Below are 81,002 nucleotides of genomic sequence, written 5' to 3' on the forward strand. Positions count from 1 at the left end.
TGTACGTTGCTGTTATCCCCGGTAATGGCAATGCCCGTGGAGCCTTCACCACTGACGCTGGTGTCCCCGCTGTTGCTGACACTGGCGTTGTCGCCATTCACACTCACCCCGGTGCCGCCGCCGGTTATGTCGCTGTTGCCATTGTTGGTGACCGTGGCATTGTTACCGTTCACCTCCAGCCCCACCGAGCCTTCACCGCTGACTGTTATCTCGCCTTCATTTGTGGTGGTGGTGTTGTTGCCATCCACCACCGTGCCCTTGCCGCCTTCGGTAACGTTTGTGTTGCCCTGCAGCGTGTTGTTGGTGTTATTGCCAGTCACCAGGTTGCCAATTTCCCCTTTCCCGGCATAGGTGTTGTCTGCCAGGATATTTTCCCGGTTGTCGCCTTCCAGCCTGTTGCCAATTTTCCACCCTTCGTAGCCATTGCCGCCACCACCGTTGCCTCCGTTATCGCCGCCTTCGTTACGGTCGCCGCCACTGCCGCCGCCCCCGCTGCTGCCACCGGCCGCAATGGCAATGGTGGCGGCCAGTGCGGCAGCGCCTCCCCCGGCCAGCAGGGTGGTCTGGTCGGTCATCCAGCCAGGCAGTTCACTGGCCTGGGCTGCCTGGGTTTCTTCTGGCGGCTGTTCCGTTGCCTGGCACTGCTCTGCCAGTGCCGCCTGCTCTTCACCGCTGAGCAGGCTCAGGTCTACCGGGCATTCCAGGTTTTCTGCGGGGGCAATGGCTGCCGGAGGCGGGGTTTGTGCAAAAGCCTGGCCGTTCAGTGCCAGGGAAATACACACTGAGAGCGCGCTGAGTGCTGCGGTTTTGTTTTTCATCAAACTGTCCTTATTTGTGGGGCCACCGGCCAGGTGCCGTTTCCGGGGAAAACGCTCCGGCCTCTGGTCATTAAAGGCGGCCAAAAAACAAAAGAAATTAAGCAACCGGGGCAAAAAAACCGCACCGGTTTTGCCAGGCGCAGTTATAAGAACAGCAGGCAGGAAAAGATAATTGGTTTGTTCAGCACAAAAGCAGGCATTGATAGGTACAACGATCAATATAAGAAAACTGATCGCTATTGCCGATCGCTGCAATGGATTAATAACAATAAATATCTTTTAAATCAAATAAATAAACAAAATCTATTACTGAAATTAAAATCACAGACAACGGAAATATAAGGGTAACCCCCAGGACACAAACATATTAATAATTACGTTTGTTTAGCTGATATTTAACCCATCGAATTAACCAGAATAATCACTCAGATATTCCTTACTTCAACCAACTATTATGGTTGCCGTAGTTTAAACAGTTATTAACTGCACCCATTGGCGGGGTAAGTGATGTGTACAGGAAAGGTTCACTTCGAAAGACTAACGGTATCACGGTTGCAAGTAATGCCTCTTACGGGAAAAAACATACCGAAAGACGTGTGGGAAAGGGAAGATACAGCATTTGTGGCTGTTACCCTGCCACAAGGAAAACAAAACCCCACTTACAAAGTGGGGCTTAGACCAGGTTAAAGCACCATAAAATGTGCTTTCCCTGCCTTTCACTGCTAACTACTTATAAGTAGCGGCACAAATATGCAGTTGCTTCAGCCACTTTCAGGTGGAATTCGCTGTTAGCAGGAACATTAAACTGTGTACCCGGGCCAAAAGTGTTCCATTCACTTTCACCTGGCAGTTGTACCGTTAACGCCCCGGAAACAACGGTCATTTCTTCCGCCTGCCCGGTACCAAAAGTGTATTCTCCGGGTTCCATCACCCCAACACTGGCCCGGCCGGCACTTTCGCTAACAAAACCAATGGATTTCACATTACCGTCAAAATATTCATTCGACTGAAGCATTTACTGAACCCTTATGAACTGACAAAAAAACACTATAAACAGCAAATTGCAGGCCGTCACTCAAATTCACAAGTCAGTTCATGATTTCACTGGCAAGCCTCGCCACCAGCGAATTAGACAATAATACTGGTACATCAAGTGCCTTTTGCAATAAATCTCGGTGCTTTGTGTGATAACAAGGACTATCCAGCACTAAAACATCTGCACCCTGGTCCAACATTTTACGCCCGGTAGCAACTAAAGCGTCATCATCCTGGGTTAATGGGTTTGCCAGCCCATACACTGGCGACATATATAACCGCCCCCATTTTGCTTCCTGGCCTGCCTGAAACTCCGGTTGAGGCAGGATTACACCAACCTGGTGCCCACCCACAATAGAAGCAACCAGAGGCGGGATCAGGCGTTCAGGTTCCAGCAACATCGCATTTGCGGTGTGCAGGCCATGAAAACGCACATGGCTTAACAGCAAGATCACTTCAAAACCCTGGTTATCCAGAACCTTAAGGATAGCGTGTAATGCCTGTTCAATTTTGTATCGCGATAAACGAACACGTTGAAAATCGGCCAGTAACGCCAAAATAGTTGGTTCGCTGGCGTCGTCATCGGCCCCGTATTGCGCCAGCACTTCGGCACGTGTTTTGTTACCCAGCAGAGTAAGGTAAGTAATTTGTTGCTCAGAAATATGCTCAGACAGCAAAGGCAGCATTTCACCGACTGGCATGGTGTCGATACACAGTATCGCCATCGTCGACTGCAACACATTTTTACCATGATCTATAACAGCTTGATTTAACATGGTCTTTAACCACTGCATTGGAAAAATTGATCATAAAATGATCATTAATTCTGGCAGCAATTGGCAAAAAATCCTGCGGATATATTTACCAATCGTAACCAAACGTAAACCACGGCATCGGAACATGTGCAGCATGCTGATAAACCAGCAGATAAAACACCATGGCCACACACCGCTGTGAAGGGAAATGCTGACTGGTACAGGCACAATGCCAACCGCAAAAAATACAGATTTCTCACCCACCGTATTCTTCGTGTTAACATCTCCGCCACACATAACCAGTATAGCTACAATCCGGCGTGAGCCGGGGAATGAAGGAAAATTAGCTGGCCGCTTTGCTGGCACCGGAAGCCGGGATACGTTGCAGAATATCGGCAACTATTTCAGAAGGGCTCAAAGAAGCATCAATAAAGTGGTGAGCTGATTGCTGGTAGAGCGCTTCACGCGCTGCCAGGACTTCAGAAATCTCATCGGTAATCGTTTTGCCTGTTAGCGTAGGGCGCTGGCCTTCATCGGGGAATGCTTCCAGGCGGTGGGTCAGCGTATCCACTGAAGCGCGCAAATAAAGAACCACCCCTTGTTCACGCATGAACTCACGGTTTTCGTCCCGCAGTATAATACCACCCCCGGTCGCGACCACAGCACCTGGCTGGGTTGCCGACTTCAGTGCCTGGCTTTCCCGCTGACGGAAACCATCCCACCCTTCCTGCTCCACAATTTCTGCCACAGACATTCCGCTCGTTGAGAGTAACCAGTGGTCGGTATCAATAAACTGCAGCCCCAGCGCCTGAGCCAGCGCCTGACCAATAGTGGTTTTTCCGCTTCCCCTGGGGCCAACAAGAAAAATGGGTTGCGTCATGGATTTACATTCCTCTTTTTTCACAACGAACAAGTGACAGATATCAGTGGTCTGCCACTTTACCATTAATTACGCCTTGTACACATGTAAATTTTTCATTACAGCCAAGTTTTTAAAACAAGAAATTCCTTACTGCACAAGGATTCTTGAATAAAATTAGCTGTAAACAATTCATGTCAGAAGCGGGCAGTAACCATACTGGAAATACCCGGTGAAGCACAAGAGCAATGGCCTGCAAACGGTAACAATATTCTGAAAAGCTTTACGTTGTAGCCCCTGTTTACTGCACAGAAATAATGCACACTGAATACTTCACTTGCAGGAGATACATATTATGCAACCCGAAGAAAAAAACCTGATAGACGGGCTGTTTCAGCGCCTTGAAACAGCCGAACACAGTGGCTCCCCCCGTGATGAGCAGGCCATGCAATTAATCCAGCAGCACCTCACGAAACACCCCGAAGCCCCTTATTATATGGCGCAGACGCTACTCATTCAGGATGCTGCCATTCGCAAACTGCACAGCCAAATTCAACAGTTACAAGACCAGGTCAGCCAGTTGCAAACCGCAGCTTCACAGCCTAAAAGCGGCAGTTTCCTTTCAGGGCTGTTTGGTGGCGGGCATACGGCCACACCTCAGCCACAGGCAGGTTACTCCGCAGCACAACCGCCTGTGGGGTACCCGCCACAGCAGCCCACTTATGCCCCGGCATATAATGGGCGTAGTGGCGGTGGTTTCTTGTCGGGCGCCCTGCAAACCGCAGCGGGTGTTGCCGGTGGTATGGTGCTGGGGAATATGCTTACTGGCCTGTTCCATTCTTCTCGCCCGGAAGAAATCGTGAATATCATTAACGAACCCGATTCCGGCCTGAATGGCTTTATGCCCGGTATCCAGGGTAACGACACAGCATTTCAGCCAGATGGCACCCAGGGGTTCACCGATGCCTCAGACCGCTTTTATGGCGACCCGGGGCTGGGAGATGACAATGCATTTACGGGCAACGATAATTCCTTTCTGGATAACAACACTGATTTTGGCAGTAGTTTCGGCGACGGGTTTAACAGCGATGACGATAGCTGGGTTTAACCCCGGCCTTCATCTTCCTGCCTTCCTGCGGTTTCATACCCAGTGAAACCGGGGTAATCTATGCTTGTTAACATCAAAGAAACATAAACTTACGGGAGCGACGCGTGGACAGAAAAATAGGCTTTATTGGTTGCGGAAATATGGGGAAAGCGATTCTTGGCGGGTTAATTAACAGCGGCAAAGTCGCGGCCAGCCAAATCTGGGTCTATACCCCATCAGCCGATAAAGTCACCGCACTGCATCAACAATGGGGAATTAACGCCGCAGAAAGTGCAGAAGAGGTTGCTGTACAGGCTGATATAATTTTCGCAGCCGTTAAACCCAACATCATTCTTCAGGCGCTCAGCAACATAAACAGCAGCCTGAATAAAGATGCAGTGCTGGTTTCTGTCGCAGCCGGTGTCACTTTAGACCAACTGGCAACTGCCGTAGGCCACGACCGCAAAATCATTCGGGCCATGCCGAACACCCCCTCGCTGGTGAATATGGGCATGACGTCGGTAACTTCTAACGCACTTATCACAGAAGAAGATCTGCAGGACGTTCTGGAGATATTCCGCAGTTTTGGCGAAGCAGAAGTTGTCAGCGAAGCCATGATTCACCCGGTTGTGGGTGTCAGTGGATCATCTCCGGCTTATGTGTTCATGTTTATTGAAGCCATGGCCGATGCCGCCGTGCTGGGTGGCATGCCGCGCGCCCAGGCATACCGTTTTGCAGCTCAGGCTGTAATGGGGTCAGCCAAAATGGTTCTGGAAACCGGGCAACACCCGGGAGCACTGAAAGATATGGTGTGTTCGCCAGGTGGAACCACCATTGAAGCGGTAAAAGCTCTTGAAGAAAAAGGGTTCCGTTCCGCAGTTATTGAAGCTATGCAGCAGTGTATGGAAAAATCCAAAGCACTCAGTAAAAGCTGAACTTAAAGGCGATTGCCGGGTATTAAATACTGGCGCGCAAACACAAATGCGCGCCATTTATTTGCTTGCTGCCGGGCGTGGTTACTCAAGGCCTAAGGCGTTTTTCATCGTCCAGAATAAATCGGTCTGGTCTGTCAGGCCCACAACGTTAGCAGCATGAGGGCCGTAAGCCGCCACACGCAACTGTGTACCCGTATGCGCCTGGGAATCCTCTTCCGAATTACCGTAGCTCATCACCATAATGGCGCCATCTTTGGTATTCAGTGCCTGAGTCAGACCCGGTGCTTTGGTCTTTGGCGGAATAATCTGGCTGGCGTGCGCATGGTCTGCGGTTACAATCACCAGGGTGTTGCCATCCTCACGCGCAAACTCTAGCGCTTTTTGCACTGCTTCATCCAGGTCCACAGTTTCACCAATTTGCCCACATGGGTTCGCCGCGTGATCCTGCTTATCAATCGATGCCCCTTCTACCTGCAAGAAGAACCCTTTTTTATTCTGGCTGAGCAGGTTAATGGCTTTCTCTGTCATTTGAGCAAGTGTTGGCACTGACGCGGTGCGCGCCGGGTTCACTTCACAGGTGACAGGTGGTTTTTCCAGGTTGCCATAGTGCGAGGCTTTTGGGCCATTCCAGCGTACAGGCATATTGCCCTCAGAGAATAACCCCAGCACCGGCTTATCCTGATTAGCGGACTGAACAGCCTCAAGTGCGTTAGCATCCGTTACCACCAGGTAGCCTCGTTTTTCGGCCTGTTCAAGCAACGACATCCCGGCCCAGTCGCCAGCAACGGCGTTTTCTGCGAAGGTTTTGGCACCACCACCTAAAGTTACATCGGCACGGGCATTCAATAATTGTTCACTGATAGATCCCGCTCCACCGTTTTGCAGGGCATTCGCCGCGCATTTTTCCAGTGTTGCTGTCGGGCCATAGCACTTACGTGATGTCACATGAGCAACCAGCGCCGCTGGGGTGGCATCCTGAATTTCTGCTGTGGAGACATTACCGGTGGCCAGCCCGGCAGCTTTTGCCAGTTCCAGAATAGTCGGATGAGGTTTGCTATTTACATCTACCCCCAGCGCACCGTTAAAGGTTTTCACCCCGGAACTCCATGCTGTAGCTGATGCCGCTGAATCCGTAACGTAGTCAGGTTTATGGGTTTGCTTATCGAGTGAGTAGTGAGTGTACTGGCCTGTAAGCGGGAGTGCGTCAATGCCCTTGAAATAACCACCAGCCCCCATCGCATAATTACGTGCAGCTGTAATTTCAGAATCGCCCATACCATCGCCAATCAGCAAAATTACATTTTTTGCTGGTTTATCACTGAGGGAGTCGCGTAACGCCTGGGTTTGATCCTGAGTAATGCGCCTTGCTCCACCAGGTGCAGATAAATCACCTTGTGCAGCTCTGTCCATCAGGTCAGGGCTTTCTGCAGCGCAAACAATTGCAGAGATGAGTAATGGCAATAACGCCATACAACAGGCTGGTTTGAACATTTGTATCTCCTTGTAAAATTACTTACCTTTTGCAATACAAGGAGACAATAGTTAATCATTATGACAGTGCCATGACAGGTATATAGCAAAAACCATCGCAGCTTTATTCGCTCCAGCCGCCGCAATACCTGCAGGTATATTGATTAATCACCGCCAGAACAACTTAATAATGCAATATTTTTTTTATATTCTGGCTCAACAGATCAATATTCGGGTCGGGCACATCGTCCCCCGGACGAAGATCGTCAAGCGCTGTCTCAATATTACCAATAAGGCTCTGGCGTTGTTGTTCCCCCATCCCTTTCAATAAGGCGGTAACAACCACTTCCAGTGCTTCAACCTGGGCTACAAGTTCTCTTGTAGCGTCTTCTTTCTCAGCCAGCGTGATAAGCAAATCAGCAATTAAGTTTTTCATGCTGCAACTCCTTGAAGGAATACGCAAACAATTCGCTATATTGCGCGTTCAGTTAGAAGAATAACAACACTATTTTTTGATGACCCGACCATTACCCAAGGATAATCTGAAAAACCAAATGGTAATAAATGATTATTCAGGCGCCTTCAAACTGAAAGCGCCATCAGATAAACAAAACTCACAACACAAAAAACCAACTTCACCGGAAGATTAGCTTTCACGCCTGGCTGCAGCTAACTGGTTTCGCTTACGCAACACCAAAGCAAACTGCAAAATATTCAGCACAACAACCACACCAGTAACCACAAACACCCAGCGAAAACCGATTAATGCTGAAACACTGGCCCCCATCAATGGCCCCACAACATTGCCCAGGTACATAAATGACTGGTTGTACCCAAATATACGCCCGGTTACCTGCTCTGTGGAATATTTCACCAGCATGGTTTGTACCGCCGGAAGCATAGCGCCATCGGCAAAGCCTAATAAAAACCGTAACACCGCCAGTTGCACCGGCGTGGCGACAAAGCTCATAGAGAAAAACAGCACCACGGCAAAGATCAGCGCACCCATTAAAATTTTATCGGTGCCAATCCTGTCGCCCAGGCGGCCAAGGCGTGGCGCGGCGAGTAAAGCAGGAATACCCGGAATAGCGGCAATCAGCCCACTCATAAACGCAATATTATTACTGCCAGGGTCAAGATACTTAATAAACAGGGCAAGAATCGGCCCAATAGAACCATTACACAGCTGAATTACCAGTGTAGTCACACACAAACTAACTATCAAAAAAGGGTAAGGCAGTGCTTTGAATACGGCTTTACCACTTAACTGGTCGGCCTTGCTTTGTACTGGCCGTGCCCGCTCTTTAATTAAAAACAGGGTCACTAAGAAGCTGACCATCAACAGAGCAGAGGTAAGTAAAAATACCGGCCGTAGACCGAAGTTATCCGCCAGGATCCCGCCCATTAATGGGCCAACTATCACACCGCTTATCTGGGCGGTAGATAAAGTGCTAATCGCCCAGCCACTGCGTTCCCGGGGAGCCTGAGAGGCAACCAGCGCCAGAGCGTTAGGGATATAACCCGAAGTCAGCCCCATCAGGCCCCGCAGAATAAAGAGTTGCCAGACATTGGTGGCGTATGCCTGTAGCAAAATAGTGACAGCCATACCCAGTGATGCACGCAGTAGCATCAGCTTACGCCCTTTACGGTCGGCAAGGCTGCCCCACCAGGGCGCTACAATCGCGGAAACCAGAAAAGTAATACTGAAAGTAAACCCGGACCACATCGACAATGCTTCATGGGAATGCACACCCAACTGGGAAATATACAGTGGCAAAAAAGGTAAAATTTGGCTAATAGCCAGCCCGGTAAAAAAACAGCCAAACCAGACTGAAATAAGGTTAACTTTCCAGGATTCCATACAGAAAACACTGCGAGATAAAGATGATGAAGTAGCGCCAGCATAACAGCGAACTTTTCATCCGCTCTCACATAACATGCCATTATTATTATTTTGGTAGTTTATCGGGCAACAAGCGTGATTTGTAGTACAAATACGATAACTGATATGCAAGTATGCTGGCTGTGCAGCATCTCATTCGGCACAACCTGCCCGCTTTTTCCGGATAGCAAAATGGACAAAATAACAGCACTTTGCTCCCCTTTTCACTTCCTGTTCATGAAGCACATGAATCCACCTCGCCAGCGTGATATGGTGTCGTTTTTGATAAGCCTCAGGAATGTGCGACATGGCAAAGTTACGTGTGGGGATCGTGTTTGGTGGTAAATCTTCCGAGCATGAAGTGTCCCTTCAGTCGGCAAAAAATATTGTCGACGCCATTGATAAAACAAAATTCGACGTTGTCCTTCTGGGTATTGATAAACAAGGCCAGTGGCATATTAACGACGCATCCAGCTATCTCCTGAATGCAAACAATCCGGCATTAATTGCCCTGAACCGTTCAGATAAAAACGTGGCGCTGGTGCCGGGAGTTGACCAAAACCAACTGATAGACTCAGGCAGCGCGCATTCGCTGGGCCAAATTGACGTAATTTTCCCGATAGTCCACGGCACGTTAGGTGAAGATGGCTCCTTGCAGGGCATGTTGCGCATGGCAAACCTGCCGTTTGTCGGTTCTAGTGTACTGGGTTCCGCCATGTGCATGGACAAAGACGTTACCAAGCGCCTCTTGCGTGATGCCGGGTTGAAAATTGCGCCGTTTGTCACACTGACCCGCACCAATCGCCATCGCTATGATTTCCAGGCACTGGAACAGCAATTCGGTTTACCGATGTTTGTTAAACCCGCCAACCAGGGTTCTTCTGTTGGCGTGAGTAAAGTGACCAGTGAAGCTGAGTTTATCGCAGCCACAGACCTTGCTTTTGAGTTCGACCATAAAGTTGTGGTTGAACAAGGAATTAACGGCCGAGAAATTGAGTGTGCTGTACTGGGGAATGGCGACCCGCAGGCCAGCGTATGCGGTGAAATTGTCGTGAAAAGTGCATTTTACTCTTACGACACCAAATACATTGACGACCAGGGCGCCGACGTAGTTGTCCCGGCAGCGCTTACTGAAGAAGTCAGTGATAATATCCGGGCCATTGCTGTAAAAGCTTACCAGGCTCTGGATTGCCTGGGCATGGCGCGCGTGGATGTTTTCCTGACACCAGGCAACCAGGTTATTATTAATGAAATCAATACATTACCTGGCTTTACTAATATCAGCATGTACCCCAAATTGTGGCAGGCCAGCGGGTTAAGCTACCAGGCGTTGATCACCCGCCTGATAGAGCTTGCACTGGAACGCCACCAACAAGATAACGCACTGAAAAGCAGCGTTGCGCATTAATTGCTTTACTCTTGTTCTTCTGCCGCTGCCTGCGGGTGGCGGCGAATAATTTTCCCCGCGAGCCAGAAACTGATAACCCAGGTAACCAGCCCCACAGCATAACTTTTCCACCCTTCAGTGGGGAAACCAGCCAGCCCTATCACACCATTGAGTATAAAAATCAGCCCAATAGCAAACGCATAATAGTGCCAGTCACGGCGAAGTTTCGTGCTCAGAGTCATACACAACAGGCTCCATTTACCCAATAAACAACCATTATCCAATATTCTGCACAGCCAGTCTGTGTAGTGTGTCGCGCCGCAGAAACGTTCTGCCTGGGCACAGAAATATGACAATTATTACAGTCTGTAAAAACCAGGATTATTCCGTAACCCAAATTACCACTATTCTGATGTCCGCCATGACATCGGGCTGTAACACTCTTGGTACTTTCTCAATATTTGCCATGCGCGTAACAATTACGGCAAGAGGGTGCACTATGACAGACCTGCCAATTCGTAACCTGCCCCGGGCTCGCCCCAAAGCAACGCTGCCGGGGAATATTGCCTATGCAGTTTTCGTATTGTTTTGTTTCTGGGTAGGTTCACACTTACTCAATATGTTGTCTCATTCGCAAGGTATTTTTGAACACTTGCTACAGACGAACAACCAAACAGACGGGCCGGCTATTGAAATGAGTATGCTGGTCAGCACTATTTTTGGGTTAGTGCCTGTACTGGCGGGCGGTTTTATTCTGGCGGTACTGGCACTGGTGTTTAAACTACGCCGTCTGTAATGTTTTTTGCCGGGAGTATTGCGCTCCCGGCAACCAGCCAGGTTATCAGGCCACTTCCACTTCTTCCGGTTCCGGAATGTTATCCAGCTCCCGTTCAAAGCTACGCAGACGCTTATAAATTGACATCAATTCTACCAGGGTTGTCCAGGAGCTGATCAAATACTGGAATGCCCCGCGAACCTGCCCGAACACATTGGTAATCTGCGTCATCAGCCCCAGTGTGATGGTGCCTGCAGCAATCGACGGAAACAGCAGGAAAATACCAAATACCGTATCTACCTGCAGATACAGAATGCGCACAATATTGAAGTACATATAGTGGAAATAGAGGCGGAAATAGTTTTTACGCACCCCGGTATACAGCTCTTTTACCGTAGGCGGCGTTGCGCGCATTTTGTCGTCTTCACCGTACACCAGTTCTTTTCGGTAAGCCGCTTCAACGCGCTGGTTTTTAAACTCAAGCCCGGGCAGTTTTATCCCGACCAGAGCCAAAAGACCGGTACCAAACAGAGACCAGACAATAGCCGCGATCACCAGGCCATAGGGGATCTGCCCCACGATGGGTAACTCAGGAACATGGGGCGACAACGCCACCAGCACAGGCAGGAAAGCAATCAGGGTCATGATGGCGTTAATCAGGCTGACACCCATGTCTTCCAACGTGGAAGCAAAGCGCATGGTATCTTCCTGCACACGCTGTGCAGCCCCTTCTATATGGCGCAGGCGCTGCCAGTGCTCCATATAGTGTTCGTTCATGGCGGTACGCCAGCGGAACACATAGTGGCTGATAAAGAAATTATTCAGCACCCCCACCACAACCGCTATCAGTGCGATCCCCAGAAAAACGCCCAGCTCGTTATAAAACTGATAGATAGGCACGCTATTGGGCTTTGCCAGCGCACGCTGGATGAGATCGTAAAACGGCTGGTACCAGGCATTAATTGCCACACTGACTTCCACCAGAAACCAGGTAACAAAGACAATTAAAGCAGAACCAAGGATAGACCAGTATTGCCAGCGATGCGGGCTGATTTTAAACCACACGAGAGCAAAGGCACCCACACAAAACAAGTAGTAAGCGTAAAACAACAGATAGCACCCGGACCAGAAGCGTGCGGCGCTAATCGGTACATCATTCGTAACTCCGGCTAAATGTTCCAGCCAACTCTCCCCACCCGCCTGCCAGAAAATCACCGCTATCATCGCCCAGATAAAAGCCGACAGGAAAAAGGCTGCCGGTCTGGGGAAAAAAGACTTGAACATGAAAGAACTCCTGAAAATAACTTCTCGTTATTGGGTTGTTGCATACTGCGACGCTGGCCGGACTTCCGTCTCCATTAACCATAACGCTTTCTGCTACCAGGGCGTTGCAAAACTTGTTTCAAAGCATGAAACAGATTGACAAAATCACGCCCCGGCCCATTGTGCCAGAATGCTGGCGACAGGCTGAACCAGCACCGGGTTACCCGGCACGGTAAAATTACGCCAGACATCATTGTGATGAGCAATCAGTACCTCTGCATTTGCCGCCGGGCGGTTTGCCGTGGTATGCGCATCTTCCGCCACTGTTACGCGGTAGCCAAGGCCAGCAGCACGTTTTATTGTCGCATCGACACAATAGTCAGTGGCGCACCCACACACTACAAACTCAGTAATGCCAGCGGATTCCAGTTCCTGAGCCAGAGAAGTGTGCCAGAAGGCATCACAGGCTGTTTTAGTCACACGTAACGCACTTGCTGGTTGATGAAGCTCCGGAAGTACCTCAAAAGCCTCTGTGCCTGGCTGCATGTCTGCTTCCGCGTGTTGAATAAAAATAACCTGTTCAGCGGCATCAATCAGTTGATTAATACGCTGGCAACACAAGTCACGCGCGACACGTTCCGTCGCAAACACACCCAACTGCATATCGACTACCATTACTGCCTGACGCTGTACCATAGCCATTCACCCCCGAAGAAAAAAAGATATTACCACAGCACAAAACGCCAAACACAGCGCCATACAAAGTGAGCGAATAACCTGAAGACCAGGCGGTTGACAATCATTTGCATTTATCACTTTGCACATACGCCAGAAGTAGTATAAATACCCATTTTATCGAGTGGTTTTACACACAGGATTCGCCTTGAAACGTTGTCTGTTCGCCGTGACGGCATTATTGATGTCATTACAACCACTGGTGGTAAAAGCCAGCCCATCTCCCGACCCGCTGCTTGCGGCTGATATTGTTGACCGTTATGCCAACCTGATTTACTACGGAACCTCTGCAACCGGCATGGCAATGGTGGTAATTGACGGGAACCAGCGGGTTTTCCGCAGCTTCGGTGAGACAAGGCCTGGCAGTAATGTGCGCCCGCAACTGGATTCAGTGATTCGCATCGCTTCACTGTCCAAACTGATGACCAGTGAAATGCTGGTCAAACTGGCAGAGCAAGGTGTGGTAAAGCTCAATGACCCGCTACAAAAATTCGCCCCTGCCGGTGATGTTGTGCCTGGCCACAATGGCGTTCCTATTACGCTGGAAAACCTGGCAACTCACACCAGTGGTTTACCGCGGGAACAACCAGGGGGAGCGGCGCACCGCCCGGTATTTGTCTGGCCGACTTATACCCAGCGCTGGAACTGGTTGTCACATGCCAGCCTGAAAGTCACGCCAGGCAGCGTAGCGGCCTATTCAAACCTGGGGTTTGACCTGCTGGCTGATGCCCTGTCCCGCGCGGCAGGGCAATCCTGGGTTTCACTGTTTGACACGTACATTACTCGCCCTCTCGGCATGAAAGACACCACCTATACGCCTTCACCAGACCAGTGCAGAAGGTTAATGGTGGCCGAGAAAAGTGCCAGCCCGTGCAATAACACCCTTGCCGCAATTGGTAGCGGAGGCGTGTATTCAACACCGGCAGATATGATGCGCTGGATGCAGCAATTTTTATCGTCCGATGTCTACCACCGCTCAGCACAAGCAGACCGGATGCAAACTCTGATATACCAACGCGGGCAGTTAACCCGCCTGGTGGGAATGGATGTTCCCGGTAAAGCCGATGCGCTGGGGTTGGGCTGGGTTTATATGGCACCGAAAGATGGCCGGCCAGGTATTATTCAAAAAACCGGCGGTGCCGGTGGCTTTATTACTTATATTGCGATGAACCCACAAGACAATATTGGTGTGTTTATTGTGGTGACACGCTCTGCGTCAACCCGCTTCACCACTATGAGTGATGGCGTGAACGATTTGGTTGCCGCGCTGAGCAATAATAAACCGCTGGTTATCCCGTCATCCTGACACGATTCGCGCCCACTCCCGGTTGTTGTGGGCGCGAATCGTAAAATAACCATTTGCCATTCAGGTATACTGGCATCACTGATAACAACGATGAAGAGCAGAAAGCACTATGTCTGAATTTAATCTGGCTAACCGCCCACGTCGGTTACGCAAATCACCTGCTGTTCGGGCCATGTTCGAAGAAACCACACTGACCCGCAATGATCTGATTCTGCCAATATTTGTTGAAGAAGGCCTGGATGATTACACCCCGATAGAAGCAATGCCAGGCGTGGTGCGTATCCCGGAAAAACGCCTTGCTTATGAAATTGAGCGCATCGCCAAAGCAGGCATTCGCGGTGTAATGACATTTGGTATTTCTCACCATACCGATGCAACAGGCAGCGATACCTGGAATGAAAATGGCCTGGTCGCCAGGATGTCACGTATCTGCAAATCCACCGTACCAGAAATGGTAGTGATGTCTGATACCTGCTTTTGTGAATACACCAGCCACGGCCACTGTGGCGTGCTGTGCGACCATGGAGTGGATAACGACGCAACCCTGGTAAACCTCGGCAAACAGGCTGTGGTTGCTGCTGCTGCAGGTGCTGACTTCATTGCCCCTTCTGCCGCAATGGACGGCCAGGTAAAAGCCATTCGCCAGGCGCTGGACGCTGCCGGATTCAGTGAAACCGCCATCATGGCCTATTCCACTAAGTTTGCTTCTTCGTTTTACGGCCCGTTCCGTGAAGCGGCAGGTACAGCCCTCAAAGGTGACCGTAAAACCTACCAAATGAACCCGCTAAACCGCCGTGAAGCCATTCGTGAATCACTGCTGGACGAAGCAGAAGGCGCAGATGCGCTGATGGTTAAACCCGCGGGCCCGTATCTGGATATTGTGCGTGATATTCGCGAACGTACCACGCTGCCACTGGCCGCCTACCAGGTGAGCGGTGAATACTCGATGATTAAGCTGGCAGCAATTGCCGGGGCAATTAACGAAGAAAATGTGGTGCTGGAAAGCCTGGGGGCAATCAAGCGTGCTGGCGCTGATATCATTCTCAGCTATTTCGCACTGGACCTGGCAGAGAAGAATACCCTGTAACAGGCTCATGCCAACAAAAAAAGCAGGAAGCCAGGTTTCCTGCTTTGTGTCACACCGTAACAGACCGGGGCCGGTAGTGTTGTGCCGCTTAAGTAACAGCTTCCGGCTCCGCAGTCAGCATGACCAGGTCTTTATCCCAGGCTTTAAAAATCCGGGTATTGGCCTGGCTACTGCAGCGGTCGCATAGCGGCAGAATATACACCCCATCTTCTTTGCCGACTTTAATCACTCTTCCTGCTTCGGTTACTTCGCGGTCGCAACCAAATGCTTCACACTCTGCTGCATGTTTCCCGCGCTGAGCTTCCCAAAACGCCAGCCAACTACGAAAACCTTTTGGTGGCGTTGATTGTGTGGCACCCGACTCAATTTTCAATGAAACCGTCGTCATAAATGTATCCTTACATTTGTGTCACCGGGCAATGTTACCCGCCCAAATTGTGCGGGTAACAGATGGCATTTCAAGCGCGACTCCGTAAAACTTTGCGTGGCTACGCATCCTGACGCAGTGAGTTGTTAATATTTGCAGTAAGGATCACGCAACCACCAGCCACCACCACCGGGCTCACTCACTCAATACCAACCGGGAGCGGGCCAGGTAGCTGCGCAACACGTCCACCGCCAAAAAAGCCACCAGACTTACGCCCATCACCGGAAGGCAATACCCAAGTGCGGCTGCGCACACCGCTACGGCAATACGTGGCCCACCAGGTAACGCAGTCCAGGCGGCGCTCAATGGCTGTTCACTTCGGGCCGGGCGGCGTAACCACCATTGGCGGTAGCCCAGTGCAATTAACACGCACAACGCCAGGCCGAATACTGCCAGCAGGATTTGGTTAGCCAGGCCAAACAGAATCCCCATATGAGCATCAATTCCCCAACGAGTGAGTTTCGCCACCAGCGGGAAATTGGCAAAATGCACGGCATCAACAATCTGGAAATTCGACGGGTTTACGGAAACGGCGTCTACCTGAGTGGGCCATGCGCGGTTAATTTCCGTCACTGTCCAGGCCGTGCCCATTTTTTTCGGCGGGCGAATTTCAATTTTATTTGCTGATATGCCCGCCTGCCTTGCTGCAGCCAGAACCTTATCCCAGTCCTGGACGGGGCCGGCCATCACCATACCACCCTGCATGTGATGCATGGCATGCGGGTCCATTGGTGTGGGTGTACCATCTGCCGTCAAGGATGTACTGACTTGCGGTGTCATCCAGCCCAGCTCACTACGCAGCGTATCAATATTGCCCCCGGCCCAGCGCGACCAGGTCAGCCCGGTGGCAGAGAAAAACACCATCCCCACCAGCAGGGTTAACCCCAGCACAATATGCCAGTGGCGGGTGCGCGCTTTGGCACCACGCACTGGCCCATTGAGCCGTTTTTTTACCCGGGTTTGCCACCACAGCAGCATGCCACCCACTGCCGCCACCCACATCCAGGAAGCCGCCAGTTCGCTGTAATTACGGCCAAAAACCCCCAGTTGCAGGCTACGGTGAAATTCATCAATCCAGGTGCGTAACGGTAAAATCCCACTGGTTCCGTAAACCGGCATATCACCGGTTACCGCCAGGGTATACGGGTTAATAAACACGGCACGGGAACGTGAAGCACCCAGTTCCGGATCAGCAAACTGTACCCGGGTGGTATCTTGCGGACCGGGTGCCGGGCGCACAGCATAAAAGGGTTCAGCAGGCCCTGCATAATGCCTGGCAGCTTCCACCTGGCGGGATAATGGCTGAGCTTCACCTTGTGGCGTAACAAACAACGTGCTGGCGTACCAGGCATTTTCCAGTTGCGGAGTCAGGACATAGGCCGTCCCGGTAAGTGCGGCAAGGAAAATAAACGGCCCGACAAACAGACCAATATAAAAATGCAACCGGCGCAGCAACTGCACAACAGCGCCCCGGCCACCAGCCGGTAATATTTCAGAAGTCATGGCTTACCTGTAATCAGTTATCCAGAAATGACACAGCGGTGCAGCTATCAAGAAAGCCGCACAGCAAAATAAGTGTTAGTGGATAACCAAAACAGGCGGAGCCCTGGCCAGGAATGGACGAAACCACCCGCGGAATGCCGGTACACACACCAGCACAACGGCAGGCATGCGCCGCAATGTAATCAGGCACCACAATAATAATGCGGCAACCCAGAAGATAAGCGGCATATGCAGTAATAACTGGCAATAGCCACAAGCCGCATCATCCATCCAGTTCACTTGCAGTGTGGTTGTGCTGTTGTGCACAACCTCATGATAAGCGGTGTTTTCCCCGGATGATGCGTGGTGCATCCCGTGCTGTTCTCCGGCCTGTTCATGAGCCATTGCTGGCTCATGCTGCATCATCTGTGGTTCATGCTGCATCATCGCCATGCCGGGCATTAGCATGTCGCCCATTTCAGGCGTCATTAACCCTTGTCGCACCAGTGTTTTTGACACAACGGGCGCAACAAACAGCATAAAGATAGCGAGCAGTGCCAGAAAAATACCCACCCGGCCCACTCTGGCGTGGAAATAATGCAACAAAACACGGCCTGCCAGAACAAAATGTTGCGCAATTGTACATGAACAGAAATTGTTTTGTTGCACAAAAATGGCAGTCAGCAGCACGCCACAAGAACGTCACCCCGCTGACATGCACCTGTCATGTTGCCGCTTTAAGGTCAGCCTCAAAATAGAGGAGGAATGACCGTGTTTAGTATCGACAACGTACTGGATGAGTTATATCCCCACCACAAGCCCGGCGAACGCGCCGTGCGTATGCTCAAACGCTTACTTCACGAACAGGATTTCCAGCAGTTTGCGCAAGATTACCGTCACCTCAAGGGGCTGGATATGGTGGAGCAAGTGCTGGAGCACTTGCAAATACAGTGTGATATCCCGGCAAGGGATCTGGAACAAATTCCCGCCCACGGGCCATTAGTTGTAGTTGCCAACCACCCCACCGGCACCGCCGATGGTTTGTTGCTGTTGTATGCCATTTCGCGCGTTCGCCGCGATATCAAAGTAGTGGCAAACCGCATTCTTAGCCAGCTTGAACCGCTTTCTTCGTTGTTTATCGCCGTAGACAACATGAACAACCAGGTACGCAAATCGGCAGTGACAGAAATGGATAATCACCTTGCCGCAGGGGGCGTATTAATCTTTTTCCCTGCCGGGGAAGTGGCCCGCTGGCGGCCAGAAGGAATCAGTGACCGGCCCTGGTCTGCCGGGTTTATCAAGCTCGCCAGGCGTTACCAGGCACCGATTCTGCCAGTACAAATTCAGGCACGTAATAGCGCCCTGTTTTATCTCACATCCCTGATTTCACCGGGGTTATCGCTCCTGTTGCTGATTCGCGAAATGTTCCGCCTGCGCGGTAGCAGGTTACCAGTCAGAGTTGGCGAACGCATTCCCTGGTCTGGCTGGCAAGCTAACCAGCCATCCCGTAAGCTGGCAGCACGGTTTCGCGAGCATGTCCATGAACTTGGAAAACGCGACACCGGGTATTTCCGTACTGAAAAAGGTATTGCCCCGGCGGAAGACAGGCAAACCCTGCGCCAGGCCCTTAGCCAGACTGAATGCCTGGGAAGTGCTCCCGACGGGAAACGCATTTACCTCTGGCGGCGCAATGGCGCAGAGGAAACCCCCATTTTGCGTGAGCTGGGAAGGTTACGCGAAATCGCCTTTCGGGCTGTGGGCGAAGGTACCGGGAAGCGCCGTGACGTTGACGCCTGGGATGACGACTACTGGCACCTGGTGTTATGGGATGACGACGCACTGGAAATTGTTGGTGCCTACCGCTTTATGCCAGGCAAAGATGCACTGAAACAACGGGGTTACACTGGTTTATACAGCCACAGCCTGTTCGACTACCAGCAGGAAATGGAACCCATTCTGGCACAAGGAATTGAGCTGGGTCGTAGCTTTATTCAACCCCGCTATTGGGGGCGACGCGGGCTGGATTACCTGTGGTATGGCATCGGCGCCTGGCTGGCACGTAACCCGGACTACCGTTATTTGTTTGGGCCCGTGTCTATTTCGGGTGGTATGCCGCTGGCAGCCCGCCACTTGTTGGTGGCTTTTTACCGCTTGTGGTTTGCCCCTGCCTGCCCTTTGGGCGTGTCGCGCCGCCCCTGGCCTTCTTCACTCCCGGAAGTATTGGGTGAGTTTACGGGCACAGATTACCAGCAAGACCTGGCGCACCTGAAGCAACGCCTGAATAACATGGGGTGCGGTATCCCGCCACTTTACAAGCAATATTCAGAACTGTGTGAACCCGGAGGGGTGCAGTTTATTGATTTCGGCAGCGACCCGGACTTCAACGACTGCATTGATGGCCTGGTTCTGGTTGATCTCACTTACCTGAAGAGCAGCAAGTACCAGCGCTATATCGGCACCCATTTATCACAAGAAGCCTGATAGCAGCCATCCCGTCAGCCTGGCGGGATGGCTCAATATTGCAAAAATAACTGATTATAATTATCATTTACTCCCTTTTCTCCGTTTCAGGCTACCCGCCGTATGCGTACCCTGCTTGTTGCTTTATGCCTGCTATTCAGCACACTGGTTTGTGCCAAAACCGTCACTGATATTACTGGCCGCCAGGTCACTATTCCGGACAACCCACAACGCATTGTGCTGGGTGAAAGCCGTATGCTGTATACCCTTGGCCTACTGGAACCCGGTTACCCTGCAGGTAAGATTGTTGGCTGGCCTGGTGATATGGCGAAGTACGACCCGCAAACCTGGTCGGTATGGTTAAAAGCCTTTCCGCAACTGGCCTCGGTAACCCAACTGGGTGATGGCTTTCTGGATCAAAGTAATATTGAGCAGGTTATTCGCCTCAAACCAGACTTGGTTATCCTGCCGCAACTGGCAAAGGGCAGTCATTCAGAAAACCAGTTCATTGAATTGCTGGCGCAGGCTCACATACCGGTGATTAAAATCGATCTGCGGGTAGATCTTCTGCATAACACCGTACCCAGCATTCACCTGCTGGGCGAGGTATTAAACCAGCAACAACGGGCACAGAGTTTTATTGATTTCTACCAACAACACATGGCTCTGGTGGAAAAACGGCTGGCCACAATTAATGGCTCTAAACCCACGGTGTTTTTACACCTTCACCTCGGCAGGCGTGATACTTGCTGTACCACTGTTGCTCATGGCAATTTGGGGCAATTACTGGATTTCGCTGGCGGGGACAATATTGCCAAACCATTGCTTAAAGGCGTTTTTGGTAATCTGTCATCAGAACAATTACTCGCCAGCCAGCCTGAGGTCTACATTGGCACAGGAATGAGCAACAGTGGGCGCACATTGCAACTCGGCCCGCAGGTTAGCCAGCAACAGGCAGAAGACAGCATGAAACGCGCGATAGCCGCTCAACAACCTCTGAGCTACCTCAATGCGGTACGCCAGGGGAACGCGTGGGGGCTGTGGCATAATTTCTACCTCAGCCCGTACCATGTTGCGGCAGTCGAATTCTTTGCAAAAACCTTCTACCCACAACAATTTGCCGACATTAACCCGGAACAAACACTGAAAACACTTTACCAGCGTTTCCTGCCCATTCCTTACAGCGGCACATTCTGGGTCAGGCTGCCAGTTGCCAAATAATGCCGGGCGGTCAAAGTATCTGACGGAAACCCGGATAACCCAATCACCCGCGCAATGGGCTCTTCTATTGCACATTGCCAGATACCCCCAAGCAACCTTGCCTGGGGCCGCATTTGCACCGCTATTTGCTCCATTGCTTCTTCATAGCTGGTAATCAACCCACGGGCAAAAGGTGATAACAGCACCACCAGTAAACTGTTTTGTTCAGCCAGCGGCAGGCGCGCGGTGATATTTTTTGCCAGGGTTTCCGGTTGGTAATTACGCACGATGCAGTGCTGGAGTGTCCGGCCCGCTTTAAGAATTTGCGAAACATCTTCGCATTCCGTCATGACCAGGCCCGGTTGTAACAATGGCACCAGTAATGTCATTAACCTCGCCTGCAACCCACGCATCAACGGCCCTTGTACCGGCCAGACAATAACGCCTTTGGGTAAATTAGCCGGCGCACCTGCCCCCGCAGGTAACAACAACACCACCAGGCCATCGCACTGTGCCAGAGTTTCCAGTGGAAGCTCCACCCCCGGGAAAACCAGGGTCAGAAAAGCCTGCTGTGAATTTTTCGGTGTCAGGCTGGTTATACGCTGCCAGCATGGCTGCCCACCAAATACAGGCAACTGATTAATTAAGTGGGTATCGCCATCATTCAATATCACATTAATCAATAAAGGCCGCACAAGAGATTGCATGCCAATAAAAAGTTCAGCAAACGATTGTCTGTCCATTTAATACATTCCTGTAATCGTTTTTTCCGAATAATACCTGTTGATTTCGCTTAAAGCGACGATATATCTCTGATCCAGCACAAGGACTTATCGAAAAATGCGACGGCAGAAATCAGCACGGGCCTTGCCTTGTTTAGCCATGGTTTTTGTTACAGCCACTATGCTGTTAAGCTGAAATAATCACAGGGAGAGATACGGCATGTCCATTCAGGAAATAACCCGTTGGGTAAGCGAACTGATTAACCAGCATCACTATTGGGCTGCCCCCATTGTCTTCTTACTGGCGTTTGGCGAATCACTGGCGTTCCTTTCCCTGCTACTCCCTGCCACCGTTATTTTGCTGGCACTGGGAGCCTTGCTGGCAGACAGCGTGGTGCCATTCTGGTGGTTATGGGCAGCGGCCAGTGCGGGAGCATGGCTGGGCGACAGCGTTTCATACTGGCTGGGGTATCACTTTAAAGACAGGGTAACAAAGTGGTGGCCACTTTCACGCAAGCCATGGTTACTGGCGCGCGGCCACGCTTTCTTCGAACGCTGGGGCACATTGAGTATTTTCTTTGGCCGCTTTTTTGGGCCATTACGCGCCATTGTGCCGCTGGTAGGAGGTATTTGCGCCATGCCACGCCTGCCATTCCAGGTGGCAAACCTGGCATCGGCCTGCGTGTGGGCATTTGCCATGCTGGCCCCCGGTGCTTTTGCCATGCCCTGGTTAATGGCCTGGCTCGATTAACGGCGATTGCGGTGCCACCACTATTCCCCGGTTTTGCACATTAAACACGACCCGTTCCGGGTGGTTAACTGACACCAGGTATTCCAGTGGAATGCCCAACCCATCGCTAATGGTGCCCCGATACACCAGTGACGGGCTGTCCGGTGGAACCTGCAGCAACGTATGTTCCTCTTCATTCATGCGGCCAACCTGCACTGAGCCATTGTCTGATGCCGCATGCAGGTGATAAAACTCAGCCAATAATTTGTACAACGAACCTTGTTGTTCGAGCATATGCCCTGTCATTCCTGGCACTCTGTTCCCTGGTAAATAGCTAGTTTCAAGGCAAAATGGCTCATCATCCGCGAGCCGTAAACGCTTGATAACCACAACAGGGTCACCAGGCTGAATTTGTAACCACCGCGCAATACGTGTACTGGCCGGAGCATGCTGGAAATACAGGAGCTGGCTCCCGGCTTTCGCTCCATTCATTTCGGTTATCTGCCCAATACCTTGCTCTACAGGTGTAGTAAGTGGCCGGGCAATTGTAGCCTGGCGCAGCCATGTACCCTGATTACCTCTGCGCTCAAGAATCCCCCCCTCAACCAGCTCAGCCAGGATCTTGCGTAGTGTCATTCGGCTAACACCTAATAACGCCACCAATTCACGCTCAGGAGGAATTTGATCCCCATTGGTAAATTCTGGGGTATTCAGGTATGACAGCAATGTTTTTTTCGCCTCAATATAGGCTTTGCGTGGCCGACGCTTCCCACTTGCCAAATCACTCATGGTATAAATTACCCGTTATTCAGACCGCCACCGGTTTAGTTTTATCATTTTATAATCAGTACGTTAATCGACAACCTATTTTCTCTCCCATCAGCAAAAATATACCATAACATCATAATATAAATATATATTTCCATTTCAGATAAAATTTTATTGCACAAGAAAGAAACAGTGAGTATATATTTTATGGTCTTTTTTATGGTCAACTTAAGGAATCATCATGAAGCGCGTACTGTCTGTGTTGTGCCTGAGTGTTGCCTGTTGCATTGCGTCCCCAGGTTGGGGGGCAGAAGAAGTACTGCGCCTGGGGACTGACCCAACATTTCCCCCGTTTGAATCCAAAACATCAACTGGTGCGCTTACCGGTTTTGACATCGATTTGGGAAACGCCATTTGTGCCCAAATGCAGGTGAAGTGCCAGTGGGTGGAAAACAGCTTTGATGGGCTGATTCCGGCACTGAAAGCCCGTAAATTCGATGCCATCCTGTCCTCACTTTCTATTACTGATGAACGCAAAAAAGCTATTGCCTTCAGCAATAAGCTTTTTAACACCCCGGCATACCTGGTTGCGGGGAAAAATAATGATCTGCTCCCTACGGCCGCGAGCCTGAAAGGAAAACGTATTGGTGTACAGCAGGGTTCAGTATTCGAAGTCTACGCCCAAAGGCACTGGCGTGATGCCGGAGTCGAGTTGGTCTCCTACCCCAGTGCCGAAGCCGTTTACGCCGACCTGGTTGCAGGGCGCATTGACGGAACGCTGGATGATGCAACTGTCGTTACAGAAGCTTTGCTAACTAAGCCTCAGGGCAAAAATTTCGAACTAAAAGGTGACCAGGTAAAAGACCCTGCAATATTTGGCCCTGGAACGGGAATCGGATTGCGCAAAGAAGATACAGGGCATCTGGCGCGAATAAACGCAGCAATCGCGGCAATTCGGGCAAATGGCACTTACGACAAACTGGCAAAAAAATATTTTAGTTTCAATGTATATGGCGAGTAATAAATGAATACCACCACGCTGATTACCGACTTACTGCACTCTCATTTCAGTGCGACCTTACCGTTAAAACACATTGTTCTGGTGGCCTGTGGCGGGTCACTGGTCGATATGTATCCGGCTCATTACTTTTTAAACCGTGAGGCCCGTGAACTGCGCAGTTATATGATGACAGCCAATGAGTTTGTCTGTGCCCCCCCCAGGACTCTGGGCCCGCAAACACTAACTATCGTCTGCTCACATGGTGGGAACACGCCGGAATCTGTAGCAGCAGCACAGTTGGCACAACAAAATGGCAGTGCCACAATTTGCCTTACGCATAATTCTGATGCATCACTGTTACAAGCAGCAACGCGCCACATTCTTTATGAATGGGGTGACACCAGCCAGGTCGTTAATAACCCGATGGCTATCATCCTTAGTCTGTGTGTCAATGCACTCAATCACACTGAAGGTTATGCCAGTAACTCCGCTTTTCACCACGGTATGAGCATGATAGATGCACTGATTAGCCGTGCTCGCCAGAAAATAACTGCTCGCGTTGAAGATTTTGCCCGGCGCTTTGCTGATGAATCGTTATTTTATGTCCTGTCGAGTGGTGCATCCTATGGGCACGCCTATGGTTTTGCTATCTGCTCATTGATGGAAATGCAATGGCTTAACGCCGCCAGTATCCATAGCGGTGAATATTTCCATGGTCCCTTCGAAGTCACCGATCACTCCACACCATGGATTGTGCTGGTTAACGAGGGGCTTACTCGCCCATTGGATGAGCGTGTGGTGCGGTTTCTGGCACACCACGCAGAGAAAACCGAAATTGTTGATGCCCGCGAACTGGGGCTTGGGGCAATAGACGCCAGTGTAGTGGACTACTTTAACCCCATACTGTTCTACAGTGTGATGTGTGATTACCGGGCGTCACTGGCAACAATTCGCCAGCACCCACTGGAAACACGCAGGTATATGGGCAAAATCGAATACTGAGGGCAGAATGAAAGTACTGGGATTGGGCGATAATGTTATTGACCGCTATCAACATACCGGCCTCGGTTACCCGGGAGGTAATGCGCTGAATTTCAGCGTGTTTGCCCATGAACTCTATGCTGATACGGCCTATTTGGGTATTTTTGGTGATGATGCGGCAGCAGCACATATTCGCCAGATATTGGCAAACCGGCAGATCCAAACCCGCCACTGCCTTGATGTCCCAGGTGAGAGTGGCTTTGCCACCCTCACTATTCAGAATGGCGACCGGGTATTTTTGGGCTCGAACGCCGGGGGAGTACGCCAGCGCACTCCCATGGATTTCATCCTGCAACATCAGCCCTGGCTTAGTGAGTTTTCTCTGATACACAGTGCAGCTTACAGCTATACCGAACACCTGTTACCACAACTGGCCCGCCTTCCCGGCTTGCTCAGTTATGACTTTTCAGATGACTTTACCCCAGACAACGCACTGGCCTGTTGCCAGTGGCTGGACTATGCCTTCTTTTCCTGCTCTGAACGCTCATTAAGTGAAACCCGTGAGTTGCTGGCCGAAGCGCACCATAAAGGTGGGGCCATTACCGTGGCAACCCGTGGCGAGGAAGGCGCGTTATTATTCGATGGTGAAACATGGCTGTTCCAGCACCCGACGCCGATTACAGCGGTAGATACTCTGGGTGCCGGGGATGGTTTTATTACTGCGTTCTTGCTGGCGCACCTGAGCGGGAAAAACCTGGTAACCAGCTTACAAGCAGGCGCTGATTTTGCTGCACAGGTTTGCACTACAGATGGCGCATTTGGGGAACCCATACAATTGGCACTGCTATAAAATGTGTTGAGTGAGAATGTGTTGCGCGCGCCAGAAAGCGCGCGATTCTGACCTTGCCCATCCACCCGGATGGGCCTTTTTATCTGCCAGAATTAATGGCGGTGTGCCCCGGCTGCGATGCTTGCGATATCCGCCGGTGTGGTACGGCAACAGCCACCAATTAACCGGGCACCGCTTGCCAGCCAGTCTGGTAAATAGTGAGCCAGTTGGTGGCAGGCTTCACCACTGTGATGCCAGGTTTTGGTCACTGCGTCGTATTGTTCGCCTGAATTGGGGTACACCACCAGTGGCAACGCAGTCAGCTCATGAAGCGTAGTTAACGCAGCCGTGGTTTTCTCCAGCGCAATGCAGTTCACTCCCACCGCAATAACCTGCGGGTAATCGTTCAGGAAGCTCACCACTGTTGCCAGCGGCGTACCATCACTCAAGTGCTCACTGTCACGCAGCGTAAATGAGAACCAGGCGGGCAGCGCAGGAAACTCCTCTGCCAGTAATCCAACTAATGCCTGGGTTTCAGCAAAAGAAGGCTGGGTTTCACAGGCCAGCAGATCAACACCACCTTCAACCAAAGCCGCAATACGCGGGCGGTGAAAGTCCTGGAACTCCACAACTGTACGCTGGTAATCACCACGGTACTCAGAACCGTCTGCCAGAAAAGCGCCATAGGGGCCAACAGAACCGGCCACCAGTAACGCCGGGGAGCCGGAGTGTTCTGCCAGGTAATCCTCACGCGCCTGGCAGGCGAGGCGTGCACTTTGGGTAATTAATTCCAGAGACTGACCATGGCTGATGCCACGAGCAGCAAACCCGGCAGGTGTTGCCTGGTAACTGGCTGTAATGGCAACCTGTGCCCCGGCACGGAAATAATCCAGGTGGACCTGGTAAATCAGTTGTGGGTTTTCCAGTAGAACTTTCGCCGACCAGAGGCTGTCTGCCAGGTTGCATCCCCGGCTTTCCAGTTCCGTTGCCATTGCGCCGTCCAGCACTAAAAAAGAGCTGTGTTGCAACGCGTGTTGTACGGGATCAATCAGTGACATGTTCCACCTCCGGTTGGTTACGTTTTGCCAAATACTGTGTGAGGTAATAAACGCCGTAGCACAGGGCAACAAACGGCAGCCCGCACCATAATGCAATGCGCTGCTCCGGGTCAAACGCCAGGCCAACACAAGCTAACAGACACAAAACAAACCCTAACACCGGTGTCACCGGGAACCAGGGAGCGCGGTAATGTAATTCACTTAACGCCCGCCCGGCGGCAATATGCTGGCGGCGGAACACATAATGCGCAGCACAAATACTCAGCCACACTGCCACCACAGCAAACCCGGAAATCGCCGAAAGTGCCACGTACACGGTGTCGGGAGCCACCACGCTGGAAAACAACGCCAGCACACCGCCCAGCATACTGACAGATAATGCAGTGAGCGGAACACCACGGCGGGTCAGGCGAGAGAAACAGGCCGGTAGCGTGCGTTCACGGGACAACGACCACAGCATGCGCCCGGAGGCATACAACCCGGAATTAGCGGCAGAGAGAATCGCCGTGAGGATGACGAAGTTAAAGATATCCGCAGCCCCCGGTATTCCGACTTTCTCAAACACCAGCACAAACGGGCTTTTCACCACACCAGCCTGGTCCGCAGGGATCAATGCCGCCAGCACAAAAACAGTACCAATAAAAAAGATGATCAACCGGGCAATTGTAGTGCGAATGGCAACCGGAATCACTTTTTGCGGGTTTTCTGTTTCACCTGCTGCAATACCAATTAACTCGGTACCGGAAAACGCGAAGTTCACCGCAACCATCGTCATCAAAATGGGCAAACCACCATGAGGGAACCAGCCACTGTCGGTAATATTGTGCAGCAACGGAGCCGGTGAACCGTCTTTCATTGGCAGAAAACCGAAGATGGCCGCCGCACCCAGCACAATAAACGCCACAATGGTGATAACTTTAATAATTGAGAACCAGAACTCCCCTTCGGCAAAGAAGCGGGTAGATACCACGTTCAGGCCGAAGATCAGCACACAGAAAACCAGGCACCACACCCAGACTGGCACCTGTGGGAACCAGTACTGCATACAAAAACCGGCCGCGGTAAAACTCGACCCTAATGCAACAGTCCAGGTAAGCCAGTACAGCCAGGCGACAGTATACCCCGTTGCCGGGCCAAGGTAGCGTGCTGAGTACACATGGAATGCCCCCGTTTCCGGCATGGCGACAGAAAGCTCACCCAGGCACTGCATCACCAGCCAGACAACCAGTGCGCCTATCAAATACGCCAGTAACGTGCCCAGAGCACCGGTAGTGGAAATAATATAGCCCGTGTTAAAAAACAGCCCGGTACCAATCACGCCCCCTAAAGAGAGCATAATCAGGTGGCGGGTTTTCATGGTGCGCTTAAGCTGCCCTTCTTCCTGCTGCCGGGCTGCGTGCGATGTGGTGGAGTCCTGCATATTACCTTCTGAACGTATAGACGTCTAAACTTCCGAATGGCATCTGTTATACCGTTATGGCGGGTAAAATGCAAAAAACAATTTACAAAACAATACAGAAGGCAGGGAGTTTGGCCAGGCGCCCATTCAATAGTCCCATAAGTTTTACCAGAGTGCACTGGCATGCATACCAGTGCACTTAACAGGTTACCCAGGTCTTCGCGCGCGTTACTGCACTTTTTTCAGTAACGCGGCAGCCACAGCTTCTGAACTTGCAGGGTTCTGGCCAGTAATCAGGTTGCCATCTTCCACAACATACGGCATCCAGTCCGGGCCTTTAGAATAATGAGCACCCGCTGCGATAAACTCATCTTCAATCAGAAAAGGAACCACATGAGTTAATTCAACAGCGTCTTCTTCACTATTAGTAAAGCCGGTGACATTACGCCCTTTAATCAGCAACTCACCCTGGTTATTTTTCACATGGCGCAATACACCTGGTGCGTGGCACACAAACGCAACTGGCTTCCCGGCACGGTTGAACGACTCAATCAGTTCAATGGATGTGCTGGATTCAGCCAGATCCCATAACGGCCCGTGACCGCCTGGATAAAACACGGTGTCAAAATCCTCTTGCGATACCGTCTCCAGTTTGACTGTATTCGCCAGCGCATTCTGGGCAACTTTATCGGTTTTGAAACGTGCCGTTAGCGCAGTCTGGAAGTCAGGCAAATCACTTTTTGGATCCAGCGGCGGCTGGCCTCCAGCAGGTGAAGCCAGTACCACTTCAGCGCCTGCATCCTTAAAGACATAATAAGGGGCAGCAAATTCTTCCAGCCAAAACCCGGTTTTCTTACCCGTGTTGCCTAATGCGGAATGTGAAGTCAGAACCATTAAAATTTTCATGTTTACTCCTGAATATGGACAGTACAGATGGTTTAATTTTTTAGAAATGCTTCGGCGGCAATTACCTTGTCCTGGTAAGGTGCGCGAAGACGAAGATTAGAGTGCCCGGCACTCTCCTGAACAACGACCGGTTTGGCATGGCTGAAACGCCGGAAACCATGCACACCGTGATAAGCGCCAGTACCAGATGCCCCCACTCCACCAAATGGCAGGCTGTCTATAGATGCATGGGTCATCACATCGTTGATAACCAGAGCACCAGACGTTGTGTGTAACCGCAGCTGTTTCTGGCGTTCAGCATCATGGCCAAAGTAATACACTGCCAGTGGACGCGGGCCTGCATTGATATAACGGATAGCCTCACTGACATCGGCAGCATAAGTTTTCACCGGGAGCAGTGGGCCGAAAATCTCCTCCTGCATCACCAGCATCTCTTCCGTTACATCAAGAATAATATGGGGTGCGATTTTCCTGCTCTGGTTATCGAAAGCAGGCTCATTACCCGGTGCCAGGCTAATTACCCGGGCACCTTTGCTCCGCGCATCTTCAAGCAAGTTCAAAAGACGTAAGAAATGCCGTTCGTTAATGACAGAGGTGTAGTCTTCATTGCTTTGCAGTGTCGGGAAAGTTTTGCCAACAAATGCCTGTGCTGCCGCCACAAATGCTGATTCCAGCTGTTCCGGGAGCAACACATAATCCGGCGAGATACAAATTTGCCCGGCATTGAATGTTTTTATGGTTAACGTGCGTTCGGCTGCAACAACAGGGTCGGCATCAACGTCAACCACCACAGGAGACTTGCCGCCCAACTCCAGTGTGACAGGCACCAGGTTCTCTGCCGCGGCGCGCATCACATGGCGGCCAACAGCCGTGCTACCGGTAAAGACCAGGTGGTCGAAGGGCAAACGGCTGAATGCCTGCCCGGTATCCGCATCGCCCAGGACCACAGTTAACTCATTTGGCGAAAAATAACGGGGCACTAATTCTGCAAGCAGTTCCGACGTTCTGGGGGTTAGCTCAGACGGTTTCAGCATGGCGGTATTACCTGCGGCGAAAACACCGGCAAGTGGGCCAAAAGCCAGGTTAATTGGGAAATTCCACGGGCTGATTATCCCAACAACGCCTAATGGTTGCGGCTCGGTCCATGCCTGCATGCCATCAACAGGAACCGCGGCAACCTCAGGTTGCATCCACTGCTCCAGGTTATCGGCGGAATGGGTAAGCATATTGATTGTGGTTATCAGGTCTGCCGCCATAGTCTGGTACCCACTGCGGTGGCCAAAATCGTCGCTGATGGCTGTTGTCAGCCTGGCATAGTTTTCACGTATCAGGTTGGCGCTGCGCATTAACCGGTCACGTCGTACCTGGGCAGTAGCAGGCCCGTGTTGCAGATGAAACGCCTTCATGCTGCGAAGAATGGCCGACAAATCCTGGAGTTGTTGTTGAGGCGTCATGTTAGTTACCTGTCCCGTCGTCTTGATTATTGATTGCGGTCAGCTTAAAGATTCTGGCGTTCAGGTGGTAACAACGCTATTTTCACAGGGGTATAAATAAATTTATGGGTGAGCTGTGTCTTTAATACGATTGCGTACATTTATGGAAGTTTACCGCCAGCACTCCATTTCTGCGGCGGCCCGCGCACTGAACCTGACACAACCTGCTGTGTCGCAACATATCAGTGGGCTGGAAGTCGCAATAGGCAGGCCGTTGTTTGAACGGCAATCTCAGGGCGTTGTCCCGACAGCAACCGCTGACGACTTAGCGGCAGATATCGGCGATAAACTCGACGCCGCAGAGTCGGCACTGGCCTCTGCCAGGGCGCGCTCTATGGATGTCTCCGGTACATTACAAATTATTGGCCACTCAGACTTTGTGGCTGAAAAGCTGGCAGACGTTCTCCTGCCATTACTCCAGAGTGGGATCCGGGTACATCTGCATACCGGGGATGGTCCGATGGTTACGCAAATGGTGTTAGAAGGGCACTGTGACCTGGGTATCACCGCACACCCGGTTACCGATACACGCTTAAAAAGCGAAGTCATTTTCACAGACCAAATTATTGCTGTCGCTTCGCCAGAGATTGCCGCCCGCCTGAACCAAAGCAACAACTTTGCTCACGACTTACTCAAGGAACCGCTTCTGGCTTACAACCTTGAGTTGTCGCTGATTAAAGAGTGGCTGGATAAAAATAAGATCCCCTGTTCAGCCCTGCTCCCTGCTGTAGTGGGAAAAGATTTACGCGGGCAACGCACTCTGCTGTGCAAAGGTTTCGGCTGGACAGCCATGCCCGGCTTTTTATGCCGCGCCGAGATTTCACAAGGGAAACTCAGCCAGTTGGTGGCACCAGTCAGTAACACAGAGATTCGCTATAGCCTGATCTGGCTACCCAGTGCATTACGCAAACCACGCCTGGCGCACGCCCGGCAAACGCTGCTACAAATAGTAAACGGCCACGAGTGAAATCACTCGCCGTGGCAGGCAGGTAGCCAGTACCACCAGCCAATGCAGGTTTACGCAATTTGTGCCAGAAAGCCGGGCACAAATGGTATTATCACAGCAATGTACTAAACCTGCCCACAGGCACAAACTTAACCTCCGGGGACAACCAATGAACCAGGCCATTCCGCTCAAGTTTTATGACATCACAGATGAGTATTCGACAGAAACTGAACAGGCAGTCAGCGAGGCTGAACGCGACGCGCTGGCGCACTATTTCCAGTTGCTGATTACCCGTTTAATGAATAACGAAGAAATTAGCGAACAGGCTCAGGCAGACATGGCAACCGAAGCCGGTATTAATGCACAACGTATTGATGAAATTGCCAATTTCCTCAACCAATGGGGTAATGAATAACAAACTATAAAACATGCTGCACAGGCTATCCCCCCTGTGCAGTTATCCTGTTCAGGCCAAAGAGCCAGCCACAAAACCCTATTAATTCTTTATCTGGCCTGGGAAAGTACCACATAGCCAGATAACGAATTCACACACTTCCAACCCATCCGGGCTGCGTTACTTCTACTTCTGCTTGTCGCTGCATCCATGGCTGTGCAGTGCAACAGGATTTGATATTTATCAACAACCCACCGCAATTCTTTTTCTGACGCTGGACATCCTGCGCCATCATTCTTATAAACACAATTGATTATCATTTGCATTTATTCTTTTGCAAATGAACACATAGCAAAAAGATGAAATATCAATATGTTGAAAAATAACTCAGTTCTGGATCTTACCCCCTGGTTTGCCCGGGCAGGCGGGCAACCATTTGAAGACCGGAGTGCAACCATGCCCTGGCGCGGTTCTGCACCGGTCGCCAAAGAGAAAGTACATGAAAGCTGGCAACGCCTGATAAACCACCCTGCACCGCCACGTAAGCGGCTGGTTTATCTGCATATTCCTTTCTGTGCAACACACTGTACCTTCTGTGGCTTTTACCAGAACCGTTACAATGAACAGCTCTGTGCTCACTACACCGAGCGCTTATTGCAGGAAATTGAGCAGGAAGCAGACAGCGCATTGTGTCAGTCGGCACCTGTTCATGGCGTTTACTTTGGAGGAGGCACACCTTCTGCACTGGCTGCGGGTGATCTGGCACGTATCATTACCACCCTGCGTGAGCGGTTACCGCTGGCACCAGATTGTGAAATTACCATTGAAGGGCGGGTACTGAATTTCGATGATAATCGAATAGACGCTTGTCTGGATGCCGGTGCAAACCGTTTTTCCATTGGGATTCAGTCTTTTAACAGTAAAATTCGCAAAAAAATGGCTCGTACTGCCAGTGGCCCGGAAGCCGTTGCCTTTATGGAAAACCTTGTTCGCCGGGATAAGGCCGCTATTGTCTGTGACTTAATGTTCGGCCTGCCCGGGCAGGATGCTGATAACTGGGGGCAAGACCTGGCTATAGCCCGGGATATCGGGCTGGATGGTGTTGACCTCTATGCGCTTAACCTGTTTGCCGATACCCCGCTGGGCAAAGCAGTTGCCAATGGGCGCACTCAGGTAGCATCGCCTGCAGAGCGACGCGATCGTTACCTACAGGGTTGTGATTTTATGCAACAGGCTGGCTGGCGCTGTATCAGCAACAGCCACTGGGCAGGCACTCCCCGGGAGCGCAATATCTACAACCTGCTGATAAAACAGGGCGCAGATTGTCTGGCATTTGGTGCCGGGGCTGGTGGCTCGGTGAACGGCTGGTCATGGATGAACCAGCGCAATCTGGATGCCTGGCATGGCATGGTTGCAGCCCACGCAAAGCCAGTCATGGTGATGATGCGCCCAATGGAAGCCAGTTACCAATGGCGGCATCAGCTCCAGGCTGCAGTAGAAACCGCACGTATCCCGCTGCCAGAACTGACGGCTCACGCCAGTGAACTGGCACCATTATTACAACAGTGGCATCTCGCCGGGCTAACGCAGGATGCCTCAACCTGCATCCGGCTCACAAACGAAGGGCGTTTTTGGGCAAGCAATATCCTGCAAGCACTACAGGCTCTCCTCCCACAGTTAAATACCCAAGCAACAGCCAATGAACAACCCGCACGGAGTGGTTTATGAGTCTCAATACATTAACGCAGTTTCTGGCAACTCAGCCGGAAGGCACACTGGAGTCCATTGCCAGCCAGTACAACACATCGCTCAGGGAGGTTATCAGCCATCTTCCCGGCGCGGTTATCGTACCTGGCAGCCATTTTGATAATATCTGGTCACAAGCTGGTGAATGGGGCACCGTTACCCTGCTGGTACATACCGAAGATGTTATTCTTGAATTTTCAGGGGTTCTGCCTTCAGGATTTCACCGCCATGGGTATTTTAACCTGCGCGGCAAACAAGGTGTTTCAGGGCATATTCGGGCTGATAATTGCCACCACATAGCCTTTGTTGAACGCCGTTTTATGGGTATGGATACAGCCTCAATCCTGTTTCTCAATAGTACGGGAAACGCGATGTTCAAAATCTTTATTGGCCGGGACGAGCACAAACAGCTATTAACCGCCCAGCTCAATGCCTTTCGTACCCTGGCCCAGGCACTGAATGCCTGAAACCTGAAAACCACATTTCTGTTGTTCAATAGTACCCGACGACACTCACTGTAGCCGGGTACTGCTCTGTTATGTAAGTCTTTTCCACCGAAGCTCCCACAGCACCACGATGCAACCAACCGCAATGAGAATAATCCAATTACTGTATTGCATATGATAATCATAATTATTATCATTCACAAAAAATAACAATACGCGCGAATATTCAGACTGGCCCTTACCCATTGGCGGGGTTACTGGAAGGAAGGCGTGAGCCGGATACTAATAAATGCTAAGGCTTACAAAACATTATGTATAAATCGCAATTTTTTCCGCACAGTTTCCGGAAAAGCATGCTGGCGACATCGCTACTCGCAGCGCTGTACCACACCTCTGTTCTGGCAGCAGACACCGGTACAGCTACAACCAACGCCACAGAGACAAAACAAGATACCGCTGAAAAAATAGTAGTAACCGCTCCCGCGCCGGCGCAAAAAGCGGGCAGCACTCATTCCGTCAGTGCTCAGGAATTGCAGAATAAAGGCGCAAATGACTTTGGCTCTGTAATGCGCTATGAACCCTTAATCAGCGCAACAGGTGCCAGTGGTGGTTCCGGTAATGGTAAAAGCGGTTTCGACCGCGGCGGCTATACTGGCTACAACATTCGGGGTCTGGAGAGTAACCGTGTTGGTATCGATGTGGACGGGATCCCCCAACCTGATGCCACCGGGCGCAGTTATGTTAGCCGCGCCGGGCTGAATACCTTTGGCATTGGCCGCGACTATATCGACCCTTACATGTACGGCAGTGTCGATATTGAATCCGGAGCAACAGCAACCGACCAGGCGAATACCTCAATTGGGGGAAATGTCTCCTTCCGGCCAAAATCCGCAGATGATTACCTGCATCCTGGCAAAGAAACCTATTTCGGTTACCAAAGTGATTATGACTCAGCAGACCGGAGCTGGCACAACGGGATAACCAGCGCCGCAGGGGATGACAACCTGCGTGGTGTGTTTGTTTACAGCCGCCGCGATGGGCAAGAAACACGCAATAACAGCGGAACACTCAGTGCTTACCCGGCTAACTGGCATTCCGATGCCATGATGGCATCGGGAATTTGGCAACCCAACGACCAGCACAAATTTACCGGTACGCTGGATTACTACCATAAAACCAACCATACCCACTACGATGCCTGGAACAGCAGTGGCAGTTCCGTGATTGGCACCGCAGCCCAGACCAGCGAAACTCGCCGTTGGGGCCTCAGCCTGAAAGATGACTGGACACCAATGAATGACTGGCTGGACAGCATGTCCACCAAAGTTTATTACCAGCACACTGAAGCCCATGACAACACTTACATGCCAGACAGTGTCACCGCCACCATGGAGACGGTAAATTCCAACTATGATACCGACACATGGGGGATCCAGAACGCGCTGGCAAAAACCATTGGCCGCCACGACCTGAGTGCCGGATTTAATGCCAGCACCACGCAAACCAAACGCCCGTTCAGCCAGAATCCGTTGCCCAGTGTTTACAGTGAGATAATGCAACCTGAAGCCGACAGCCGTAGCTACACGCTGGGCGCGTTCATGCAGGATCAAATCAACTTCACTCCAGACGGGCACCATTTTGCCATTATTCCTGGCGTGCGCGTGGTTCATCAGTCAATCAAGCCAGAAAACCTCTCCAGCCTGACCAGCAACAGCACTGTGCTGGATGAATCAGAAGTGGCTGCTTTATATGGCAAAAACTCAGACACCCAGTTACTGCCGTCACTGACATTCCAGTACGACATCACTCCGCGCCTGATGACTTACCTGCAATATAAACGAGGTGCTGAGTTCCCGAACGCCAGCCAGTTGTACGGTTCATGGAATATGGGTTCCAGCTACGCAGGCAGCCAGCAATATGCACTGGTGGGGAATACTGATTTAAAAACTGAAACCAGTAATAACTTCGAACTGGGCCTGAAAGGCGAAGTGACTGAAGGCGTCACTCTGCATACTGCCATGTTCTATAACAGCTATAAAAACTTTATCGCTTATACCCGTTACACCCGCTCAGGTAATGCAGCCAAATTCACTAATGTGCCGTCCAACATCTATACCATTTACCAGGCTGAGAACCGCGATAAAGCTTATATATGGGGCGGGGAAATTAGCGCAAAAATTAACTATGGCACCTGGTTTGAGCAAGTGGATGGCCTGAGCACCACGCTGGCACTGGGTTACACCGAAGGGAAATCCAAATCCAGCTACCTGGGCGACAAATATGTAGACCTGGACAGCGTAGCGCCAATGAAAGCAGTGATTGGTGTGGCATGGGACGACCCGGCAAAACGTTACGGTACAGCCCTTACAGCCACTTTTGTGAAAGGCAAACGTGCAACGGCCACCAACCGGGAGTCTTACACCAACACCGGCTCAGCGATTACCAGCGCCAGCAGCGAATATATGCGGGTGCCGGGTTATGGCCTGCTGGACTGGACCGCGTGGTGGAAAGTGGCTGAGCACGTCAAAATCCGTGGCGGGGTCTATAACATCACAGACCGTAAATACTGGGATTACCTGAGCAGCAGAACCATTGAGGAATCAACCGCACAGGATGCTTACGACAAAGCATTAGCCGTGATGCCCGGGCGTACCTGGCAATTGGGCGTGAACGTGGATTTCTAATTCCATCACCATTATTTCAACTTTATTCGCAGGGGATCCTGCCCCCCCGGTATCGCTGCCGGGGGGTTTACTTTCACACAGAGAATAAAAATATGCCTGCATTACTGACACCCGATTTCGCTGCCATCTGGCAGGAATATCAGGCAATAAAAAGCCATGAGCCGGGCAAATATGCCCGGGATATCGCCAGTACGCTGTCTGTCAGCGAAGCTGAACTCGCCTGTGCCCGTGTGGGGCACGATGCCGTGCGCCTGTGTGGTGAAATCGCCGATATCATCGCAGCGCTGGAAACCGTTGGTGAAACAAAATGTATTTGCCGCAATACCTGGGCCGTTCACGAGCAACTGGGCAGTTTTACCAACCAGCGTATCGGTGAGCATGCCGGTTTAGTGCTTAACCCACGCGCTCTGGATTTACGCCTGTTTTTGAACCACTGGGCCAGTGTTTTCCTCCTGCGTGAACAGGGGCCGCACGGGGTACGCCAGAGTATTCAATTTTTTGATGCACAGGGCGATGCCATTTTAAAAGTCTGGGCCACGGCACAAACCCGCATGGTGGAATGGAGCGCACTGGTAGCCCGTTTTACAGCACCGGAACCCATGGCGTTGACCATCAGCGCAGCAGAAACCGCACAGTACGCACAACAAGCCGATGGCGTGGCGGTGGACCAGGAATGGCGTGCGCTCACAGATGTGCATCAGTTCTTTGGCCTGCTGAAAAAACACCGGGTTTCACGCCAGCAGGCTTTTCGTCTGGTGGGAAATGATCTCGCCTGCCAGGTCAGCAATACTGCCCTGCCCGCTCTGCTGGAAACCGTTTTACAGCAAGGGAACGAAATTATGATTTTTGTCGGTAACCGCGGGTGCGTACAAATTTTCACCGGGAAACTCGAAAAGCTGGCACCGATGAAAGGCTGGTTCAACATCTTCAATGAACGCTTCACGCTACACCTGGATAATGCCGCAATTGCAGAAAGCTGGGTTACGCGCAAACCCACCGCGGATGGGCATGTCACCAGTCTGGAGCTGTTTGCTGAAGATGGCACACAAATCGCGCAGTTGTATGGTCAGCGCAGTGAGGGTGAACCAGAACAGGCGCTGTGGCGTGAGCAAGTGGACGCACTGTGCAAGGCAGGAACTGTGGTATGAAAAAATATCTGTTGTTATTGATGGTTGTACCTTTTTGGGTGTTATCTGCCACTCCCCGGGTGATTACGCTGGGTGGAGACATTACCGAAATAGCCTGGGCTCTGGGTGTGCAGGCTGAACTGGTTGGGCGAGATACCACCAGCACCTGGCCTGAGGCGGCGAACAAACTGCCGGATGTCGGTTATGTCCGGCAGTTGAATACCGAAGGTATTTTGTCACTTCACCCAACGCTGGTGCTGGCAGGAAGCCAGGCACAACCGTCATCGGTCTTGAATACCGTCGCGGAAAACCATGTCAGGGTCGTCACTGTTCCCGGCGATAACACACTGTCTGCTATCGACCAGAAAATTGCCGTGGTAGCCGCCGCACTGGGGAAAACCGCTCCGGGCGAAAAATTACGCCAGCATCTGGCTGCTGAAATTGCCGCGCTGCCCACAACTCAGCTAAACAAACGGGTACTGTTTTTACTGAGCCACGGAGGTATGGGAACCCAGGTCGCAGGGCAGGAAACTGCGGCAGACAGCGCCATTCGTGCCGCTGGCCTGCAAAATTCTATGCAGGGTTTCACCCACTACCGCGGTCTGTCTCAGGAAGGGATTATTGCCAGCAAACCAGACTTAATTGTTATTTCCGCTGATGGACTGAAAAGCCTGGGGGGTGAAGCCGGTTTGTGGAAACTCCCGGGTCTGGCGGAAACCCCCGCAGGGCGCAATAAACAAGTGCTGTTCGTCGATGATATGGCACTACTCGGTTTCAGCCTGCGTACCCCGCAGGCACTGCTGGCGTTGCGCCATAAAGCGGAGCAACTCCCATGAACCAACGGGCTGTGACCTGGGCATTGTGGGGAATGGTATTGCTGCTGGTGGGGCTGACACTGTTTGCCACCACGCAGGGTGCAATGTCATTACCCTTAAGGCAGTTATGGCAACCAGGCGCTGGGGCTCTGCGCCAAATATGGCTGACCGTGCGCCTTCCGCGAGTGCTTCTGGCTTTACTCCTTGGTGCAGCACTGGCCGCCTCTGGCTGCGTGATGCAGGGGTTGTTTCGCAACCCGCTGGCCGACCCGGGGTTGTTGGGAATTAGCAGCGGTAGCGCGCTCGCTGTTGCCTGCTGGCTGGTTTTACCCCTGCCCGTTCCTGCCTGGATAGCACTATGGATGCCTGTCGTGGCAGCATTTATCGGTAGTCTGGCCGTTATGCTGGTCATTTTCCTCCTTAGCCAGGCTCAGGATAATGCGATGTCGCGTTTGCTGCTGGTCGGGCTTGCCATTAATGCACTGTGTGGCGCTGCAGTCGGCCTGTTGTCCTGGGTAAGCAGCGACTCGCAACTACGCCAACTTTCCCAGTGGGGCATGGGCAGTCTCGGGCAGGCACAATGGGCAAGTCTGACCGTAGCTGCCGTATTTATTGTGCCGTCGGCCATTGTTATCAGCCTGGCCCGTCGCCAACTGGACTTACTGCAACTGGGAGAAGAAGAAGCCCACTACCTGGGTGTCAATGTGCCGCAGTTGCAACGAATACTTCTGCTTTCCAGTGCGTTATTAGTGGCGGCCTCTGTGGCTGTCAGCGGCATTATTGGGTTTATTGGCCTGGTTATACCGCACTTGATACGAATGTGGCTGGGGCCGAACCACCGGGCTCTGGTGCCGGGTTCACTCCTTGCCGGGGCAATGCTGTTGCTGGTTGCCGATACGGCCGCCCGCACACTGGTGGCTCCGGCGGAAATGCCGGTTGGGCTGATTACCAGCCTGCTGGGAGCCCCCTGGTTTTTATGGCTTATTTTTCGCCAGAGGAGCATTGGCCGTGAGTGGTAGCTTAATTGCGAAAAACCTGCGCATACAGCGGGAAGCACGCTGGCTGGTGGATGATATTTCACTGGAACTCAGGCCCGGGGAACGCGTGGCATTAATCGGCCCGAACGGGGCGGGAAAATCGACACTATTGCGCCTGCTGACCGGTTATCTGCCGGCAGAACACGGAGAATTACTGTTAGCAGGCCAGCCGCTTTCTGGCTGGCCTGCACAAGCGCTTTCCCGCCAGCGGGCAGTTATGTTGCAACATACCCGGGGGCTGGCAAACTGGCCGGTGGCAGCGGTGGTGGCGATGGGGCGCGCGCCATGGGGGCCACTGCATGAACACAGCATAGTGCAGCAAGTGCTGGCGCTTACCGGTTGCGATACGTTTGCCAACCGGCTGTGTGGCACATTATCGGGTGGTGAACAACAGCGTGTGCAACTGGCTCGTTGCCTGGCACAACTGTGGAATAATGGTGCGCCACAAGGCTGGTTGTTCCTTGATGAACCGACGTCAGCCCTGGATCTACGCCATCAGCAGCACCTGATGCGCCTGCTGAAAACCCTCACTTCGGGGGCGAACTTGCATGTTTTCACGGTACTTCACGACCTGAACCTGGCTGCGTTGTGGGCCAGCAGGGTGTTGTTGATGCACCAGGGGAAGCTGGTCGCAGAGGGGAAACCAGAGGCTGTTATTCAGGCACCAATAATTAACCGCTGGTATGGCGCGGAGGTCCTGGTGGGTGAACATCCAAAAGAAGGTGCTCCGCAGGTATTTCTGTGTTCTTGACATCCTCCCCGCCCTGAAGGACGGGGTTTTACGGCGCATCTGATAAGCACTGTGCATTCAGGGTGGCAGTGCAAGTTTATCAGCCACACCACCTGTTACTTCAGCGCAATACGCACCACGCTGTCTTTACCCGGTGTTGAGTTATCCTGGTTAAACGGTTGTTTGAGCGTAACATACAAGGTGTTGCCATCCGGTGATACCAACAGGCTGTTCGGATTGGTATCGAATGACCAACTGTGCTTCACTGCATAAGTTGTGGCATCCAGTTGCAATACCTTCTTCGTTTCACGTTGGGAAATGTAGATTTCATTGCGCTGCGTATTGAATTTAATCCCCAGTGCATCACCCGGAATACGTTTAATTACCCGCCCAGTATGCTCATCAAAAACCAGCGTGGTTTTCCCCTGCGAATTATCGGTTACCAATAAACGCCCGGTAGCCGGGTCTTCCGCCATATTCAGGAAGAGATATTTGTTGCCATCGCCCGCTGTCCAGCGGTGCTCTATTTTGTGGGTTCGCGGGTTAATCACCAGAATCTCACCATCGCCGTTCGCTGCGTACACAACACCCATTGAAGGTGAGTAAAGCAAACCGGTTACCCACTTCCCGGCATGTTGAATAGTGCCAGCCAGTTTGAAAGTGCGTGTATCCACAATAGAAATAAAGCCCGGGTCCGCCACCCGGCTTACGTACAAATTATGCCCCTGCAATAACAATTCGCGCGCGCCCGGCAAATCGCCGTCTTTGTCTTTCTTCCCACCTAAATTTAACCGCTGCAACACCTTACCGCTGCGGGCATCAACTTTAGAAATAGTGCCATCAAGGGAGTTAGAGGTATAGAAAACAGCACCTGCGTTATCAGCCACCATGCCAAAGTTTTTCAGGTCGGTATGTGTTTCTCCTTCCGTGGCAAGCGTAACCGGGTTCAGGCGATAGATAACGCCGCCATTAACATTTTTAAAGCTCTGAGCACTGGCAACATATAACGCATCAGCCACTGGCGAATAAGCCATTTCATATAAGCCATCGCCCACTTCGCGCTGAGTAACAACTTGCAGGTTTACTGGCTTAGCAGCCACTGTGGGCGTGGGAGCCGCAGTTTTTTCAGGCTGATGCTGGCAGGCAGCAAGGGCAAGGGTGGCGGCAACCAGCGTGGCAATACCGCTTTTGGGCAAACTGCAAAACGATTTCATTCCAGGCTCCATTAATCAATGCCTGGTACTATTTGGCCCCAGGCAACACAGGAAAAAAGAGAATGAGAATCATACGCGTTAAAAAGCGATTAGCAAATATCCGGAAAAACAGACAGGCACTGTGTAGTGACAAATAACCACAGACCATTCTTACCTTACAGCCAGGCAGAAAAAATAAAATTTTCTTTTTTAAATTATATAGTTAACCAATAACAACGCCATTCAACCTCCCCGTTATTCCGATACAAAGAATTACATATTTATCATTAATATCTCTACGAATAATAAAGAAAATGATTATCATTTATTTTCTCATAATGAGCCTGCTATGTGCTCACCTACTCTGATGCAGCAAATCAAAAAGCTGCGCAGTGGCAATTTGCTTTTTGGACGGGGATATTATGTCTTTTAATCACAGGGAACCGGGAAAACCGGTTCTTCAACCCAGATACACGCTTTCTCTTCTCGCACTGGCAATTCATACACTGGTCAGCCCAACTCAGGCTATTGCGGCCGATGGCACCACAACCGACACAACCAGCAACGAACAAACCATGGTGGTGAATGCTACAACGAAGAAAGACACAGCTTCCCAGGAAAGCAAAGATTACCAGGTTAAAACTACGCGGGCTGGCACCAAACTGCTACTGACTCCGCGAGACGTTCCGCAGTCGCTCAGTGTGGTGACTCAGCAGCGCATGCAGGACCAGCAGTTGCAAACAGTTAATGACGTTCTGGGCAATACCACAGGTATCTCAGTTCAACAGGATGACAGCGAGCGCTCTTATTACTACTCCCGGGGTTTCCAAATCACGAATTTCACCTACGATGGCATTCCCACCAGCATGGGTGATGCCTGGAATTTTGGTGATGCCGCATCCGATACCGCTATTTATGACCGCATTGAAGTGGTGCGCGGGGCAACCGGGCTGATGACCGGGGCTGGCAGCCCGGCGGCTTCAGTCAACATGGTACGTAAACATGCCGACAGTAAAACATTCACCGGTAACCTCACCGCCAGCTATGGCAGTTGGAATAAACAACGTTATGTGGCTGATATCAGCACACCATTAAATGATTCCGGAACGATTCGTGGCCGTGTTATTGCGGGGTATCAGGATCAGGACAGCTGGCTGGATCGCTACCATAAAAACACCAAGTTTTTATATGGTGTACTCGACGCAGACCTGAATGACAGTACCACGCTGTCTCTGGCCTGGGATTACCAGGATGCAGACACCCGGGATCCTACCTGGGGTGGCAACCCCGTTTTCTACAGCAACAGCTCATTGACCCACTACCGGCGCAGCCTGAACTCTTCAGCAGACTGGACGTATTACCACACCACCGTTCGTAAAGTTTATGCCGACCTGACACATAACTTTGATAACGGGTGGTCCTTCCGCCTGAATGGCACCCATGCTGAAAATACCTTCAGTGATAAATTGCTGTATGTGGGTTACCTCTCCACTCCAAATGAGCAAACCGGGGAAGGTGCCGATGGTTTTGGCAGTATGGACCGGGGCAAACGAGAACAAACGTCTGTGGATGGTTATGCCAGTGGCCCATTCGAACTGTTCGGGCGGCAACACCAGCTAATGGCAGGCCTCACGTATAGCCGCCAGCATAATTCCACCTACAGCCGGGATGGGGTTACCGATGAAGACGCTTATGACATTGCAACCGGCGACATCGGTATTTTCAATAATAGCTGGAATGGCAACATCGCAGAACCGAACTGGAGCGACTGGTATGCAAACGCTAATGATGTCGTGCGGCAGAAATCCGCTTATACCGCAGCACGTTTTTCACTGGCCGACCCGTTATCGCTGATTGTAGGGGCCCGCTACACCCAGTACAGCACTATTGGCAGTAGTGGTGATATGAAAAAGAACAACACCACGCCTTATGCCGGTGTGGTGTATGACATTAACGACACCTGGTCTGCTTACGCCAGCTATACCTCGATTTTTCAGCCGCAAACTTACCGTGACACCAGTGGCCACTACCTGGCCCCGGTTACCGGGAAAAGTTACGAAACCGGGCTGAAATCCGCCTGGCTTGATGGCCGCCTGACTGCCACCATGGCTATTTTCCGCATTGAACAAAACAATGTCGGCCAGGAAGTCAGTGGCGCTTATGTGAATAACAGCAGTGAACAGGCTTATGTTGCTACGAAAGGCGCACGCAGCAAGGGCGCGGAATTTGAACTGAATGGGGCGCTTACCGATAACCTGCAAATGACGTTCGGCGCAACGCGTTATGTGGCCAGGGATTCCGATGGCCGTTATAACCCGGATCAACCCCAAACCAGCTTCAAACTGTTCGCCAGCTACAATCTTCCTGAGCTTCCTGCCCTTACGCTGGGCGGCGGCGTCAACTGGCAAAACAGAGTATTCGACGATGTCAGCGCACCAGATGGCACAACCAAACGCGTGTACCAGGGAAGCTACCCGCTGGCAAACCTGTTTGCCCGTTATCAGGTGACCAAACAAGTTTCTGTTCAGGGGAATATCAGCAACCTGTTTGACCGCAAATACTACACGTATATGAACAACTATGTGTATGGTGAGCCACGTAACATGTCGGTCAGTGTCACCTGGCAGTTCTGAATATTCGCTTTTTAAATAACCACAGCCTTGCAGATTCAGGGCTGTGGTCTGCCAGATTGTTGCCGTACTTCCGGGGAACTGGACACCGTTTTTTGATGTTCTGCCCAAAACTCCCGCGAATATTTGTTGTTGACCCTCGCCTTTACGCAAGATAACAGCCAGACTTAAACCAAAGACGTAGTCTGCCCGGGCATTGTGCTTTACACTGCGCGCTGCGAAATTGAGTGAATAACGAGTAAGTAAGCGGTAATGACCATGAAAGGAACAATCACAACCTGGTTCCAGGACAAAGGTTTTGGGTTTATCAAAGATGAAAACGGCGATAACCGCTATTTTCATGTCATCAAGGTTTCCAACCCTGAACTGATTAAGAAAGATGCGGCGGTAACCTTTGAGCCAGGCACCAATAACAAAGGGTTATCAGCCTTTGCGGTGAAAGTGGCACCAGAAAGCAAACACCTGTATATCGCCGGTGAGCGCGTGAAACTCACGTCGATTAAGTCTTACCTGGTTTACAGTGAAGAAGAGCCTGCCGACACCCGGATTGATAAAGAAAACGCAGTGTTGTCTGTCGGCATACTGATGAACAGCATCAGGCCGAAATCGGCACAAAAAACTGGTGAGATGCGCTCAGTGAAAAAACTGGCGATCACCACTTTCCAGGGGACCACGTTAATCTTCACCGAAGATGAAATAGACATTGATGCAACAGTGAAAATGCTCAAAGTCTGACACGTTCAGTGCCGGGGCAGAAACACCTGCCCATGGCTTCTTCCCTGGCGTTCTCCCCACGTGCCTGAACCTGCCTGCAGCTACTTCATCAGCACCTGAAATTGTGGGTTAAACTCGTCAAAAATTGGCAGGGCTGCCGCCCCAAGTGCTGCGGTGTCCATGCCCGACATCCCCATTTTCACCCGCATGCCATCCAGGTAGCGCCCGCGTACCGACTGGTAAAACGGTGGCAGGCGCGCCAGCACTTTCTCCAGCAATAGCGCTGGCATCATGCCGCCCACTACCACGGTCTGCGCATCAAAAATACACTCCAGCATATTAATCGCCTGGCGCAGAGGTGGCAGCGCTGTCTCTACCCAGCGGTCAAACAGCGCGCCATCTACAGCCAGCAAGTCATCGGGCAGCGCCTGGTAAGGGTCAAGGCCGCAAAATTCATACGCTGCTTGTAAAGAGACATAACGCTCAAGGCAGCCATGGTTCCCGCAATAACAGGCCTTACCACCGGGCTGAACCACTATGTGCCCTACTTCCCCCGCATTATGCGCATGGCCCGAGTAAATATGGCCATCAGTAAAAATACCGGCTCCCAGGCCAGTACCAATATACAAGTAGATAAATGAACTGAGCTGGCGGGCCACGCCATGAAAACGCTCACCGATTGCCGCAACCGTGGCATCATTCTCCAGCGTCACAGGCAGGCCAGTCAGTTCAGAGAGCGTGGCGGCAACATCAACGTGCTGCCAGCCATTCAATGTTGTCGGCCCGGCAGAAGAAATCCCTTCCACACCAAATGGCCCGGGCATTACCACCCCGGCACCCAGCACTTTTTGCCAGTCCAGCTCCGGTAACGCTTTTATCTCATCAATAACCGCCATAATGCGCGCAAATGTGGCATCGGGCTGGGGCTTTTGCACCATAATAAGGCGGCGAAAATGAACTTCACCGGCCAGGTCCACCAGCACAATAATTAAAGTCTGGTGATCCAGATGGATCCCAACTGACCAGGCGCTGGCCGGGTTCAGGCTGACCGGAACCGCTGGTTGACCACGCCCGGTCACTTTGCGTGGCGCATGGCTGAGTAAAATTTCTGCCTGTTGTAGTTCCGCCACAATGTTTGACACGGTTTGCGGTGTCAGCGCGGTAAGCCGCGCCAGCTCTGCCCGAGTCAGCTCACCGTGCAGCCGAATAGTTTCAATAACCACTCGCCGGTTGTGTGCGCGCGCGTGTTCAAGGTTGGTTCCTGAGGTTTTCATCTGTTCCTTTCCTGGTGCCCCTGCGGGCAGTATCTTCTGCCCCCTGGCGGATAGCAACGGTTAAGCAAGCTTTGTGCCCTGTTCACTGGCTGGCATAAAGTTTGCTTAAAGCTTAATCAGTGAAGGCGAAGTCAGCCGGACCTTTTTGTCATCCTGATTAAATCAATCAAATTGATTTAATAAATCATAAACGGTTTTACGCCTTGTCACCCGGTTGCACACAGCAAAAAAAGCCACCCGGGGAACAGGGCTGGGGGAGAACACCATGCGTCACCACAATACACACCGCTTGCGTCTCAGCCTGCTGGCAATGCTGGCAGTTTGTACCAGCGCCACGGCCGCCACACAAATCAACGCCTTGTTTATGACCCAGGCGGCCTACAGCGAAAACGATATTCGTGCCATGACCAGTGATTTCCAAAAACAGCACCCGGACATTCACGTCAACCTGGAGTTTGTGCCTTATGAAGCGCTGCATGACAAAATCGTCGCAGCCCGGGGCGCAGGCACCAACGGCTACGATGTAGTGCTGTTTGATGCTATCTGGCCGGCTGAGTTTACCCGCTTTAACCTGCTGCAGGATGTCAGTGCACGCATTCCCGACGCTGAACGTGAAAAGATTTTCCCGGGTGCCATGAACACCGTGGTTTATAAAGGGAAAACGCTGGGCATGCCGTGGATTCTGGATACCAAATATCTCTACTACAACAAAGCCATGCTCAGTAAAGCCGGGATAACCCAGCCGCCAGCCACCTGGCAGCAGGTGATGGACGATGCCAAAATCATTAAAGATAAAGGCATTGTGAAATACCCGCTGGTCTGGAGCTGGTCGCAATCTGAGGCTCTGGTGTGCGATTACACCACGCTGGTATCAGGTTTTGGCGGCAGCTTCTATCACAACGACAAACTGGATTTCAGTTCCCCGGCCTCGCTCGCTGCGCTGAAACTGATGAAAAGCTCGCTGGATGAAGGCCTGACTAACCCGGCTTCACGTGAATACCTTGAAGAAGATGTGCGTAAAGCCTTCTCTAATGGTGATGCCGCCTTCGCCCTGAACTGGACCTACATGTACAACATGGCCAATGACCCGAAACAGAGCAAAGTGGCGGGTGATGTCGCGATTATGCCAGCCCCGGGCGATGCGCCAGGCAAAGCCGGTGCGGTAAATGGCTCGATGGGCTTAGGTATCACTCAGGGTAGCCAGCATCCGGAACAGGCATGGCAGTTTATCAGCTATATCACTTCACAACCGGTACAGGCTAAATACGCCAAACTGAGCCTGCCCATCTGGAAAGCATCTTATACCGACCCGGCGGTCGCCCAGGGCCAGGAGAGCCTGATTAAAGCCGCGAATACTTCGTTGAATGTCATGCTTTCCCGCCCGGAAACAGCAGACTATTCACGCCTGTCTAATACCCTGCAGCAACACCTCCAGGCGGTATTACAAGGCAAAGCCACACCACAAGACGCCATGAAAGCTGTAGATAAAAGCGCGGCACGACTGCGTTAAGGAAGCGTGATGCTGAATTTGCAACAACGCGAACACCGTCAGGCATGGGTGCTGTTAGCACCCATGGTTATCATGATGCTGTTGCTGACAGCCTGGCCGTTGCTGCGTACCCTGTGGTTAAGTTTTACCGATGCAGCGCTTATCAGCACCGGGACCAGCCCAAACTATATTGGGCTGGATAACTACTTATACGCCCTGACTGACCCGGATTTCCGGGATGCATTTGGCCGTACGCTCTACTTCACCATTGTTTCTGTGGCGATTGAGGGCGTACTGGGCGTATTAGTCGCACTACTGCTTAACCAAAAGTTCGTCGGGCGCAACATTCTACGGGTGTTGGTGATCCTGCCATGGGCGCTTCCCACCATTGTTAATGCCATGATGTGGCGGCTGAACTTTAACCCGGATTACGGCAGCATCAATGCCCTGCTCACTCAACTGGGTATTCTGGACAGTTATCGTTCCTGGCTTGGCTCAACCGACGCCGCACTGAACAGTGTGATGTTTGCCGATATCTGGAAAAACTACCCACTGGTGACATTGCTGGTGCTCGCGGCGCTGCAATCCATACCGGAAGACCTGTACGAAGCCGCAAGGCTTGATGGCGCCAGTGCGTGGCGGCGTTTTCGCGCCATCACCTTTCCGGCCATTGTCGCCCCGCTGGGCGTGGCTTTGGTTCTGCGCACCATTGATGCCTTCAAAGTTTTCGACATCATCTACGTTATGACGCGTGGTGGCCCGATGGACAGCACCAAAACCCTGAGCTTTTTCGTTTACCAGGAGTCGTTCAGCTATATGCGGGCAGGCAGCGGCGCGGCTTACGCCATTCTGATGGCGCTGATGTGTGCTGTATTGATTGCCATTTACCTGCTGATGCTGTTGCGCCAACGCCGTCGGAGTACTGCCCATGAAGCGTAAAATTCGCACTATTCTGCGTTACCTGGCAGCCCTGGTCGTGGCATTGTCTATTCTGGGCCCGATGGCGTGGCTATTTTTAATGAGTGTCAGCTCTACCGCCGACCTCACCCGTATCCCGCTTGAATGGTTACCACGCCAGTGGGATTTCAGCCGCTATGCAAGCCTGGTTTCACTGGAGCCTGGTAAGCCGGGAGCACTCTTTTTGCACGCGCTGTTAAACAGCATTCTGGTTGCCTGTGGCGCCACACTGGTGTCGCTGGTGCTTGCGGTTCCGGCCGCATTCAGCTTTTCCCGCTACCCAGGCCGTGATGGGTGGTTGTATGCCGGGCTGGGCATTTACATGGTGCCTCCCGTTGCCTTTGTACTGCCGCTCTATTTTATTCTTGAACAACTCGGGCTGCTGAATACCCGCACGGGCCTGGTTCTGGTTTATTGCTCGCTGATCCTGCCCTTTCTCACCTGGATGCTCAAAAACCAGTTCGATACCCTGCCCCGCGATATTGAACAGGCGGCCCGGCTTGATGGTTTGCGGTTTTGGCAGGTTCTGTTGCGCATCACACTGCCACTGGCGAAACCGATGCTGGGTGCTTCAGCACTGTTTGGCTGGCTACTGGCCTGGGATGAATTTTTCTACTCACTGCTGTTTACCAGCAATATCGCCGCACAAACACTGCCCGTAACGATTGCCGGTTTTACCGCCGGGCGCGCAACCGATGATGGCCTGATAGCGGCAGTCGGCATTCTGGCATCCGTTCCGCCCCTGTTTATTGCTATCTGGCTGCAAAAAACGCTGGTTGGCGGGCTTGCCAGCGGTGGAAGTAAAGGATAACTATGCACAATTTAACCACGCCTGTGCTGTATGTCGCGGGCAATATCAATGTCGATATTATTATGGGCACCCTGGCGCAGTGGCCCTTACCTGGCACAGAAGCCATGCTGGAGCACAGCGCGCTGCGCCCTGGTGGTTCAGCCGGGAACTGTGCACTGGCTCTCGCCGCAATGGAGATTCCCCACCGGGCTATTTCCTGCCAGGGCAATGATGCCTTCACGCCGTGGCTCGCCGGGTACTTTCCACAAAGCGCTGCCGGGTGGCCGCGTTATGCCTGCGAAACGTCTTTCACCGTGGGCGTAACACACCCGGACAAAGAACGGTCTTTTCTCAGCAATTACGGCCATATTACCCGTCTCAGCGCCGACGACATTCTGCAACAACTGCCGGAACAAGCCATCCCCGGGGATATTGTCCTGCTGTGCGGCACTTTTTTATGCAGCACACTGTTCAGCCAGTACTCCACCCTGCTGCCCGCGCTGCGCAAGCGCGGTTACCGCATCGCGGTGGATACCGGCTGGCCGCCCTCCGGCTGGACACCAGCATTGCGCGCTGGCGTATATACCTGGTTACCCGACTGCGACTGGTTATTGCTCAACGAGGTGGAGACCCTGGGGCTGAGCGGGCTGGAAAACCTGGATGACGCCGGAGCGGAACTTGCCCGGCAACTCAACGGCCGGGGGGGATGTGTGGCGAAATGCGGCCCGGATGGCGCCCGGTTATGGACCACACAGCACAAACAGCACGCTCCGTGCCAGCCAGTCTGCGTTATTGACACCATTGGCGCCGGAGACAGTTTTAATGCCGGTTTTCTGGCCGCACTTTGCCAGGCACAGCCCCCCGAAGAAGCGTTGTACTGGGGAAATGCCGTTGCCGCCCATGCCATCAGTAGTTCACCACGCAGTTACCCTGACTGGCAGGCGTTACAACACCATATAGAGGAGATGTCACATGGCCGGGGTTGAACTGGTAAAAGTTGCCAAGCGTTACGGGAAGCAAACTGTTTTGCACCCACTGGACCTGACCATTCCTGATGGCAGCTTCACCGTGCTGGTAGGCCCTTCCGGATGTGGTAAATCCACCCTGCTGCGGCTGCTCGCGGGTCTGGAAAGCGCCTCTGACGGGGCGATTTTAATGAACCAAAAACAGATTAACGACCTTGACCCGGCCGACCGGGATATCGCTATGGTGTTTCAAAGCTACGCGCTCTATCCCCACCTGACTGTCGCTGAAAACCTTGCTTTTCATATGCAGGTTAAAAAGGTGGATAAAACCACGCAAAAGAGCAAAATCACCCAAATAGCCACCATGCTGGGTATTGATAAATTGCTCAGCCGCTACCCACGGGCCTTGTCCGGCGGGCAGCGCCAGCGTGTGGCGATGGGCCGCGCTATGGTGCGTAACCCTCAGGTATTTTTGTTCGACGAGCCACTGTCCAACCTCGATGCCCAGCTACGTATGGAACTGCGTGCGGAAATAAAATCCCTCCATCAGCGTTTTAAAACCACCATGATTTATGTCACCCACGATCAGGTTGAGGCCATGACACTGGCCGACCAAATTGTGGTGATGCGTGACGGTGTCATTGTTCAGCAAGGCAGCCCGTTAACTATCTACGACCAGCCACGCAACACTTTTGTGGCCCGCTTTATTGGTTCACCGCCAATGAACCTGCTGGAAGGCACTATTCAGCTTCGCCCGGGCGAGCCAGGCGTGCAGTGTGGTGAACTCTGGATACCGCTGCCTGCTCACTGGCACGAAGCCGCACGCATACAGGGCGACCAACCGGTCATCGCCGGGCTACGCCCACAAGATATTGTTATCGCGCCACAAGGCAGCAGCGCTCAGGTGAATATTATGGAAGTCACCGGGGAATCCACATTGCTGCATCTGGACTGGCAAGGGTTTGCCATTCACGTTCAGGTAACGGGGCGGCCTGAAACCGGGCCCGGGCAAACGCTGGCGTTAGTGGCGAAAAGCGACAAACTGCATTTGTTTGATAAAGCAAGCGGAGAACGGCTGGTTCAAGGAGAATAATGTGAGTAGTAACGGGGGCCTGAAGCCCCCGTTCAGATTGATGAAAAAGAAGGAAAAAGCGTGGTTTTTCCTTCTTTTTAGTTAGCAGGCGAAAATCAATGACTTGATTTTCCTGTTTTTTTATTGGGTGACATCCTCTCGTTCTGTGCGAACATGAGGTTTGTCATCAGACTCAACGGGGGCCTGAAGCCCCCGTTTAATATAGTCATGTAGCAATAAACTCAGAACGACTCCCAGTCATTCTCTTTGTGACCACCACCCGCCAGCGCCAGTTGGCCTTTTTTCGCCGAAGACAGTCCTTTACGCGCTGCTGGTTTCGCCTGATTACCACTCGCATCACCCGGCAGGCGGAACACCGAAACAATTTCAGTCAACCGGTGAGCCTGCTCTTCCAGGGATGCCGAAGTACCGGAAGACTCTTCCACCAACGACGCGTTCTGCTGCGTTACGGTATCCATCTGAGAAATCGCGCTTCCCACCTGGGAAATACCTTTGCTCTGTTCCACAGATGCTGATGCAATCTCCGACATAATGCTGGTTACACTGGAGACAGATTTCAGGATGTTATCCATCGTGGTGTTTGCCAGGGAGACCTGCTCATAACCGGTGTTAACATTGCTGACTGATTCATCAATCAGGGTTTTGATCTCTTTTGCCGCACCCGCACTGCGCTGAGCCAGGTTACGTACTTCACTGGCTACTACCGCAAACCCGCGCCCTTGTTCACCAGCACGAGCAGCTTCAACCGCTGCGTTAAGCGCCAGAATGTTGGTCTGGAATGCAATACTGTCGATAACGTTGATGATATCGGCGATTTTCTGCGAGCTGCTGGTGATATTTTTCATACTACTGATAACACCCTGCACCACTTCACCGCCTTCATTCGCCGCTTTGGATGCTGTTTGTGCCAGCGTACTGGCCTGTGCTGCGTTATCGGCGTTCTGTTTTACTACGGCGCTCAACTGTTCCATGCTGGCTGCCGTTTCAGTCAGTGCTGCTGCCTGCTCTTCCGTACGTGACGACAAATCAACGTTACCTGCGGCAATTTCACTGGAGCCGTGGTAAATCTCGCTGGCACTGCCACGAATTTGTGAAACGGTTTTCACCCAGTTTTGCTGCATGGTTTCCAGAAAAGGAATTAACTGGCCCACTTCGTTATTACCCAGTGGCTGTGTGGATTTATCCAGATGGCCTTGTGATAACACCTGCAAATGTTGTTTTACCCACTCCAGTGGGCGGCCAAGGAACACGGATAAGTAACGTTCACTCAGCACCAGGATCACCAGACCAATAACCATGGTGATAATAATGGTGGTACGCGCCACAGAAACCCAATTATTAATACGGCCATTGGCTGCCGTTTTAAGATCCTGAATTTCCTGGTTATAGGCGAGAATGGCGTCGGTGAAATTGGTGCGTAACGGGTTATATTTATCACTTGTCAGTTGAGTAAATGCTTCCAGGTTATTTGCTTTCACCGTGTCGAACATCGGTTTAATTGCCTGGTTAAACAGTCTCAGTGAGCTGTTGTAAATATTATCAATCGACGTGCTGCTGATATTGGCATGGTCTGTCACTTTGAACTGATTAAGCCCACCCTGCAGGAAATCGATGTCTTTACCAATCCCATCCACTAACTGCTGGTAACTGGCTGTATCCCCATTTTTTTGTGCAACCATTGCACGGTCCATAGCCAGTTTAACCTGGTAGTAACGCGCACTGGCACCATTAATGATATCGCCATTCACCTGCTGAACATTGGTGAGCGCGACTTCTTCTTTCAGGCTGCCCAAAGCATGCAGAGAGAAAAAAGACACGCCACTCCACAGCAGAGTGAACAGGATAAGGATAGATAACATCATAACCTTAATTTTAAGGTTGCGAATAAAGTGCATATAACCCCCGGAAGTATTGAACTGATAACAAAACGAGTGCTGAGATGAGAAACAGGAACACAACCTGATGCCGTTGCATCAATTCCGTGTCTGGTGCGCAACACCTGCATGTAATATCGGCACAATTACATTTTTAATTAATATTTTTATCACTTCACTCACACTGAAAGCACAGAAAGAATATCAATTAACACACTGTTTTAACTGCATTTATTAAAAGCACAAAAACAAAAATGTTAATAAAATTATCACTAATAAAAAAATATTCAGCCAAAAGGAATAATTTTTAATAATTAAAACAATCCAACAAAAGTATGATTTATTCATTAATTAAGCAGGGCTAACTGAGAATAAAACACATTTCATTCCCACTAACATATCTTTACATTACCACCGAGAACAATCTGAATTAAAAACAGCTCCATACTTTGTTCACAATTGTCCCTTATATACCTCAGTTAATAACGAGGCAGAGAAAAACCCTGCCTCACGTAACGAAGAACCCGATGAAATCCCGCTACCGGGAGACCATTGAATACCAGTCTGAGGATGACATGAACAAATTAGTCGCACTTTCTGCTTTACTGGCCTTTGCCGCTGCTCCCATTGCTCAGGCAGCGCCACAACCGCAGCAAGAGCAAAACAACCAACAGATGCTGCACAAAAAAGGCCATAACCAGAATAATGGTTCTCATAAAGACCAGCACCAGAGCAACCATAACGGTAATCACAACAGCAATCACAAAGACAACCACAAGGGTTCGCAAGGCAAACCCGGCCAGAATGGCGGACAAAATATGAAACCGGGGCAGACTGGTAGTCACAATATGAAACCCGGCCAGAATGGCGGGCAGAATACGAAACCGGGACAGAACAGTAACGGTGATAACAAACTGCCAGTACAACCACGCTAAGTTGGCACTTATCCGTTTCTGAATGCACAGAAGGAAACCCTGAGGGTTTCCTTCTTGTTTAATGCATTACATTGTTGTTCGTACGCTGGAACGGTAAAACCCGCCACAATTGCAACTGACGGCAGGCCACATTACCCGGTAAAAACACCCGGCCCTTTTACAGAAAGAACATTAAGGACACGTAACGCTGCCCCATTCGGTTTTTTTTCACCACGTTCCCATTTGGAGACAGTCACAACAGACATATTCACAAGTTCAGCCAGCATTGCCTGGCTCAGGTGGTAGCGGCTACGCAGCGTACGAATTGCATCACCATTCATTTCAGTAATCACAGGTAAACGTTCGCGGAATTCACGTAATCTCACACGCGAATCAATGTAACCGACAGTGTCTTCAGAAATCCCACCATGAGGAAGCATATCGTGAGCCATTTCCTGCAAATCTTTCAGATGGTCAACCATTACATTTAACCTCTCTCATCGTGCTATTTTTAATCTGTGCCGCAATTTGTTCTTGCGTCATATTCTGAAGATCAGCAGCGAATTTACGATAGCCTTTAAGGGCATCATCAGGAATCTCTTTACCTCTGTTACTGATATTCGACTTCAGGTAACCATTAATAAAGAAGAAATTCCGCCCGGTTTGAAAGGCAATAATTGCACGGGCTCCATAACTTTTCCCCTTTCCTGGCAGAGGGATACGTTTTTTGATAATCCCACCGCCCAGGTCACCTTCAAAAAGGCCTTTCATAATTTCATTTGCTGCACTACATAAATCTGCATCACTAATGCTGCCACCTCTGGTGTTCTTATCGAACACCTTTAAAACATAAATCTCCATGGCGGATTCCTTGCGTGTTGTCAGGGTATCCCTCTCCAGACTACGCAAGCTATAATACTAAGGATTATAGGTTATAACAATGTGGGTTTGTTTTACCCGGTAAAAACACCCGGCACGTTGCACAGATTCGCCTTTATGCTTTGCGGGCTATCAGTACATAACTCAGAAGCGCTAACAAATAGCTCCCGCCCAGCACTACCCCCATAGAGATAAAAGACGTGCCGCCAATACCGGTTAAAGGTGCGCTCACGCCACCCATCATAAACATTAAGGTACCTAAAAAAGCAGATGCAGTGCCTGAATGTTGACCTTGCGCTTGCATCGCCATGGCTCCGGCCAGGGTACAAACGGCACTGTTTATGGATACGGCGATGAACAATACAGGAACAACCGCAGCCAGGGGTGCCCTTACTACACCGCACAGCAACAGTACCACCGCAGCAATGACCGACAGAACCAGAGCGCCAACCAGAACCGGCTTTTCTCCCCAACGGGCCGAGAGTTTCACTGTGCCAAGGGAAAACACAATAAGCCCGGCACCATTCAAAGCAAACAGGTAGCTATACTGCTGTGGCGTCAGTTGCCAGTGAGACTGAAAAACATAAGATGAGGCACCAATGTAAGCAAATAACCCGGCCAGCATAAACCCCTGCACCAGGCACAACCCCATGAAGCGCTGGTCCCGCATCACTGCAATAAATGATGCCGCCATATTACTTTGCTGTTTTTGCCGCCGTTGTGGTGGGTAACTTTCGGCTAATTTGGTGGACACAACAACCAGCATCACAATCCCCACCAGCGCCAGAGTAATAAACAGCCCCTGCCAGCCAGTCAGCGCCAGTTGCAACCCACCTAATACCGGTGCGGCTATTGGTGCCACACCGTTAATTGCCATCAGTAAGGCAAAAAACTGCGTCAGCTCTGGCCCGGCGTAACAGTCACGCGCAATGGCCCGGGATAACACCGCGCCACCAGCCCCGGCCAGCCCCTGGATAAAACGCGCCGCCATTAAACCAGACATACTGGTTGCTACCGCGCAGCCAATTGAAGCCAGAATAAAAATAACCAGAGAAGCCAGCAGTGGTACTTTGCGCCCCATTCGGTCACTTAACGGGCCGAAAACCAGTTGCCCCAACCCCAGGCCAACCAGAGATGCGGTGAGGGTCAGTTGCGTCGCAGAAGTGGATACCTGTAAATGGGCCGTAATATCCGGCAACGCAGGTAGATAAAAATCGGTGCACAGTGGCCCCAACGCGGCCAGCATCCCTAGTATCAGGGCATACAGCGTGCGTTGTTGTATTGACATGGTTTAGTCCTTTTTCCTGGTATTATTGCTCTGAGTATCCGGAAACAGGGTGTGCAATATGGCAAGGTAATTACTTTGCAAACATTGCGCATCAATTGGCCGGTGCGGGCGAACATGGCGACGCAGCAGTGTGCCTTCAGTGAGCACCGCCATCACTTCACTCAGCGCGTTAACCTGAATAGTATCCAGATGCGGGTAGCGCGCTTTCAGCATGGCGCACCCTTGTTCAAATAAATTCAGGTCAGCCTCAACCACCAGTTGAGCAATGCGTGGGTTACGGGTTGCTTCAGCACTGATTTCCAGCAGCAATGCATCATCGCGGCTGTCAAATGCGGCAATACCGGCCAGGCTCCGGGTAAACTCATCTGCCTTGCGCACTAAATCATGATTAACGGCCAGCATATGTTCCACCCTGGCACTAATAATCACCTTGATAATGGCTTCCACAATGGCGTCTTTATTCTGAAAACAGCGGTAGATTTGGCCCGGCCCAAGCTGTGCTTCCCGTGCAATATCCGCCATAGAAGTGCCATGCAGCCCTTTATCCCGAAAGCATGCCCGGGCGGCCTGAATAATCGCGTTGCGCCTGGCGTCCTGGCGGCTTATGCGGTCCGTAGTCATAAATTTCCCGTGATTGCAGGAGTTGAGAGGATCACAACCCACAGATGAGAACGTTCATTCTCGTTTAAACCACGAAAAGATTCAAGAAACAGTGGTAAGCAATTTGTGCCAATGAGAAACACCGCTGGCAGCAGGCAGGGAAATGCGCCAGAAATTTGGCGCATTGTTACGGTTACCCATGAGCTACACGGTCTGCCTGTGCAAATACGCCACGCGCGACGGAAACTGCTTTCAGCACCGCAGGGAACCCTGCGTACAGCGCCATTTGTAGCATCACTTCTGTAATCTCTTCACGGCTGCAACCCACATTCAGTGCTCCCTGAATATGCACCGCCAGTTGAGGCTCGCAGTGGCCCATCGCAGTCAGCGCCGCAACCGTTGCGATTTCCCGTGATTTAAGATTAAGTTGCGGGCGGGAATAAATATCACCAAAGCCAAATTCCACAATATAGCGGCCAAGATCAGGGCAGATATCCGCCAGCCCATTGACCACATTTTCGCCTGCTTCGCCATCAATCTCAGCAAGCTTTGTTAACCCTCTTTCATAGCGTGACTGTTGCATGTGTTACCTCCGGTTAGTCAGTTCAGGTAACAGGCTAAAAGTTAGAGCACACTCTAAGTCAAGGGGATATTACCAACCACAAACAGGCCAATGTTACCCAAAGGTAATCACGCCGGATCACTCTGATGCGCCACTTGTTCCCGCAATGCCTCATCATAAAAAGCAATTTTGCTGTCCAGTGCCTGCAGATGCGCCTGAGCCTGAGCAATATGCGCCTGCAATACCGCCTGGTGTTCCGCCAGCATTTGCCGCCGTTGCAAAAGCGTTGCGGCGCCTTTTTCCCGTAACATGGCATAGGCGCAAATTTGTGCCAGAGGCATACCGGTCTCTTTCAGGCGGGTAATGAATTTGACCCATTCAATATCTTTCTCCTTAAACTGCCGGTGCCCACTGGTATCGCGTGCAATACGCAGCAACCCTAAGGTTTCGTAATAACGCAGGGTGTATGGGCTTAACTGAGTACGTTCGGCAAAACGGGCAATTTTCATCAGTTCTCCTGAACCTTACTGTTACCCGCACAATAAGAGAGCTCTTATTCGCAGGGGCTAATATTAGTGGGGGTTATGTGTTTATTCTTTATTACAGACCAACAGCCCGGCAATTAAAATATCGCCATATCTTATTCAGTTATCACCGAAGAAAACGGTTGTCATTGCCCTGTATCCACGACCAGTGGGCACTTGTGTTCATTTTTCATCGGTTGGCATTCCAGCGTACTTTTCGCCCTGCTCTGGTGCATTTAACGCACCATCCGCAAACATAAGCCCCGTTTTGATCCAGCCCGTTTTCCCCATGCCTGCTGCAACGCTGTATATTTACATCTAAATTAAAATTGGCACGTTTAATGCTTAATCATTGTTGAACAATATCATCAGGGGTTCGACATGAAAAAAGTCATCGCATTACTGGGCAGTGCCACAACCATTCTGGCGTCATTGCCAGCTCTGGCGAACGGCACGTTACAGCCGGGCAACCTTACTATCGGTTCCGACTTAACTTACCCACCTTATAACTTTATGAACAACAACCAGCCTGCCGGTTTTGATGCTGAGTTTATGCAGTTGATCGGCAACGATATGCATCTGAAACCTAAGGTTAAAGACACCCGTTTCGCCAGCCTGATAATGGGCCTGAAAAGCCAAAAATTTGATGTCATTGCATCAACGCTATATGTCACCCCCGAACGAGCACAGCAGGTGGATTTTATCCCCTACATGAAAACGGGTGGCTCACTGATGGTGAAACAGGGCAGTACATGGCAGCCCAAACAGCCGCAGGATCTCTGCGGGAAAAAAGTCGGATCCATTAAAGGCGGTGCATGGATCCCTAAATTGCAAAAAGTTTCCGCGGATTATTGCCAGGTGAAAGGGCTCGGCGCTATCGATGTGAAGGAATTTCCTTCCTCACCCGAAACAACTCAGGCTCTGCTTTCTGGCGCCATTGACGTTCAGTACGAAGATGCCGCTGTCGCCAAAGCGACGGTTGAAAAAACCGGTAACCGCCTGGTTATCAGTTCTGACAGCGTGTTGTACCCGGTAGTAGTTGGCCTGGCCGTAAACAAAAACAACACAGCTCTGCGCGACCAGTTGCAAAAAGCATTTGGGGATGTGGTGAAAAATGGCGAATACGCAACGTTACTGAAGAAATACAACGTACAAATGCCCAGTGCCGAAGAGATCAACAAAGCGCTGGCTGGCACGCTGTAACTACTTACCGGTTCGGGAGAGAGCATTATGCAGTTTGACTGGCATTATCTGTTCAGTTTATTCACCTTTGCCGATTTCTGGCATGCCAGTTGGCTGGTTGTGCAATTAAGTTTGCTGACCTGGGTTGGCGGAGTAGTTCTGGGGCTGGGTCTGGCCTTTGCCCGCCAGTCTCCCCGCCGCTGGGTTAGCCAGGCTGCCGCAGTCTATATCTGGCTGTTCCGTAGCCTGCCTTTGCTGGTGTTACTGATTTTTATCTTTAACCTGCCACAGATGATCCCGGCAAGTGGTGCGTTGCTGAGCAGCCCGTTTATCGCGGGAGCTATTGCGCTTATTTTAAGTGAAACGGCATATATTGCTGAAATTCATCGGGGCGGGTTAATTTCCGTACAGCGCGGGCAATATGAGGCGGGCAAAGCACTGGGGCTGGGTAATGGGCAAATTCGCCTCAAAATTATCATTCCCCAGGCCCTGCGTATCTCTCTGCCAACGCTTGTGAACGAGTTTATTACCATTGTAAAAATGACGTCCCTGGTCTCGGTCATTTCACTTTCCGAAATACTGATGGTCGGTGAGCGGTTATATACCGAAAACTTCAAGGTGATGGAGACATTACTGGCTGTTGCCTGTTACTACGTGTTGATAGTCACCTTGTTTGAGCGCTTGTTTTCCTGGCTGGAAAAAAGCCTGGATATTCAGCGCCGCCAGCCCGCAATGATTGACGCTGAACAAGTGCGTGCCACCTTACCCGCGCTGGTTCCTGGCACCCGGCGCAGTGTGAGCCCTTCAGCCAAACCCATTCTGGAACTGAGCGATATCCACAAAGCGTTCAATGGGAAAACCGTACTCAACGGCATTAACCTGGCCGTACGCCCGGGGGAAATTATCTCCATCATCGGGCCATCCGGCTCCGGGAAAACCACGCTTATCCGCACCATTAATGGCCTGGAAACGCTGGATGGCGGCACTGTACGGCTGCTGGGCAACGACTTTATTGAGGCCGGCCAGGCTGAAAATGCGCTCGCCTGGCGCAGTAACATCACCAAACTCGGCATGGTCTTTCAGGGCTTTAACCTGTTCCCCCATAAAACGGTGCTGGAAAACCTGATGCTGGCTCCACACCTGCACTTTGAAGAACAGCGGGAAAGCTTAAAACAACGCTGCCTCGCCATGCTGGACAAAGTGGGCATGCTCGAACACGCCAACAAATACCCGCATCAGTTATCTGGTGGCCAGCAACAACGTGTCGCCATTGCCCGCACGCTGGTGATGCGCCCCAGTGTGGTTCTGTTTGATGAACCCACATCGGCCCTTGACCCTGAACGCGTCAGCGAAGTGCTGGATGTTATCGCCCGACTGGCCCAGGAAGGCATCACCATGCTGATAGTGACTCATGAAATGAAGTTTGCGTTCACCATTTCCGACCGGGTGGTGTTTATGGAGCACGGCAATATTGAAGTGGATGCCGCACCCAGTGCTATCCTGCAGATGCGAGAACATCGCATTAACCGTTTCATTCAGGATATGGCAACTGCCTGAGGCCGCAAAGATGCTCAGTTTGAAAATCGAATTACCCGAAGAAATGTCTGCAGACACACTGCCCGCTTTCCAGCGCATTGCGGTGCTGTTAAGGGAAAACATTATTAACGGCAATCTGCAGGCCGGACAGGCGCTGGCGGAAAACGAACTGGCGGCCCTGTGCGATACCTCGCGCAATACTCTGCGCGAAGCCTTGCGGTTTTTGCATGGTGAAGGGCTGATGGATTATCAGCATAACCGTGGCGTATTTGTTCGCCAGTTAACCCAGCGAGATGTGCGGGACATTTATAAAGCGCGCCGCTACCTGGAAGTGCTGGCAATACAGTCTTCGTCCACTATCAGTGAATTTCACCTGCATAAAATGGCCGGGCAACTCGACCTTGCAGTAACCGCCGCCAACAACAACGACTGGCGCACTTTCGGGACACACAGCCTGCGCTTTCACCAGCGCATCGTCCACATGCTCGGCTGCGCCCGGTTCAATGAGTTTTTCAGCGTATTGCTTGCTCAGTTACGTCTGTTGTTTGCCAGTGGGGAGCACGAAGGTAACTTCCAGCGCCCCTGGCTTGAACGCGACCAGGCTATTTTTGGCCTGCTGAAAGCACAACGTAATGAAGAAGCCTGCCAGTCGCTCACTGCTTATCTTGAACAATCTGAACAACAGATTATGTCTGCGTTTACCACGCGAATGAACGGAGTTTAATATGTCTTCTTATCCTGCTGCATACCAGAGCACCAAGGGCTCAGCCCTGGATGTTGATCGTGACTTTTACCAGGCTCTGGCTGATGGCAAACGGACTCAGGTTTCCCAACACCTGGTGCCGATTCGTACCGGTTATGCCTGGGAGGTTCCGGCTGGCCATATTTTTCGCATAACCACCCCACAAGGCCCGCAAGTGGGCGACCTGAACATGTGGAACCTGCATAACCCACGGGAAAGAATGTGGGTATCACGTACCCGCCAGTTACAGCGTGCCCATTTGTCCACCTTTGACCGGCTGTGGTCCACACTGCCGTTTATGCGCCCTGTTGCTACGATCACGGCTGATTCACTGGCTGATTATGGTGTGGATGAACACGGCGGGCGTGTCCATGATCTGCTGGGCACCCGTTGTGATCCTTATGTCAACAAGCTGCTGACAGGTGAAGATTTTGATTTTCACTGCCACTCCAACCTGACCCGGGCAATTCAACCCTGGGGGCTAACTGAATTTGACGTGCATGACGTTATGAATGTGTTCCAGTGCACCGGGCTTAACGATGAAGATAAATACTTTATGAAAGCCTGCCCGGCGCGCAAAGGTGACTATCTGGAGTTCTTCGCCGAAATCGATTTGTTGTGCGCTATTTCTACCTGCCCGGGTGGCGATCTCTCGCTGCCAATGTGGGGAGATGAAGCCGAAGACACCCTGAAAGTGTGCCGCCCTTTAGGTATTGAAATTTACCAGCCGGACCCGGCACTGTTAGCTGGTTGGGAATCACCTAAGTCGCCAGACTACAAAGGGAACCACGGCATGAAGTTGAATGCAGTAAATTGGTAACTGAGTTTGTGTTGTGTGGTTGCGTTATTTTCAGGGAAGAGGAATAACGCTTTTTTCCACACTCACAGTTTTCGGGGCAAAGGGGTATCCCGCCCCGTTACCCTTCTCCAGCGCCAGGCGTAACGCACCGCCACCACGGCCACAAAACCAACGAGAATAATCATGCCAGTACCTCCACGCAGCCTGTATCAAAACCCAGTTGCCGGATAAGCCGTTTCTGCCACTCAGGGACACTCAACTGGTGCTTTTTCACCCGCCGCCGGTACAACACATACAACGGGTAACGGGAAACGACATCATCGCGAAACTGCAGATAACGTGGCGACAGGCTCCACAACCAGGCGCGTTGTATCCAGAAATCAACCAGCCACAAATTCTTTGCCATTCCACGGCCATGCAACGCACAGAAAGCAAATAGATAGGCGATATAAGCCCGGTAATCGCCACTGATATTCCCCGACAGCAAAATTGCCGGGCAGAGTTGCTCCAGGCCTTGCTGGACTTTTTCCGGGAAATCAGACAGTGCCAGTGTGCAGGCAAGATCATAGCGGGCAAGTGCATGCCCGGCTTGCTGAGACTGGTATAACAACGTTTCCCTCGCCTCTGCGAGGCGTGTTACTTCCAGAGGCCGGGACTCCCGCAAGAGCTGCCTTTCCAGTAAACGGCTATGTAAAAACCAGGCGTGTGCATCCCCCTGTTCACCGGCCTTAGTAAAAACATGTTGGGCCTGTAATTCATTCTCCTGCATAGCCATGGCAGACAGAGCCCGCGGATTCGCACCCGACTGCGCATCGGCCAGAAACAGTGCAGCCTGGCGCCCACCCTGCTGTGCGGCAAGCAGAAGTATTCTTCCCAGAGCCTTGCCATACCCCAGTGCGGCAAGGTTATTACAGGCCTGCCACAACGCTGCCGCATTCGCGTGCTGAATTCTGGCCTGCAGCGCCAGTAACTGGCTGGCAGATAACGCCTGTTTCAGTCCACAAATGCCCTCTGGCGTCGCCGCCAGTAATGCCAGCAAAGCATCCAGCACAGAGCTTCCCCGGGCGCGGGTCAGAGCAACCAGTTTTGCCAGCACTTGTTGCCTGTCCGGCTGTGGTGCGGTTGCATTGCCCAACACAAGCGCCAGAAGCGAGAAAACGTGGTCACTGTAGGTTAACCAAAAAGCCGGAGCGTCTATGGCAGCAAGTGCTGCCACGCACTGATAAATCTGCCCGGTAAACCAGGACGTTAACCGCCACTCTCGCCCGTACCGGTTAAACAAAAAATGTTCGCAAAACCGGGCATAAGCCAAATAACCACTGGCCTGAGCTTCAGGATGTAAAGGAAGAGACAGCAACTGACGAAAACGCGCATCCAGGCGGCGAATACGGTACGTTTTCCCCGGCAAAGGCCACAACACCGGGTTATTTATCTTGTCATATATCTTCGCGCGCCACAGTTGGTTACGCACCGGCAGCGCCAGGTTCTGGCAATGCTCGCTACTGAGAAAATGGTTCACTGCCTGGTAACGCGCGTCTCCATAATGCAGAGGAGATAATAACCGTACCCACTGTTCACGAGCGGCGATATTTGCCGGGTCGCACTCCATTGTACGGTTAAACCAATACAGTGCCGGGAAACGTGTTTCTGAGTAAGTAGGCAACCGCAATGACAGCGAGACTGGCCCTTTATCAAGCGGCAATGCACCGTACTGCCGGGCAAAAGCCAGTGCGTCTTCACCAAACTGATGTGCCGGGAACGTCACTGGCCATAAGCCATTTTTTGCTCCGGCGGGCGTACCCAGGTAGCCCGCTGCATTCATCAGCAGCATAAAGACTGTGGGGCAATAACTGCCGGAGGCTATTGCCTGTACTGCCCATGAAAAACCCGCGGTATTTGCAACCACCACGCGGGGTACAGGCTGCCCGCCAGGGGCAACTGATGCACCAGTCCGAAGTGTTTCACTGGCAATAGCAAACCAACTCTCTGCCAGCAATAAGCAGGGAGTGGCATCTTCCGGGCAGGCAAAGTGCCATGCCAGCAACTGAGCATGCACATCGTCACGAGCAAGCTGATTTTGTGGAAACAAAAAAGCCAGCGAACTTATCAATGCCAGCCTGCCCGCAGGCAACTGGGTATATTGAGCCTGCCGCACAGAGTGGAAAAACAGGCTAAGTGCCCGGTAGTTTTTTTCTTTTAGCAAGCAATGCAGGTGGTGCTGCAATTCATATAATTCATCCAGAGATGAATACATCCACACGCCCCATTAATTCTCAAACAAAATCAGCCAGTCGCAGAGGAGTTCCTCTGTAACCGGCAAAGATAAACATAAATTAGCCGAATCCTGGCGTAAGCGTTGATTTAAGTCAATTTACCAGGTTTAGTTGGTTTACAGCTAACCAGTTGAAATAACTAAAATTAACCTAACAGACAATTAAGAATTATCCTACAATATATATATTTACAATAATAACAAAAGTTCATCAACTTCAGTTGATTATATTATCAAAATATCGTTTCAAATTAACATGACCCGATATGTATAACTTTATAACTCCCGCCGAAAACGCCTTTCCAAACAGTAGTTAACCAGGGAAACTATTTATATTGTGACAATCGCACTTATTGAATACTCTTTTTTGATGTTACAACCGCGGTCTGACAAGAGTGAAAAGCTCTCTTACATTTTTTTGAGCAGAAATCAGTGACGAAAGTACCAATCTCTACTGGTAAGTAAACAGCGCGATCAGTTACATTTGTCATACCAATCTGTTGTCCGGGATATGCCATGTCCGCCCCACTAACTGGCGCCAAACTGAATTTGCGCATTATTTCTATCGTTGTTTTTACCTGCATTTGCTACTTCTCTATAGGGCTGCCGCTGGCCGTTTTACCCAGTTTTGTACATTATGATTTAGGCTACAGCACACTGCTGGCAGGCATTGTCATCAGTATTCAGTACATTTCCACTCTGTTCAGCCGCCCCCATGCCGGGCGTTACACCGATACCTGGGGCCCCAAAAAAGTAGTGTCCTTGGGGATTATCTGTTGCGGACTGAGCGGGTTATCCACACTGATTGCCTCGTTTCTCACTCACTCCCCTGTACTGGCCGTTGCCGCGTTACTGGTTGGCCGCCTGTTTCTTGGCGTGGGAGAAAGCTTTACCGCCACCGGCGCGACGCTATGGGGCATTAAAACCGTGGGCAGTATTCATACTTCCCGGGTGATTTCCTGGAATGGCGTAGCAACCTATGTCGCCATGGCATCCGGTGCGCCACTCGGTGTTATTCTGAACCAATATTTTGGGCTGGCCGGTTTTTCTGTACTCATTATCGCTATCGCAGCCATTGGGCTGTTTTTTGCCCGAGGTAAAGCGGATGTCAAAGTGGTTGCGGGTAAACGCGCACCGTTTCACAAAGTGGTCGCCCGCGTGTTCCCGTTTGGGATGGGGCTGGGTTTAGGCACCATTGGTTTTGGGGTTATCGCTACTTTTATTACGCTCTACTTTGCTCAACGCCAGTGGCAGGGAGCGGCGTTTACACTCTCGCTGTTCAGTATTGGGTTTATCTGTGTCCGCCTGGTTCTGAGTAACACCATAATCCGGTTTGGCGGCATACGGGTATCACTGGTGTGTTTTATCGTGGAGTGCCTGGGGTTATTGCTTATCTGGCTTGCGCCTAACGCCTGGCTTGCTGGTGCAGGGGCATTTATGGCAGGTTTTGGTTTCTCGCTGGTGTTCCCGGCACTGGGTGTCGAAGCGGTTAACCGTGTGGAAGAACAAAATCAGGGGTCAGCACTGGGTGTTTTCTCTGCATTTCTCGACCTGGCGCTGGGGATTACCGGGCCGGTTGCCGGGTGGGTAAGCGGCCTGTGGGGTATGCAGTCCATATACCTGTGCGCGGCCATCATGGTGATGGCCGGTTGGGGGTTGATGTTATGGGTTAGCATTCGCGCCCCGGTACGCCCCAAAACACCAACAGCGTAAAACCGTTACTCTGGCACTAACACAACCCCCTGGTTCTCCTGGTTGTTGCGGTTGCCACGGTATACCTGCCAGCCCACTTTTCCCTGCTGGAGAGTAAATACCGCCGTTGCCAGGGTATTTTCGTCGTCAGGATCCTGCGGGTCCTGGCGGTAAACGGGTAGCGGCTCACTCTGAGTATCCGATAAAATCGCCAGCGCCTCATCTGGCGACAGGGCTTTCTCTGGTAAGCCTGAGCGCCATTGTTCGAGGCGCTGCTGGCGCGATGCAGAGCTTCCAGTAACCACCTGTTCAATATTTGCCAGTGCCGGGTGAACCAGGTGATTGGCATGCCCGGCGACCTGGGTTATTTCCCGTACTGAACACCCGCTTCCGGTGGCTTCGACAGACAATATCTGGTTTTCACCAGCCCGGCTGAGGGTATGGTGAAATGCCCCTGCCCGTGCAGTTTGCGTCAAAACAGCAACCGCTTCATCCAGGGTGCTGGCATTCAGCGCCGCTCTTGCCAGCACCTGGCGCGGCAACCCTGGTGGCCGGTGTTGTGCCCGAATGTTATTAACTGTATTCACAATACCGTGAGCATTCACCGAGAATGTATGCCCGCAAATTGACCCCGGGTAAGCAAAACTGGTAAAGGCAACGCCGTCATCAGGTTGAATGGTCACTAACGCGCAATCATTGAATAACTGCGGGTAGCCATCTTCATTGTGGGCAATAACGGGTTCCCCCTGAGCAGTAAAACCCGCCACAGTAGTACAGCCATCTGACGTAGAGGGCACCAGGTCGCCACGGCAATTCCAGGCGAATACGCTGCCAAACGGTGCATCCAGCCCGGCTGCAAGGCCTTCCAGCTCCTGCCAGATTGCCGGAAACTGTTCGCGCACTGCGGCCTGCAATTGCGCCAGCACAGGCGCATGAACAGGAGAAGTGACTGAACGCCACAAAGGTGTATTCACCACAAAGCGGTGCCAGGCGGTGTAACCAAACTGGCCAAGTTGCTGGCCGGTCGCAAAAGGTGAACCTTGAAGGGTTAGCGTTTTCATGGTGATAACGTCGTACTTACTCAATTAAGATACATGCTGTAAAAAGGCATTAAGCCGCGGGTTTGAACCACCACCCACCAGAGTGGTAGAAAAAGTTGTGCGGAAAAGAGTAACACTGGCTGGTAATATTATCGCTAGATTTCATATGGATACTTTCTGCTCCAGAACAAAAATTTACCTGCCTTAATTCCACTTCCACACGAATTATTCACCCTCACCGGATGGACAAATCTTAAACCCATTATTTTATTGTGCCATTATCCTTGTATTTTATAGACGACCAGTCTAAATTAGGCGCCATGAACATGCCCACTATGCAAAAACGCCGTGGCCGCCCGCCCAAAGAAGGGCGCAGCCGCGAAGAAACCCAACAAGCCCTGCTCAGAGCCGGTACAGAAGCAATGACCAGTAATGGTTTTACCGCATCTGGTCTGGATCAAATTCTGAAGTCGGTTGGTGTACCTAAAGGGTCGTTTTACTACTACTTTTCCAGCAAAGAAGCCTGGGGAATGGCAGTGCTTGAGTGGTACGACGCATTCTTTCGCCGCATGCTGGAAAAACACCTGAATAACACGGCTCGCCCTCCTCTCAGCCGCCTGGCGGACTTTGTCGACCAGGCGTGTGCTGGCATGGCGAAATACCAGTTCACCAGAGGCTGTCTGGTTGGCAACCTTGGGCAAGAAGGCCCGTTACTCTCTGCCGATTTTTGCGCCCGGCTGGAGGCTGTGCTGCAAGGCTGGCAGGCTCTGGTGGAACAAACATTACAAGCCGCACGCGACGACGGCACGCTTGCCCCAGGTGCAGATTGCGCACAACTGGCTGCATTTTTCTGGATTGGCTGGGAAGGTGCGGTATTACGCGCCCGCCTGACACGCAGTGAAGACCCAATGCGGTTATTCCTCGCAGGCTTTCTTGCCGGTCTCCCCCGAATTTAATACAAGCTAACAGGAGTTTTTATGAGTCAGTTTAATGCTCTGCTGGTAGAAAAAGATGACGCCGGCTACCGCTGCACAACCCAACGCCTGGATGAAAGCCAGTTGCCTGAGGAAAACGTCTCAATCGATGTTGAATACAGCACACTGAACTTCAAAGACGGGCTGGCAATTACCGGGAAAAGCCCGGTGGTACGCACCTTCCCGCTGGTACCAGGTATTGACCTAGCAGGGACTGTGACACACAGTGCCCACCCGCGCTTTAAAGCTGGCGACAAAGTGGTACTGAATGGCTGGAGTGTTGGCGAACAATACTGGGGCGGTCTGGCACAAAAAGCACGGATTAATGGCGATTTTCTGGTGCCACTGCCAGCAGGTATCACGCCTTTCCAGGCAATGGCGATTGGCACTGCAGGTTATACTGCCATGTTGTGTGTGATGGCACTGCTGCGCCATGGCATTAAACCGCAGGATGGCGAAATTCTGGTTACCGGGGCAAATGGCGGTGTTGGCAGCGTGGCAGTCGCTCTGCTGGCAAAACTGGGCTACAACGTGGTGGCATCCACCGGCCGCCCGGAACTGGCAGATGGCCTGAAAGCACTGGGTGCCAGCACAATTATTGACCGTGATACGCTCAGCCAGCCAGGCCGCCCGTTAGGGAAAGAACGCTGGGCTGGTGTGGTGGATTCCGTTGGCAGCCACACGCTGGCAAATGCCTGCGCAACCACTAAAGCAGATGGTGCGGTTGCCGCTTGCGGGCTGGCACAAGGGATGGATTTCCCGTCTACTGTTGCGCCGTTTATTCTGCGTGGTGTGAGCCTGCTGGGCATTAACAGCGTTACCCGCCCTTACGAAGAACGCACTGAAGCCTGGTCCCGCCTGGCTGAAACGCTGGATTTCTCCTTGCTGGAAGGGATCACCCGCACTATCAGCCCGGAAGAAGCGATTCCGGCCGCCAGCGATTTGCTGGCCGGGAAAATTCGCGGCCGCCTGGTTGTGGATGTAAACCGCTAAATGCTCTGCCCCGCTAGCTGCTTGCTGGCGGGGTTTATCACTCCCGAAATTGCCGGGCATCAATATGGTACTGCTTCATTTTGCGCCACAACGTGGTACGGCCAATATTAAGCAGGCGTGACATCTCTAAAACCCTCCCCTGAGTCACTCTGGCTGCATGCATAATGGCATCCCGTTCGATTGCCGGAAAAGATAAGCCCGAAGACATTGCAGGCCACGCCGGTTCACCGGATGCAGAAATACTCAATAAATAATCCGGTAAATTACTCAGGCGCAAACGCCCGTTATCGCTGCGCATGGCCATATTTTCAACCACAGTATTCAGCTCAAAGTCATTACCCGGCCAGGTGTAATCCGCCAGTTGAGCCAGGACTTCGTCATCAATGCGGTACCGGGTCGCGAAAGGTTTTTCCAGTTGCGCCAGTTTATGGCGCACCAGTTCCTGAATACTGGCTTTACGCTGGCGCAGTGGAGGAATGTGAATTTCAAAAGCGTGGAAGGCGTAATACAACTGGCGGCTGAACTGTTTTTGCGCCACCCGGTCTTCCAGGTTTTGCCCTGTCGCCGCCACGATTTTAACATCCACCGGGATCATGCGCTGGGAACCCTGGCGGGTGACCATGCCCTGCTTAATAACCTGTAACAGTGCCGACTGAATTTCTCCCGGTAAAAATTCAATATTATCCAAAAAGAGCGTTCCACCATGAGCCAGCTCAGGCTTACTTAACTGGCCGTTTTGCTCATCTGTTGGGCCTGTACCCAGGAAATCGGCTACAGCACCCGGGTCGGCAAAACGCTGGCAGTTAATGGCAATATATGGCCCACCCGCCTGGCGGGTTTCATTATGAATAGCTTCACTGAGACTGGTTTTCCCCACACCTTCTTCACCAGTCAGCAAGACTGGAAAATTGCCTTTTGCCGCCTGGCGGCCAAAATGCACCAGGCGCCGTGAGTCGGCATCCTTCTGAGGCATCTGCTCGAAGGTGTGGCTGGCCCGGCCTATCTGGCTGGTCATTAACTGGCGCATCTGTTCAGGTGGGTGCAGCAGCAGAATAAAACTATCGCCCTGCGCATCATGAATGGGCTTGAGAGTCACCACCAGGTCAATAAACTGGTGCTGGCTTTCAAAAGTGACTTCAACATGGTTCAGGCGCTGGCGCTTACGAATACCTCTGCGCAGCAACGCCGGTAATGTAACCAGTTCCTGTAACGGCTGCCCCTGGCTCAGTTGCGGCTGTAACAGTAATAATTCCGCTGCCTGCGGATTAAGAAACTGCACAACGCCTTGTGAATCCCAGGCCAGCACGCCATCGTTCATACTTTCCAGCAAACCATAAAGCTGGTTTAAATGGCGGTTTGATTCTGCCAGCAGGCTGTCGGTCAGCAATGAGTTGCCCACCTCACGGGCAATGGCCAGCGTCAGAGGCAAGTCACCGGGGCAAGTCTCTTCGCTGCGGCACACCAGTGCCACAGAGCCCGCAAGCCGCCCGTGGTTATCAAATACCGGCGTGGCGCAAAAACACCAGGCAAACAACGCCTGTTTAAAATGCGCACGGCCTGCGGTTTTAACGGGCTGCCCCAGTTGAGCGGCGAGGGATAACGCACAACTGCCAATAATGCTTTCCGAACAATAGCACCCGGCACTGAACCCCAGGTCAGCCAGCGCTGATAACGTCTGTGGGTGCCCGCAACTTTCCAGTAAACAGGCGGATTCATCCAGCACCAGTAGTGCGCAGTGCCGCCGGTCCATAAACTCCAGGGCGTCTTCCAGTGCCGCCTGCGCAATGGTTATCAACGCCGCTTTGCGCTGGCAAATAGAGCGAAATGTTACGCCCAGAGCCCGGTGGGGCTGGCGCCAGGTTTCCGGGTGCATCATAGCGGCACAGCGGTGCCAGGACTCATGGATATAAGGCGGGTATTCAGGTGAGGAAGTGACATTATCTGGCATGCAGTGATCCGGTAGCAGTAGAGATACAAAATAATCGGATTACGGCACGCCACACACCGCTGAGACTGGCACCCGCCAGTGTTCAGGGCGCTGAAAACAGCCAGCGTACCTGCAATCGAAGAATGAAGAATATCAGGCCATTATTAGCTGTACCTGGCAAAAAAAGGGGCGAGACGGATCATGTTTCTGCTAATCCCCCGCCAGTTTCCGGCTGGCGGGGGGATTAATCTTATTTAGCCAGCCACTGCTGGCCGAGTAAATCTGCGGTCAGGATGGCTGCGTAAACCTGCTCAGGAGTAACCGGGAACGGCATGTTATGGATGGTTTCACCTTCAGCACAACTGGCTTTTGCTACCGCCATAATGCTGTTTTCAATATCGGCAGTGACACCCATTTCAGCCAAAGTAACCGGCAGGCCGACCCGGTGGCAGAAACCCAGGACTGTTTCCAGTTCTTCCATTGGGCTGTTTTGCAGCACCAGTTGCGCCAGCGTACCGAAAGCCACTTTTTCGCCATGATACAAATGGTGGCAGGATTCCAGCACGGTGAACCCATTATGGATAGCGTGGGCCGCCGCCAGCCCGCTACTTTCAAAGCCGATACCGCTCAGGTAAGTATTGGCTTCAATAATCCGTTCCAGCGCTGTGGTTACCACACCGGCCTGAGCGGCAAGGCGTGCCTTCTCCCCTTCAGCCAGTAAGGTGTCGTAACACAACCGGGCAAGGCTGAGCGCCGCGGCGGTAGACTGCCCCCCGGCCATGCTAACAGCGTGGGCGTCATAGCAGGCTTTGGCTTCAAACCAGGTGGAAAGCGCATCCCCCATGCCAGCCACCAGCAGGCGCACCGGTGCTTTGGCAATAATAGCGGTGTCCATCACCACCATATCCGGGTTTTTCGGGTAGATAAGGTACTCTTCAAATTCGCCCTGGTCGGAATAAATCACTGATAACGCACTGGTTGGTGCATCAGTGGACGCAATGGTTGGCACCACAATAACCGGCAAATGCAGGTAGTAACCCATGGCTTTTGCGGTATCAAGTGTTTTCCCGCCACCGACGCCAATCACGCCTTTACTTCCCTGAGCCTTCATCAGTGCTATCAGGCGGTTAATTTCATTGTGGCTGCATTCACCACCAAAACGTTCAGCATGGCATTGAATATCGTTACGGTGCAGGCCATCAATCACTTTTTCCCCGGCCAGCTTCATAACCAGGTCATCAGCAATCACGAAGAAACTGTCTGCAAGGCTTTTGGCATATTCGCCAAACAGTGCTGCTGCATCCGGGCCTTGCAAGTATTTAGAAGGGGACTGAATTACATTTAGCATTGGTGTTATCCTCCACAACCAGGTTGTTTTCCTGCCCGCATTACTGCCGGAACCGGGTTGCTACAACCCCATTTCATTTCAGGGTTCCAGCGTCAAATTGGGCTGTTTCCATGTCACTGTTTAATGCACTGATGTCATTCTGGCTTTTGCTAACCAAGAAAAAATAGAAATATTAATGTTCCATTTTGAAACACATTAATAAATACTGCGTTTCAATCAGAAACAGATATTCATGAAACCACAGAAAAGTGCGATCCAGGCATCACACAAAATAGCAAACCAGCCTGACACAGGCCGGTTTCAGCAGATACCACCAGGAGATGCACGGGTAAAATCCCGCACAAAGAAAATGACCAGCCTCCAGTCTTTTGGGTAATAACCCTTTTATTTCACACAAGAAAAACCCGGCCGAACACTAATTTATTTGATACCAGTCTCAGTTTTTCTCTTCGCACTGAATATATGTTTCATAATGGAACATATATTTATTTTTACGTTCCATAACGAAACACCATTTTTTGTTTTTTTATTTCATGCAAGGCCAGGCAAGAATAACCTGGTGAACATGAATACCAACTCTGTGTAAACCAGCCAGCCCTGAATGGAGCATCGAACAAAATGAAAAAGCTAATTAATGATGTCGAAACTGTGCTAACGGAACAACTTGCCGGTCTGGTAAAAGCGCACCCTTCGTTGCGCCTCCACCCGGACCCGCTGTATGTCACCCGGGCAGATGCGCCGGTGAGTGGCAAAGTGGCGCTGCTGTCTGGCGGCGGAAGCGGCCATGAACCAATGCATTGTGGCTATGTCGGCGAAGGTATGCTGAGCGGTGCCTGCCCGGGCGAAATATTTACCTCACCAACTCCGGATAAAATCTTCGAGTGCGCACAGGCTATAGATGGCGGTGAAGGCGTACTGATGATAATCAAAAACTACACCGGCGATATTCTCAATTTTGAAACCGCGGCAGAATTACTGCACGACAGCGGTGTGCAGGTTGCAACAGTGATAGTTGATGATGACGTGGCAGTAAAAGACAGCCTGTATACCGCAGGGCGCCGGGGTGTGGCGAATACAGTACTGATTGAAAAGCTGTTGGGTGCGGCGGCACAGCGTGGTGATTCACTAAGCCAGTGTGCGCAGTTAGGCTGGCAAATCAATAATCAGGGGCACTCAATTGGTATTGCCCTCAGTGCCTGTACTGTACCGGCTGCCGGAACACCGTCGTTTACTCTGAATGAACATGAAATGGAGTTCGGCGTGGGGATTCATGGTGAACCCGGCATTGATCGCCGGGCGTTTACCAACCTTAACGATACTGTCGATGCCATGTTCGCCACACTGCTGGAAAATGGTACCTGGCAACGCACACTGCGCCAGTGGGACTGCAGGCAAGGTGAGTGGCAGGAACACACTGAACAAAAACAGGCACTGCAACAAGGCGACCGGGTCATTGCCCTGGTGAACAACCTTGGCGCAACGCCACTTTCTGAATTGTATGGTGTTTATGACCGGCTGGCACACTGTTGCCAGCAAGCCGGAATAATCATTGAACGCAACCTGGTAGGGTCTTACTGCACATCGCTGGATATGTCCGGCATCTCTATTACTTTATTGAAAGTGGATGATGGTCTGCTGTCACTGTGGGATGCGCCGGTCAATACACCGGCACTGAGATGGGGAGAATAACCATGAGCCAGTCATTAAGCCGTGAACAAATTGTCAACTGGTTAACCTTGTGTACCGATGTTTTCACCCGGGAAAGTGATTTTTTGACCGGGCTGGACCGGGAAATCGGTGATGCTGACCACGGGCTGAACATGCATCGCGGGTTTAATAAAGTGGCGGAAAAACTCCCGGCCGTGGCCGATAAAGACATCGGTTTTATATTAAAAAACACCGGCATGACGCTGCTCTCCAGCGTTGGCGGTGCCAGTGGCCCACTGTTTGGTACTTTCTTTATGCGTGCAGCCCAACCTGCTCAGGCGCACCAGGCGCTTACTCTGGAAGAGCTGACTCAGGTTATCCAGGAAGGTGCCGCAGGCGTTGCCAGCCGTGGCAAAGCTGAACCTGGGGATAAAACCATGTGCGATGTCTGGGGGCCGGTGGTGGAAAGTTTACGCCAGTCCAGCCTGCAACAAATCCCTCTGAATGACGCACTGACAGCCGCCAGCCAGTGTGCTGAAGAAGCGGCGCACAGCACAATTACCATGCAGGCGCGCAAAGGCCGGGCCAGCTATCTGGGTGAGCGCAGCATCGGCCATCAGGACCCGGGGGCGACCTCGGTGATGTTTATGATGCAGGCGCTGGCACAGGCCGCACAGGCATAGGGAGTAAGAAATATGGTTAATCTGGTTATCGTTTCACACAGTGCCGCTTTGGGTGAAGGCGTGTGTGCGTTGTCGCAACAAATGTTGCAGGGGAAAACGAACTGCCGGATAGCTGTCGCCGCCGGGCTGGATGACCCGGATTTCCCCATCGGCACCGACCCGGTAAAAGTAATGGACGCCATTGCTTCCGTTGCCGATGCTGACCATATTCTGGTGTTGATGGATATGGGCAGCGCCCTGCTCAGCGCTGAAACAGCACTGGAGTTGCTTGAACCAGAGGTCGCAGCCAAAGTTACACTTTGTGCCGCGCCTTTGGTGGAGGGGGCGCTGGCGGCAGCCAGCATTGCCGCCACCGGGGCGGGTATCGAGCGGGTAAAAGCCGAAGCAGAAAATGCGCTGCAAGCCAAACGTGTCCAGTTGGGGGTGGAAGATAGCGCCCCACTGCCCCCACCGGTTGCATTAGCACAAATTACTGGCGAGAGCGCCATGACAGCCAGTTGGGTGGTCACCAACCCTCATGGGCTGCATGTGCGCCCGGCGGCACACCTGGTGGCGGCACTGAGTGGTTTTAATGCTGCGCTGTCACTGGAGAAAGGTGGCAAGTGCATCTCGCCGATTACCCTCAACCAAATTGCCCTGCTGCAGGTACGGTGTGGCGATACGTTGCGGTTAATCGCCCAGGGTCCGGATGCAGCGGCGGCCATTGACGCCTTTCTGGCACTGGCACAAAACCAGTTTGGCGAAGGGGAAACCACAGCAGGTACTGCCACTGAATTGCCAGCCAAAATAACCGGGGCAGTGCGATGGCTGGCACAGGACTACGCGCCATTTACGCCACCAGCACTGTCTGGTTCAACTGCGCCATTTTCCGCACTGGAACAGGCCATCAACCGCACGCTGGATGACCTTCTGGCGTTGGCTCACCAGGCGGAACACGACGGGCTGGCAGACATTGCCGCTATATTCAGCGGGCAACATACTCTGCTGGATGACCCGGATTTGCTGGTTGAAACCCGCACACACATGCAGCAGCACCAACACAGTGCCGCGCTGGCATGGCACCAGGTGGTGTCCGGTGTGGCAGAGAGCTACCGCGAGCTGAGCGATGAGTATTTACAGGCGCGTTATATTGATATCGAGGATATTTTGCACCGCACATTGTGCCACCTGCTTGGAATACCGCTTGTGGTACCAACGTTCCCGGTGGGCAGCGTATTGTGTGCAGAAAATCTGTGGCCTTCACTGGCGATGCAGTTACCTGTAAGCGAAGTGCGTGCCATTTGCCTGCGTGCTGGCAGCCCACAATCCCACAGTGCAATTATTGCCCGCCAGCGTGGTATCGTAATGCTGACCGGCCTGGGAGCCTTGCTGGATAACTGGCAGGAAGGGGAAGCCATTAATGTATTCAGCACCGGCAAAATCGCCCGGCCAGGCGGCCAGGGCTGATTAGCCGGTAACTTCAAGCCCGTCAGGTGGTGGCGGCAATTCTGACGCCACCACCACCTGAGCCCGGCCCAGGTGTTTTGCGTGATACAGCGCTTCATCTGCCCGGCTGACCAGCAGATCCTGGCGAGCATCCTCCGGCCAGGTCGACACACCAACAGAGACAGTTACCGCGCCAAAGTGGTGGAAATCCGGTAACTGATTAATGGCCGCCACTTGTTCCAGCACCTGGCAGGCAAGGCTTTTCGCCGCTGCGCTGTTCATTTCAGGCAGCAAAACCAGGAACTCTTCGCCACCGTAGCGCCACAAGTAGCCCCGCTCCCCCACCACCCGTTTCAGCGTTGCCGCAACCTGGCGAATCACATCGTCGCCCGCCTCATGGCCAAACTTATCATTGAGCTGTTTAAAATTATCAATATCCACCATCAGACAACTGACTGGTTGCGAATTTTGGCTCGCCTGGTCCAGGCAGTTTTTCAGGGCGTCTTCAAGGTAATAGCGGTTACGCAACCCGGTCAGGGAATCGAACAACGCTTTTTCCTGCAAGGCTTCACGCAATTTCTGGCTGGTGATTGCCTGCGCCAGCGTTTCTGCCACCAAATCCAGATACAGAAGCGGGAATTCAGCCTGCGGGTCGTTCTGGCGCAACACCATCACACCAATATTTTCCCCGTAAGCCATTAACGGCACACAGACATGATGGCGAGAGTCTTCAGTGGAATCAGGCAAGTGCAGGCAACGCATGTCCGGGCCCAGTAAAGTGGCACTGTGGCGGTGACCGCGGCGAATCGCCCAACAGGCCGGAGGTAAAAAAGGCGCTGAATCGCGGTCCATACCCTGCCAGGCGGCAACACAGCGCATCTCCTCTGAGGCATTTTTTTGCACAAAAAGCTGGCCGCCAATGCCCGGCGCAATTTCTGGCACAAAGACCCCGGCAACCCGCCAGATATCTTTGCGATGCTCACAGGCCTGGAGGCGCTGAGCCAGGGTTGCCAACAAACGCCGCCGGGCCAGGTCTGCCTCACGTTCCCGCTCCAGTTGCTGGCGCACCAGGCCATTTTCACGGAATATACGCAGGGCCTGAGCCATATCGCCAATTTCATCGATTTGGCGGTAATCCGGTGGTTCGGCGGCATAATCCTGGGCCGCCAGGCGGCTGACCACATCACTCAGTTTGACTACAGGTTGTAATAAGCGACGGCGTAAAATCACCCCAAGTACCAGCAAAAACAACCCGGATGTCATCACCACCATAATTTCAGACAGTGTGCGCAATTTACGGGCCGTTTCCCCGGTTTGCGCCACCACGATTTGCGCCTGGGCGTTTACCTGGCTGTAAAACGCCGTTATCGCGCTGTCTATTTGCTCCAGTTGCTGTTGGTATTCCCGGTTAAACAGCAAATTCACCGCCTGATGGCTATTTCCATTATCTTTCTCAGCCATTGCCTGGCGCTGGAGCACCGTTAAGGCATCGCTCTGCACCAGCGCTTTACGCAGGGCATCCAGGGCGCTGTCGGGGATCCCCCGCACCCGGTAATGCTCCAGCCGTATTTCCAGTTTATTTTCCACCACCTGTAATTGTTGCCACGCCAGCAAATCCTGCGGGTCCTGGTCAATAACATAGTCACGGGCAAGGTCACTTTCCTGGTAGACGTCTTTATCCAGTTGCTCACTAAGGCCATCCAGCGTGGCTCTTTGTGCCACCGCCTGGCGCTCAGCGGTATCTGCTCTGGAAGCGAGAATCAGCGCACCACCAGAAATTAACGTGAATGCCACGGTGATACCGTAAGCCCAGTTAGTGATTGTGGCGATACGCACGGGGAACCTCGTTTTTGTGGAAAGTTTGACAGAAAGTGTAGTAATGACAGCCAGTAAGGCGAGAGTTACGGCCTGCAAAGCATAAAACATCTCACTAACTGGAATCCAGCGCACACAAAAAATCGTTAACACCAGGCTGTAATGTCCCCATTAACTACAGACCCGAGTGTTATCGAGGCTAATGCTTTGATGGCGACAGCACTGGCAACACAAATTCAAGCCGTAAGTGAAAATCATCAAAACCTGTGACGAACGAAGTGGTCAAAAATCCTGGGGACACTGGCGCTGGCAGTGCGCGAAGTTCGTCTGACAGACGTTCGAGGAATGGACTGCGAAGACGGTTAACTCACCGTACTGGGCCAGACTTTATTACCAGGGGCAGCGAGAAAAAGGGAAATCGAATCAACCAGCTATCCGGGCTTTGGCGCTTAAATGGATAAGGATCATTTACCGCTGTTGGAAGACCAAAACCCGGTACGACGAAGCAAAGTATCTGCTGGCACTGGAAGCTCGACACTCACCTTTACTGAAGCCATAAAAAGCTTGTCGAATGTCTCAGGGCGTGAAACAGACATAGGCAGGAGGATGATGATAATATTTCCATCAGTGGGTACCTGTTTCCAACAGGTGTACTAATGGAATACCAAACGTCATTGCAGAAAATATTGTCAGATGACCCCGTAAGAATGAAGATCCTCTATGCAGTTCAAGCACTGGAACTCAATGATAGTTGGATTGGAGCGGGATTCGTACGGGATGCTGTTTGGGATCAAAGTACCCCGAAGGGTACTTAATTCCGTGAAGAACACATGTGAAATAATCAGGGACTGATTCAGGAACCAATATACAGCATACTGCCAGTTGCCGGCTTTTTATTTTCATTCACCATGTCATTGAATACGTCAGCAGAAGAACCGGTTGCCCATGTGTAGTTTCCGTTACCGTTATTTTTGGCGATCAGGAGGTCAGTATTTTCAGCTTTAACCAGGTTTGAGTAATCCTTTGCAGTATACTGGAAATCAGTATCAGTCGACTGAAGTTTTTTCAGTTTATCCTGAAGTTGTTTAATACTGTCATCGGTAATTCCTTTTTCACTTTTTTCAGCATCACTCATTCCGTCAATGATTTTTAACTGTGACGAAATATCAATGATATTAAAATTATCGTTATTGCCGGAGATCACTCCCTGCGTACTGATATTGACTGAGGTCCGATAATTATTATCGCCAGCATCCATCTGCAAAGACGCAGCCAGCCGTTCTGCTGAAGTGAACGAACCCGACTTATCATAAGCAATGGATGACAGTGTCTGCCGACTCAGACCATCAAAGGGGTTTTTACCCTGATCGCTACCCTGGTAAAGGGACTTAATATAATCAGATGCCTGGCTGGCAAGAGCAAGCCTTGCGGGATCCGTAGAGTCAGGCTTGTCGTTTAAAAAATCAGCATTAACATTCCCGAGGTTGTTGTTAAATACGTTTTCGAGCGCTGACATACTCATCGTGTCATAGCCACCGGAACTGGTGACTTTATTGGCCTTGATTTGTGAGAGCAAACCCTGATAACGCGAGTCGTCTGATAAGGAAACTTTTGTGCTACTTACTCCCCCTGCACTGGATTGTACTGAACTGCCTGTCGGAGAGACTGGAGTGGAAGTAACAGAATTACTGATACCGGAATTGAGATTCTGAAGAATGTTGTTGAGGCTACTGATGCTGGTCATAGCTCCTGCTCCATATCAATAGATAAATTGTCTGCAAGCCCTGTGTGTGGATGGTTGTATGGAGGATACACAGCTTGATAACAGTCCTATTAAACGGTTCATCAGAAAGTGATAACCCGGAAACCTCCATTATATCCCGGACCAAAGTGATGTATGGCTAGAGAATTATTCAATTATCGGCACAAAGTTAAAATTTATTACACTTTTCAAACGCAAAGTTTAGTGAATAAGAACAACTAAGGACAAATTTATAGATTTAATAAAGTGAAGTTAAGTCATCACATGTGTGAATATAAAAGGTAGTAAAATAAATTGGCACACATACCTGACTCAGTTCCTGAGTCACACGTGGAGAATACCTTACTCAGTACTTCACCACCTGGCGAATGCTTCCCGGCGAAACCTGACGCCGCTCACTTCAACGCTGCAATATGAGTTCGCCGGATACTTACAGTGCTTTCAACCGGAGATTGACAGTCTGCTGTGAGCACAGAGCGGGCATTGCTAACAGCATTTCGTGTGAATCAGAGGGGAGCAGGTCTGATCCTACCCACGAAATGTGGACACGGCCCTAAGCGAGGTTTTCGTTTTCAAATTGTTCCGGGCTGAGACCGCCACAGGCACTGTGACGACGCCACCGATTGTAATCGCACTCGATATAAT

At 51.6% G+C, this 81,002-nt stretch carries 74 protein-coding genes and 3 pseudogenes; 42 read left to right on the top strand and 35 right to left on the bottom strand.

Annotation, left to right across the window (positions count from 1 at the left end):
- Positions 1-818: pseudogene (locus tag DES37_RS23020) on the bottom strand (hypothetical protein); the annotation flags it as partial.
- Between the two features lie 33 nt (positions 819-851).
- Here DES37_RS23020 and DES37_RS23025 point away from each other — a divergent pair.
- Positions 852-1,160 (top strand): hypothetical protein, encoded by a 309-nt coding sequence (locus DES37_RS23025; protein ID WP_110028010.1) that lies wholly within the window; start codon positions 852-854, stop codon positions 1,158-1,160.
- A 388-nt stretch (positions 1,161-1,548) separates the two neighbouring features.
- Here DES37_RS23025 and ppnP read toward each other — a convergent pair whose 3' ends face one another.
- The 3 genes from ppnP to aroL all read right to left on the bottom strand — a co-directional run bounded on the left by ppnP (position 1,549) and on the right by aroL (position 3,488).
- On the bottom strand, positions 1,549-1,833 hold the full coding sequence (gene ppnP / locus DES37_RS23030) for a pyrimidine/purine nucleoside phosphorylase (RefSeq protein ID WP_036110215.1): 285 nt from the start codon (positions 1,831-1,833) through the stop codon (positions 1,549-1,551).
- Positions 1,834-1,906: 73 nt separating this feature from the next.
- Positions 1,907-2,590: an AroM family protein gene (locus DES37_RS23035; protein ID WP_036110817.1), complete on the bottom strand. Its 684-nt coding sequence runs from the start codon at positions 2,588-2,590 to the stop codon at positions 1,907-1,909.
- A 361-nt stretch (positions 2,591-2,951) separates the two neighbouring features.
- Positions 2,952-3,488, bottom strand: coding sequence for a shikimate kinase AroL (aroL, locus tag DES37_RS23045; RefSeq protein WP_110028061.1), 537 nt, complete (start codon positions 3,486-3,488; stop codon positions 2,952-2,954).
- A 334-nt stretch (positions 3,489-3,822) separates the two neighbouring features.
- On the opposite strand from aroL, the gene DES37_RS23050 reads away from it, so the two are divergent.
- A complete protein-coding gene (locus DES37_RS23050) occupies positions 3,823-4,575 on the top strand; it encodes a DUF2076 domain-containing protein (RefSeq protein WP_110028012.1) in 753 nt (250 codons plus the stop codon).
- Between the two features lie 104 nt (positions 4,576-4,679).
- Positions 4,680-5,489 (top strand): pyrroline-5-carboxylate reductase, encoded by an 810-nt coding sequence (gene proC, locus DES37_RS23055; RefSeq protein ID WP_110028013.1) that lies wholly within the window; start codon positions 4,680-4,682, stop codon positions 5,487-5,489.
- Between the two features lie 81 nt (positions 5,490-5,570).
- Here proC and phoA read toward each other — a convergent pair whose 3' ends face one another.
- The 3 genes from phoA to DES37_RS23070 form a co-directional block, all read right to left on the bottom strand.
- On the bottom strand, positions 5,571-6,980 hold the full coding sequence (gene phoA / locus DES37_RS23060) for an alkaline phosphatase (protein WP_110028014.1): 1,410 nt from the start codon (positions 6,978-6,980) through the stop codon (positions 5,571-5,573).
- 163 nt (positions 6,981-7,143) lie between these two features.
- Positions 7,144-7,395 carry an anti-adapter protein IraP gene (gene iraP / locus DES37_RS23065; RefSeq protein WP_110028015.1) on the bottom strand — a complete coding sequence of 84 codons (252 nt, stop codon included), beginning with the start codon at positions 7,393-7,395 and terminating at the stop codon, positions 7,144-7,146.
- A 210-nt stretch (positions 7,396-7,605) separates the two neighbouring features.
- Entirely contained in the window at positions 7,606-8,820 is a 1,215-nt protein-coding gene (locus DES37_RS23070) for a multidrug efflux MFS transporter (protein ID WP_036110231.1), read from the bottom strand.
- Positions 8,821-9,148: 328 nt separating this feature from the next.
- Here DES37_RS23070 and ddlA point away from each other — a divergent pair, with 328 nt between their 5' ends.
- Entirely contained in the window at positions 9,149-10,249 is a 1,101-nt protein-coding gene (gene ddlA, locus DES37_RS23075; RefSeq protein ID WP_110028016.1) for a D-alanine--D-alanine ligase, read from the top strand.
- A 5-nt stretch (positions 10,250-10,254) separates the two neighbouring features.
- Here ddlA and DES37_RS23080 read toward each other — a convergent pair whose 3' ends face one another.
- Entirely contained in the window at positions 10,255-10,470 is a 216-nt protein-coding gene (locus DES37_RS23080) for a DUF2754 family protein (RefSeq protein ID WP_110028017.1), read from the bottom strand.
- Between the two features lie 257 nt (positions 10,471-10,727).
- On the opposite strand from DES37_RS23080, the gene DES37_RS23085 reads away from it, so the two are divergent.
- On the top strand, positions 10,728-11,024 hold the full coding sequence (locus DES37_RS23085) for a DUF2755 family protein (protein WP_110028062.1): 297 nt from the start codon (positions 10,728-10,730) through the stop codon (positions 11,022-11,024).
- A 45-nt stretch (positions 11,025-11,069) separates the two neighbouring features.
- Here DES37_RS23085 and sbmA read toward each other — a convergent pair whose 3' ends face one another.
- On the bottom strand, positions 11,070-12,287 hold the full coding sequence (gene sbmA / locus DES37_RS23090) for a peptide antibiotic transporter SbmA (protein WP_110028018.1): 1,218 nt from the start codon (positions 12,285-12,287) through the stop codon (positions 11,070-11,072).
- Positions 12,288-12,431: 144 nt separating this feature from the next.
- Positions 12,432-12,962, bottom strand: a complete 531-nt coding sequence (locus tag DES37_RS23095; protein ID WP_110028019.1) for an isochorismatase family protein — start codon at positions 12,960-12,962, stop codon at positions 12,432-12,434.
- A gap of 187 nt (positions 12,963-13,149) precedes the next feature.
- Between DES37_RS23095 and ampH the strand changes: the two genes are divergently transcribed.
- The gene (gene ampH / locus DES37_RS23100; RefSeq protein WP_110028020.1) at positions 13,150-14,307 is read left to right on the top strand and encodes a D-alanyl-D-alanine-carboxypeptidase/endopeptidase AmpH; all 1,158 of its coding nucleotides are present in this window, start codon (positions 13,150-13,152) and stop codon (positions 14,305-14,307) included.
- 109 nt (positions 14,308-14,416) lie between these two features.
- Positions 14,417-15,394 carry a porphobilinogen synthase gene (gene hemB, locus DES37_RS23105; protein WP_110028021.1) on the top strand — a complete coding sequence of 326 codons (978 nt, stop codon included), beginning with the start codon at positions 14,417-14,419 and terminating at the stop codon, positions 15,392-15,394.
- A gap of 88 nt (positions 15,395-15,482) precedes the next feature.
- Here hemB and DES37_RS23110 read toward each other — a convergent pair whose 3' ends face one another.
- The 3 genes from DES37_RS23110 to DES37_RS23120 all read right to left on the bottom strand — a co-directional run bounded on the left by DES37_RS23110 (position 15,483) and on the right by DES37_RS23120 (position 17,909).
- A complete protein-coding gene (locus DES37_RS23110; RefSeq protein ID WP_110028022.1) occupies positions 15,483-15,782 on the bottom strand; it encodes a hypothetical protein in 300 nt (99 codons plus the stop codon).
- A 174-nt stretch (positions 15,783-15,956) separates the two neighbouring features.
- Positions 15,957-17,324: a PepSY-associated TM helix domain-containing protein gene (locus DES37_RS23115; protein WP_110028023.1), complete on the bottom strand. Its 1,368-nt coding sequence runs from the start codon at positions 17,322-17,324 to the stop codon at positions 15,957-15,959.
- A 75-nt stretch (positions 17,325-17,399) separates the two neighbouring features.
- Positions 17,400-17,909 (bottom strand): DUF2946 domain-containing protein, encoded by a 510-nt coding sequence (locus tag DES37_RS23120; protein ID WP_146211549.1) that lies wholly within the window; start codon positions 17,907-17,909, stop codon positions 17,400-17,402.
- Positions 17,910-18,074: 165 nt separating this feature from the next.
- On the opposite strand from DES37_RS23120, the gene olsF reads away from it, so the two are divergent.
- A complete protein-coding gene (gene olsF, locus DES37_RS23125) occupies positions 18,075-19,784 on the top strand; it encodes a bifunctional ornithine lipid synthase OlsF (RefSeq protein ID WP_110028063.1) in 1,710 nt (569 codons plus the stop codon).
- 102 nt (positions 19,785-19,886) lie between these two features.
- Positions 19,887-20,984 carry an ABC transporter substrate-binding protein gene (locus DES37_RS23130; RefSeq protein WP_110028025.1) on the top strand — a complete coding sequence of 366 codons (1,098 nt, stop codon included), beginning with the start codon at positions 19,887-19,889 and terminating at the stop codon, positions 20,982-20,984.
- Here the strand turns inward: DES37_RS23130 and DES37_RS23135 are convergent.
- Entirely contained in the window at positions 20,942-21,706 is a 765-nt protein-coding gene (locus DES37_RS23135; protein WP_036110255.1) for a hypothetical protein, read from the bottom strand. The two genes, DES37_RS23130 and DES37_RS23135, sit on opposite strands and share 43 nt — an antisense overlap.
- A gap of 199 nt (positions 21,707-21,905) precedes the next feature.
- Here DES37_RS23135 and DES37_RS23140 point away from each other — a divergent pair, with 199 nt between their 5' ends.
- Positions 21,906-22,436: a DedA family protein gene (locus DES37_RS23140; RefSeq protein WP_110028026.1), complete on the top strand. Its 531-nt coding sequence runs from the start codon at positions 21,906-21,908 to the stop codon at positions 22,434-22,436.
- Here DES37_RS23140 and DES37_RS23145 read toward each other — a convergent pair.
- Entirely contained in the window at positions 22,416-23,204 is a 789-nt protein-coding gene (locus DES37_RS23145; protein WP_110028027.1) for a GntR family transcriptional regulator, read from the bottom strand. The genes DES37_RS23140 and DES37_RS23145 overlap by 21 nt on opposite strands.
- 220 nt (positions 23,205-23,424) lie before the next feature.
- Between DES37_RS23145 and DES37_RS23150 the strand changes: the two genes are divergently transcribed.
- The 3 genes from DES37_RS23150 to DES37_RS23160 are packed head-to-tail and all read left to right on the top strand — an operon-like array spanning position 23,425 to position 26,014.
- Positions 23,425-24,204, top strand: a complete 780-nt coding sequence (locus DES37_RS23150; protein WP_036110263.1) for a lysine/arginine/ornithine ABC transporter substrate-binding protein — start codon at positions 23,425-23,427, stop codon at positions 24,202-24,204.
- Between the two features lie 3 nt (positions 24,205-24,207).
- Entirely contained in the window at positions 24,208-25,185 is a 978-nt protein-coding gene (locus tag DES37_RS23155; protein WP_110028028.1) for an SIS domain-containing protein, read from the top strand.
- Between the two features lie 7 nt (positions 25,186-25,192).
- The gene (locus DES37_RS23160) at positions 25,193-26,014 is read left to right on the top strand and encodes a PfkB family carbohydrate kinase (RefSeq protein WP_110028029.1); all 822 of its coding nucleotides are present in this window, start codon (positions 25,193-25,195) and stop codon (positions 26,012-26,014) included.
- Between the two features lie 92 nt (positions 26,015-26,106).
- Here the strand turns inward: DES37_RS23160 and mmuM are convergent, their stop codons facing one another.
- The 4 genes from mmuM to DES37_RS23180 form a co-directional block, all read right to left on the bottom strand.
- Positions 26,107-27,051, bottom strand: coding sequence for a homocysteine S-methyltransferase (mmuM, locus tag DES37_RS23165; protein WP_110028030.1), 945 nt, complete (start codon positions 27,049-27,051; stop codon positions 26,107-26,109).
- Positions 27,038-28,471: an S-methylmethionine permease gene (mmuP, locus tag DES37_RS23170; protein WP_036110274.1), complete on the bottom strand. Its 1,434-nt coding sequence runs from the start codon at positions 28,469-28,471 to the stop codon at positions 27,038-27,040. The genes mmuM and mmuP overlap by 14 nt, the downstream gene beginning before the upstream one ends.
- Before the next feature lie 207 nt (positions 28,472-28,678).
- Positions 28,679-29,356 carry a type 1 glutamine amidotransferase domain-containing protein gene (locus DES37_RS23175; RefSeq protein WP_036110277.1) on the bottom strand — a complete coding sequence of 226 codons (678 nt, stop codon included), beginning with the start codon at positions 29,354-29,356 and terminating at the stop codon, positions 28,679-28,681.
- A gap of 32 nt (positions 29,357-29,388) precedes the next feature.
- Positions 29,389-30,837, bottom strand: a complete 1,449-nt coding sequence (locus DES37_RS23180) for a coniferyl aldehyde dehydrogenase (RefSeq protein WP_281271495.1) — start codon at positions 30,835-30,837, stop codon at positions 29,389-29,391.
- A gap of 88 nt (positions 30,838-30,925) precedes the next feature.
- Here DES37_RS23180 and DES37_RS23185 point away from each other — a divergent pair, with 88 nt between their 5' ends.
- The 9 genes from DES37_RS23185 (at position 30,926) to DES37_RS23225 (ending at position 40,795) form a co-directional block, all read left to right on the top strand.
- A complete protein-coding gene (locus tag DES37_RS23185; protein WP_110028032.1) occupies positions 30,926-31,816 on the top strand; it encodes a LysR family transcriptional regulator in 891 nt (296 codons plus the stop codon).
- A 148-nt stretch (positions 31,817-31,964) separates the two neighbouring features.
- Positions 31,965-32,210, top strand: coding sequence for a DUF2543 family protein (locus DES37_RS23190; RefSeq protein ID WP_036110284.1), 246 nt, complete (start codon positions 31,965-31,967; stop codon positions 32,208-32,210).
- 351 nt (positions 32,211-32,561) lie between these two features.
- The gene (gene hutW / locus DES37_RS23195; RefSeq protein WP_425451735.1) at positions 32,562-33,917 is read left to right on the top strand and encodes a heme anaerobic degradation radical SAM methyltransferase ChuW/HutW; all 1,356 of its coding nucleotides are present in this window, start codon (positions 32,562-32,564) and stop codon (positions 33,915-33,917) included.
- Positions 33,914-34,402, top strand: a complete 489-nt coding sequence (gene hutX / locus DES37_RS23200; protein ID WP_110028033.1) for a heme utilization cystosolic carrier protein HutX — start codon at positions 33,914-33,916, stop codon at positions 34,400-34,402. The genes hutW and hutX overlap by 4 nt, the downstream gene beginning before the upstream one ends.
- Before the next feature lie 290 nt (positions 34,403-34,692).
- A complete protein-coding gene (locus DES37_RS23205) occupies positions 34,693-37,065 on the top strand; it encodes a TonB-dependent receptor domain-containing protein (RefSeq protein ID WP_110028034.1) in 2,373 nt (790 codons plus the stop codon).
- A gap of 92 nt (positions 37,066-37,157) precedes the next feature.
- Positions 37,158-38,213: a hemin-degrading factor gene (locus DES37_RS23210; RefSeq protein ID WP_036110296.1), complete on the top strand. Its 1,056-nt coding sequence runs from the start codon at positions 37,158-37,160 to the stop codon at positions 38,211-38,213.
- On the top strand, positions 38,210-39,028 hold the full coding sequence (locus tag DES37_RS23215) for a heme/hemin ABC transporter substrate-binding protein (protein ID WP_110028035.1): 819 nt from the start codon (positions 38,210-38,212) through the stop codon (positions 39,026-39,028). The genes DES37_RS23210 and DES37_RS23215 overlap by 4 nt, the downstream gene beginning before the upstream one ends.
- The gene (locus DES37_RS23220; protein ID WP_110028036.1) at positions 39,025-40,026 is read left to right on the top strand and encodes a FecCD family ABC transporter permease; all 1,002 of its coding nucleotides are present in this window, start codon (positions 39,025-39,027) and stop codon (positions 40,024-40,026) included. Before DES37_RS23215 ends, DES37_RS23220 begins: the two co-directional genes overlap by 4 nt.
- Positions 40,016-40,795 (top strand): heme ABC transporter ATP-binding protein, encoded by a 780-nt coding sequence (locus DES37_RS23225; RefSeq protein ID WP_110028037.1) that lies wholly within the window; start codon positions 40,016-40,018, stop codon positions 40,793-40,795. Before DES37_RS23220 ends, DES37_RS23225 begins: the two co-directional genes overlap by 11 nt.
- A gap of 95 nt (positions 40,796-40,890) precedes the next feature.
- On the opposite strand, the gene DES37_RS23230 is transcribed toward DES37_RS23225, so the two are convergent.
- Positions 40,891-41,988, bottom strand: coding sequence for a YncE family protein (locus DES37_RS23230; protein WP_110028038.1), 1,098 nt, complete (start codon positions 41,986-41,988; stop codon positions 40,891-40,893).
- 401 nt (positions 41,989-42,389) lie between these two features.
- On the opposite strand from DES37_RS23230, the gene fhuE reads away from it, so the two are divergent.
- Together fhuE and DES37_RS23240 are read left to right on the top strand one after the other, a co-directional pair.
- A complete protein-coding gene (gene fhuE / locus DES37_RS23235; RefSeq protein ID WP_110028039.1) occupies positions 42,390-44,600 on the top strand; it encodes a ferric-rhodotorulic acid/ferric-coprogen receptor FhuE in 2,211 nt (736 codons plus the stop codon).
- Between the two features lie 249 nt (positions 44,601-44,849).
- Positions 44,850-45,332 (top strand): cold-shock protein, encoded by a 483-nt coding sequence (locus DES37_RS23240; RefSeq protein ID WP_110028040.1) that lies wholly within the window; start codon positions 44,850-44,852, stop codon positions 45,330-45,332.
- A gap of 80 nt (positions 45,333-45,412) precedes the next feature.
- On the opposite strand, the gene DES37_RS23245 is transcribed toward DES37_RS23240, so the two are convergent.
- Entirely contained in the window at positions 45,413-46,585 is a 1,173-nt protein-coding gene (locus DES37_RS23245; RefSeq protein ID WP_036110310.1) for an ROK family transcriptional regulator, read from the bottom strand.
- 310 nt (positions 46,586-46,895) lie between these two features.
- Between DES37_RS23245 and DES37_RS23250 the strand changes: the two genes are divergently transcribed.
- Genes DES37_RS23250 through DES37_RS23270 form a run of 5 tightly spaced genes read left to right on the top strand, consistent with a single transcriptional unit; the run spans position 46,896 to position 51,879 of the window.
- Entirely contained in the window at positions 46,896-48,095 is a 1,200-nt protein-coding gene (locus tag DES37_RS23250) for an extracellular solute-binding protein (RefSeq protein WP_425451736.1), read from the top strand.
- 9 nt (positions 48,096-48,104) lie between these two features.
- Positions 48,105-49,013: a carbohydrate ABC transporter permease gene (locus tag DES37_RS23255; protein WP_110028042.1), complete on the top strand. Its 909-nt coding sequence runs from the start codon at positions 48,105-48,107 to the stop codon at positions 49,011-49,013.
- The gene (locus DES37_RS23260) at positions 49,003-49,842 is read left to right on the top strand and encodes a carbohydrate ABC transporter permease (protein WP_036110318.1); all 840 of its coding nucleotides are present in this window, start codon (positions 49,003-49,005) and stop codon (positions 49,840-49,842) included. The genes DES37_RS23255 and DES37_RS23260 overlap by 11 nt, the downstream gene beginning before the upstream one ends.
- Before the next feature lie 2 nt (positions 49,843-49,844).
- Positions 49,845-50,807: a carbohydrate kinase family protein gene (locus DES37_RS23265; RefSeq protein ID WP_110028043.1), complete on the top strand. Its 963-nt coding sequence runs from the start codon at positions 49,845-49,847 to the stop codon at positions 50,805-50,807.
- Positions 50,794-51,879, top strand: coding sequence for an ABC transporter ATP-binding protein (locus DES37_RS23270; protein ID WP_110028044.1), 1,086 nt, complete (start codon positions 50,794-50,796; stop codon positions 51,877-51,879). The genes DES37_RS23265 and DES37_RS23270 overlap by 14 nt, the downstream gene beginning before the upstream one ends.
- 221 nt (positions 51,880-52,100) lie before the next feature.
- Here DES37_RS23270 and DES37_RS23275 read toward each other — a convergent pair whose 3' ends face one another.
- Positions 52,101-53,774 carry a methyl-accepting chemotaxis protein gene (locus DES37_RS23275; RefSeq protein WP_110028045.1) on the bottom strand — a complete coding sequence of 558 codons (1,674 nt, stop codon included), beginning with the start codon at positions 53,772-53,774 and terminating at the stop codon, positions 52,101-52,103.
- A gap of 506 nt (positions 53,775-54,280) precedes the next feature.
- Here DES37_RS23275 and DES37_RS25550 point away from each other — a divergent pair.
- Positions 54,281-54,688, top strand: coding sequence for a hypothetical protein (locus tag DES37_RS25550; protein ID WP_146211550.1), 408 nt, complete (start codon positions 54,281-54,283; stop codon positions 54,686-54,688).
- Between the two features lie 131 nt (positions 54,689-54,819).
- Here DES37_RS25550 and DES37_RS23285 read toward each other — a convergent pair whose 3' ends face one another.
- The 6 genes from DES37_RS23285 to DES37_RS23310 form a co-directional block, all read right to left on the bottom strand.
- Positions 54,820-55,149 (bottom strand): helix-turn-helix domain-containing protein, encoded by a 330-nt coding sequence (locus DES37_RS23285; RefSeq protein ID WP_036110332.1) that lies wholly within the window; start codon positions 55,147-55,149, stop codon positions 54,820-54,822.
- Entirely contained in the window at positions 55,142-55,528 is a 387-nt protein-coding gene (locus tag DES37_RS23290) for a type II toxin-antitoxin system RelE/ParE family toxin (RefSeq protein WP_110028047.1), read from the bottom strand. The genes DES37_RS23285 and DES37_RS23290 overlap by 8 nt, the downstream gene beginning before the upstream one ends.
- 133 nt (positions 55,529-55,661) lie before the next feature.
- On the bottom strand, positions 55,662-56,834 hold the full coding sequence (locus DES37_RS23295) for a multidrug effflux MFS transporter (RefSeq protein ID WP_110028048.1): 1,173 nt from the start codon (positions 56,832-56,834) through the stop codon (positions 55,662-55,664).
- Between the two features lie 3 nt (positions 56,835-56,837).
- Positions 56,838-57,455: a TetR/AcrR family transcriptional regulator gene (locus tag DES37_RS23300; protein WP_110028049.1), complete on the bottom strand. Its 618-nt coding sequence runs from the start codon at positions 57,453-57,455 to the stop codon at positions 56,838-56,840.
- A 172-nt stretch (positions 57,456-57,627) separates the two neighbouring features.
- Entirely contained in the window at positions 57,628-58,017 is a 390-nt protein-coding gene (locus tag DES37_RS23305) for a carboxymuconolactone decarboxylase family protein (RefSeq protein WP_110028050.1), read from the bottom strand.
- Positions 58,018-58,124: 107 nt separating this feature from the next.
- Positions 58,125-58,505 carry a MerR family transcriptional regulator gene (locus DES37_RS23310; RefSeq protein ID WP_110028051.1) on the bottom strand — a complete coding sequence of 127 codons (381 nt, stop codon included), beginning with the start codon at positions 58,503-58,505 and terminating at the stop codon, positions 58,125-58,127.
- Between the two features lie 396 nt (positions 58,506-58,901).
- Between DES37_RS23310 and DES37_RS23315 the strand changes: the two genes are divergently transcribed.
- The 4 genes from DES37_RS23315 to DES37_RS23330 are packed head-to-tail and all read left to right on the top strand — an operon-like array spanning position 58,902 to position 62,800.
- Positions 58,902-59,723: an ABC transporter substrate-binding protein gene (locus DES37_RS23315; RefSeq protein ID WP_110028052.1), complete on the top strand. Its 822-nt coding sequence runs from the start codon at positions 58,902-58,904 to the stop codon at positions 59,721-59,723.
- A 27-nt stretch (positions 59,724-59,750) separates the two neighbouring features.
- Positions 59,751-61,259: an amino acid ABC transporter permease/ATP-binding protein gene (locus DES37_RS23320; RefSeq protein ID WP_036110359.1), complete on the top strand. Its 1,509-nt coding sequence runs from the start codon at positions 59,751-59,753 to the stop codon at positions 61,257-61,259.
- Positions 61,260-61,269: 10 nt separating this feature from the next.
- Positions 61,270-61,962: a GntR family transcriptional regulator gene (locus tag DES37_RS23325; protein ID WP_036110362.1), complete on the top strand. Its 693-nt coding sequence runs from the start codon at positions 61,270-61,272 to the stop codon at positions 61,960-61,962.
- 1 nt (position 61,963) lies between these two features.
- Positions 61,964-62,800 (top strand): urea carboxylase-associated family protein, encoded by an 837-nt coding sequence (locus DES37_RS23330; protein ID WP_036110364.1) that lies wholly within the window; start codon positions 61,964-61,966, stop codon positions 62,798-62,800.
- A gap of 160 nt (positions 62,801-62,960) precedes the next feature.
- Here the strand turns inward: DES37_RS23330 and DES37_RS23335 are convergent, their stop codons facing one another.
- Positions 62,961-65,033 (bottom strand): DUF4034 domain-containing protein, encoded by a 2,073-nt coding sequence (locus tag DES37_RS23335; protein ID WP_110028053.1) that lies wholly within the window; start codon positions 65,031-65,033, stop codon positions 62,961-62,963.
- A gap of 534 nt (positions 65,034-65,567) precedes the next feature.
- On the opposite strand from DES37_RS23335, the gene DES37_RS23340 reads away from it, so the two are divergent.
- Positions 65,568-66,764, top strand: coding sequence for an MFS transporter (locus DES37_RS23340; RefSeq protein WP_110028054.1), 1,197 nt, complete (start codon positions 65,568-65,570; stop codon positions 66,762-66,764).
- A gap of 5 nt (positions 66,765-66,769) precedes the next feature.
- Here the strand turns inward: DES37_RS23340 and DES37_RS23345 are convergent, their stop codons facing one another.
- A complete protein-coding gene (locus DES37_RS23345; RefSeq protein ID WP_110028055.1) occupies positions 66,770-67,804 on the bottom strand; it encodes a C45 family autoproteolytic acyltransferase/hydrolase in 1,035 nt (344 codons plus the stop codon).
- Between the two features lie 305 nt (positions 67,805-68,109).
- On the opposite strand from DES37_RS23345, the gene acuR reads away from it, so the two are divergent.
- Together acuR and acuI are read left to right on the top strand one after the other, a co-directional pair.
- A complete protein-coding gene (gene acuR / locus DES37_RS23350; RefSeq protein WP_245930169.1) occupies positions 68,110-68,739 on the top strand; it encodes an acrylate utilization transcriptional regulator AcuR in 630 nt (209 codons plus the stop codon).
- A 21-nt stretch (positions 68,740-68,760) separates the two neighbouring features.
- Complete coding sequence (gene acuI, locus DES37_RS23355) at positions 68,761-69,750, top strand: acrylyl-CoA reductase (NADPH) (RefSeq protein WP_110028056.1); 990 nt, start codon at positions 68,761-68,763, stop codon at positions 69,748-69,750.
- A 37-nt stretch (positions 69,751-69,787) separates the two neighbouring features.
- On the opposite strand, the gene dhaR is transcribed toward acuI, so the two are convergent.
- Together dhaR and DES37_RS23365 are read right to left on the bottom strand one after the other, a co-directional pair.
- The gene (gene dhaR, locus DES37_RS23360) at positions 69,788-71,698 is read right to left on the bottom strand and encodes a dihydroxyacetone kinase operon transcriptional regulator DhaR (RefSeq protein WP_036110384.1); all 1,911 of its coding nucleotides are present in this window, start codon (positions 71,696-71,698) and stop codon (positions 69,788-69,790) included.
- A 229-nt stretch (positions 71,699-71,927) separates the two neighbouring features.
- Positions 71,928-73,025, bottom strand: coding sequence for a glycerol dehydrogenase (locus DES37_RS23365; RefSeq protein WP_110028057.1), 1,098 nt, complete (start codon positions 73,023-73,025; stop codon positions 71,928-71,930).
- Between the two features lie 618 nt (positions 73,026-73,643).
- Between DES37_RS23365 and dhaK the strand changes: the two genes are divergently transcribed.
- The 3 genes from dhaK to dhaM are packed head-to-tail and all read left to right on the top strand — an operon-like array spanning position 73,644 to position 76,801.
- Positions 73,644-74,714, top strand: a complete 1,071-nt coding sequence (gene dhaK, locus DES37_RS23370) for a dihydroxyacetone kinase subunit DhaK (protein ID WP_036110390.1) — start codon at positions 73,644-73,646, stop codon at positions 74,712-74,714.
- Between the two features lie 2 nt (positions 74,715-74,716).
- Positions 74,717-75,355, top strand: coding sequence for a dihydroxyacetone kinase subunit DhaL (gene dhaL / locus DES37_RS23375; RefSeq protein WP_036110393.1), 639 nt, complete (start codon positions 74,717-74,719; stop codon positions 75,353-75,355).
- Positions 75,356-75,367: 12 nt separating this feature from the next.
- A complete protein-coding gene (dhaM, locus tag DES37_RS23380) occupies positions 75,368-76,801 on the top strand; it encodes a dihydroxyacetone kinase phosphoryl donor subunit DhaM (protein ID WP_110028058.1) in 1,434 nt (477 codons plus the stop codon).
- On the opposite strand, the gene DES37_RS23385 is transcribed toward dhaM, so the two are convergent.
- On the bottom strand, positions 76,802-78,706 hold the full coding sequence (locus tag DES37_RS23385) for a diguanylate cyclase (RefSeq protein ID WP_110028059.1): 1,905 nt from the start codon (positions 78,704-78,706) through the stop codon (positions 76,802-76,804). It lies immediately after the preceding gene.
- A gap of 57 nt (positions 78,707-78,763) precedes the next feature.
- On the opposite strand from DES37_RS23385, the pseudogene DES37_RS23390 reads away from it, so the two are divergent.
- Together DES37_RS23390 and DES37_RS23395 are read left to right on the top strand one after the other, a co-directional pair.
- Positions 78,764-79,154: pseudogene (locus DES37_RS23390) on the top strand (IS110 family transposase); the annotation flags it as partial.
- A 97-nt stretch (positions 79,155-79,251) separates the two neighbouring features.
- Positions 79,252-79,386 (top strand): annotated as a pseudogene (locus DES37_RS23395) (nucleotidyltransferase family protein); the annotation flags it as partial.
- 62 nt (positions 79,387-79,448) lie between these two features.
- Here the strand turns inward: DES37_RS23395 and DES37_RS23400 are convergent.
- On the bottom strand, positions 79,449-80,339 hold the full coding sequence (locus DES37_RS23400; RefSeq protein WP_051691397.1) for a hypothetical protein: 891 nt from the start codon (positions 80,337-80,339) through the stop codon (positions 79,449-79,451).
- 571 nt (positions 80,340-80,910) lie between these two features.
- Positions 80,911-81,002, bottom strand: a 92-nt coding sequence (locus tag DES37_RS23405; RefSeq protein ID WP_146211534.1) for an IS3 family transposase, incomplete at its 5' end; no start/stop codon positions are given.

The organism is Mangrovibacter plantisponsor, from assembly GCF_003182475.1.
GTDB classification, from domain to species: domain Bacteria; phylum Pseudomonadota; class Gammaproteobacteria; order Enterobacterales; family Enterobacteriaceae; genus Mangrovibacter; species Mangrovibacter plantisponsor.

What these genes read in the sequence shown, in the direction of transcription:
- DES37_RS23095 (WP_110028019.1), bottom strand. Translation starts at nt 12,962, where the DNA reads ATGGTACAGCGTCAGGCAGTAATGGTAGTCGATATGCAGTTGGGTGTG.
- DES37_RS23205 (WP_110028034.1), top strand. Translation starts at nt 34,693, where the DNA reads ATGTATAAATCGCAATTTTTTCCGCACAGTTTCCGGAAAAGCATGCTG.
- DES37_RS23290 (WP_110028047.1), bottom strand. Translation starts at nt 55,528, where the DNA reads ATGGAGATTTATGTTTTAAAGGTGTTCGATAAGAACACCAGAGGTGGC.
- DES37_RS23255 (WP_110028042.1), top strand. Translation starts at nt 48,105, where the DNA reads ATGCTGAATTTGCAACAACGCGAACACCGTCAGGCATGGGTGCTGTTA.
- DES37_RS23190 (WP_036110284.1), top strand. Translation starts at nt 31,965, where the DNA reads ATGAACCAGGCCATTCCGCTCAAGTTTTATGACATCACAGATGAGTAT.
- acuR (WP_245930169.1), top strand. Translation starts at nt 68,110, where the DNA reads ATGCCCACTATGCAAAAACGCCGTGGCCGCCCGCCCAAAGAAGGGCGC.
- mmuP (WP_036110274.1), bottom strand. Translation starts at nt 28,471, where the DNA reads ATGCAGGACTCCACCACATCGCACGCAGCCCGGCAGCAGGAAGAAGGG.
- DES37_RS23265 (WP_110028043.1), top strand. Translation starts at nt 49,845, where the DNA reads ATGCACAATTTAACCACGCCTGTGCTGTATGTCGCGGGCAATATCAAT.
- DES37_RS23320 (WP_036110359.1), top strand. Translation starts at nt 59,751, where the DNA reads ATGCAGTTTGACTGGCATTATCTGTTCAGTTTATTCACCTTTGCCGAT.
- DES37_RS23385 (WP_110028059.1), bottom strand. Translation starts at nt 78,706, where the DNA reads ATGTTTTATGCTTTGCAGGCCGTAACTCTCGCCTTACTGGCTGTCATT.
- DES37_RS23250 (WP_425451736.1), top strand. Translation starts at nt 46,896, where the DNA reads ATGCTGGCAGTTTGTACCAGCGCCACGGCCGCCACACAAATCAACGCC.
- DES37_RS23220 (WP_110028036.1), top strand. Translation starts at nt 39,025, where the DNA reads ATGAACCAACGGGCTGTGACCTGGGCATTGTGGGGAATGGTATTGCTG.
- DES37_RS23345 (WP_110028055.1), bottom strand. Translation starts at nt 67,804, where the DNA reads ATGAAAACGCTAACCCTTCAAGGTTCACCTTTTGCGACCGGCCAGCAA.
- DES37_RS23160 (WP_110028029.1), top strand. Translation starts at nt 25,193, where the DNA reads ATGAAAGTACTGGGATTGGGCGATAATGTTATTGACCGCTATCAACAT.
- DES37_RS23305 (WP_110028050.1), bottom strand. Translation starts at nt 58,017, where the DNA reads ATGCAACAGTCACGCTATGAAAGAGGGTTAACAAAGCTTGCTGAGATT.
- DES37_RS23310 (WP_110028051.1), bottom strand. Translation starts at nt 58,505, where the DNA reads ATGAAAATTGCCCGTTTTGCCGAACGTACTCAGTTAAGCCCATACACC.
- DES37_RS23145 (WP_110028027.1), bottom strand. Translation starts at nt 23,204, where the DNA reads ATGAGTGATTTGGCAAGTGGGAAGCGTCGGCCACGCAAAGCCTATATT.
- DES37_RS23175 (WP_036110277.1), bottom strand. Translation starts at nt 29,356, where the DNA reads ATGAAAATTTTAATGGTTCTGACTTCACATTCCGCATTAGGCAACACG.
- DES37_RS23315 (WP_110028052.1), top strand. Translation starts at nt 58,902, where the DNA reads ATGAAAAAAGTCATCGCATTACTGGGCAGTGCCACAACCATTCTGGCG.
- dhaM (WP_110028058.1), top strand. Translation starts at nt 75,368, where the DNA reads ATGGTTAATCTGGTTATCGTTTCACACAGTGCCGCTTTGGGTGAAGGC.
- dhaL (WP_036110393.1), top strand. Translation starts at nt 74,717, where the DNA reads ATGAGCCAGTCATTAAGCCGTGAACAAATTGTCAACTGGTTAACCTTG.
- DES37_RS23130 (WP_110028025.1), top strand. Translation starts at nt 19,887, where the DNA reads ATGCGTACCCTGCTTGTTGCTTTATGCCTGCTATTCAGCACACTGGTT.
- DES37_RS23340 (WP_110028054.1), top strand. Translation starts at nt 65,568, where the DNA reads ATGTCCGCCCCACTAACTGGCGCCAAACTGAATTTGCGCATTATTTCT.
- DES37_RS25550 (WP_146211550.1), top strand. Translation starts at nt 54,281, where the DNA reads ATGAAATCCCGCTACCGGGAGACCATTGAATACCAGTCTGAGGATGAC.
- acuI (WP_110028056.1), top strand. Translation starts at nt 68,761, where the DNA reads ATGAGTCAGTTTAATGCTCTGCTGGTAGAAAAAGATGACGCCGGCTAC.
- DES37_RS23325 (WP_036110362.1), top strand. Translation starts at nt 61,270, where the DNA reads ATGCTCAGTTTGAAAATCGAATTACCCGAAGAAATGTCTGCAGACACA.
- DES37_RS23275 (WP_110028045.1), bottom strand. Translation starts at nt 53,774, where the DNA reads ATGCACTTTATTCGCAACCTTAAAATTAAGGTTATGATGTTATCTATC.
- hemB (WP_110028021.1), top strand. Translation starts at nt 14,417, where the DNA reads ATGTCTGAATTTAATCTGGCTAACCGCCCACGTCGGTTACGCAAATCA.
- iraP (WP_110028015.1), bottom strand. Translation starts at nt 7,395, where the DNA reads ATGAAAAACTTAATTGCTGATTTGCTTATCACGCTGGCTGAGAAAGAA.
- DES37_RS23050 (WP_110028012.1), top strand. Translation starts at nt 3,823, where the DNA reads ATGCAACCCGAAGAAAAAAACCTGATAGACGGGCTGTTTCAGCGCCTT.
- DES37_RS23285 (WP_036110332.1), bottom strand. Translation starts at nt 55,149, where the DNA reads ATGGTTGACCATCTGAAAGATTTGCAGGAAATGGCTCACGATATGCTT.
- DES37_RS23365 (WP_110028057.1), bottom strand. Translation starts at nt 73,025, where the DNA reads ATGCTAAATGTAATTCAGTCCCCTTCTAAATACTTGCAAGGCCCGGAT.
- DES37_RS23135 (WP_036110255.1), bottom strand. Translation starts at nt 21,706, where the DNA reads ATGGACAGACAATCGTTTGCTGAACTTTTTATTGGCATGCAATCTCTT.
- ppnP (WP_036110215.1), bottom strand. Translation starts at nt 1,833, where the DNA reads ATGCTTCAGTCGAATGAATATTTTGACGGTAATGTGAAATCCATTGGT.
- DES37_RS23150 (WP_036110263.1), top strand. Translation starts at nt 23,425, where the DNA reads ATGAAGCGCGTACTGTCTGTGTTGTGCCTGAGTGTTGCCTGTTGCATT.
- DES37_RS23400 (WP_051691397.1), bottom strand. Translation starts at nt 80,339, where the DNA reads ATGACCAGCATCAGTAGCCTCAACAACATTCTTCAGAATCTCAATTCC.
- hutW (WP_425451735.1), top strand. Translation starts at nt 32,562, where the DNA reads ATGTTGAAAAATAACTCAGTTCTGGATCTTACCCCCTGGTTTGCCCGG.
- fhuE (WP_110028039.1), top strand. Translation starts at nt 42,390, where the DNA reads ATGTCTTTTAATCACAGGGAACCGGGAAAACCGGTTCTTCAACCCAGA.
- hutX (WP_110028033.1), top strand. Translation starts at nt 33,914, where the DNA reads ATGAGTCTCAATACATTAACGCAGTTTCTGGCAACTCAGCCGGAAGGC.
- DES37_RS23300 (WP_110028049.1), bottom strand. Translation starts at nt 57,455, where the DNA reads ATGACTACGGACCGCATAAGCCGCCAGGACGCCAGGCGCAACGCGATT.
- phoA (WP_110028014.1), bottom strand. Translation starts at nt 6,980, where the DNA reads ATGTTCAAACCAGCCTGTTGTATGGCGTTATTGCCATTACTCATCTCT.
- DES37_RS23335 (WP_110028053.1), bottom strand. Translation starts at nt 65,033, where the DNA reads ATGTATTCATCTCTGGATGAATTATATGAATTGCAGCACCACCTGCAT.
- DES37_RS23080 (WP_110028017.1), bottom strand. Translation starts at nt 10,470, where the DNA reads ATGACTCTGAGCACGAAACTTCGCCGTGACTGGCACTATTATGCGTTT.
- DES37_RS23070 (WP_036110231.1), bottom strand. Translation starts at nt 8,820, where the DNA reads ATGGAATCCTGGAAAGTTAACCTTATTTCAGTCTGGTTTGGCTGTTTT.
- DES37_RS23140 (WP_110028026.1), top strand. Translation starts at nt 21,906, where the DNA reads ATGTCCATTCAGGAAATAACCCGTTGGGTAAGCGAACTGATTAACCAG.
- ddlA (WP_110028016.1), top strand. Translation starts at nt 9,149, where the DNA reads ATGGCAAAGTTACGTGTGGGGATCGTGTTTGGTGGTAAATCTTCCGAG.
- DES37_RS23330 (WP_036110364.1), top strand. Translation starts at nt 61,964, where the DNA reads ATGTCTTCTTATCCTGCTGCATACCAGAGCACCAAGGGCTCAGCCCTG.
- DES37_RS23210 (WP_036110296.1), top strand. Translation starts at nt 37,158, where the DNA reads ATGCCTGCATTACTGACACCCGATTTCGCTGCCATCTGGCAGGAATAT.
- DES37_RS23270 (WP_110028044.1), top strand. Translation starts at nt 50,794, where the DNA reads ATGGCCGGGGTTGAACTGGTAAAAGTTGCCAAGCGTTACGGGAAGCAA.
- DES37_RS23245 (WP_036110310.1), bottom strand. Translation starts at nt 46,585, where the DNA reads ATGAAAACCTCAGGAACCAACCTTGAACACGCGCGCGCACACAACCGG.
- dhaR (WP_036110384.1), bottom strand. Translation starts at nt 71,698, where the DNA reads ATGCCAGATAATGTCACTTCCTCACCTGAATACCCGCCTTATATCCAT.
- DES37_RS23230 (WP_110028038.1), bottom strand. Translation starts at nt 41,988, where the DNA reads ATGAAATCGTTTTGCAGTTTGCCCAAAAGCGGTATTGCCACGCTGGTT.
- DES37_RS23085 (WP_110028062.1), top strand. Translation starts at nt 10,728, where the DNA reads ATGACAGACCTGCCAATTCGTAACCTGCCCCGGGCTCGCCCCAAAGCA.
- DES37_RS23155 (WP_110028028.1), top strand. Translation starts at nt 24,208, where the DNA reads ATGAATACCACCACGCTGATTACCGACTTACTGCACTCTCATTTCAGT.
- DES37_RS23240 (WP_110028040.1), top strand. Translation starts at nt 44,850, where the DNA reads ATGACCATGAAAGGAACAATCACAACCTGGTTCCAGGACAAAGGTTTT.
- DES37_RS23110 (WP_110028022.1), bottom strand. Translation starts at nt 15,782, where the DNA reads ATGACGACGGTTTCATTGAAAATTGAGTCGGGTGCCACACAATCAACG.
- DES37_RS23115 (WP_110028023.1), bottom strand. Translation starts at nt 17,324, where the DNA reads ATGACTTCTGAAATATTACCGGCTGGTGGCCGGGGCGCTGTTGTGCAG.
- aroL (WP_110028061.1), bottom strand. Translation starts at nt 3,488, where the DNA reads ATGACGCAACCCATTTTTCTTGTTGGCCCCAGGGGAAGCGGAAAAACC.
- dhaK (WP_036110390.1), top strand. Translation starts at nt 73,644, where the DNA reads ATGAAAAAGCTAATTAATGATGTCGAAACTGTGCTAACGGAACAACTT.
- mmuM (WP_110028030.1), bottom strand. Translation starts at nt 27,051, where the DNA reads ATGTCACTGATTGATCCCGTACAACACGCGTTGCAACACAGCTCTTTT.
- DES37_RS23295 (WP_110028048.1), bottom strand. Translation starts at nt 56,834, where the DNA reads ATGTCAATACAACAACGCACGCTGTATGCCCTGATACTAGGGATGCTG.
- sbmA (WP_110028018.1), bottom strand. Translation starts at nt 12,287, where the DNA reads ATGTTCAAGTCTTTTTTCCCCAGACCGGCAGCCTTTTTCCTGTCGGCT.
- DES37_RS23260 (WP_036110318.1), top strand. Translation starts at nt 49,003, where the DNA reads ATGAAGCGTAAAATTCGCACTATTCTGCGTTACCTGGCAGCCCTGGTC.
- DES37_RS23215 (WP_110028035.1), top strand. Translation starts at nt 38,210, where the DNA reads ATGAAAAAATATCTGTTGTTATTGATGGTTGTACCTTTTTGGGTGTTA.